Origin of the sequence: Prescottella equi (assembly GCF_020171745.1) — a bacterium.
Taxonomy (GTDB): Bacteria; Actinomycetota; Actinomycetes; order Mycobacteriales; family Mycobacteriaceae; genus Prescottella; species Prescottella equi_A.
The window spans coordinates 1-115343 of sequence record NZ_JAIVAH010000029.1; the positions used below are offsets into that span (position 1 = coordinate 1).

At 68.3% G+C, this 115343-nt stretch carries 102 protein-coding genes and 3 tRNA genes (1 of these 105 running past the window's edge); 63 read left to right on the forward strand and 42 right to left on the reverse strand.

All coding sequences use genetic code 11. The annotated features are described in order from the left end of the window. Window positions 1-55 precede the first annotated feature (55 nt). The 5 genes from LCL87_RS23060 to rpmH all read right to left on the reverse strand — a co-directional run bounded on the left by LCL87_RS23060 (window position 56) and on the right by rpmH (window position 2677). Window positions 56-607: a Jag family protein gene (locus LCL87_RS23060; RefSeq protein WP_225023780.1), complete on the reverse strand. Its 552-nt coding sequence runs from the start codon at window positions 605-607 to the stop codon at window positions 56-58. A 20-nt stretch (window positions 608-627) separates the two neighbouring features. After that, window positions 628-1719, reverse strand: a complete 1092-nt coding sequence (gene yidC, locus LCL87_RS23065) for a membrane protein insertase YidC (protein WP_225023781.1) — start codon at window positions 1717-1719, stop codon at window positions 628-630. 75 nt (window positions 1720-1794) lie between these two features. Further along, window positions 1795-2133: a membrane protein insertion efficiency factor YidD gene (gene yidD / locus LCL87_RS23070; RefSeq protein ID WP_225023782.1), complete on the reverse strand. Its 339-nt coding sequence runs from the start codon at window positions 2131-2133 to the stop codon at window positions 1795-1797. After that, window positions 2130-2507, reverse strand: coding sequence for a ribonuclease P protein component (rnpA, locus tag LCL87_RS23075; RefSeq protein ID WP_225023783.1), 378 nt, complete (start codon window positions 2505-2507; stop codon window positions 2130-2132). Before rnpA ends, yidD begins: the two co-directional genes overlap by 4 nt. A 26-nt stretch (window positions 2508-2533) precedes the next feature. Continuing rightward, complete coding sequence (rpmH, locus tag LCL87_RS23080) at window positions 2534-2677, reverse strand: 50S ribosomal protein L34 (RefSeq protein ID WP_081880771.1); 144 nt, start codon at window positions 2675-2677, stop codon at window positions 2534-2536. Between the two features lie 648 nt (window positions 2678-3325). On the opposite strand from rpmH, the gene dnaA reads away from it, so the two are divergent. The 13 genes from dnaA (at window position 3326) to LCL87_RS23145 (ending at window position 18771) form a co-directional block, all read left to right on the forward strand. Next, on the forward strand, window positions 3326-4906 hold the full coding sequence (gene dnaA, locus LCL87_RS23085) for a chromosomal replication initiator protein DnaA (RefSeq protein ID WP_225023784.1): 1581 nt from the start codon (window positions 3326-3328) through the stop codon (window positions 4904-4906). Window positions 4907-5426: 520 nt separating this feature from the next. Continuing rightward, window positions 5427-6611: a DNA polymerase III subunit beta gene (dnaN, locus tag LCL87_RS23090; RefSeq protein ID WP_225023785.1), complete on the forward strand. Its 1185-nt coding sequence runs from the start codon at window positions 5427-5429 to the stop codon at window positions 6609-6611. Window positions 6612-6684: 73 nt separating this feature from the next. After that, the gene (gnd, locus tag LCL87_RS23095) at window positions 6685-7581 is read left to right on the forward strand and encodes a phosphogluconate dehydrogenase (NAD(+)-dependent, decarboxylating) (RefSeq protein ID WP_225023786.1); all 897 of its coding nucleotides are present in this window, start codon (window positions 6685-6687) and stop codon (window positions 7579-7581) included. Then, on the forward strand, window positions 7581-8807 hold the full coding sequence (gene recF / locus LCL87_RS23100) for a DNA replication/repair protein RecF (RefSeq protein ID WP_225023787.1): 1227 nt from the start codon (window positions 7581-7583) through the stop codon (window positions 8805-8807). The genes gnd and recF overlap by 1 nt, the downstream gene beginning before the upstream one ends. Next, window positions 8804-9361 (forward strand): DUF721 family protein, encoded by a 558-nt coding sequence (locus tag LCL87_RS23105; RefSeq protein WP_225023788.1) that lies wholly within the window; start codon window positions 8804-8806, stop codon window positions 9359-9361. Before recF ends, LCL87_RS23105 begins: the two co-directional genes overlap by 4 nt. Window positions 9362-9475: 114 nt before the next feature. Further along, window positions 9476-10384, forward strand: a complete 909-nt coding sequence (locus LCL87_RS23110) for a metal-dependent hydrolase (RefSeq protein WP_225023789.1) — start codon at window positions 9476-9478, stop codon at window positions 10382-10384. Further along, the gene (locus tag LCL87_RS23115) at window positions 10381-11502 is read left to right on the forward strand and encodes a PDR/VanB family oxidoreductase (RefSeq protein ID WP_225023790.1); all 1122 of its coding nucleotides are present in this window, start codon (window positions 10381-10383) and stop codon (window positions 11500-11502) included. Before LCL87_RS23110 ends, LCL87_RS23115 begins: the two co-directional genes overlap by 4 nt. A 25-nt stretch (window positions 11503-11527) precedes the next feature. Further along, entirely contained in the window at window positions 11528-12448 is a 921-nt protein-coding gene (locus LCL87_RS23120) for an alpha/beta fold hydrolase (RefSeq protein WP_225023791.1), read from the forward strand. Window positions 12449-12679: 231 nt separating this feature from the next. Further along, window positions 12680-14716, forward strand: coding sequence for a DNA topoisomerase (ATP-hydrolyzing) subunit B (gyrB, locus tag LCL87_RS23125; protein WP_225023792.1), 2037 nt, complete (start codon window positions 12680-12682; stop codon window positions 14714-14716). An 80-nt stretch (window positions 14717-14796) separates the two neighbouring features. After that, window positions 14797-17307: a DNA gyrase subunit A gene (gene gyrA / locus LCL87_RS23130; RefSeq protein WP_225023793.1), complete on the forward strand. Its 2511-nt coding sequence runs from the start codon at window positions 14797-14799 to the stop codon at window positions 17305-17307. Continuing rightward, the gene (locus tag LCL87_RS23135) at window positions 17308-18384 is read left to right on the forward strand and encodes a DUF3566 domain-containing protein (protein WP_225023794.1); all 1077 of its coding nucleotides are present in this window, start codon (window positions 17308-17310) and stop codon (window positions 18382-18384) included. It abuts the gene before it with no gap. 75 nt (window positions 18385-18459) lie between these two features. Continuing rightward, window positions 18460-18533, forward strand: a tRNA-Ile gene (locus LCL87_RS23140). Between the two features lie 165 nt (window positions 18534-18698). Continuing rightward, window positions 18699-18771 (forward strand) — tRNA-Ala (locus tag LCL87_RS23145). Between the two features lie 155 nt (window positions 18772-18926). On the opposite strand, the gene LCL87_RS23150 is transcribed toward LCL87_RS23145, so the two are convergent. Beyond that, window positions 18927-19301, reverse strand: a complete 375-nt coding sequence (locus LCL87_RS23150) for a nuclear transport factor 2 family protein (RefSeq protein WP_225023795.1) — start codon at window positions 19299-19301, stop codon at window positions 18927-18929. A gap of 791 nt (window positions 19302-20092) precedes the next feature. Here LCL87_RS23150 and LCL87_RS23155 point away from each other — a divergent pair. From LCL87_RS23155 to LCL87_RS23165, 3 genes are all read left to right on the forward strand, one after another. Beyond that, the gene (locus LCL87_RS23155) at window positions 20093-20536 is read left to right on the forward strand and encodes a hypothetical protein (protein ID WP_225023796.1); all 444 of its coding nucleotides are present in this window, start codon (window positions 20093-20095) and stop codon (window positions 20534-20536) included. A gap of 124 nt (window positions 20537-20660) precedes the next feature. After that, window positions 20661-21857, forward strand: a complete 1197-nt coding sequence (locus LCL87_RS23160; RefSeq protein ID WP_225023797.1) for a TetR/AcrR family transcriptional regulator — start codon at window positions 20661-20663, stop codon at window positions 21855-21857. A 36-nt stretch (window positions 21858-21893) separates the two neighbouring features. Then, complete coding sequence (locus tag LCL87_RS23165; RefSeq protein ID WP_225023798.1) at window positions 21894-23162, forward strand: lipase family protein; 1269 nt, start codon at window positions 21894-21896, stop codon at window positions 23160-23162. 3 nt (window positions 23163-23165) lie between these two features. On the opposite strand, the gene LCL87_RS23170 is transcribed toward LCL87_RS23165, so the two are convergent. Beyond that, the gene (locus LCL87_RS23170; RefSeq protein ID WP_225023799.1) at window positions 23166-23345 is read right to left on the reverse strand and encodes a hypothetical protein; all 180 of its coding nucleotides are present in this window, start codon (window positions 23343-23345) and stop codon (window positions 23166-23168) included. Window positions 23346-23403: 58 nt separating this feature from the next. On the opposite strand from LCL87_RS23170, the gene LCL87_RS23175 reads away from it, so the two are divergent. Next, complete coding sequence (locus LCL87_RS23175; RefSeq protein ID WP_225023800.1) at window positions 23404-23925, forward strand: peptidylprolyl isomerase; 522 nt, start codon at window positions 23404-23406, stop codon at window positions 23923-23925. Window positions 23926-23935: 10 nt separating this feature from the next. Beyond that, window positions 23936-24901: a rhomboid family intramembrane serine protease gene (locus LCL87_RS23180; RefSeq protein WP_225023801.1), complete on the forward strand. Its 966-nt coding sequence runs from the start codon at window positions 23936-23938 to the stop codon at window positions 24899-24901. Window positions 24902-24908: 7 nt separating this feature from the next. Here the strand turns inward: LCL87_RS23180 and LCL87_RS23185 are convergent, their stop codons facing one another. Both LCL87_RS23185 and crgA read right to left on the reverse strand, forming a co-directional pair. After that, entirely contained in the window at window positions 24909-25379 is a 471-nt protein-coding gene (locus tag LCL87_RS23185; protein ID WP_225023802.1) for a PH domain-containing protein, read from the reverse strand. A 107-nt stretch (window positions 25380-25486) separates the two neighbouring features. Beyond that, on the reverse strand, window positions 25487-25750 hold the full coding sequence (gene crgA, locus LCL87_RS23190) for a cell division protein CrgA (RefSeq protein ID WP_225023803.1): 264 nt from the start codon (window positions 25748-25750) through the stop codon (window positions 25487-25489). Window positions 25751-25906: 156 nt separating this feature from the next. Here crgA and LCL87_RS23195 point away from each other — a divergent pair, with 156 nt between their 5' ends. Then, window positions 25907-26671 carry a DUF881 domain-containing protein gene (locus LCL87_RS23195; RefSeq protein WP_225023804.1) on the forward strand — a complete coding sequence of 255 codons (765 nt, stop codon included), beginning with the start codon at window positions 25907-25909 and terminating at the stop codon, window positions 26669-26671. Between the two features lie 31 nt (window positions 26672-26702). Next, window positions 26703-27368, forward strand: coding sequence for an aminodeoxychorismate/anthranilate synthase component II (locus LCL87_RS23200; protein ID WP_225023805.1), 666 nt, complete (start codon window positions 26703-26705; stop codon window positions 27366-27368). 24 nt (window positions 27369-27392) lie between these two features. Here the strand turns inward: LCL87_RS23200 and pknB are convergent, their stop codons facing one another. The 7 genes from pknB to LCL87_RS26025 form a co-directional block, all read right to left on the reverse strand. Next, window positions 27393-29324 carry a Stk1 family PASTA domain-containing Ser/Thr kinase gene (gene pknB / locus LCL87_RS23205; RefSeq protein WP_225023806.1) on the reverse strand — a complete coding sequence of 644 codons (1932 nt, stop codon included), beginning with the start codon at window positions 29322-29324 and terminating at the stop codon, window positions 27393-27395. After that, entirely contained in the window at window positions 29321-30700 is a 1380-nt protein-coding gene (locus tag LCL87_RS23210) for a serine/threonine-protein kinase (RefSeq protein WP_225023807.1), read from the reverse strand. Before LCL87_RS23210 ends, pknB begins: the two co-directional genes overlap by 4 nt. Before the next feature lie 3 nt (window positions 30701-30703). Beyond that, window positions 30704-32191, reverse strand: coding sequence for a peptidoglycan D,D-transpeptidase FtsI family protein (locus LCL87_RS23215; protein WP_225023808.1), 1488 nt, complete (start codon window positions 32189-32191; stop codon window positions 30704-30706). Further along, window positions 32188-33630, reverse strand: a complete 1443-nt coding sequence (locus tag LCL87_RS23220; RefSeq protein ID WP_225023809.1) for an FtsW/RodA/SpoVE family cell cycle protein — start codon at window positions 33628-33630, stop codon at window positions 32188-32190. Before LCL87_RS23220 ends, LCL87_RS23215 begins: the two co-directional genes overlap by 4 nt. Next, complete coding sequence (locus LCL87_RS23225; protein WP_225023810.1) at window positions 33630-35075, reverse strand: PP2C family serine/threonine-protein phosphatase; 1446 nt, start codon at window positions 35073-35075, stop codon at window positions 33630-33632. The genes LCL87_RS23220 and LCL87_RS23225 overlap by 1 nt, the downstream gene beginning before the upstream one ends. Next, window positions 35072-35539 (reverse strand): FHA domain-containing protein FhaB/FipA, encoded by a 468-nt coding sequence (locus LCL87_RS23230; protein ID WP_225023811.1) that lies wholly within the window; start codon window positions 35537-35539, stop codon window positions 35072-35074. Before LCL87_RS23230 ends, LCL87_RS23225 begins: the two co-directional genes overlap by 4 nt. A 163-nt stretch (window positions 35540-35702) precedes the next feature. Further along, window positions 35703-37043 (reverse strand): FHA domain-containing protein, encoded by a 1341-nt coding sequence (locus LCL87_RS26025; RefSeq protein ID WP_225023812.1) that lies wholly within the window; start codon window positions 37041-37043, stop codon window positions 35703-35705. Between the two features lie 198 nt (window positions 37044-37241). Between LCL87_RS26025 and LCL87_RS23240 the strand changes: the two genes are divergently transcribed. The 5 genes from LCL87_RS23240 to LCL87_RS23260 all read left to right on the forward strand — a co-directional run bounded on the left by LCL87_RS23240 (window position 37242) and on the right by LCL87_RS23260 (window position 43001). Further along, window positions 37242-37324, forward strand: a tRNA-Leu gene (locus tag LCL87_RS23240). A 159-nt stretch (window positions 37325-37483) separates the two neighbouring features. Further along, entirely contained in the window at window positions 37484-37789 is a 306-nt protein-coding gene (locus tag LCL87_RS23245) for a hypothetical protein (protein ID WP_225023813.1), read from the forward strand. Between the two features lie 322 nt (window positions 37790-38111). Next, window positions 38112-38660, forward strand: a complete 549-nt coding sequence (locus LCL87_RS23250; protein ID WP_225023814.1) for a hypothetical protein — start codon at window positions 38112-38114, stop codon at window positions 38658-38660. Continuing rightward, complete coding sequence (locus LCL87_RS23255; RefSeq protein ID WP_225023815.1) at window positions 38653-41943, forward strand: DEAD/DEAH box helicase family protein; 3291 nt, start codon at window positions 38653-38655, stop codon at window positions 41941-41943. Before LCL87_RS23250 ends, LCL87_RS23255 begins: the two co-directional genes overlap by 8 nt. Before the next feature lie 2 nt (window positions 41944-41945). Next, window positions 41946-43001, forward strand: a complete 1056-nt coding sequence (locus LCL87_RS23260) for an Eco57I restriction-modification methylase domain-containing protein (RefSeq protein ID WP_225023816.1) — start codon at window positions 41946-41948, stop codon at window positions 42999-43001. Between the two features lie 191 nt (window positions 43002-43192). Here the strand turns inward: LCL87_RS23260 and LCL87_RS23265 are convergent, their stop codons facing one another. Continuing rightward, window positions 43193-44002, reverse strand: coding sequence for a hypothetical protein (locus tag LCL87_RS23265; protein WP_225023817.1), 810 nt, complete (start codon window positions 44000-44002; stop codon window positions 43193-43195). A gap of 121 nt (window positions 44003-44123) precedes the next feature. On the opposite strand from LCL87_RS23265, the gene LCL87_RS23270 reads away from it, so the two are divergent. From LCL87_RS23270 to LCL87_RS23290, 5 genes are all read left to right on the forward strand, one after another. Then, window positions 44124-44279 carry a hypothetical protein gene (locus LCL87_RS23270; protein ID WP_225023818.1) on the forward strand — a complete coding sequence of 52 codons (156 nt, stop codon included), beginning with the start codon at window positions 44124-44126 and terminating at the stop codon, window positions 44277-44279. Between the two features lie 525 nt (window positions 44280-44804). Next, window positions 44805-45143: a hypothetical protein gene (locus LCL87_RS23275; protein WP_225023819.1), complete on the forward strand. Its 339-nt coding sequence runs from the start codon at window positions 44805-44807 to the stop codon at window positions 45141-45143. 399 nt (window positions 45144-45542) lie between these two features. Then, window positions 45543-45746, forward strand: a complete 204-nt coding sequence (locus LCL87_RS23280; protein WP_225023820.1) for a hypothetical protein — start codon at window positions 45543-45545, stop codon at window positions 45744-45746. Between the two features lie 222 nt (window positions 45747-45968). Beyond that, window positions 45969-47066, forward strand: a complete 1098-nt coding sequence (locus LCL87_RS23285; RefSeq protein ID WP_225023821.1) for a hypothetical protein — start codon at window positions 45969-45971, stop codon at window positions 47064-47066. Then, complete coding sequence (locus LCL87_RS23290; RefSeq protein ID WP_225023822.1) at window positions 47063-48838, forward strand: hypothetical protein; 1776 nt, start codon at window positions 47063-47065, stop codon at window positions 48836-48838. Before LCL87_RS23285 ends, LCL87_RS23290 begins: the two co-directional genes overlap by 4 nt. 548 nt (window positions 48839-49386) lie before the next feature. On the opposite strand, the gene LCL87_RS23295 is transcribed toward LCL87_RS23290, so the two are convergent. Beyond that, entirely contained in the window at window positions 49387-50346 is a 960-nt protein-coding gene (locus LCL87_RS23295; RefSeq protein ID WP_225023823.1) for an alpha/beta fold hydrolase, read from the reverse strand. Window positions 50347-50461: 115 nt separating this feature from the next. On the opposite strand from LCL87_RS23295, the gene LCL87_RS23300 reads away from it, so the two are divergent. Beyond that, window positions 50462-51049 carry a TetR/AcrR family transcriptional regulator gene (locus LCL87_RS23300; RefSeq protein WP_225023824.1) on the forward strand — a complete coding sequence of 196 codons (588 nt, stop codon included), beginning with the start codon at window positions 50462-50464 and terminating at the stop codon, window positions 51047-51049. Window positions 51050-51127: 78 nt separating this feature from the next. On the opposite strand, the gene LCL87_RS23305 is transcribed toward LCL87_RS23300, so the two are convergent. After that, entirely contained in the window at window positions 51128-52501 is a 1374-nt protein-coding gene (locus LCL87_RS23305) for an MFS transporter (protein ID WP_225023923.1), read from the reverse strand. Window positions 52502-52568: 67 nt separating this feature from the next. Here LCL87_RS23305 and LCL87_RS23310 point away from each other — a divergent pair, with 67 nt between their 5' ends. Beyond that, entirely contained in the window at window positions 52569-53309 is a 741-nt protein-coding gene (locus LCL87_RS23310) for an AraC family transcriptional regulator (protein WP_225023825.1), read from the forward strand. Window positions 53310-53338: 29 nt separating this feature from the next. On the opposite strand, the gene LCL87_RS23315 is transcribed toward LCL87_RS23310, so the two are convergent. Beyond that, on the reverse strand, window positions 53339-53839 hold the full coding sequence (locus LCL87_RS23315; protein WP_225023826.1) for a hypothetical protein: 501 nt from the start codon (window positions 53837-53839) through the stop codon (window positions 53339-53341). Between the two features lie 19 nt (window positions 53840-53858). Next, complete coding sequence (locus tag LCL87_RS23320) at window positions 53859-54269, reverse strand: Rid family hydrolase (RefSeq protein ID WP_225023827.1); 411 nt, start codon at window positions 54267-54269, stop codon at window positions 53859-53861. Between the two features lie 83 nt (window positions 54270-54352). Between LCL87_RS23320 and LCL87_RS23325 the strand changes: the two genes are divergently transcribed. Continuing rightward, window positions 54353-54736, forward strand: a complete 384-nt coding sequence (locus LCL87_RS23325; RefSeq protein WP_225023828.1) for a winged helix-turn-helix transcriptional regulator — start codon at window positions 54353-54355, stop codon at window positions 54734-54736. A gap of 5 nt (window positions 54737-54741) precedes the next feature. Here the strand turns inward: LCL87_RS23325 and LCL87_RS23330 are convergent, their stop codons facing one another. Next, the gene (locus LCL87_RS23330; RefSeq protein WP_510850848.1) at window positions 54742-55485 is read right to left on the reverse strand and encodes an IclR family transcriptional regulator; all 744 of its coding nucleotides are present in this window, start codon (window positions 55483-55485) and stop codon (window positions 54742-54744) included. Beyond that, window positions 55485-56972, reverse strand: a complete 1488-nt coding sequence (locus tag LCL87_RS23335) for an APC family permease (protein ID WP_225023829.1) — start codon at window positions 56970-56972, stop codon at window positions 55485-55487. The genes LCL87_RS23330 and LCL87_RS23335 overlap by 1 nt, the downstream gene beginning before the upstream one ends. A 238-nt stretch (window positions 56973-57210) precedes the next feature. Between LCL87_RS23335 and LCL87_RS23340 the strand changes: the two genes are divergently transcribed. Genes LCL87_RS23340 through tatA form a run of 3 tightly spaced genes read left to right on the forward strand, consistent with a single transcriptional unit; the run spans window position 57211 to window position 59692 of the window. Next, the gene (locus tag LCL87_RS23340; RefSeq protein WP_225023925.1) at window positions 57211-58788 is read left to right on the forward strand and encodes a flavin monoamine oxidase family protein; all 1578 of its coding nucleotides are present in this window, start codon (window positions 57211-57213) and stop codon (window positions 58786-58788) included. 29 nt (window positions 58789-58817) lie between these two features. Further along, on the forward strand, window positions 58818-59492 hold the full coding sequence (locus LCL87_RS23345; protein WP_225023830.1) for a Rid family hydrolase: 675 nt from the start codon (window positions 58818-58820) through the stop codon (window positions 59490-59492). Then, window positions 59492-59692, forward strand: a complete 201-nt coding sequence (gene tatA, locus LCL87_RS23350) for a Sec-independent protein translocase subunit TatA (RefSeq protein ID WP_225023831.1) — start codon at window positions 59492-59494, stop codon at window positions 59690-59692. Before LCL87_RS23345 ends, tatA begins: the two co-directional genes overlap by 1 nt. A gap of 59 nt (window positions 59693-59751) precedes the next feature. On the opposite strand, the gene LCL87_RS23355 is transcribed toward tatA, so the two are convergent. Next, a complete protein-coding gene (locus tag LCL87_RS23355; protein ID WP_225023832.1) occupies window positions 59752-60207 on the reverse strand; it encodes a MarR family transcriptional regulator in 456 nt (151 codons plus the stop codon). A 187-nt stretch (window positions 60208-60394) separates the two neighbouring features. Here LCL87_RS23355 and LCL87_RS23360 point away from each other — a divergent pair, with 187 nt between their 5' ends. Beyond that, entirely contained in the window at window positions 60395-61834 is a 1440-nt protein-coding gene (locus LCL87_RS23360; RefSeq protein WP_225023833.1) for an MFS transporter, read from the forward strand. Window positions 61835-61998: 164 nt separating this feature from the next. On the opposite strand, the gene LCL87_RS23365 is transcribed toward LCL87_RS23360, so the two are convergent. Next, window positions 61999-63018, reverse strand: a complete 1020-nt coding sequence (locus tag LCL87_RS23365; RefSeq protein ID WP_225023834.1) for an FAD-dependent monooxygenase — start codon at window positions 63016-63018, stop codon at window positions 61999-62001. A 185-nt stretch (window positions 63019-63203) separates the two neighbouring features. On the opposite strand from LCL87_RS23365, the gene LCL87_RS23370 reads away from it, so the two are divergent. The 6 genes from LCL87_RS23370 to LCL87_RS23395 all read left to right on the forward strand — a co-directional run bounded on the left by LCL87_RS23370 (window position 63204) and on the right by LCL87_RS23395 (window position 75610). Then, the gene (locus LCL87_RS23370) at window positions 63204-64169 is read left to right on the forward strand and encodes a beta-propeller fold lactonase family protein (RefSeq protein ID WP_225023835.1); all 966 of its coding nucleotides are present in this window, start codon (window positions 63204-63206) and stop codon (window positions 64167-64169) included. A gap of 386 nt (window positions 64170-64555) precedes the next feature. Continuing rightward, on the forward strand, window positions 64556-69142 hold the full coding sequence (gene gltB / locus LCL87_RS23375) for a glutamate synthase large subunit (RefSeq protein WP_225023836.1): 4587 nt from the start codon (window positions 64556-64558) through the stop codon (window positions 69140-69142). Further along, window positions 69135-70586 (forward strand): glutamate synthase subunit beta, encoded by a 1452-nt coding sequence (locus LCL87_RS23380; RefSeq protein WP_225023837.1) that lies wholly within the window; start codon window positions 69135-69137, stop codon window positions 70584-70586. The genes gltB and LCL87_RS23380 overlap by 8 nt, the downstream gene beginning before the upstream one ends. A 324-nt stretch (window positions 70587-70910) precedes the next feature. Then, window positions 70911-72659 carry an Ig-like domain-containing protein gene (locus LCL87_RS23385; protein WP_225023838.1) on the forward strand — a complete coding sequence of 583 codons (1749 nt, stop codon included), beginning with the start codon at window positions 70911-70913 and terminating at the stop codon, window positions 72657-72659. 22 nt (window positions 72660-72681) lie between these two features. Beyond that, complete coding sequence (locus tag LCL87_RS23390; RefSeq protein ID WP_225023839.1) at window positions 72682-74424, forward strand: Ig-like domain-containing protein; 1743 nt, start codon at window positions 72682-72684, stop codon at window positions 74422-74424. A gap of 259 nt (window positions 74425-74683) precedes the next feature. Next, window positions 74684-75610: a cutinase family protein gene (locus LCL87_RS23395; RefSeq protein WP_225023840.1), complete on the forward strand. Its 927-nt coding sequence runs from the start codon at window positions 74684-74686 to the stop codon at window positions 75608-75610. A 37-nt stretch (window positions 75611-75647) separates the two neighbouring features. On the opposite strand, the gene LCL87_RS23400 is transcribed toward LCL87_RS23395, so the two are convergent. Further along, window positions 75648-76229 (reverse strand): DUF732 domain-containing protein, encoded by a 582-nt coding sequence (locus LCL87_RS23400; RefSeq protein ID WP_225023841.1) that lies wholly within the window; start codon window positions 76227-76229, stop codon window positions 75648-75650. A gap of 338 nt (window positions 76230-76567) precedes the next feature. On the opposite strand from LCL87_RS23400, the gene LCL87_RS23405 reads away from it, so the two are divergent. Then, entirely contained in the window at window positions 76568-77473 is a 906-nt protein-coding gene (locus LCL87_RS23405) for a hypothetical protein (RefSeq protein WP_225023842.1), read from the forward strand. 60 nt (window positions 77474-77533) lie between these two features. Here LCL87_RS23405 and LCL87_RS23410 read toward each other — a convergent pair whose 3' ends face one another. The 3 genes from LCL87_RS23410 to LCL87_RS23420 are packed head-to-tail and all read right to left on the reverse strand — an operon-like array spanning window position 77534 to window position 80633. Further along, on the reverse strand, window positions 77534-78334 hold the full coding sequence (locus LCL87_RS23410) for an SDR family oxidoreductase (protein ID WP_225023843.1): 801 nt from the start codon (window positions 78332-78334) through the stop codon (window positions 77534-77536). After that, window positions 78331-79992 carry an FAD-binding dehydrogenase gene (locus LCL87_RS23415; RefSeq protein WP_225023844.1) on the reverse strand — a complete coding sequence of 554 codons (1662 nt, stop codon included), beginning with the start codon at window positions 79990-79992 and terminating at the stop codon, window positions 78331-78333. Before LCL87_RS23415 ends, LCL87_RS23410 begins: the two co-directional genes overlap by 4 nt. A 17-nt stretch (window positions 79993-80009) precedes the next feature. After that, complete coding sequence (locus LCL87_RS23420) at window positions 80010-80633, reverse strand: TetR family transcriptional regulator (RefSeq protein WP_225023845.1); 624 nt, start codon at window positions 80631-80633, stop codon at window positions 80010-80012. 79 nt (window positions 80634-80712) lie between these two features. Between LCL87_RS23420 and LCL87_RS23425 the strand changes: the two genes are divergently transcribed. From LCL87_RS23425 to LCL87_RS23435, 3 genes are all read left to right on the forward strand, one after another. Then, window positions 80713-81207: a hypothetical protein gene (locus LCL87_RS23425; protein ID WP_225023846.1), complete on the forward strand. Its 495-nt coding sequence runs from the start codon at window positions 80713-80715 to the stop codon at window positions 81205-81207. 56 nt (window positions 81208-81263) lie between these two features. Then, window positions 81264-81557 carry a putative quinol monooxygenase gene (locus tag LCL87_RS23430; RefSeq protein ID WP_225023847.1) on the forward strand — a complete coding sequence of 98 codons (294 nt, stop codon included), beginning with the start codon at window positions 81264-81266 and terminating at the stop codon, window positions 81555-81557. Window positions 81558-81714: 157 nt separating this feature from the next. After that, complete coding sequence (locus LCL87_RS23435) at window positions 81715-83736, forward strand: CocE/NonD family hydrolase (RefSeq protein WP_225023848.1); 2022 nt, start codon at window positions 81715-81717, stop codon at window positions 83734-83736. A gap of 87 nt (window positions 83737-83823) precedes the next feature. Here the strand turns inward: LCL87_RS23435 and LCL87_RS23440 are convergent, their stop codons facing one another. Together LCL87_RS23440 and lysX are read right to left on the reverse strand one after the other, a co-directional pair. Beyond that, a complete protein-coding gene (locus LCL87_RS23440; RefSeq protein WP_225023849.1) occupies window positions 83824-84495 on the reverse strand; it encodes a DUF998 domain-containing protein in 672 nt (223 codons plus the stop codon). A 43-nt stretch (window positions 84496-84538) separates the two neighbouring features. Then, entirely contained in the window at window positions 84539-87889 is a 3351-nt protein-coding gene (lysX, locus tag LCL87_RS23445) for a bifunctional lysylphosphatidylglycerol synthetase/lysine--tRNA ligase LysX (RefSeq protein ID WP_225023850.1), read from the reverse strand. A gap of 85 nt (window positions 87890-87974) precedes the next feature. On the opposite strand from lysX, the gene LCL87_RS23450 reads away from it, so the two are divergent. Then, window positions 87975-88205 carry an RNA-binding S4 domain-containing protein gene (locus LCL87_RS23450; protein WP_225023851.1) on the forward strand — a complete coding sequence of 77 codons (231 nt, stop codon included), beginning with the start codon at window positions 87975-87977 and terminating at the stop codon, window positions 88203-88205. Window positions 88206-88305: 100 nt separating this feature from the next. Then, complete coding sequence (locus tag LCL87_RS23455) at window positions 88306-89868, forward strand: molybdopterin-dependent oxidoreductase (protein ID WP_225023852.1); 1563 nt, start codon at window positions 88306-88308, stop codon at window positions 89866-89868. Window positions 89869-89875: 7 nt separating this feature from the next. Here LCL87_RS23455 and LCL87_RS23460 read toward each other — a convergent pair whose 3' ends face one another. Beyond that, the gene (locus LCL87_RS23460; RefSeq protein ID WP_225023853.1) at window positions 89876-91372 is read right to left on the reverse strand and encodes an adenylate/guanylate cyclase domain-containing protein; all 1497 of its coding nucleotides are present in this window, start codon (window positions 91370-91372) and stop codon (window positions 89876-89878) included. A gap of 21 nt (window positions 91373-91393) precedes the next feature. Beyond that, window positions 91394-92074 carry a GntR family transcriptional regulator gene (locus LCL87_RS23465; protein ID WP_225023854.1) on the reverse strand — a complete coding sequence of 227 codons (681 nt, stop codon included), beginning with the start codon at window positions 92072-92074 and terminating at the stop codon, window positions 91394-91396. A 138-nt stretch (window positions 92075-92212) separates the two neighbouring features. Here LCL87_RS23465 and LCL87_RS23470 point away from each other — a divergent pair, with 138 nt between their 5' ends. Beyond that, on the forward strand, window positions 92213-93586 hold the full coding sequence (locus tag LCL87_RS23470; protein WP_225023855.1) for an FAD-linked oxidase C-terminal domain-containing protein: 1374 nt from the start codon (window positions 92213-92215) through the stop codon (window positions 93584-93586). Between the two features lie 66 nt (window positions 93587-93652). Next, window positions 93653-94954, forward strand: a complete 1302-nt coding sequence (locus tag LCL87_RS23475; RefSeq protein WP_225023856.1) for an alpha/beta fold hydrolase — start codon at window positions 93653-93655, stop codon at window positions 94952-94954. 1 nt (window position 94955) lies between these two features. Here the strand turns inward: LCL87_RS23475 and rraA are convergent, their stop codons facing one another. The 5 genes from rraA to LCL87_RS23500 all read right to left on the reverse strand — a co-directional run bounded on the left by rraA (window position 94956) and on the right by LCL87_RS23500 (window position 98553). Then, the gene (gene rraA, locus LCL87_RS23480; RefSeq protein ID WP_114720402.1) at window positions 94956-95426 is read right to left on the reverse strand and encodes a ribonuclease E activity regulator RraA; all 471 of its coding nucleotides are present in this window, start codon (window positions 95424-95426) and stop codon (window positions 94956-94958) included. Window positions 95427-95488: 62 nt separating this feature from the next. Next, on the reverse strand, window positions 95489-95869 hold the full coding sequence (locus LCL87_RS23485) for a DUF5313 family protein (RefSeq protein ID WP_225023857.1): 381 nt from the start codon (window positions 95867-95869) through the stop codon (window positions 95489-95491). A 25-nt stretch (window positions 95870-95894) separates the two neighbouring features. Further along, window positions 95895-96479, reverse strand: a complete 585-nt coding sequence (locus LCL87_RS23490; RefSeq protein WP_225023858.1) for a TetR/AcrR family transcriptional regulator — start codon at window positions 96477-96479, stop codon at window positions 95895-95897. Window positions 96480-96584: 105 nt separating this feature from the next. Next, window positions 96585-97478 (reverse strand): sugar phosphate isomerase/epimerase family protein, encoded by an 894-nt coding sequence (locus LCL87_RS23495; protein WP_225023859.1) that lies wholly within the window; start codon window positions 97476-97478, stop codon window positions 96585-96587. Window positions 97479-97515: 37 nt separating this feature from the next. Beyond that, entirely contained in the window at window positions 97516-98553 is a 1038-nt protein-coding gene (locus LCL87_RS23500) for a phosphotransferase family protein (protein WP_225023860.1), read from the reverse strand. A gap of 149 nt (window positions 98554-98702) precedes the next feature. Here LCL87_RS23500 and LCL87_RS23505 point away from each other — a divergent pair, with 149 nt between their 5' ends. The 11 genes from LCL87_RS23505 (at window position 98703) to LCL87_RS23555 (ending at window position 109605) form a co-directional block, all read left to right on the forward strand. Beyond that, complete coding sequence (locus LCL87_RS23505) at window positions 98703-99527, forward strand: sugar phosphate isomerase/epimerase family protein (RefSeq protein WP_225023861.1); 825 nt, start codon at window positions 98703-98705, stop codon at window positions 99525-99527. Window positions 99528-99617: 90 nt separating this feature from the next. Beyond that, a complete protein-coding gene (locus LCL87_RS23510; RefSeq protein WP_225023862.1) occupies window positions 99618-100481 on the forward strand; it encodes a CoA-transferase in 864 nt (287 codons plus the stop codon). Continuing rightward, window positions 100478-101236 (forward strand): CoA-transferase, encoded by a 759-nt coding sequence (locus LCL87_RS23515; RefSeq protein ID WP_225023863.1) that lies wholly within the window; start codon window positions 100478-100480, stop codon window positions 101234-101236. Before LCL87_RS23510 ends, LCL87_RS23515 begins: the two co-directional genes overlap by 4 nt. Next, window positions 101233-102321, forward strand: a complete 1089-nt coding sequence (locus LCL87_RS23520) for a nitronate monooxygenase (RefSeq protein ID WP_225023864.1) — start codon at window positions 101233-101235, stop codon at window positions 102319-102321. Before LCL87_RS23515 ends, LCL87_RS23520 begins: the two co-directional genes overlap by 4 nt. Before the next feature lie 38 nt (window positions 102322-102359). After that, window positions 102360-103235 carry an SDR family oxidoreductase gene (locus LCL87_RS23525; protein WP_225023865.1) on the forward strand — a complete coding sequence of 292 codons (876 nt, stop codon included), beginning with the start codon at window positions 102360-102362 and terminating at the stop codon, window positions 103233-103235. Window positions 103236-103274: 39 nt separating this feature from the next. Further along, entirely contained in the window at window positions 103275-103721 is a 447-nt protein-coding gene (locus LCL87_RS23530; RefSeq protein ID WP_005516472.1) for an FAS1-like dehydratase domain-containing protein, read from the forward strand. Then, window positions 103718-104128: a MaoC/PaaZ C-terminal domain-containing protein gene (locus tag LCL87_RS23535; RefSeq protein ID WP_225023866.1), complete on the forward strand. Its 411-nt coding sequence runs from the start codon at window positions 103718-103720 to the stop codon at window positions 104126-104128. Before LCL87_RS23530 ends, LCL87_RS23535 begins: the two co-directional genes overlap by 4 nt. After that, window positions 104125-105105, forward strand: coding sequence for an NADPH:quinone oxidoreductase family protein (locus LCL87_RS23540; RefSeq protein WP_225023867.1), 981 nt, complete (start codon window positions 104125-104127; stop codon window positions 105103-105105). Before LCL87_RS23535 ends, LCL87_RS23540 begins: the two co-directional genes overlap by 4 nt. A 3-nt stretch (window positions 105106-105108) precedes the next feature. Further along, window positions 105109-106308, forward strand: coding sequence for an acyl-CoA dehydrogenase family protein (locus LCL87_RS23545; protein ID WP_225023868.1), 1200 nt, complete (start codon window positions 105109-105111; stop codon window positions 106306-106308). A 95-nt stretch (window positions 106309-106403) separates the two neighbouring features. Beyond that, window positions 106404-107975, forward strand: coding sequence for an ABC transporter substrate-binding protein (locus LCL87_RS23550; protein WP_225023869.1), 1572 nt, complete (start codon window positions 106404-106406; stop codon window positions 107973-107975). A 7-nt stretch (window positions 107976-107982) separates the two neighbouring features. Beyond that, window positions 107983-109605 (forward strand): class I adenylate-forming enzyme family protein, encoded by a 1623-nt coding sequence (locus LCL87_RS23555; protein ID WP_225023870.1) that lies wholly within the window; start codon window positions 107983-107985, stop codon window positions 109603-109605. On the opposite strand, the gene LCL87_RS23560 is transcribed toward LCL87_RS23555, so the two are convergent. Further along, window positions 109586-111433, reverse strand: a complete 1848-nt coding sequence (locus LCL87_RS23560) for an AMP-dependent synthetase/ligase (RefSeq protein WP_225023871.1) — start codon at window positions 111431-111433, stop codon at window positions 109586-109588. The two genes, LCL87_RS23555 and LCL87_RS23560, sit on opposite strands and share 20 nt — an antisense overlap. Window positions 111434-111546: 113 nt before the next feature. On the opposite strand from LCL87_RS23560, the gene LCL87_RS23565 reads away from it, so the two are divergent. Then, the gene (locus LCL87_RS23565) at window positions 111547-112542 is read left to right on the forward strand and encodes a hypothetical protein (protein WP_225023872.1); all 996 of its coding nucleotides are present in this window, start codon (window positions 111547-111549) and stop codon (window positions 112540-112542) included. Window position 112543: 1 nt separating this feature from the next. On the opposite strand, the gene LCL87_RS23570 is transcribed toward LCL87_RS23565, so the two are convergent. The 3 genes in view from LCL87_RS23570 to LCL87_RS23580 are tightly spaced (each overlapping or abutting the next) and all read right to left on the reverse strand, a layout consistent with a single transcriptional unit that may run on beyond the window. Then, the gene (locus LCL87_RS23570; protein WP_225023873.1) at window positions 112544-114175 is read right to left on the reverse strand and encodes an efflux permease Rv1217c-related protein; all 1632 of its coding nucleotides are present in this window, start codon (window positions 114173-114175) and stop codon (window positions 112544-112546) included. After that, complete coding sequence (locus LCL87_RS23575; RefSeq protein ID WP_225023874.1) at window positions 114172-115071, reverse strand: ABC transporter ATP-binding protein; 900 nt, start codon at window positions 115069-115071, stop codon at window positions 114172-114174. The genes LCL87_RS23570 and LCL87_RS23575 overlap by 4 nt, the downstream gene beginning before the upstream one ends. Next, a protein-coding gene (locus LCL87_RS23580; protein WP_225023926.1) for a TetR family transcriptional regulator crosses the window boundary here: on the reverse strand, window positions 115068-115343 show its final stretch. It continues 375 nt past the right edge of the window; only the last 276 of its 651 coding nucleotides appear in the window; the start codon falls outside the window, past its right edge; the stop codon is at window positions 115068-115070. The genes LCL87_RS23575 and LCL87_RS23580 overlap by 4 nt, the downstream gene beginning before the upstream one ends.

A 115343-nucleotide genomic window follows, 5' to 3' on the forward strand; every position in this document is an offset into this window, starting at 1 on the left:
GCCGCGACTCCCGGAGGGGAGTCGCGGCCCTTCACGTTCGGGCGAGCCCGGTACGTCAGTCCTTGAGCACGACGACGCGGCGGTTGGGCTCGGCGCCCTCGCTCTCGCTCGACACACCGTCGACCTTCGCGACGGCGTCGTGGACGATCTTGCGCTCGAACGGCGTCATCGGCGCCAGCGACTCACGCTCGCCGGACTCCAGCACGCGCTCGGCGGCCTCCTTGCCCAGCGCGGAGAGCTCCGCACGACGGCCGGCACGCCAGCCCGCGACGTCGAGCATCAGACGGCTCCGGACGCCTGTGGACTGCTGCACCGCGAGGCGCGTCAGCTCCTGCAGGGCGTCCAGGACCTCGCCCTTGCGGCCGACCAGCTTGGCCAGATCGTCACCGCCGTCGATGCTGACGACGGCGCGGTCACCCTCGACGTCGAGGTCGATGTCGCCGTCGTAGTCGAGGACGTCGAGCAACTGCTCGAGGTAATCGCCGGCGATCTCGCCTTCCTCGATGAGGTCGTCCTCGCCGTCGGTGGCCACATCAGGAGTCTCGAGTACCACGTCCGTGTTCTCCCTGTCCTCACCCTCCCGGGCGATGTCCTGCTCACTGGTCATCGTCGATCTCTTTCTCGAGGTCAGCGCCGCTTGCGCTTGTTGCTCTTGGGACGGTTCGCAGCCGGCCGCGGTTTCGGCTTGGGCCGGTTACCGGCCGCGCCTCCACCCGAGCCCTGACTGCTCTCCGTGTCGTCCGTCGAGCCGGCGTCCTCGGACTCCGCGTCCACGACGGGGGAGGGCTGCTGGGCGGACGCCTTCTTCTTGTCGACCTTCGGACGCGCTCCGGGCTTGGGCGCGTTGTCGGCCCGACGCTCGATCACGGCCTGCTTCTTGGCCTCTTCCTCGGCGTCGATGCGACGGAAGACCAGGTGCTGCTGCGCGTAGGTCCAGATGTTGTTCGAGACCCAGTACAGGAGGATCGCGATCATCAGGAACGGGCCACCGACGAGCACGCCGAGCGGGAACACCCACAGCGCGAGCTTGTTCATGATCGCGGACTGCGGGTTGGCGGCAGCGGCCGCGCTCTGACGGGCCACCGAGGCACGCGAGTTGAAGTGGGTCGCGACGGACGCGATCACCATGAGCGGAATCGCCACGGCCGCGATGTTCAGGACCGTCGGAACGGTGCCGTACAGGCCGAAGGCCTCGAGCTGCGCCTGCGGGGTGGTGATGGCCGCCGAGATCGGGGCACCGAACAGGCGGGCACTCAGGAAGGACTGGACGTCGTCCGGGCTGAAGGCGTAGTTACCGATCGCCGCATTCTGCTCGGGCGTCATGCCCAGCTGTCCCATACCGGTGCCGGTCCGGTTGAAGGAGCGCAGCACGTGGAACAGGCCGATGAACACGGGCGCCTGCAGCAGCACCGGCAGGCAGCCCATGATCGGGTTGAAGCCGTGCTCCTTCTGGAGCTTCTGCATCTCCAGCGCCATCCGCTGGCGGTCCTTGGCGTACTTCTTCTGCAGCGCCTTGATCTGCGGCTGCAGCTCCTGCATCTGCCGCGTCGTGCGCACCTGCTTCACGAACGGCTTGTACAGAATGGCGCGCAGCGTGAAGACGAGGAACATGACGGACAGCGCCCAGGCGATGCCGTTGTCGGCGCCGAAGACTGCGCCGAACACCTTGTGCCAGATCCACAGGATCCAGGACACCGGATAGTAAATGAAGTCGAGCACGGCTCTAAGCACTCCTCTGTTCGTCCACGTTCACCACGCCGTGGAGTTGGGCAAGTTCCGGGCGCGCGGGACGCGTCATTCCTGGCTCACATGGTGGATGTGCCGTCCGCGCCGTTCCGGAACGGGATCCCATCCTCCAGGGTGCCAGGGCGCGCACTTCGCGAGCCGCACGACAGTCAGGGCCGAGCCTTTGATCGCACCGTGGGTCCGCAACGCGTCGACCGCATACTCGCTGCAGGTCGGCATGAACCGACACGTGGGCAGGCGGAGAGGGGACACGTACGTCCGGTACAGCTCGATGAAGAAGATCAGGGCCCGCGCGGGAAAGCTCCGCAGCGTGGTCCACACAGTGCCGAGAAACGACGACGAGCGCGGACCGGGCTCGGTCCGCGCCTCATCGTGTTCGCTGCTCATGCCGGCTTGCCTTCGTCAGCCAGCAGATCCATCCTTCGCAGGATCGAGCGCAGCTGTTTGTCGAGTTCCCGGGAAGTGGCGGTCGCCGATCCCGGCAACGCGCGAATCACCACGTCGGTGTCGACGGGAAGGGTGTCGACCAGGCCGGCGCAGATATGACGAAACCGGCGGGCGACTCGATGCCGAATCACCGCCGGTCCGACAGCCTTGCTGACGACGAGCCCGAAACGGGGCCCGTCGATGCTCACCAGGGTGTCGGTCGCACCACGCTCGTGAGCGTGGACGACCAGATCCCGTCTACCCATACGACGTCCGCCACGCACCGTCGCGGAGAAATCCGCGCGGCGACGCAGGCGGTACGGCTCAGGTAACACCCCGAGCTCCTGAAGTCAGGATCGAATCAGGCGGTGAGCTCGCCGCGGCCCTTACGGCGACGCGCCGAAACGATTGCACGACCCGCACGGGTCCGCATACGAAGACGGAAGCCGTGAACGCGCGCGCGGCGGCGATTGTTCGGCTGGAACGTCCGCTTGCCCTTGGCCACGGTCAACACTCCTCGAAGATCGGTGACGCCGGACGGCGTCGGTCTAACATTTCACTGGAAATCCGGGGGCCACTCACGACATCCGGGGCACCGACCTGCGGTCAGCGCGCATCCTTCACCATCGGGTGACTGTTCGAGGGTACTGACCACCGTCGGCGAGGTCAAACCGGGGCCCGCGTCGGCTTGCGCGGCGGGGTGTCCGTGTGAGATTTGGGCGCCCGAATCTTTCGAATCGCCGTGAACCGACCTATCGGTTGTTACGGTCCGTGCATGGCCTTGTCGACCTGCGCGCACGTCTCGAGATGCGAACCGCGCCGGCTGCACGATCGCGCAGCACTCGAGAAGCAGGACTGTAAGACAACTAACACCCCCGCCCGCGGCCCGAGTCCGAGCCTGCGCAGGTAGGCGCGCCACCCCTCCGGAAACTATTCCACCTGGTGAGAGCCTCGAGGACTCGGCATGGGTGAACACCCCCGGTTGCCGAGCCTGCACTCGAGCGTTGTCCACATCTGTGGATAATTGTGTGGAAACACAGATCGGGTGGCATATTCGTTGCCCAGCAGTGCAGGGGTTCAGCCTCACCCGGGGGAGCTCAACAGACAACCACGGCAACCTGCCGAGCAAACCCGCAGACGGGGAGGACACAGAGTGAACGACGATCCGAACGCCTTGGCGAATGTCTGGCGCGACGTCGTTGCCGAACTGACCTCCGACGCGTCCGAGGGCCCCAAGCTGACGAAGGCGCAGAAGGCGTGGCTCGCCCTGGTCAGGCCCCTGACCTACGCGCAGGGCTTCGCGCTGTTGTCGGTTCCGTCCCCTCTCGCGCAGGAAGCGATCGAACGCGATCTGCGCGAGCCCATCCTGCGGGCCCTCAACCGCCACCTCGGCCAGAAGGTCGAGGGCCTCGGGGTTCGGATCGCCGCCCCGTCCGAGGATCGCGCCGAGGACGCCGGCGACGCCGTCCACGGTGACGACACCGACCGCGGCACCGCCCCCGACTTCGCGGACTCGAGTTACTCCGACGGGGGTTCCGTGCGCCGCCGGCACCTGTCGATGGGCGCGGGCGAGCCCGGGACCGTCGACCTGGCCGAACACGAGGAGGTCGACGACGACCGGGAGGCGCTGGCGAGCGTCCACGAGTCGTGGCCGTCGTACTTCACGAAACCGCCGTCGGGCCCGTCCACGGGTTCGACCGGCGGCAACAGCCTGAACGCGAAGTACACGTTCGACACGTTCGTCATCGGCGCGTCCAACCGTTTCGCCCACGCGGCCGCCGTCGCGATCGCGGAGGCTCCGGCCCGCGCCTACAACCCGCTGTTCATCTGGGGCGCCTCCGGTCTCGGCAAGACGCACCTCCTCCACGCCGCCGGCCACTACGCCCAGCGCCTGTTCCCCGGACTGCGGGTGAAGTACGTCTCCACCGAGGAGTTCACGAACGACTTCATCAACAGTCTTCGTGACGACCGCAAGGTCGCGTTCAAACGCCGCTACCGCGAGACCGACATCCTGCTCGTCGACGACATCCAGTTCATCGAGGGCAAGGAAGGTATCCAGGAAGAGTTCTTCCACACCTTCAACACCCTCCACAACGCGAACAAGCAGATCGTGGTGTCGTCGGACCGCCCGCCCAAGCAGTTGGCGACGCTGGAGGAGCGTCTGCGGACCCGCTTCGAGTGGGGACTGATCACCGACGTCCAGCCGCCGGAGCTCGAGACGCGCATCGCCATCCTGTCGAAGAAGGCACGGATGGACCGACTGGACGTCCCGCACGACGTCCTCGAGTTGATCGCCAGCCGCATCGAACGCAACATCCGTGAACTCGAGGGTGCGCTGATTCGGGTGACCGCGTTCGCGTCCCTGAACCGCCAGGCGCTCGACCTCAAGCTCGCCGAGGTGGTGCTGCGCGACCTGATGCCCGATTCGGCCGCGCTCGAGATCAACGCGGCCACGATCATGGCCGTCACCGCGGAGTACTTCAACACCTCGATCGACGACCTGTGCGGCCCCGGCAAGGCCCGGCCGCTGGCCCAGGCCCGTCAGATCGCGATGTATCTGTGCCGCGAGCTGACCGACCTGTCGCTACCCAAGATCGGGCAGACGTTCGGCCGCGACCACACCACGGTCATGTACGCGGACAAGAAGATCCGCAAGGAGATGACCGAGCGTCGCAAGGTGTACGACCAGGTCCAGGAGCTCACCGCCCGCATCAAGCAGCGGTCCAAGAACTGACTGCCGGTCGCACCGCCACACCCCGCATCCGCACGGTCCACGCCGTGCGGATGTCGTGTTTCCAGGGGTGACTCGAGACACGAATCCCAAAGGATTAACACCTGTGGATAGGTGTGTGTATAAGGTGTAATCGTTGTGGAGAACCGTGGGACAGTTCTGGACATCCTCGAGGTGTCCACAGTTGCCCCCGATTCATCCTCGAGTATGTCCTCGAGAAGTCCCCACGTCTCGAGGAACCCGGACCAGCGGCTTCGGTCGTTCATCCACAGATTCCACAGTGCCTATTACTGTGATTGAAGTCTTCTCGAGAGAAGTTCTTCTAAAACAGGACCTGTGAACATCTCGGCCCAGGCCTCCTGTTCACAGCTCGCCTCGAGGTGTCTCGAGACGCGTCTGTCCGCTTTCCAACATGGCGTCCGAACGCTTACGGTGTCCCCTGTCCGCTGTGTCAGACTGCTAGCGCAGCCGTGTGCACTGCGGCCGCCGACCGTCCGTGCCTACCGAGAGGAACACCCGAGCGATGGAGCTTGGAAGTATGAAGTTTCGCGTTGCTCGGGAGGACTTCGCCGATTCCGTGGCCTGGGTCGCGCGCAGCCTGCCGTCCCGGCCCCCGGTCCCCGTCCTCGGTGGCGTGCTGCTGGGCGCCGACGAACAGGGCCTGACGGTCTCCGGCTTCGACTACGAGGTCTCGGCCCAGGTTCGGGTCTCCGCCGAGGTCACGACCGTCGGACAGGTGCTGGTGTCCGGCAAGCTGCTCGCCGACATCACCCGCGCATTGCCCAACAAGCCGGTCGACGTCACCGTGGACGGCACCCGCGTGCTCATCACGTGCGGTAGCGCCAAGTTCTCCCTGCCCACCATGCCGGTCGAGGACTACCCGCAGCTGCCGACGCTGCCGCAGCAGACCGGTTCGCTGCCGGTGGATCTGTTCTCCGAGGCCGTCAGCCAGGTCGCCGTCGCGGCCGGCAAGGACGACACCCTGCCGATGCTCACCGGCATCCGCGTCGAGATCGAGGGCACCGACGTCGTCCTCGCCGCCACCGACCGGTTCCGTCTGGCCGTCCGTAAGCTCGAGTGGATGCCCACCGCCGGCGACGTCACCGCCGCGGTGCTGATTCCCGCCCGCACGCTGTCGGAGTCCGCGAAGACGCTGGGCGGCAACACCCTGTCCCCGGTCCAGCTCGCACTCGGTTCCGGCGCGTCGGTCGGCACCGAGGGCATGCTCGGCATCGTCGCCGACGGCCGTCGTACCACGACGCGACTGCTCGACGCCGAATTCCCCAAGTTCCGTCAGCTGCTGCCGGCCGAGCACACCGCGATGGCGACGGTGACGGTCGCGCCGCTGATCGACGCGATCAAGCGTGTGGCACTGGTCGCCGAGCGCGGCGCCCAGGTGCGACTCGAGTTCAACAGCGAGGGTCTGGTCCTGTCCGCGGGCGGCGACGACGCAGGTCGCGCCGAGGAGGCCCTCGAGGCCGACTTCCAGGGTGAGCCGCTGGTCATCGCGTTCAACCCCGGCTACCTCATCGACGGCCTCAACTCGCTGCATTCCGAGCGCGTCACGTTCGGCTTCACCACCCCGAGCCGTCCCGCAGTGCTGCGTCCGGCAGGCGAGGAAGAGCTCGAGCGCGGCGAGTCCGGGACCTTCGCAGCGCCCGAGAGCGACTACATCTACCTGCTGATGCCGGTGCGGCTCCCGGGCTGATCCACGCCCGTAGCCGGCGCCTTCGGAAACGGAGCCCAGCTCGAATCACCAACTAGCGGAGGGACATCCCAGGATGCAGCTCGGACTGGTCGGACTCGGCAAGATGGGTTTCAACATGCGCGCCCGGCTGCGCGAGCGCGGTCACGACGTGGTCGGCTTCGATCCGCGGCCCGAGGTCACCGACGTGGCCTCGCTCGCGGATCTGGCGGCGGCACTGTCCGCTCCCCGGGTGGTGTGGGTGATGGTTCCGGCGGGCGAGATCACCCGCAGCACGATCGCCGAACTGGCGTCCGTGCTCGAGTCCGGTGACCTAGTGATCGACGGCGGGAACTCCCGCTACACCGACGACCGCGACCACGCCGAGCTCCTCGCTGCCCACGGCATCGGGTATCTGGATTGCGGTGTCTCCGGAGGCATCTGGGGTCTCGACGAGGGCTACGGGCTGATGGTCGGTGGCACGGACGCCGACGTCGCCCGCGCCCTGCCGATCTTCGACGCGCTGCGACCCGACGGCCCGCGGGCGGGCAGTTTCGTGCACGCCGGACCGGTGGGGGCCGGGCACTACGCCAAGATGGTCCACAACGGTGTCGAGTACGGCCTGATGCAGGCGTACGCGGAGGGGTACGAACTGCTCGAGGCCGAGGAGCTGATCACCGACGTGCACGGCGTGCTGGAGGCCTGGACGCACGGCACCGTGGTGCGCTCGTGGCTGCTCGAGTTGCTGGTGAAGGCGCTCGCCGAGGATCCCGAGTTCGCCGAGATCTCCGGCTACACGGAGGATTCCGGCGAGGGACGCTGGACGGTCCAGGAGGCGCTCGACCACGCCGTTCCGGCCCCGGTGATCTCCGCGGCGCTGTTCGCGCGGTTCGCGTCGCGTCAGGCCGACTCGCCGGCGATGAAGGCCGTCTCGGCCCTGCGCAACCAGTTCGGCGGGCATGCCGTCCGGGCGTCCGGACAGTCGGGAACCTAGTGTTCGTCCGTAAGCTCTCCCTCCGTGACTTCCGCTCATGGGACGCCGTCACCGTCGATCTCGAGCCCGGATGCACCGTCTTCGTCGGGCGTAACGGCCACGGGAAGACCAATCTGCTCGAGGCCCTCGGCTATCTGTCGACGCTGTCGTCGCACCGGGTCTCCACCGATGCGCCGCTGATCCGGGCGGGCGCCGCACAGGCGTACGCGGGCGCCCTGGTCGCCAACCACGGCCGCGAACTCGGCATCGACATCGAGATCAACGACGGAAAGGCCAACCGCGCCAGGATCAACCAGTCGCCGGCGCGGCGGCCGCGGGAGATCGTCGGGATCCTGCAGACCGTATTGTTCGCGCCCGAGGACCTGTCGCTGGTGCGCGGGGATCCTGGCGACCGGCGCCGCTTCCTCGACGAACTGCTCACCGCGCGGCGGCCGCGGATGGCCGGGGTCCGGGCCGACTACGACAAGGTCCTGCGCCAGCGTTCCGCGCTGCTCAAGACGGCGGGCGGTGCGCTCCGGCGCGGTTCGAGGTCGTCCGACGGCGCGAGTGCTCTTGCGACACTGGATGTCTGGGACGGTCACCTCGCCGCGCACGGTGCCCAACTGCTCGCGTCGCGGCTGCGGCTGGTGCACGACCTGGCGCCGCACCTGGTGGAGTCGTACCGATCGCTGGCGCCCGAGTCGCGTCCGGCGTCGGTGCGCTACAAGAGCAGCCTCGGGACCTCGCTCCCGCCTGAATTGCTTGATCCGACAAGGGAACCCGCGCCCGACGACGTCGAGTTGCTGGAGGTGAGCTTCCTGCACGAACTGGCGGAGATGCGGCAGCGGGAGATCGACCGCGGGGTGTGCCTGGTCGGTCCGCACCGCGACGACCTCGAGCTGATCCTCGGCGACCAACCAGCGAAAGGCTTTGCCAGCCATGGTGAATCGTGGTCGTTCGCGCTGTCGATGCGGTTGGGGGCGTTCTTCCTGTTGCGGGACGACGGCAGCGACCCGGTGCTGATGCTCGACGACGTGTTCGCCGAACTGGACCGCAAGCGCCGGACCGCGCTCGCCTCCGTGGCCGCCGAGGCCGAGCAGGTCCTCATCACCGCGGCGGTCGCCGAGGACGTGCCGGTCGAACTGTCCGCGACCCGGTTCGGTGTCGAGGCGCACGACACCGAGCGGGGGCGGCTCTCGCAGCTCACCGCGCTCGGCCGGATCACCACGACGGGAGGAGCCCGATGACTGGCGAACAGTCCGGATCCCAGCCGGAACCCCAGCCCGAACTCAAGGGCATCGACCTCGCCCGGCGGGCGCTCGAGGAGGCCCGCGCCGCGGCGAAGGCGAACGGCAAGTCCGTGGGGCAGGGGCGCAAGTCCCCGCGCGGCGGCGTCCGGGCGCTGCGCTCGCGTCGTCGGTCCTGGTCCGGTGCCGGGCCGGACGATCGCGATCCGCAGCCGTTCGGCGCGCTGGTGAGCGCGGTATCGAAGCAGCGTGGCTGGTCGACGCAGGTGTCGGAGGGCACGGTGCTGGGCCGCTGGGCCGACGTCGTGGGCCCGGACATCGCGACCCACGCCGAGCCGACGGGTCTGCGGGACGGCGTGCTGAGCGTGTCGGCCGAGTCGACGGCGTGGGCGACGCAGTTGCGGATGATGCAGGCGCAGATCCTCGCGAAGATCGCGGCCGCGGTGGGGCACGGGGTCGTGAAGTCGCTGCGCATCACCGGTCCCACCGCGCCGAGTTGGCGAAAGGGCGAACGACACATCTCGGGCCGGGGGCCGCGGGACACGTACGGCTGATCCCTGGATTTACCTATTACCGGGTGTTACATTTACGGCTACTTCGTCGAGTGAACTGGGTCACGACGCCGCCGTGCGCAGCGGGTCCGGCCTACACGAGTAGCTGGAGCAGTCATGTCGGTCACCTCCGCAGCACATCCCACCGGGATCGAGCCGGATCACATCCTGTTGCAGGCCCGGAACGTCGAGTTCGACTGGTCGGACCTGCCGATGCACTGGATGCCGGGCGACCCGTTCACCACGCACGTCCTCAACGTCCTGCACCTGCTGCTGCCCGCCGGTGAGGAGTGGTTCGTCGCCACCTACAAGGAGGCGCTGCCGCTGATCGAGGACGAGAAGCTGCGCGAGGACGTCGTCGGTTTCATCGGCCAGGAGGCGATGCACGCCGGCGCCCACACCGGCGTCCTCGACCACCTCAGGTCCAACGGGCTCGATCCGACGCCGTACACCGACCAGATGCACTGGGCGTTCCAGAAGCTGCTGGGCCCCAAGCCGCTCACCGGTCGGCGCGCGCAGAACCACCTGATCGAGCGGCTCGCGATCATCGCGGCCGTCGAGCACATCACCGCCTTCCTCGGCGATTGGGTACTCAACGCCGACGGCCTCGACCGCGCCGGGATCCATCCGACCATGCTGGACCTGTTGCGCTGGCACGGCGCCGAGGAAGTGGAGCACCGCAGCGTCGCATACGACGTCATGCGCTACTTCGACAAGCGCGAGGCGCGGCGGATCCGCACGCAGGTCATCGTCACGCCGATGATCGTGTGGCTGTGGGTGCGCGGCACCCGCTTCCTGATGCGCAACGACCCCGAACTGCAGAACTGGGCGCCGAGCCGGCGTCGTCCGCACTTCTCCGACTTCCGTGCCGCGGGTCGGCGCGGAACCCTGCCCACCGCAATGGAATTGGGCAAGCGCATGTCGACGTACTTCCGCCGGGACTACCACCCCGGCAAGGAGGGATCGACGGCACAGGCGGTGGCGTACCTGGCGTCGTCGCCGGCGGCCCGGGCGGCCGCGCGGTGAAACTGCCCCGCGTACGCGACCTCCTGACGCGTCAGGAGGAACTGACACGCCCGGCGCCCCCGGCCGATCTGCAGGGCCGCGACCGGCCGGACCGCGCTATGACGCTCGTCGAGGCGGTGGCCGACAAGTACCTGCGCGTGCTGACGTCGTACGACTACGACCCCGTCGTCGCCGGCCACAACCCGGACACCGCGATGACGCTGATCGTCACCGAACGCGTGATCGTCGCGGAGGACGAGAACGTCGCGGCCCTGACGTTCGCGGCCGTCGACGGCGGCGACCTGCCCGCGTGGCAACCCGGGTGTCACCTCGACTTCCATCTGCCGTCCGGACGGCGGCGCCAGTACTCGCTGTGCGGCGACCCCGCCGACCGCCGGCACTACCGGATCGCGGTGCGGTCCATTCCGGACGGCGGCGGCGGATCGATCGAGATGCACGCGCTGACCCCGGGCACCACCGTGACCGTGCGCGGGCCCCGCAACGGCTTCCCCTTCGTACCCGAGGGCAGCGCACTGTTCGTCGCGGGCGGTATCGGCATCACCCCGATCATCGCGATGGTGCGCGCGGCCCGTGACGCCGGAATGGATTGGCGCTTCGTCTATTCCGGGCGATCCCGCGAATCGATGCCGTTCCTCGACGAGATCGCGACCTGGGAACCCGGGCGGGTGTTCGTCCGTCCCGACGACGAGTTCGGGCTGCCCACTTCCGCCGACCTGCTCGGCCGCGCCCCGGCCGGGGGAGCGGTGTACTGCTGCGGTCCGACCCCGATGCTCGACGCCGTCCGCGGCGGCTTCGCCGACACCGGTGCCGTCGCGCTGCACTTCGAGCGGTTCGGTCCGCCGCCGGTGGTCGGCGGCGCGCCGTTCGAGGTGCAGTTGGTGAGCACCGGCGACGTGCTCGAGGTGCCCGCCGACGAGTCCGCGCTCGCGGTGATCCGGGAGCGGCAGCCCGGTGTCGGGTACTCGTGCCGGCAGGGCTTCTGCGGCACCTGCAAGGTCCGGGTGCTGTCCGGCACGCCGGACCACCGCGAGAACCGGCTCACGCCGCAGGAACGGGAGGACCACATGCTGATCTGCGTCTCCCGCGCCGACGGCGGCCGTCTCATCCTCGACCTCTGAAAACAGTTGACCGGGAGGAACTTCCATGAGCGTGCTATCAGAACCGCGCATCGTCGCGCGCGGCGACGTCCGGCTCGCGGTGTACGAGCAGGGCAACCCGGCCGGCGAGACGCTCGTGCTGGTGCACGGCTGGCCCGACACCCACGACCTGTGGCGGCACGTGATCCCACACCTGGCGGACCGGTTCCGGATCGTCAGCTACGACACCCGCGGTGCCGGCGCCAGCACCGCCCCGACCGCGGTCTCGGCGTACGCACTGCCGGAACTGGCGCGCGACCTGTTCGCGGTGATCGACGCCGTCAGCCCCGACGCCCCGGTGCACGTGCTCGCGCACGACTGGGGCGCGGTGGAGACGTGGGAGGCGGTGTGCGAGCCCGGCGCGGGGGAGCGGATCGCGTCGTACACGTCGATCTCGGGACCGAACCTCGACCACCTCGGGGCGTGGATGCGGCGGCGGCTCGCGCAGCGCCGCCCGGCCGGCCCACTCGCCCAGGCCGCGGCGTCGGGCTACACCGTGCTGTTCCAGATCCCGGTCCTCGGCACGCTGCCGTTCCGGCTCGGGCTGTGGCGGATCTGGCCCACGTTCCTGAGGTTCTTCGACCGACTGGACCCGTCGCTCGTACAGCCCGCGCCGACGCTGCGGGCCGACATGATCACCGGGCTCAAGCGCTACCGCGCGAACATCCGGCCGCGGCTGTTCGGCCCGCGGGAGCGGCGCACCGACGTCCCGGTCCAGCTGATCCTCAACCGCCGGGACCTCGCGGTGCGCCCGGTCGGCTACGAGGACACCGAACGGTGGGTTTCCGACCTGCGCCGCAGCGAGCTGCCCGCCGGACACTGGTCGCCGATCTCGCACGGCCCGGACGTCGCACGGCTGACGGCGGCGTTCGTCGACGATCTTCGTGCCGGGACTGCATCGGAGGGTGAGGCGGCCGGTTCCGCGTAGGGTTTCACCCTTCCGTGGCCGAGAAAATTCGTCTGTGAGGCAATCAGGGCTGTGTTAGGTGCCTTGTATGTCGGTGAGGACACGTAAGATGGTCGGGTAACTAGCGGCGAATCTCGACACACCGCTCGCGGTGCCTCGTTGTGCGTGGCTGCGATTGAATTCGGCCACTCTCCTTCGGAGCGCAGTGTAGAGCCGTGTCGGCACAGTACGGAGAAGGAGAGCTACCCACCCGTGGCTGCCCAGAAGTCAGACAAGAGCAACACATACGGCGCTTCCTCCATCACCGTCCTCGAGGGGCTGGAAGCCGTCCGCAAGCGTCCCGGCATGTACATCGGTTCCACCGGTGAACGCGGCCTGCACCACCTGATCTGGGAGGTCGTCGACAACTCGGTCGACGAGGCGATGGCCGGCTACGCGAGCAAGGTCGAGGTGACCCTGCTCGAGGACGGCGGCATCCAGGTCGTCGACGACGGTCGCGGTATTCCGGTCGCGATGCACGCCTCCGGTGCCCCCACCGTCGAGGTCGTCATGACCCAGCTGCATGCCGGCGGCAAGTTCGACTCCGACGCCTACGCGGTGTCCGGCGGTCTGCACGGCGTCGGTATCTCGGTCGTCAACGCGCTGTCGACCAAGGTCGAGGTCGACATCAACGTCGACGGCTACCGCTGGTCGCAGACGTACGACCATGCCAAGCCCGGTCCGCTGGTGCAGGGTGAGCCCACGTCGGAGACCGGCACCACCGTCCGGTTCTGGGCCGACCCGGAGATCTTCGAGACCACCACCTACAACTTCGAGACGGTCGCGCGCCGCCTGCAGGAGATGGCGTTCCTCAACAAGGGCCTGACCATCACCCTCACCGACGAGCGCGTCGCCGAGGACGAGGTCACCGACGACGTCGTCAGCCCCACCGCGGAGGCCCCCAAGACGGCGTCCGAGACCGAGGAGGAGGCCGCGGCGCCCAAGGCGCCGAAGGTCAAGTCCCGGATCTACCACTACCCGGGCGGCCTCGAGGACTACGTGCGGTTCATCAACCGCACCAAGCAGCCGATCCACAACTCGGTCGTCGGCTTCACCGCCAAGGGCACCGGCCACGAGCTCGAGATCGCGATGCAGTGGAACTCCGGCTACTCGGAGTCCGTGCACACCTTCGCCAACACCATCAACACCCACGAGGGCGGCACCCACGAGGAGGGCTTCCGCGCGGCGCTCACCTCGGTGGTGAAGAAGTACGCCAAGGACAAGAAGCTCGTCAAGGACAAGGATCCGGAGCTCACCGGCGACGACATCCGCGAGGGCCTCGCGGCGATCATCTCGGTCAAGGTCGCCGAGCCGCAGTTCGAGGGCCAGACCAAGACCAAGCTCGGCAACACCGAGGTCAAGTCGTTCGTGCAGAAGGCCTGCAACGAGAACATCGCGCACTGGTTCGAGGCCAACCCGGCGGACGCCAAGACCATCGTCACCAAGGCGGTGTCGTCGGCGCAGGCCCGGACCGCGGCCCGCAAGGCCCGCGAGCTGGTCCGCCGCAAGAGCGCCACCGACATCGGCGGCCTGCCCGGCAAGCTCGCCGACTGCCGCTCCAACGATCCGAGCAAGTGCGAGATCTACATCGTGGAGGGCGACTCCGCAGGCGGCTCGGCCAAGTCCGGCCGCGACTCGATGTACCAGGCGATCCTGCCGCTGCGCGGCAAGATCATCAACGTCGAGAAGGCCCGCATCGACCGTGTCCTCAAGAACGCCGAGGTCCAGTCGATCATCACCGCGTTCGGCACCGGCATCCACGACGAGTTCGACATCGCCAAGCTGCGCTACCACAAGATCGTGCTGATGGCCGACGCCGACGTCGACGGCCAGCACATCGCGACGCTGCTGCTCACGCTGCTGTTCCGGTTCATGCGTCCGCTCGTCGAGCAGGGCCACGTGTACCTGGCGCAGCCGCCGCTGTACAAGCTCAAGTGGCAGAAGGGTGCCGCGCCGGAGTTCGCGTACTCCGATCGCGAGCGCGACGGCCTGCTCGAGGCCGGCCTGTCGTCGGGCAAGAAGATCAACAAGGACGACGGCATCCAGCGCTACAAGGGTCTGGGCGAGATGAACGCCAAGGAACTGTGGGAGACCACGATGGACCCGAGCGTCCGCGTGCTCCGTCAGGTCACCCTCGACGACGCCGCCGCCGCGGACGAGCTGTTCAGCGTGCTCATGGGCGAGGACGTCGAAGCGCGCCGCAGCTTCATCACCCGCAACGCCAAGGACGTCCGCTTCCTCGACGTGTAGGCCGGCGGGTCCGTGCGCCTCTCCGGATCGTGCGCACGGACCGCGCAGCGGCCCAACGACTTTGATCAGAAAGTGAGCTCATGACCGACACGACGTTGCCCCCCGAGGAACCGTCGCACGACCGGGTCGAACCGGTCGACATCCAGCAGGAGATGCAGTCCAGCTACATCGATTACGCGATGAGTGTGATCGTGGGCCGCGCGCTCCCCGACGTGCGCGACGGCCTCAAGCCGGTGCACCGCCGCGTGCTGTACGCGATGCACGACAACGGCTACCGCCCGGACCGCGGCTACGTGAAGTCCGCGCGCCCGGTCGCCGAGACGATGGGTAACTACCACCCGCACGGCGACAGCTCGATCTACGACACCCTCGTGCGCATGGCGCAGCCCTGGTCGCTGCGCTACCCGCTGGTCGACGGCCAGGGCAACTTCGGCTCCCGCGGCAACGACGGCGCGGCCGCGATGCGTTACACCGAGTGCCGCCTCACCCCGCTCGCCATGGAGATGGTGCGCGAGATCGACCACGACACAGTCGATTTCGTTCCCAACTACGACGGCAAGACGCAGGAGCCGACGGTTCTGCCGAGCCGTATCCCGAACCTGCTGATCAACGGTTCCGGCGGCATCGCCGTCGGTATGGCCACCAACATCCCGCCGCACAACCTGCGCGAGGTCGCCGAGGCCATCTACTGGGCGCTCGACAACCACGAGGCCGACGAGGAAGCCACGCTCGAGGCCGTCATGGAACGGGTCAAGGGCCCGGACTTCCCGACCGCCGGTCTGATCGTCGGTGGGCAGGGCATCCAGGACGCGTACCGCACCGGTCGCGGCTCGGTCCGCATGCGTGGTGTGGTCGAGATCGAGGAATCCGATCGCGGCGCCACCCAGATCGTCATCACCGAGCTGCCCTACCAGGTCAACCCGGACAACCTGATCACCTCGATCGCCGAGCAGGTGCGGGACGGCAAGATCGCCGGCATCTCCAAGATCGAGGACCAGTCCTCGGACCGCGTCGGCATGCGGATCGTCGTCGTCATCAAGCGTGACGCCGTCGCCAAGGTGGTGCTCAACAACCTCTACAAGCACTCGCAGCTGCAGACCAGCTTCGGCTGCAACATGCTGTCCATCGTCGACGGGGTGCCGCGCACCCTGCGGCTGGACCAGATGATCCGGCTGTACACCACCCACCAGCTCGAGGTCATCGTCCGACGCACGCGCTACCTGCTGCGCAAGGCGGAGGAGCGGGCCCACATCCTGCGCGGCCTGGTCAAGGCCCTCGACGCGCTCGACGAGGTCATCGCGCTCATCCGCGCGTCGCAGACCGTCGACATCGCCCGCACCGGCCTGATCGGCCTCCTCGAGGTCGACGACATCCAGGCCGACGCGATCCTCGCGATGCAGCTGCGTCGCCTGGCCGCCCTGGAGCGTCAGAAGATCATCGACGAGTTGGCGGAGATCGAGCTCGAGATCGCCGACTACCAGGACATCCTCGCCAAGCCGGAGCGTCAGCGCGCGATCGTGCGCGACGAGCTCGCGGAGATCGTCGAGAAGTACGGCGACGACCGTCGCACCCGGATCATCGCGGCCGACGGCGACGTCACCGACGAGGACCTCATCGCCCGCGAGGACGTGGTCGTCACGATCACCGAGACCGGCTACGCCAAGCGCACCCGCACCGACCTGTACCGCTCGCAGAAGCGCGGCGGCAAGGGCGTGCAGGGCGCCGGCCTCAAGCAGGACGACCTGGTCAGGCACTTCTTCGTCAGCTCGACGCACGACTGGATCCTGTTCTTCACCACCAAGGGTCGCGTGTACCGGGCCAAGGCGTACGAGCTGCCCGAGGCCAGCCGCACCGCCCGCGGCCAGCACGTCGCGAACCTGCTGGCGTTCCAGCCGGACGAGCGGATCGCGCAGATCATCCAGATCAAGACGTACGAGGACGCGCCGTACCTGGTGCTCGCGACCCGCAACGGCCTGGTCAAGAAGTCCAAGCTCACCGACTTCGACTCCAACCGCAGCGGTGGCATCGTCGCCGTGAACCTGCGTGACGAGGACGAACTGGTCGGCGCGGTGCTGTGCTCCGCGGACGACGACCTGCTGCTCGTCTCCGCCAAGGGCCAGTCGATCCGCTTCGCCGCGACCGACGAGGCGCTGCGCCCGATGGGCCGCGCGACGTCCGGCGTCCAGGGCATGCGGTTCAACCAGGACGACGAACTGCTGTCGCTCAACGTGGTTCGAGACGAGACGTACCTGCTGGTCGCGACGTCCGGCGGCTACGCCAAGCGCACGCCCATCGAGGACTACGTCGCACAGGGCCGCGGTGGAAAGGGCGTTCTCACCATCCAGTACGACCCGAAACGTGGCACCCTGGTCGGTGCGGTCATCGTCGACGACGACGACGAGCTGTACGCGATCACCTCGGGCGGCGGTGTCATTCGGACCGCGGCCAAGCAGGTGCGTAAGGCCGGCCGCCAGACGAAGGGCGTGCGGTTGATGAACCTCGGCGAGGGCGACACCCTGCTGGCGATCGCGCGCAACGCGGACGAGCCCGAAGAAGGTGCTGCGGGTTCCGATGGAGCGAAGGAGTCCTAGTTGAGCACTCCCCACGAGCCTGGCGACGGCAAGCAGCAGTCTTCGCCGCCTCCGGCCGCCGACAAGCGGCCGGAGGCGGCGGGGACGCCCGCGAAGCCGGGGAAGCCCGAGCAGCCGGCGCCGAAGTCGTCTCCGGGCCCGCAGGGAAACGGGCAGGGCGCCGCCAAGGCGCCCACGGCCGGTAAGCCCGGCAAGGGTGCGCCGGCACCGGAGCCGGGTGCCGGTGCGAAGCCCGCCGCGGGCGCGAAGCCCGCGGAGGCGGCTGCCGCGCCGACACCGGAGCCGGGCGCGGACGGGCAGAAGCCGGGCCCCAAGCCCGTGCAGACGCCGCCGTGGCAGCGGGGACAGCAGCAGAAGCAGGCGGCCGCGGCACCGAACGGATCCGTTCGGCCCGAGGCGCCCGTCACGCAGCCGTCCAAGCCGCAATCGACGCGGCCCGTCATCACCGGGACGGCGGCCCCCAAGCCACCGCAGGGTGACGGCCGGCCCGCCCGCCCCGTCGTCACGGGCACGGCGGCCCCCAAGCCGCCCGCCGCGGACCGTCGGGACGTCGCCAAGGCCAAGGCCGCGGCCCTCGACGGCCCCACCCGCAGCATCGCCCGGACCGATCTGGCCAAGGACATGCCCGACCTGTCCGCGGTCCCGCGGCAGCGGCCCGCCGCCGGTGCCGCGCGCAAGGCGGCGCCGACGGCCCTGACCGCCGCTGTGACGGAGGAGGGCGAGCCGCTGCGGGCCACGGTCCAGCTGCGTCGGATCGACCCCTGGTCGACGCTCAAGGTGTCGCTGGTCATCTCGGTGGCGCTGTTCTTCGTGTGGATGGTGGCCGTCGGGCTGCTGTACCTCGTGCTCGACGGTATGGGCGTGTGGGATCGGTTGAACAACGCGTTCACCGAGTTCACCACCGACTCGAGCGGCGGCGGCCTCGTGACGTCCGGTCAGGTGTTCGGCTACTCGGCACTGGTCGGCGTGATGAATGTGGTGCTCTTCACAGCCCTCGCGACGATCGGTTCGTTCATCTACAACCTGTGTTCCGACCTGGTCGGCGGCGTACAGGTCACGCTCGCCGACCCCGACTGACCAGGTAAAACAGTGCCTCGCCGGGCCCGTTTTGGTGTACGGCGTCACGGTGGGGTACTGTTCTGCCTGGTTCAAGGGCCTATAGCTCAGGCGGTTAGAGCGCTTCGCTGATAACGAAGAGGTCGGAGGTTCAAGTCCTCCTAGGCCCACTCCCACGTGCCGACGAAGGGTCACCGACATGAAGGTCGTCCTGTTCGCAGGAGCCGGATTGCTGGTGGCACTCGGCCTCGCCAAGTTGCTGAACAAGCGGCGCGGCGCGGACGTCTGGCACGAGGTCACAAATCACTGATTCCGGTAACGGAAGCGGTGCAAACGGGGCCTTAGCTCAGTTGGTAGAGCGCTGCCTTTGCAAGGCAGATGTCAGGAGTTCGAATCTCCTAGGCTCCACATTCGAAAGACGCCATCCCGGTCGGGGCGGCGTCTTTCTGTTTGTGCGGGTAGGCTGCGAACCGTCCGAGGGCCCGCCGCGCGCGGATGACGCCCCCCGCGCGATTGCGGGCGCAAGAGGCGGAAGTGCGCGCGGCAGGCGCTCAGGGGCCGGCTCAGCCGGTGATCATGTCTTCCTGGCCCCACACGGCGCGCATGCTGACGATCTTGCCGTCGTCGTCGAACTCCATGATGTCGATCGGAGCGATCTCGATGGTCTGGTCGCCCATCTTGGTGATCAGACGGAAGTGGAAGGCGGCGGTGTTCGCGGCGATGCGCAGCGTCACCAGTTCGGCCTCCTGGTCGAACGGCTCGATGATCGCGTAGAACTCGTGGATCGCCTCGCGTGTCGTGCGGACCGGGGTGCCCACGGGATCCTCGACGGTGGCGCCGTCCGCGTACAGGGCCAGGACGTCGTCGGCGGTGCCGGTGGCGACGGCCTTGATGTAGCTCTCGACGGTGTTGCGGATGCTCTCGGGTGACGCGGCCATGCTGCTCCTCCAAAGTAGAACCTGTTTCAGGCGCGAGGGTATCCCAGCAACGGCGGCGTGCGGAAGGAATCCGGCGAGCCGACGGGTGGTCCGAAATCCTCGAGATTCCGATACCCGCCACGGCTGTCGGGGCTGTCTCAGCGCAGCGTGGCCAACACCGGGGCCTCTTCAAGACGGTCGCGAGTATCAGCTGAGAATGCACCGACGCCCGCCGCATCGGCCGGGCAGACGTACACCTATCCCGTCACGATCGTCCAGGACTCGAACAACGCCAGTGTCGTCCACGACGCGACGCAAACAGTTCGGTCGTACACGTTCGTCGACAACGGCACCGTCAAGGGCGAGGGCAGGCGGCGACCGCGACCACAACGCGCGCGAAGTCGGTAGGACTCCCGGTCACACTTACCGGTGGTGCCGGCACCGCGCAGTTGATCGACGACAGCGGGCGAAAGGTGTTGATCGACAAGGACAGTGCCGAGGTGTGCCGGGTGGATGTCGAAGCGAACGAGGAGCTCGCGTCGAGGGGCGGCGACCTGTGGCTGACCGGTGGTCCTGTCGATCGGAAGGTTGACACCGGGATGTGCGCGATCACCTAGCGGTGGGCCTCACAGCGGGATGAGATCGAGGGTGAGATCGTCGCCTGTCAAGCTCGTCGAATAGACGTAAACCGCTGATGCTCAACAGCTTCTGGGGCGCGTCCGGATCGAGCCGGAATCGGTCGTCAAATTGCACGCAGGTGCATTCCAAGTAAAACGGCTACACGAACGTCCATTTGGCGCTGAAATGGGTTCGTGGGTGTCGACGAACTGATGCGCGAACCGCTCCGGAAGGCCTCCGGCGGCATCGAGCGCCGCGGTATGGCCGACCGGCGCCGACGGTTGTCGTCGTCGCCGCAGGGAACCGTGCTCACGGAACCCGCCGCACCGAGGCCGGCGCGCGCGGAGGCCGTCCTCGCGGAGATCGCCCATGTGCGGCATCCGAACAGGTGTTTCTCGTTCTGCGAACACGCACCCTCGGGCGATCCGGTCCCGGCGAAGTGGCAGGAACGACTCGCCGGGCCGTGGTCGGTGTTCGGGCAGGGATGCCGCTGCAACCGCCGTACGCTGGTGTCGATCTCGGGGACGTTCGGGGGCGTCGAGATCGCGCCGGGGACATGGCGCGGAATGCCGGCGACAGTCCGTCCACCGGCTACAGGACGGGCGATCCGCGCAGGGAAGGACGGTCGACAGCGGTGACGCGATTCGACGACGGTCCGGACAGAAGACAGATTTCTCAACAGGGGGAGTGGTAGTGAGTCGTATTGGTAAACAAGCGATTCCGGTTGGCGGCGAGAAGAAGCGCGAGCGGTCCGGTAAACGCGTGGAGATTCTCGAGGCGGCGTCGGAGCTGTTCGCGGCCAAGGGGTACACGGGCACCTCGATGCGCGACATCGCAAGCGACACCGGCATGCTGGCCGGCAGCCTCTACTACCACTTCGAGTCGAAGGAGGCGCTCGCGGCGACGATGGTGGCCGACCTGCGCGACGACATCGTCGCGGCGACGCAGCAGGACGCGGATCCGTCGGACACGCCGATCGAGGCCCTCCGCCGGTTCGCGCTCGCGGTCGCGGACGCGTCGGCCCGGCACCCGGGCGCGCTGCAGGTGTGCCTCGGAATCCCGGAGACGCAGGACACCGAGTTGGCGGCGCTGCTCGAGGCCGAACCCCGGTGGTCGGACCGGAAGTGGCAGACGCTGGTGAAGACTGCGGAGGACGCGGGCTGCCTGCGTCCCGAGGTGGACACGCGCATCCTTCGCGAGGTGCTGCGCGTCGCGACCACGCACAGCGCCACGCTCGCGCCCACCGGTTTCCCTGCGCGCAAGGTGGTGAACTGCACCATCGACCTGATGTTCGCCGGGCTGTCGACCAAGCCCGCCGACGGTGATCTCTCCGATTCGGCACCCGCGAAGGCGGCCCGCAAGGTCATCGCGTCGTGGGATCGCACCGATCAGGTGAGTCTGTCGGACCGACAGGATCGCATCCTCGACGCCGCGCGGGTCGTGTTCGCCGAGAGGGGTTTCGACGCGACGACGACCCGTGACATCGCGAACGCGGTCGGCCTCACCCAGGGCAGTCTCTACCACCACTTCGAGTCCCGCGAGGCGATCCTCGTCGCCGTGCTGCAGATCTTCTCGACCCGGATGCGGGAGGCGCACGAAGCGATCGGCGAGGCCGGCGGGACCCCGCTCGAGACGGTGGACGCGCTGATCCGGATGCGGAGCGCGGCCGGCAAGAGGTTCGCCGACGAGGTCACCATCCTCAAGTCGTGGGCGATGCTCACCAGCAAGGAGCACTACGACTTCCTGAAGACCGACGGCCGGAAGGTGCTGCGCGTGTGGGACCGCGCGTTCGCCGCCGGCGTGCGCGACGGCAGCATCACCATGCCGGGCTCGAGTCGCCTGGTGTTCCAGTGCCTGGGCGAGATCCTGTGGTCGACGCACACCCTGCCGCGGGTGTCGGTCGAACGGTTGACGCGGTACAACCTCGAGACCGTCCTGTGGGGCGCCTCACCGAAGTAACGGACAAGTCGGGTCACCAGAGCTGGGGAGGTCGGTGTGATCGGAAGGTTTTGTGCCGCAGTGGCGGCGGTGATCGGTGTGGTGGTGGCCGGGAGTCCTGCGGCGGCCGTGGCTTCCGCGGGAACTGACTTCTACCAACCACCGCCGACGCTTGCGGGCCAGGCCGGTGACGTGATCCGTACCGAGCCTCTGCCGTTGGCGTGGCAGGTCGGTGACCTTCCTGCCACGGCGACGCGAATCATGTATCGCAGCAGCGACACTCATGATTCAGCGAATGCCGTCACCGGTGTCTTCTTCGATCCGGCGCTGCCGTGGACGGGTCCGGGTCCGAGGCCGCTGGTGAGCATGGCGGCGGGCACCCAGGGGCAGGGCGACCAGTGCGCACCGTCCCGGACGATCGGGACGGTGCTGCAGTTCACGCCGCCGTCGGACGTGATCGTGTCCTACGAGACGGTGTTCGTCGGTGCCCTGCTCTCCCGCGGCATCGCGGTGGTGCTCACCGACCTCGAGGGCCTCGGCACCCCGGGCGCGCACACGTACGTCAACCGGGCCGCGTCGGCGCACGCCGTGCTCGACGCGGCTCGCGCCGCGAAACGCCTGCCCGGCACCGGGATCACGCCGGACGGTCCGGTGGCGTTCTGGGGCTACTCGCAGGGCGGCGGGGCGTCCGCGGCGGCGGTGGAACTCGCACCCGAGTACGCACCCGAACTCGACGTGCGCGGCGCGTTCGCCGGCGCCCCACCGGCGGACCTGGCCGCGACGCTGGAGAGGATCGACGGCGCGTCGCTGTTCGGGGCCATCGGCTACACCCTCAACGGCATGGCGCAGGCGTATCCGGAGGCCCGGTCGATGATCGACGCCGAACTGACCGACCGGGGCCGGCAGTTGCTCGCGGACGTGCAGGACCAGTGCGTGGGGGAGACCCGCCTGCAGTACGGGATGCAGCGCTCGTCGGCGTTCACCCGGTCCGGGGAATCGCTGTCGACGGTGCTGTCCCGATACCCGGTCGCCCAGGAACTGTTCGCCGAGCAGCGGATCGGTGACCGGACCCCGAAGGCGCCCGTCCTGATCCAGGCCGGCGTGAACGACGACACCGTGCCGTACGGGCAGGTGCGTCAGCTCGCGAAGGACTGGTGCGGCAAGGGCACCGTCGTGCAGTTGAGCGACAACACGGTGCCGCCGATCAGTCCCGGCACCGGGCTGAACCACGCGCTCCCGTACCCGCTCGGCATCGGCGAATCGCTCGGCTGGGTGACGGACCGGTTCACCGGGGTACCGGCACCGAATTCCTGCGGGACGCTGTGAGAGTTACGGGCGCGGATCCGACAGTGACGGCGGCTTCGGGGCGACCGGCGGCATCTCCGGACGGCGGGTGAGCGCGAACACCGCGGCACCGACGGCGGCGACGGCCGCCCCGACACCGATCAGCACACGTCGGCGTCCGCCTGCGGACGTCGGGACGGAAGCACTCTTGGTCGCACGCGTCATGGCTCCACTCTTGCACAGCACGCACACGCCGCTCCGAACGCAATGGCACGATAGGGGGGTGACTTCACAGACTGCTACCGCAACGCTGCACACCAACCGCGGCGACATCAAGATCGCCCTGTTCGGTAACCATGCGCCGAAGACCGTCGAGAACTTCGTCGGCCTGGCGGACGGTTCCAAGGAGTACTCCACCCAGAACGCGCAGGGCGGCGCCTCCGGCCCGTTCTACGACGGCGCGGTCTTCCACCGCGTCATCGACGGCTTCATGATCCAGGGCGGCGACCCGACCGGCACCGGTCGCGGCGGCCCGGGCTACAAGTTCGGCGACGAGTTCCACCCCGAGCTGCAGTTCGATCGCGGCTACCTGCTGGCCATGGCGAACGCCGGCCCGGGTACCAACGGCTCGCAGTTCTTCATCACCGTGGGCCCGACCCCGCACCTGAACCGCCGCCACACCATCTTCGGTGAGGTGCTCGACGAGGAGTCGAAGAAGGTCGTCGACGCCATCGCCACCACCGCCGTCGATCGCGGCGACCGCCCGGTCGACGACGTCGTCATCAACAGCATCACCATCGCGTAAGGACTCTCGAATGACGAACCCCGGCTGGGGTGGTGCGGCGAGCGAGGGCACCCCGCCACCTCAGCCGAGGTGCGTGCGACACCCCGATCGCCCCACTGCTCTCTCCTGCACCCGCTGCGGGCGCCCGGCCTGCCCGGACTGCCTGCGCGCCGCCTCCGTCGGCCACCAGTGCGTCGACTGCATCGCCGCCGACCAGCGAAACACGCCCCAGGCGCGCACCATCGCCGGTGCCGCGGTGCGGTCCCAACTCCCGACGCCCGTCGTCACCTACGCGCTGATCGCGCTCAACGTGCTGATCTTCGCGATCACCGCGCTGCAGGCGCAGTCGCTGATGGACAACGGTGGCGGCGTCGTCAACCGGTTCACCGGTGTCGCGACGTTCGACTCCCCGCTGTTCGGCTGGATGGTCCTCGACTCGTTCGCCGTCGCGCAGGGCGAATGGTTCCGGGTGATCGGCAGCGGCTTCCTGCACTTCGGCCTCATCCACCTGGCCGTGAACATGTTCGCGCTGTGGGTGCTGGGCCGCGACACCGAGATCGTGCTCGGTCGCAGCCGCTACCTCGCGGTGTACCTGATCTCGCTGCTCGGCGGGTCGGCGTCGGCGCTGATGTTCGAGTCGCCGTACGCCTTCACCGCCGGTGCGTCCGGTGCGATCTTCGGCATCATGGGCGCGCAGGCGGTGCTGCTGCTGCGGATGCGCCGCAGCCCCACCCCGGTCCTCGCGGTGATCGGCATCAACGTGATCATCAGCCTGACCGTGCCCGGCATCTCCCTGTGGGGCCACATGGGCGGTCTCGTGGCCGGCGCCGCCGCGACCGCGGTGCTGGTGTACGCCCCGACGGGGCAGCGGACCCCGGCCGACGTCGCGCGCGCCCGTCAGTTGGGCTGGGCGGGCCTGGCAACGGTCGCCGTCCTGGTGGTCGGGCTGATCGCGCTGCGCACCGTGATGCTGCGCGACCAGCTGGGCGTCGCGTAGCGGCCGGTCAGTTCTCCGCCGGCACCAGGCCGTGCACGGCGAGCGCGTCGAACACCACCACCGGATCGACCCCGAGGTCCCAGCGTCCGAAGATCAGCAGGCGCTCGGTGCCGTCGGGGTCGACGGCGTCGATCTCGAGCATCGGCACCCGCCGGCCCAGCCGGGGGTACGGGACGATCCGGATCCGTTCGATGCTGTCGCGTCCGTAGACCCGGCGCCCGGTCAGCCGGGTCGCCGCGAGCGCGGGCGTGGGCCCGTCCTGCACGATCGCCAGCTTGGGTCGCTGCCGGCCACCCAGGAACGCGAGCACGAACATTCCGAACGCGGCCAGGGCCGCGAGGAACCGCCCCGGGGCGTCGAGTCCGAGCAGCAGCGCGGCGACGACCATGACGATGCCGCCCGCGGCCAGCGCGACCACCGCGCCGAGTGGTGTGGACCACTCGAGCGACGGACCATGATCGATTTCATCCTCAGGCATGTGTACAACTACCCCCGTTATCCACAGGAGTTATCCACACTGGGGATGAATGACACGTGTGTAATTGGCGGCTGGGGATAACTCTGCGCTCCCGGTAAATGTGCAGGTCACCGCCACCGCATCGTCATGATCAGGCCGACGACCATGAATCCGAAGCCGATGAGGAAGTTGTATGCCCCCAGATCGTTCATCCACCCGAGGTTCTCGCCGGCCAAGTAGTACACAATCAGCCACGCCAGCCCGACGAGCATGAAACCGAGCATCACCGAGACGTATACGGCGCTCGACGGGCCCGCCTTCACCTTCACCGGGGTGCGGTTCGCGGGGTTGGTCGTGTAATCGGTCTTCTTCCGGACCTTCGACTTCGGCATGACGTCCTTGTTTCGTGTGAATGGATAACGCGAGCACGATGCCCGGAGCCGTCCGGGCGGCCAGGGTAGATTCGCACCTAACCTGCTGTGAGTACACGCTAACTCAAACCGACGCGGCCAGGACCGATTGTCCGCGGTGAGGAGTGGTGATCGAGGGTGTCCGACGTCGGAGACGAGCCGCAGCGCGCCCGGCCGCCGTTCGGCTTCTGGTCGATCGCCGTCCTCGTCGTCTGCCTGGTCGCGGGTCTGCTGATCGCCACCACCCGCGAGGTGTCCCACGGCAACGAGATCCGCGCCGCCGACTCGACCCGATTGTCCGATCTCGTCCGGCAGGCGCAGACCGAGGTGGACCGCGCCGCCCGCACCCGTGACGACCTGGCCGCCCACGTGGAGGAACTGCAGGAGACGGCCGCCGGCACCGATACCCGGGTCGCGGAGGTGCTGGGCGAGACGCGCGCGCTCGCGGACGCCGCCGGACTGACCGAACTCACCGGTCCGGGGGTCGTGGTCACCCTCACCGACGCGCCGCGCGACGCCGACGGCAAGTATCCGGCCGGGGCGTCCCCCGACGACCTCGTCGTGCACCAGCAGGACGTGCAGAGCGTGCTCAACGCGCTGTGGGCCGGCGGCGCCGAGGCGGTCGCGATGCAGGACCAGCGGATCGTGAACACGTCGGCCCCGCGCTGCATCGGGAACACGCTGCTGCTGCACGGCCGCACGTACAGCCCGCCGTACGTGGTGACCGCGATCGGTGACCCGGCGCGGCTCGCGGCGACCCTCGCGAACGAGCCCGGCATCAAGACGTTCAAGCAGTACTCCGTCCGCTACGGGCTCGGCTACACCCAGCAGCAGTCCGACGACCTCACCGTCCCGGCCTACACCGGGCAGCTGCACACCGAGTACGCGCGACCGGTCGCGTAGCCGGAACGTACTGCGCATTACCCTTCATCTCATGCGCATTCTGGTCGTCGACAACTACGACAGCTTCGTGTTCAACCTGGTGCAGTACCTGGGCCAGCTCGGGACGAACGCCGAAGTGTGGCGCAACGACGATCCGCGACTGACCGGTGACGCCGCGATCGCGGCCGCCGCGGCCGACTTCGACGGCATCCTGCTCAGCCCCGGCCCGGGCACCCCGCAGCGGGCCGGCGCGACGATGCCGCTGGTCGGCGCGTGTGCCGACGCGAAGACCCCGCTGCTGGGCGTGTGCCTGGGGCATCAGGCGATCGGTGCGGCGTTCGGCGCCACCGTCGACCGGGCCCCGGAACTGCTGCACGGCAAGACCAGCCTGGTCCACCACAACGACACCGGCGTCCTCGCGGGACTGCCGGATCCCTTCACGGCCACCCGCTACCACTCGCTGACCGTACTCGAGGACACGATTCCGGACGAGCTGGAGGTCACGGCGCACACCGACAGCGGCATCGTGATGGCGATGCGGCACCGTGAACTGCCGATCCACGGTGTGCAGTTCCACCCCGAGTCGGTGCTGACGCAGGGCGGGCACCGGATGCTCGCGAACTGGCTCGGCGTGTGCGGTCAGGCCCCGAGCGAGACACTCGTCGCGACCCTCGAGGACGAGGTCGCCCGGTCGCTGGGAGACGCGCTCACGCGCTGACTCCCCGGCGACCGGGCGCCCGCGTCAGCGCGGGATACCCAGTTCGCCGACGATGACCGTCAACGGGGCGTTCTTCGCGACGTCGCTGCCCGCGGGCTGCTGCTGACCGAGGATCTTGCCGACCAGGCTCGCGTCGAGCGTCGACTGACGCGTCTGGGTCAGCTGGTTCGACGATCCGGTCCACCCCGCCTTGCGCAGGGCCTCGACGGCCTGCGACACCGACATCTCAGTGAGGTCGGGCATCGTGAACTGCTTGCCGTTGGACACCTGCACGGTGATGACGTCGCCCTTCGCGGCGGTGGAGCCACCCGACGGCGACGTCGAGATGACCTGGCCCTCGGGCTTGCTCGAGTCGACGGTCGCGACCTGGACCTTGAAGCCGGCACCCTCGATGTTGGGCTGCGCGACGTCGATCATCTGCCCGATCACGTTCGGAATCCGCACCTGCTCGGGACCGGACCCCAGCGTGATCGACACCGTGGAGTCGAGGTTGATCTTCGCGCCCGACGACGGATCCTGCGCGGTCACCTTGTCGAGCTGGGCCGGATCCGACGGGGCCCGATCGACCTCGGGGGCGAGACGCAGACCGACGGCGTTGAGCGCCTGCGCGGCCTCGTCCTGCGAGAGCCCCGACAGCTTCGGGACCTGCACCTGCTCCGGGCCCGACGACACCTGCAGGGTGACGGTGCTCTTCTCGCTCACCGACGACCCGGCCGACGGCGTGGTCGCGATGACGTTGCCCTCCGCGACCACCGCGTCCGGACGGGTCTGGATGCTCGTGTCGAGGTTCATCCCCCGCAGTTGCGCCTCGGCCGCCTGCGCGGTCAGTCCGGCGACGTTCGGTACCTCGACCTTCGCCGGGTTCGCCACCAACGACCAGATGAACGCGCCGATGATGCCGACCACGACCACCGCCGCCACCGAGAGCATCGTGTTGCGGGCGGTGTTGCGCTTCTTGACCGGTGCCGCCGCGGGGACGGCCACCGGGGCGGCGGTCACCGTCGCCGTCCGGGCGGGTTCGGGCTGGTAGCCCGCACCGGGGCCGGCGCCGCTGTCCACGGCACCGAACATCGTGGTGCGGTCCTCGTCGGACATCACCATCGGTGCGCTCGGACGCTGCCCGCCCAGCACCCGCACCAGGTCGCTGCGCATCTCGGCGGCGCTCTGGTACCGGTTGGCGGGGTTCTTGCTCATCGCCTTGAGGATCACCGAGTCCAGCGCCAGCGGCACCGCCGGATTGACCTGCGACGGCTGCTTCGGATCCTCCCGGACGTGCTGGTACGCCACGGCCACCGGGGAATCGCCCTTGAACGGCGGCTCGCCGGTGAGCACCTCGTACAGCACGCAGCCCAGCGAGTAGACGTCCGAGCGGGCGTCCACCTGCTCGCCACGCGCCTGCTCCGGCGACAGGTACTGTGCCGTGCCGATCACCGCGGCGGTCTGGGTCATCGGGCTCGAGCTGTCCGAGATCGCCCGCGCGATGCCGAAGTCCATCACCTTCACCGCGCCCGCGCGGTTGATCATGATGTTGGCGGGCTTCATGTCGCGGTGCACGATGCCGTTGCGGTGGCTGAAGTCCAGCGCCGCGCAGACGTCGGCGATGACCTCCATCGCCCGTCGCGGCTGCAGCGGCCCCTCGGTGCGGATGATGTCGCGCAGGGTGTCGCCGTCCACGTACTCCATCACGATGTACGGCAGCGGGCCGGCGTCGGTCTCGGCCTCCCCGGTGTCGTACACCGCGACGATCGCCGGATGGTTCAGCGCGGCCGCGTTCTGCGCCTCACGGCGGAACCGCAGGTAGAACGTGGGGTCGCGGGCCAGGTCGGCGCGCAGCACCTTGATCGCGACGTCGCGGCTGAGCCGCAGATCCCGGCCCAGGTGCACCTCGGACATGCCGCCGAAGCCGAGAATCTCACCCAGCTCGTACCGGGATGAGAGATTGCGCGGTGTCGTCATGGCTGCTGTCCTTGCGTGGCCGTGGTGGTCGTGGTCTCGGCCGTCGTCGTGGTCGTGGTCGTGGTCGGCGTGGTGGTCGTGGTCGTCGTCGTCCGCGGCGGCGTGGTGGTCGTCGTGGTCGTCGGCGGCTCGGTGGTGGTCGTCGTCGTGGTCGGCGGCACCGTCGTGGTGGTCGTGGTCGTCGGCGGTGTCGTCCGGGTCGTGGTCGGCGTCGTCGTCCGAGTGGTCGTCACGGGCGTCTTCGACGTCGTCGTCACCGCCGGCGGTGTGGACGGACCGTCCGATCCGCCGCCGAACAGCAACAGCCCCAGCGCGACGATCGCCGCCAGGGTCAGCAGGCCGCCACCGGCCCAGGCGACCGCCTTCTGGCCGCTGGTCCAGCCGTCGTCCTGACCGGCGTCGTCGTCGTTGTCGCCGTTTCCGTTGTCGCCGTCGTAGCCGCGCTGCTGCTGCGTGGACATCATCGCCGTCGCGGCGGGCGCCGCCACCGGCGGAACCAAGCGCGACGCGGCAGTGGGCACCCGGCCCGGCGGCGGCGGCCGGTGTCCCGCCCGCACCGCGGCGACCGCGTCGGCGAACTCGCCGCCGTTCGCGTAGCGGCCGGCCGGATCCTTCGTCAGCGTGATGTCGATCAGCTCGCGGATCGGCGCGGGCAGGTCGGCGGGCATCGGCTCCGGCGCTTCCTGCACGTGCTTCATCGCCACCGTCAGGGTGCCGCCGCCACCGAACGGCCGTCGGCCCGACAGTGCCTCGTAGCCGACGACGCCGAGCGAGTACACGTCGCTGGCGGCGGTCGCCTCCTGGCCCAGCGCCTGCTCCGGGGCGATGTACTGCGCGGTGCCCATCACCATGCCGGTCCGGGTCACCGGCGACGCGTCGACGGCCTTCGCGATGCCGAAGTCGGTGATCTTCACCTGCCCCGTCGGGGTGATGAGGATGTTGCCGGGCTTGACGTCGCGGTGCACGACGCCGGCCGAATGCGCGGCCTGCAGGGCGCGTCCGGTCTGCTCGAGCATGTCCAGGGCATGCGGAATCGACAGCCGGCCGACGCGCGCGAGCACCGCGTTGAGCGGCTCACCGGCCACCAGCTCCATCACCAGGTAGGCGAGGTTGGCGCCGGCCTCGTCGCGGGTCTCGCCGTAGTCGTAGACCCCGGCGATACCCGGGTGGTTCAGTTGCGCGGTCGTGCGGGCCTCGATGCGGAACCGCTCGACGAACTCGGGGTCCGACGAGAACTCGGCCTTGAGCACCTTCACCGCGACGCGCCGGTCCAGGCGACTGTCGGTCGCCTCCCACACCTGACCCATGCCGCCGGTCGCGATCAGTCGCTGCAGGCGGTAGCGGCCGCCGATCACCGATCCGTTCGTCAACGACATGCCTCATCCCCTCTGCAATCCGGCCGCGATGACGGCGCGTCCGATCGGTGCTGCGACGGAGCCGCCGGTCGCGGCGAGCGCCCGGTCACCGCCGTCCTCCACGATGACCGCGATCGCCACCGTCGGGTTCTGCGCGGGCGCGAAGCCGATGTACCAGGCGTGCGGCGGGGTGTTGCGCGGGTCGCTGCCGTGCTCGGCGGTGCCGGTCTTCGACGCGATCTGCACGCCGGGGATCTTGCCCTGGCCGGCCGTGTTGTTCTCCGAGCCGATCATCAGCTGCGTCAGCGTCGCCGCCACCTCGGGCGAGATGGCCCGGCCCACCGACTTGGGCGTCGTGGTCGCCAGGTTCGTCAGGTCCGGCCCCTGCAGCTGCGAGACCAGGTGCGACTCCATCCGCATGCCGCCGTTGGCGATGGTCGCGGCGATCTCCGCGTTCTGCAGCGGCGTCAGCGCGACGTCCCGCTGGCCGATGCTGGACTGGCCGAGTGCCGCGTCGTCGGGGATCGAGCCGATGGTGCTGTCCGCGACCGGGATCGGGATGCCCGGGGTGCCCGGTCCGATGCCGAACGCCTTCGCCTGCTCGGCCAGCGCGTCGGAGCCGGTCTTGATGCCGAGCTCGACGAACGCGGTGTTGCACGAGCGGGCGAACGCCTCCCGCAGCGACGCCGTCGCCCCGCCGCCGCAGGTCGTGCCGTTGTAGTTCTCCAGCGTCGTGCTGGTGCCGGGCAGCGTGATGTTCGGCGCCGCGGTCAGCTGCTCGTCCGGGTTGGCACCGTTCTCCAGCGCCGCTGCCGTGACGACAACCTTGAACGTCGACCCCGGCGGGTACGTCGCGGACACCGCGCGGTTGAGCATCGGCTTGTCCGGGTCGGAGTTGAGTTCGTCCCACGCCGCGGACGTCTCGGCGCCGTCGTGGGACGACAGCGTGTTGGGGTCGTAGCTGGGCGTGCTGGCCATCGCGAGGATGTTGCCGGTGCTCGGTTCGATCGCCACGACCGAACCGGTGTAGCCCTTCGCGGTGAGCTCGTCGTACGCGACCTGCTGCATCACCGGGTCGATCGTGCTGACCACGTTGCCGCCGCGCGGATCACGACCCGACACCAGGTCGAAGAACCGCTTGCTGAACAGGCGGTTGTCGGAGCCGTTGAGGACCGGGTCCTCGGCCTTCTCGAGCCCGGCGCTGCCGTACTGCATCGAGTAGAAGCCGGTGACCGGCGCGTTCGCGAACGGGCTCGACGGCGCCGCCGGGTTCGGCGGGTACACCCGCAGGTACTTGTAGCGGTCGTCGGTCGGGACCGACGACGCGAGGACCTGCCCGCCCGCGGAGATCTGCCCGCGCTGGCGCGAGTACTCGTCGAGCAGCACGCGCGAGTTCCGCGGATCGCCCCGCAGGTCGTCGGCCTTGATCACCTGCACGTAGGTGGCGTTCGCGAGCAGCGCGGCGACCATCACCATGACGGCCAGCGCGACGCGGCGGAGGGGAGTGTTCATTGGCGACCCAGCATTTCCGTCGGGGCGTCCGCGATGGGCGCGGGCCCCTTCTTCTTGGGTGCGGCGGGCGTGCGGGCGGCGTCGGAGATCTTCATCAGCAGCGCCAGCAGCAGGTAGTTGGCGAGCAGCGACGACCCGCCGTACGAGACGAACGGTGTGGTCAGGCCGGTCAGCGGGATCAGCTTGGTGACGCCGCCGACGACCACGAACACCTGGATCGCGATCGTGAACGACAGGCCCGCCGCCAGCAGTTTGCCGAAGCTGTCCCGCACTGCGAGCGCGGTGCGCAGGCCGCGGACCACCAGGATCAGGAACAGCATCAGCACCGCCGCCAGCCCGATCAGGCCCAGTTCCTCACCGATCGCGGCGACGATGAAGTCGGTCTTGGCGAACGGCACCTGCGACGGTCGGCCGCTGCCGAGGCCGGTGCCGGCGATGCCGCCGGTGGCCAGGCCGAACAGCGACTGCGAGATCTGGTAGCCGGTGTTCTGGTAGTCGCCGAGCGGATCGAGCCACGTGTTCACGCGCACCCGGACGTGCCCGAACATCTGGTACGCCAGGAAGAAGCCGACGACGAGCAGCGCCCCACCGATCAGCAGCCAGCCGGCCCGCTCGGTCGCGATGTAGAGCATCACCAGCACGGTGCCGAAGACCAGCAGCGACGTGCCGAGATCCTTCTCGAACACCATGATGCCGACCGAGACGATCCAGGCGACCAGGATCGGGCCGAGGTCGCGCGCGCGGGGCAGGTCCATGCCGAGGAAGTGCCGGCCGGCGGTGGTGAACAGATCGCGCTTGGCGACCAGCACCGCCGCGAAGAAGATGATCAGCAGGATCTTCGCGAACTCGCCCGGCTGGATGCTGAACCCGGGCAGGCGGATCCAGATCTTGGCGCCGTTGACCTCGGAGAACCGGGACGGCAGCAGCGCCGGGATCGCGAGCAGCACCAGGCCGGCGAGACCCACGGTGTAGCTGTAGCGCGCGAGCAGGCGGTAGTCCCGAAGGAAGATCAGCACCGCGACGAAGCCGCCGACGGCGAGGGCCGTCCACAGCACCTGCTGGTTCGCGTCCGGCGACGGGATCGGCAACCCCTGATACACCGCGTTCTCGGCGTCGGCCAGGTCGAGTCGGTGGATGAGCACCAGCCCGAGACCGTTGAGCAGCGCGACGATCGGCAGCAGCAGCGGGTCCGCATACGGCGCGTACCGGCGCACCGCGAGGTGCGCGACGACGAACACCGCGGCGTAGGTGAGCCCGTATTTCGCCAGATCCCAGGTGATGGTCTGTTCCTGACTGGCCTCGACCAGCACGAGCGAGATCGTGGTGATCGCGATCGCGCAGCAGATCAAGATCAGTTCGGTGTTCCGTCGCGTCGACTGCGTCGGCGGCGGAGCGAAGCCGCCGGGCGGACTGGGGAACGGTGAGTCGGACGTGGACATCAGCTACCGGTCCTGCAGTTCTGTCCGGGGACCTGTTCGACGGGCGCGGGTGTCGGCGCCGGTGGGGGAGCCGCGGTGGTCGGCGCCGCGCCCTCGGGAGCGGGCGGTGCCGCTTCCGTGGTGGGTGCGGGCGCTTCGGACGGCGGAGCCGGCGTGGGGGTCGGAGTCGGGGTAGTCGTCGGTTCGGGCGTGCACAGCGGCAGCAGATCGCTCGAGACGAGTCGTCGCATCTGCTCGGTCGCGTCGTCCTTGGTGCCCGACGGCAGACCCGCCTGCACCTGCTCGCGCGCGGACGGTCGCAGGTCGTCGACCGTCAGCACGTGGCAGTCGCTCGGTGCGCTGCCGGGTTCGACGATCCGCAGGGTGCCGTCGTCGTCGACGCAGCCGATCAGCGCGCTCTCCTGCAGCGAGTATCCGAGGAACGAGCCCGGGATGCCCTGCAGCACGGTGACCCGGTCGTCGGAGGTGCCGACGTAGTAGTAGTTGCGGATCATGTTCCGGCCCACGAAGAGTCCGGCGACGACCAGCGCCACCAGGCCGAGCGCGATCAGCGTCCAGCGCAGCTTGTGCGACTTCTTGGGCGGCGCCTCCGGCGTCGGGGTGACCCGCTTGGGCGCCGCGCGCGGCGGACGCATCGCCGCGGCCCGCCCGGCCGCGGTGTTCGGCGGAGGGGTGTCCTCCTCCTCGTCGGACGCCGCGCCGCCGACGATCGGGTGACTCTGCCCGTAGTCGAGGTCGATGACGTCGGCGACGATGACGGTGACGTTGTCCGGACCGCCGCTGCGCAGGGCCAACTCGATGAGCCGGTCGGCCGATTCGTCCTGGGTGCCCTCACGCAGCGTGTTGGCGATGGTCTCGTCGCTCACGACGTCGGACAGGCCGTCCGAGCACAGCAGGTACCGGTCACCGGCGCGGGCCTCGCGCACGGTGAGCGTCGGCTCGATCTCGTTGCCGGTGAGCGCCCGCATGATGAGGGAGCGCTGCGGATGGGTGTGCGCCTGCTCCGCGGTGATGCGGCCCTCGTCGACGAGGGACTGCACGAACGTGTCGTCGCGGGTGATCTGGGTGAGCTGGTCGTCGCGCAGCAGGTAGGCCCGGGAATCGCCGATGTGGACCAGGCCCAGCTTGCTGCCCGCGAAGAGGATCGCGGTGAGCGTGGTGCCCATGCCCTCGAGCTCGGGGTCTTCCTCGACGTGGTCGGCGATGGTCGCGTTGCCCTCGTGGGTGGCGGCCTCGAGCTTGCCGAGCAGGTCGCCGCCGGGTTCGTCGTCGTCGAGGTGCGCGAGCGCGGCGATCATCAGCTGCGACGCGACCTCACCGGCCGCGTGCCCGCCCATGCCGTCGGCGAGCGCCAGCAGCCGCGCACCCGCGTACACGGAGTCCTCGTTGTTCGCGCGGACGAGACCGCGGTCGCTTCGGGCCGCGTAGCGGAGGACAAGGGTCACGGGCGGAGCTCGATCACGGTCTTGCCGACGCGAACCGGCGTGCCGAGCGGCACCCGGACCGCCGTCGTGACCTTCACCCGGTCCAGGTAGGTGCCGTTGGTGGAGCCGAGATCCTCGACGTACCAGTCGGTGCCGCGCTGGGACAGCCGGGCGTGCCGCGTCGACGCGTAGTCGTCGGTCAGCACCAGCGTGGAGTCGTCGGCCCGCCCGATCAGGACCGGTTGTGTCCCGAGGGTGATGCGGGTGCCGGCGAGCGCGCCCTGCGTGACGACGAGGTTCTTCGCCACCTTGGTCCGGCCGAGCGACGGCAGCACCGACGACGTACGCGAGTAGCGAGGCGCGGGCCGGGCGCCGCCCGCGCCCGCATAGATGTCGCTGCGCAGTGTCTTGATCACTGCCCAGACGAAGAGCCAGAGCAGCAGCAGGAAGCCTGCTCGCGTCAGCTGGAGTATCAGTCCCTGCACTGCTCGACACCTCCTTCGGGGGCACGGCCGCGCGGATGCGCAACCGGGGCATTTTCAGCTGGCTGCATCATATGTGGAAGCCGGCGACGGTGATCATGATCTTGCGCCGCACCCCGTGTCCGGGATGCGGCTTTCGTGGGGCGACGCGCGGCGTCTGCCGTGGTCAGAGGATGCGCACCAGGATTTCGGAGTGTCCGGCGCGAATCACGTCACCGTCGGCGAGCTGCCAGTCCTGGATGGGCGAGCCGTTGACGGTGGTGCCGTTGGTGGAGCCCAGATCCGAGAGCATCGCGACCTGGCCGTCCCAGCGGATGTCGAAGTGCCGGCGCGAGACGCCGGTGTCGGGCAGGCGGAACTGAGCGTCCTGGCCGCGTCCGACGATGTTGTTGCCGTCCCGCAGCTGGTAGAAGCGCCCGCTGCCGTCCTCGAGCTGCAGGGTCGCGGTGAACGTGCGGCCCGCCTCGGGCGTGTAGCCGGCCTGATAGCCCTGCTGGCTGTACCCCTGGTCGTAACCCTGCTGGCTGTAGGCCTGGTTGTACCCGGCCTGGTCGTAGTCGCCCTGCTGGTACTCGCCCTGCTGGTAGTCGTAGTCGGCATAGCCCTGCTGCTGGTCGTAGCCCTGCTGGTACTCGCCCTGCTGCTGGTAGCCCTGGTCGTAGCCACCCTGGTCGTAGCCCTGCTGGTAACCGGGGTACTGGCCCGGGTACGGCTGCTGCTGCTGGTCGTAGCCCTGCTGGTAGCCCTGTTGCTGGTCGTAACCCTGCTGGTAGTCGCCCTGCTGCTGGTAGCCCTGGTCGTATTCGCCCTGCTGGGGGTAGCCCGCGTCCTGCGGGTAGCCGCCCTGCGGCGCGCCGTACGCCTGCTGCTGGTCGTAGCGCGGCTGTGCGTAGCCCTGCGGGTAGTCCTGCTGGTAGCCGCCCTGATCCTGGTAGCCACCCTGATCGGCAGTGCCCTGTGCCTGATCCGGGTGGGCGCTGCCGTTGCGCGTGCCGCGGTCGTCGCGCTGCTCGCGACCGGGGTCGTTGCCGGAGTTCTGGGTCATGGGGCCTGCTCCTGGAGTCGGTGAAACGGGTGTCGGGGCGCGCCGGGCCCGCGGATCGGACCCGGATGCACCGGCGTCGCCGCGGTGAGCATCCGGATCGACTGATCCGGCGGTGCGGAACTGCCCGGTGTGCAGTGTCGGTGACGCCTCGAATCGGACGTCGATGTCACCGTAGGTCTGCCAGCCCTGTTCTCGGATGTATCCCTCGAGGTGTCGCGCGAAAGATTTCACGGTCAGCTCGTGATCCGACGCCAACTTCGCGTGATCGGACTCGTTGATCGTGATGACGTAGCTGTTGGGAGCGAGGTAGTGCCCGCCGTCCAGTTCCTGGACGCGGTCGGTGGCCTCCCGCTGCAGTGCGGCTTCCACTTCCTGAGGTACGACGCCTCCGCCGAAGACGCGCGCGAAGGCGTCACCGACGGCCCCCTGAAGCTTGCGCTCGAAACGTTGAACGATCCCCACGGCATGAACCTTGCTGTTGTCTGTTCGCGGTCAGTCTGCGTGTCGCGGGCTGCAATCAACCCGGCCGCTGCCCCTGCATGATATCCGGACACTCTGTCCGGGGTGTCCTGCTCGTCGCTCCAGGGGGCCCTTTTTACGCCCCTACCTGCACGAATCGTCATTTCCGAGAAGTGCGTGCTAGTGTTTTCCACGTCGCTCGGGCGAGTGGCGGAATGGCAGACGCGCTGGCTTCAGGTGCCAGTGTCCTTCGGGACGTGGGGGTTCAAGTCCCCCTTCGCCCACAACGAGCAGTTCCACGAACTGCACAGAACGAGGTCACGAACTGGAAAGAGTTCGTGACCTCGTTCTTTTTGGTTGGTTGGCTATGCGATTTTCCTCTCTGGCCGGTTTGGGGACGAGCGCGTACCACTCCCCATTCTCGATGTCGCCTTACTTCGACGGTGTTCTCGGATGATCCCCAACTCGCGCTGCGCAGCATGCATCGCGGATCGACAGCGCTGTCGCCGGTGTCTCGGTGCCTGCGTGATCTCTGGGGCGAGGTGTTCACCCAAGAACTACGGATCACCAACGAGCGGTTGATTGCTGAGAACTCTTCGTTGGTTGAGCAAGTCACTGAACTGCGCCGGATCAACAACATCCTCGAGACAGACTTGGCCGCCTCACGCCAAGCCTTCGTAGAGGAGATCGCGAACCTGTGTGTGGCCGACATGGGCACGTCAGTGACGGCACTGGCGTCGCAGAGATGACGGAGCTTCGAGGACGTCTGCACCGTCAATCGGTCACACCCCCGCGTGTGTGACCGATTCGTCGGCCTGTACCGCTAGCGTGTGACGCGAAGCCTCGGCTTGCAGAAATTGGAGTAGATGTGTCGCCATCGCTAGATGACTGGTTCACCGACTTGCTGGACGAGTTGGCCGACGAGCCCGCCGCAACGGGTTCCGTCGCTCACTGCCGACGGCACGGGAGGCACCAGTGACGCAGACGATCGCCGAGGAGAAGTCTGTGAAATCCCGGCATCGAGTAAAGACCTACGGCGAGGTATTCACTCCGCGTCACATGGTTGATCGGATGCTCGACTTGGTCCATGAGGAGTTGGAGACCGGTCCCAACTTCGTCGATAAGACCTTCCTCGAGCCCTCAGCTGGAGACGGCAACTTCCTCGTGGCGATCCTGCGTCGCAAGCTCCACGCGATCGAGAAGCGGTACCCGACCGAGGAGTGGCCGCAGGAGTCGCTGTTCGCCGTGGCATCGATCTACGGCGTCGAGCTGCTCGAGGATAACCACCAGGACGCTAAGGCAATCATGCTTGCCGAGTTCCTCGGCTTCCACCAGTCCCACGGCACCTCGGTCGGCCCGGACACCGACTTGCACCAGGCAGCGGAGTTCCTCATCGACACGAACATCGTCCACGGCAACACGTTGAGTGGCCAGACTCTCGAGGGCCAGGACATCCAGTTCTCGTGGTGGAACCGGATCGGTGGAGCGCCCGGGATGGTGCAGCGTGAGCCGTTCACGCTCTCGTCGCTGCGCGGCGACGCCTTCGACTTCACCGTCTACGACAGCTATCAGGTGTGCCGGATCGACAAGGTCTACGAGGAAGTGAGGGCCGGTGCCTAGTCCGAAGATCAGCACGTTCCGCGAGATCACGCCTGTGATCTACTCGTGGAAAACCCCGGACATCCCGAAGTACGACGGCTGGGAGAAGATCGGCTACACCGAGCAGGAGAGCGCCGACGTCCGCATCGCACAGCAGGCGTCGCAACTGTCCGTCGAGAAGCAGAGGGTGTGGTCCCGGCGGGCGCTGTTCACCTCAGAGGCCGGTGGGCGCTTCACCGACAAGGACTTTCACGCCTACCTGCGTCAGCACGGTGTGGAGCGTGAGACCACTCCCAAGCGGACCGAGTGGCACCACTTCGCCGTTGCTCCCCGCAAGTCGATCGACTACTTCAATGACTTCGCCGGCCAGGACTTCCCTGGCCTGCCGAGCAGCGGCGGTGAGGACGACTACACCCTGCGCCCCGAACAGCAGGCGGCCGTCGACCAAGCCGTGGCCGCCTTCAAGTCAGACAACAACGAGGTTCTCTGGAACGCCAAGCCTCGGTTCGGTAAGACGCTGACGACGTACGAACTGATGCGGACCCTGGACGTCTGCCGCGTTCTGATCGTCACCAACCGCCCCGCGATCGCGAACTCGTGGTTCGACGACTTCACGCGCTTCATCGGCCACCAGACGACGTTCCGCTTCGTCTCGGAGTCACCTTCGCTGGCAGACCGGAACCCCATGTCACGCGAGCAGTGGCGCGCCTTCTCGCTGAACCATCAAGATGAGGACCCGCGCATCGTGGAGTTCCTTTCGCTGCAGGATCTGAAGGGCTCGCAGTACTTCGGCGGCTCGTACGACAAGCTCAAGCACATCGCCCAGTTCGACTGGGACCTGCTGGTGATCGACGAGGCTCACGAGGGCATCGACACCACCAAGACCGACGTCGCGTTCGACCAGATCAATCGTACCTGGACGCTGCACCTGTCGGGCACGCCGTTCAAGGCCCTGGCGTCGGGCAAGTTCGACCAGGGCCAGATTTTCAACTGGACTTACGAGGACGAGCAGAACGCACGCGAGGAATGGGCAGACAGTAGCCAGGAGAACCCGTACGCGGCGCTGCCGACGCTCAATCTGCTGACCTACCAGATCTCGCGGATGATCACGGACCGTCTAGCCGAGGGCGTCGCCATCGACGAGGACGCGGCGAATATGGACTACGCGTTCGACCTCAACGAGTTCTTCGCAACCAAGGACAACGGGTTCTTCGAGCACGAGGCCGAGATCGTCAAGTTCCTCGACTGCCTGACGACCAACGAAAAGTACCCCTTCTCCACGCCTGAACTGCGAGACGAGATCCGCCACTCCTTCTGGCTGCTCAACCGCGTTGCCTCGGCCAAGGCCCTGGAGAAGCTCCTCAAGAAGCACGACGTCTTCAAGGACTACTCGGTCATTTTGGCCGCTGGCGACGGGCGCTCCGACGACGACACCGACCCAGTCGCGGCCCGAAAGTCTTTGGACACAGTACGCACCGCCATCGCGGAGGCCGAGGAGTCGGATGGCAAGACCATCACCCTGTCTGTGGGGCAGCTGACCACGGGCGTCACGGTGCCCGAATGGACCGCGGTCATCATGCTGTCCAACCTGTCCTCCCCGGCGCAGTACATGCAGGCGGCCTTCCGCGCGCAGAACCCCTACACCTTCGAACGTGCCGGGCTCGTGTTCCAGAAGAAGAATGCCTATATCTTCGACTTCGCGCCCGAACGCACGCTGACGATCTTCGACGCCTTCGCCAACAACCTGCATCCAAATCCCTCGGGAGACCCGGGGGTACGCGAGGAGAACATCCGCACACTGCTGAACTTCTTCCCGGTCCTGGGTGAGGACTCCGAGGGCTGGATGATCGAGCTCGACGCCTCCCAGGTCCTGGCGTTCCCGCAGGTGTTCAAGGCCCGCGAGGTCGTGCGCCGCGGGTTCCTGTCGAACCTGCTGTTCGCCAACGTCTCCGGCATCTTCCGGTACTCCGAGCAGGTCAAGGAGATACTCGACAAGCTCCCCACCGTGAAGCAGGGCAAGGTCACCACTGGCCAAAGCATCGAGATCCCGGATCCGCTGCCCGTCATCGACCCAGGCGGTACCGCTCAGGTCGACGTGGAGACCGTCATCAACCCCAAGGTTGCTGAACTCGGCAAGCCTGTCTGGCGCGCCGAGGACATCCCGAGCGTCGAGCCCGACACCCCTGCACACACGGCGGCGACGCAGATCGCGAAGGCAGTGACCAAGCAGAGCCGTCAGAAGCGCGAAGAGTTGAAGGATGCCTATCAGCTCACGACGAAGCAGGTCGAGCGTGACCAGAAGCGCACCGAGCAGGCTGTGAAGGATCAGGTCGAGCGCGCATACACCGAGCACAACATTGCGAGCAAACACCTCGAGGACGAACTGCAGAATGCGGCCACCGAGGCCGAAGCCCAGGTCGTCGAAGCGAAGAAGGCCGAGCAGGACAAGGCGTTCCAAGCGGACATCCTGTCCATCGTGTCCGACACGATGGACTCGATCGTGCCCGAGGTGGTCACGCGCGAGGAGACCCGGAAGGAGCAGAAACGCGCGAACCAGACCATGGACGATGCCCGCTCCCACCTGCGAGGATTCGCCCGTACGATCCCCATGTTCCTCATGGCCTACGGCGACCGCGGTATCCGTCTGTCGAACTTCGACGACTACACACCCGACGACGTGTTCGAGGAGATCACAGGGATCACCGAAGCCGAGTTCCGCCTCCTGCGTGACGGTCAGAAGGTCGCCGAGGAGGACGGGACCGTCACGAAGATCCCAGGGCTGTTCGACGAGGCCGTCTTCGACCGGGCCATCCAGGAGTTCCTGGACAAGAAGGAAGCCCTGGCCGATTACTTCGACGACGAGCAGACCGAGAACATCTTCGCCTACATCCCGCAGCAGAAGACGTCTTTGGTGTTCACCCCGCAGCCCGTGGTCAAGCTGATGGTCGACACCCTCGAGGCGGAGAACCCGGGCATCTTCACCGACCCGACCAAGACCTTCGCCGACCTGTTCTCCACCGCCGGACTGTTCCTGATGGAACTCGTCCGACGGCTCGACACCGGCCTGGCCGACGTGTTACCAGACCAGGAGAAGCGGCTGCGGCACATCCTGACCTCACAGATCTTCGAGATGAGCCACAACGAGATCCTGCACCGCATCACCATCGAGGCAGTCTCCGGCGGCGTGCCTGAACGGAAGGCGTGGATAAAGGGTTCCGGGCACTTCAGGGTTGGGAATCTCGCCCGGATGAATCAAGAGGAGCGGCAGGAGATGGTTGACGGCATGCTGACGGAAGGGTCCTGACCATGAGCAAGAAGTTCGACGTTGTCATCGGCAACCCTCCGTACCAGGAGGAGGCCACGGGCGCTGCGACGCATGCCATGCCGATCTACCACTTGTTCATGGATGCGGCCTACGAGGTGGCGCGCAAGGCAGTGCTCATTACCCCGGCCCGATTCCTGTTCAACGCCGGGTACACCCCGAAGAACTGGAACGCAAAGATGCTGGCTGATGAGCATCTGAAGGTGGCGCATTTCGAGTCCGATTCAGATCGACTGTTTCCGAGCCTTACAGACCCCATCAAGGGCGGAATCGCTGTCACGTACCGTGATTCCGAGCGCAACCTCGGTCCGATCGTCTCCTTCACCGGGCACCCCGAACTCAACACGATTCTCCACAAGGTCAGCGGGGTCGGCTTCGAGCCATTGGACACGGTCGGCATTACGAGTTCCCGCTCATTTCGGTACACCGAGAAGATGCACGACGATTACACGCAGGCGTTGGGTCTCATGTCTGCAGGCGAGCAGTTCAAGATCAATACCAGGACCTTCGACCAGCTCTCGTTCCTCTACTCCAAGGAACAGCCGCGAGACGGTCGGGAGTACATCCGCGTTCTGGGACTTGACGGCAAGCAGCGCGCGTTCCGCTGGATTCGTCGCATCTACGTCAGCGGGCCGGACACCCTCGACAAGTTCAAGGTTGCCGTCCCGGCTGCGAATGGGTCGGGGTCGACAACTGACTTCTTTGGCGTCGCCTTGACCAACCCGACGGTGCTTGAGCCAGGCGTCGCGGTCACCCAGACGTTTATGACTATCGGCGCGTTCGAGACCGAAGGCGAGGCGCAGGCGTGCCTGAAGTACGTCAAGTCAAGGTTCGCCCGAACGATGCTTGGCATCTTGAAGATCACGCAGCACAACCCGGCGAAGGTCTGGAAGTACGTCCCGCTGCAGGACTTCACGTCGGACTCTGGCATCAACTGGTCAAAGTCAATTCCGGAGATCGACCAGCAGTTGTACGCCAAGTACGCGCTCGACTCCGAGGAGATCGCCTTCATAGAGGCCAAGGTCAAGCCGATGGAGTGACAGCCGGCGATGAGCTCCTCGAGCCAGCGTGCAGGGCTACGGTCGTTGGGCGATGCACACCCAACTCGAATGACACCAGGTGTCGGCTTCTGTCACCTCAGCCTGACATGAATGTGCGGATCGACTCCGCTGGCGTGGTGTAAACCGTTGAGCGCGAAGCCTTCCAGGTGCCCATCCGGCACCGCGGTTGCCTACTGCCGATGGGGTCCGTACGTGCTCCAGCCATTCATGTGCGGTTGAAGTTCTTCGTGGCTGCAGGAGGTTACCTGCACGATGTGAAGCGGCCCGTTGAGCGGATCTGTGGTTTCGGCGTGTTGGCGGATCCAGTTGGCCCATTCGTGTGCGGCCTCGGAGTCGAAGTCTGTGGATTGAGTGGTGATGGCATCGATCTCGTCGGCATACTTCCGCATGGCTGCGGCAGCGTCGCGCCGCGTCAACTCGTCGCGAAGCTTCTCGGCATTGCGTTGCTGGGTGAGCGCAGCGAACGCCTCCTTCCGGACCTCGTGCCAGCGGACCTCGCGGATCTCCGCGCGGCGCACCTTCTCTTCTCGTACCCAGTGAGCTTTTGCCTCGAAAATCTCGAGGCGCTGAATGAAGGTAGGAAGTTGCTCTTCGAGAGTGGCTTCGTCGGTGTCACGTAGGCTCAGGATCGGCTGTTGCTCCCATGTCTTGGTCAGAATCAGCTCGAGCCTGCCGGAGGCCAGGAATCCCTTGTTCGCGGTCGTGGTCTGGACTCTGGTGTAGTACTCGGTGCCGGCGGTGAAGGCGAAACCAGTCCTGCCGCGTTGGTCGAGTTCACGGACGGTCACGACCACCTCGGACGAGGGCGGTCGGAGCGCGAGATCGGGGCTCACCTTTCTGTGGCCCGTGTAGGCGCTGCGAGGCTGGGAGACCTTCCACTCCATCTCGGTCGCCGCAGACACGACTGCCTGCAGGAACCTGGCTGTGCGTGGGATCTGCTTTTTGGACACGTACGCGCGCTTGTCCTGGAAGGCGATCACAGCCGGATGGGGGGTCACGTAGTTGTCGGGGAATCTTGAAGTCCCTCAGGGGTGTCAGCACCGTGAAATCCGGCTCAAGGTAGGCGGTGACACCGAGGGTTGGGTCCATCCGGGTCGGCTCATGTGTCAGTCGCTGGCCTACGGGCAGCAGTCCTTCTCGGGCCAGGAATCCCCCGATCTGCTCGATGCCACGGTCGTTGATGTCAGCCCCGAGTTCGAGTCGTCCGCCCGCGGCGACGACCGCATCCAATACCTCGATAGCGCGTGCCCGGAGTAGCTGCCGTTCACGTTCTCGCTCGGCTCGGGCCTGTGCCTCCTGTCGTTCACGCTGACGCACGGCCTCGACGCGTGTGGTCTGCTCTTGCAGGATTCGCGTGCCCTGCGGGGTGATCTTCGCGGTCCAGGTCTTGCTCCGTCCCGCCACCTGTATCAGCCCGCGGTTGTGCAGGCCGCGTGCCGAGACACGGTGTGAGGTCCCGTCGTGCACGCCATCGGGGCATCCGGCGGCGACCCATTTCAGCAGGTCATACTGCGCCACGGTCAGATGGTCGGGTGAACGCCCCATCAGGTCTCCCAGTTCTTCGCGATGCTCGGAGGATTTCCTCCGGTCTGGCTGACATCTTGACCTCATCCGATGGAGGCGTAGGCATATTTGGCACCGATGCTGGCTGTTCGCGTGAGTTCCTATCCGCATATGGGAGTCTGGTGGCACCGGGGACGATGTCACGGCGTGCGAAAGGCGGTACGGGCGATGGCCCCAGATTCTCGGCCGGACCTTGCGGCCTACGAGGACGTGGTCCGGATGTCTCGCGCGCAGTTGATTGCACAACTACGTGAGCTGCTCGGCGTGAGATTGGTTGCCTACCTTGCGAAGGTCCGTGATGCCCGGGTCGTTCGCCAGTGGGTCGACGACGCAGACAGTGGCACCGACGACATCGACATCGAGCGGCTGCGCATTGCGTATCGCGCCGCTCGGATGATCTCTGAATTGGACAGCACCGCGGTCGCACAGGTGTGGTTTCAAGGGCGGAACCCTGCCCTCGACGATCGGCCACCGGCGCGGTTGATTCGAGAAGGCGAGTTCCCCGAGGCTGGAGCTGCGGTCCTTGCTGCCGCCTGCGAGTTCGTGGCGGACCGCTGACCTCGGTCCTACGGCCGTCGTTCGAAGCGGATCGACCTGCAGACGCCCGTGAGTCTTCCTGCACGTCGCGACACGCCCGGTGTCGATGTTGAATCTTCGGGCCTCGAATTCAACTGCGCTGGAGCGGTACCCGTCGCGAGTTGTTCCCGCGGGGTGCGGCGTGCTCGACCAGTGGATCGGATTCTGGCCGCCTTTCTGCAGGTAGAAGGCTTGACTGCATTTCACGGGTATTACGTGAACCACGGGATACCCGTGACTTACGTGTGTCCGGTGTAGTGCAGGAAGTACACCCGGCCAGCGAGATTCGCTTCTGCTGTTCGGACGCCGGTGATGTGTTCCGATGGTCAGTGGTGGTACCGGTGAGTTCAGGGATGACCCGGGAGTCGACGGGAGACGACGATGGCCAGTGATGCGATCCCCGAAGCGGAGTTCGGCGGTCGACGCCGGCGTCCCCGGGATCCTTCGGAGCGGGTGAGAGTTGAACTGCGTCTGCCGTTCTCGGTTGCTGCTGAGTTGTTCACTGCGGCGAACGATCGCGGCCAGACCGTCTCCCGAATTGGCGCCGACGCCATCGCAGCGTTCTTGAAGGGAGACGAGGAATGATGTGACATCCCCGTCGGCAGCACGATCGTGCTGCCGACGACTGCTGAAACGTCGAAGAGCCGGGCGGCAACCCGGCTCCTCGGACCAGACCCAGAGTCTGGAAAGAATCCCCACTCGCTAGGAGGAGTTCTTGATGTCTATTTCAGCGTGCCCGCACGCGGCTGTCAATGACCGACACTCCCAACGATTTTCCAGTTCCACTGATTGGGCGGGTGGTTGGTGATGGCGAGATTCCGGGCCTCGAAGGCTGCGCCCGCGACCACGTCCTCAGCCGAGGCCGCACACAGGGCAGCTGAGCGGGTGCCGTTCACGCCGCCGAGGAAGGCTGTCTCGCGTCCCGATCCGGTGGAGATGGTGGTCGATTCGATTGTGCGGGAGATGATCCCCGTCGCCGGTGCTGACGATCGATTCGACCGGCTGCTCGAGCGGGTGCAGATCCGCACTCGTGACGAGGCACTGGGCACTGAGGCAGTGCGGGCCGCGGCTGCGTTGCGTTGCCGTATGCCGGAGGGAACGTGGGGCACCGAGGTGGTGGTGACGCAGACGATCGCACGATTCCTCGCTGCGGAGGCGGCGGTGACGGGCCGTTTCGATCCGCGGGCGGCGTTGCGGCGCGCGAACGTCGATCGCTACCTCGAAGAGCAACGCGGCTACGGATCGCGATCCCTGCACACCCGATTGTGGATGCTCTACGCGGCGGGCCGGATCTTCCATCCCGGCGAGTACCCGCGCGAGCGAGCCATCGCACCGCGTACGAAGCATGTTCCGCCGGCCAGCACGGTCGAGGTCGCGCAACTGCTGGCGTTGGTGCCGACCCTGTCCGCGGTGGTGGGACGGCGTCTGCAAACGGTCGTCGACCTGTGCTGGGGAGTGGGGGCCCGCCGCGCCGACTTCCGGTACTTGCAGGGCACCGCGATCTCCACGCGGCGGTGGCAGGGCAAGACGGTGGCGTTGGTCGAGTTGCGCAACAACGCCGGAGGCACCCGAACCGTGCCGGCGTTCAAGCCGGACCTTGTCGAGCGCCTCGGCCGGCTGTCCGACTACGCGGGCGATGGGCTGGTGCTGGCACCGCACAAGAAGACCACCCAACGCAACGAGGTCAACAGGATCGCCGAGGCCCTTCGCAGGCTTGGGCATCCGGGCGTCAACCCTGTCGCGCTCCGGCACCGGTGGATGCTGGACATGGCCGAACGCCTACCCGCAGCTCTGGTGCTGCAGTTGGCGGATGTTGTTGATCTGAAGGTGATTTCCGATTATCGACGACTCACGACGTATCGGCTCGCGCACGCGCTGACGATGATGGGGGAGGCCTTCCGATGATCACCCCCATCCGCAGTACCGATGCGCTGTTCGACGACGCTGTCGCGGTGATCGAACGGTCAGGGGTCGTCGAGACGATCGAAACGTTGTACGAGCAGGAACGGCTTCCCGGCGGACGACTCCCGTCCGGGATCATCTACACGATCCGCGCCGTCCTCGTTGCGGCACTGGTGCGGATCATCGGCTGCACGCCGCCGACCTACGCCGGCATCCTCACCACCATCGCCCGCTTCGGCCACCAGCAGCTCACTACCGTCGGCATGGGTGACCAAGACCTGACCGCCCTGCGGGCGAACAACACCGCCGAATATCGCCGATTCCACGGCTGGCTCGACCGTCGCCTCGCACCGCTCGATCCGGGTGCGGATCTGCCCGCACGGAGGGTGACCAACGACGATCACAGGAACGCGGTCGCCGGACGTTCCCCGCAACAGCGCCAACGTGCGCAGGAGGCCGCGGTGCGGATTCACCGCATCATGAACCGGCTCGTCGCCGCCTCGATCCACGATCCATCCCCAGCGGCCTATCGGGGAGATCTCGTCGCCGACGAGTCGATCTTCGACCTGGCCGGGCGCAGTGCGGGGCTCGGTATCCGCCCCGAGAAGCATCGCGGCGCCGCCTACTGCGGCCGCTACTACCTACGCGACGCCAGCAGTGGCGAGGTCAAGACCGCGCAGCGGCCACGCGAGATCCGCAAGGCGGCGTTCGGCATAGGACTGACCGCAGTCACCCGCGTCGGACCTCCCGACGCACTGCACACGGTATCGCCGGTGATCGTCGGTATCGACGTCCACGAACCGACATCGGGCAGCGTCACCGGATTGAAGGCAGCGCTCGACGGCATGCGTGAAAACCATCTCGACGGGCGTCGTTCGGCGCGGTCACGGTGGCCGCATCTGACGATCGACATGGGGTACAACCCCAAACAAGGCTTCGCGGAACTGATGCTCGACTACCAGTATTCGGCGGTCGCCCGCTATCCGAAGCGCTGGAACCTGACCTTCGCCAGCGTCGATCCCCGCCCCAGCGACGGTGCTGGGAGCCGAACCTCGCCCGGACCCGTGCAGATCGCCGGCGCGTTCTACTGTCCGGCCACGCTCGAGTACACCCGCAAGTATGGCGTGCCGGCGACGAGAAGACTGCTCGCCGACAAAGACTTCACCCTCCATGACGAGCGTCTCCGCCGAATCCTGCCGTTTCTGATGGGCGTCAACTCGAGGCCCTTTCGCGCCCGAATGACGCCCGGGCGACCAGCCCTCGGTACAGCCGACCCGATGCGTATCAAGCAAGAACTGGTCTGTCCGGCTGCCATGCGCCGCGTCCGCTGCCCCCTGAAACCCGATTCGATGACGGCGACACCCATCGGCACACCGACCGCGGTTCCCACCCGGACGGCCGAGGCGTACCGGTGCTGCGCCAAATCGTCCGTCACGGTCACTCTCACACCGGACCAACTACGGATGGCGCAGTGGAACCTCGTGCCCGGGAGTTGGGAGCACGGCCTCTACTTCGAAGCAGCCCGCGCGTTGACCGAGCAGCGATTCAGCCTCCTCAAGTCGCCGCACATCACCGGAATCGCGAACCTAACCTGGGGCCCGAGACGCGAACCGATGATCAAGATCATCCTCGCGCTGGCCGTCGCGGCCACCAACCTCCGCATCCAGGCCGGATTCGACCCCGACGCAGTCCGCGTCGAATCCACCGACATTCGATGGCGGCAACTGGCCGCCGATCTCGGTCACGAGCCCGTTCGGGTTCCGCCGCGAACCTGACCGCTCCACATCGCGGCCGGGCGGGTCGAACCCATGAGGTTCGACCCGCCCGGCGCGTCTGTGCCCGGGAGAATCCTCTGGAATCCGAGCACCCGAATCCGAGCGCAACCGCTCGACGGCGCCTGCAGGGTGCGAGTCGCTGGCTGCAGTGGGCGACGCCAGGAGGCGTCGATCAGCCCGGCACGGGACGCACAGACCGCCCAGTGGGCCGCCAGGTACACGTGTCTCGCAGGATCAATTCGCTGGAGTTGCGGCAGAAAGGTCCTGGATCGGCGCGGCGGCAACTCATCGTGGCCAGCCAACGCGAACCGCACACAACGAGCAGTTCCACGAACTGCGACGAACGAGGTCACGAACTCGAAAGAGTTCGTGACCTCGTTTTCGTTGGCTGGGTTGGTTGAAATGTCCACCGGAATCGTGGGTGGATTCGGCCCGCAGCTCGTAAATGGTCCTGGATTGGGAACCCCCTCCAGTCCTCCTCGATCAACGCAATCGAGGTCAGCTGAAGCACCCGGCGGCGAGCGGTCCAGTGAGTCCGCGTTACTTGGTTACTTGCTGTCGACGTGACCGATCGGGTTGGTGCTGTCCGCCAGGGCCGCCCGGGCAGCGGCCCAGCCGTCGGCATCGAGCTGGAGCGCGGTGCGGAGGTATGCGGCGCTCATCCGCTGTAGTACGGCCACGCGCTCGGGGTTCTCGTCGGTGGTCTCGGCGACCTCGTATCCGGGGATCCCGCCGAGGGCGTGCTCGGCGTCGTGCAGGGTGAGGAGGTCGGTGGCGCCGGGACTGAGAATGTATGCGTCTGTGAACCAGTCGGGGCCGCGGCTGGACATGTGGGACTGGTCGTGGTCGCCTGCGACGACGAGCGTCGGCGTGGTGAGTTCACGGAACGACGGGTACATGAACGGGAAGTTGGCCTGCGCGAACGGGTGGAGGTCCTCACCCCCGACGCCGGTCGCGGCCATGAGGATGCCGGCCGAGACGCGGCTGTCGGACATGTCCTCCCCGACCTGCCCGTCCTGGTCCAGGATTCGGGCGCCGAGGAGTGCCTGCGCGGTCTGCGCGCCCCAGGAGTGACCGGCGACGGCGATGCGGGTGTGGTCGACCCGTCCGGTCAGGCCGGGGATGGAGGCCTCGATGGCGGCGAGCTGGTCGAGGATGCGTCCCAGGTCCGCGATCCGCTCGATCCAAATGTCCGGGAAGCGGGGGTCGTCGAATCCGATCCCGTAGCGCCGGGAATCCAGGTGGGTGGGCTGGACCACGACGAAGCCCCGGGAGGCCCAGAACGCGGCCAGAGGTGCGTAGCCGTCGTGGTGCCACCCATTGCCGTGCGAGAACAGCACGATCGGCAGGTCTGAGCCGGTGATCGGCGCGGAGACCCGCACCTCGAGCGGCAGCGCGCGGCCCGGGGCGAGCAGTTCGACGGGAGCGACGGAGATGACGGGAGTGCCGAGGCCGACGAGATCGTCGAGGGCGGCCACGAGCGCAGAAGTCTGGACGGAAGAGGTCAAGACGGGGGTCCTTTCGAGGGTTGTGCCCTGCCATAATGGAAAGCGGAACACTGCTCCGAACAATACGGAGCAGTGTTCCGGATAGCAACCCGTGACACGTGGAGGAGTGTGTTCTGTGACCGATGAGAGCGAGCGCCGGACGAAGCGCGCCGACGCGCGCCGGAACGAGCAGGCCCTTCTCGACGCGGCGGCGGCGGTGTTCGTCACATCCGGCGTCGACGCGCCGGTACGGGAGATCGCGGCGAGGGCCGGGGTCGGGATGGGGACGATCTACCGGCACTTCCCGACGCGTCCGGAACTTGTGGTGGCGGTGTACCGCCACCAGGTCGAGGCGTGCGCGGACGCCGGCCCGAGGCTGCTCGACGAAAGCCCGACGCCGGAGGCGGCATTGCGGGCGTGGGTCGCACTGTTCGTGGAGTTCCTGGTCACCAAGCACGGTCTCGCCGGCGCACTGCAGGGCGACAGCGCTGGGTCCGATGCGCTGCACGCTTACTTCGTCGATCGCCTCGTACCGGTCTGCGGGTCGCTCCTCCAGGCGGCGTTCGGGCATACCGGCGCTGGACACGTCCCGCCGGTCGACGCATACAACCTGATGAAGGGCATCGGAAACCTGTGCATCGGGGCAGCCGCGGATCCCGCCTACGACGCCGACCGCCTGGTGCAACTGCTTGTCACCGGCGTACTCAGCGGATCCAATCGGTAGACGAAAAGGACTGAGTCACAACCCCTTTCTGCGAAGTGCGCCCACGCTCGACGGTCGATCCGCGAAACGGCCTCGTTCTTACTTCGTTCCGGTTTGTGCGCCTGAAGACGTCTTTCGGCCGTCGGCTTCACGTCGAATGGGCAGTTGCGGGCTGGTGTCACGCAACGGCAGCAGGATGAAGACGAGAACAGCCGCGAGGGCAACGCAGATCGCGCCGGCCGTGAGGCCTCCCGAGTAGCCCATGACGGCCAGTGCGGCCACCCCGACGGCGCCGCCGATCTGCTGGACGGACGTGAACAGGGCCGAGCCGAGCCCAGCATTCTCCTCCGTGGTCCCGTCGACAGCGGCTACGGCCAGGATGGGCAGTGTCAGCCCATTGCCGATACTCAGCACGAGCATGCCGGGCAGGACGTGAGCGGCGTAGGACTCGCCCGCAGCCAGGCCGGACAGCAGGAGCAGACCGGCGATGTTGACCAGGAAGGCCAGCAGGAGCGCCCGGCGCCTCCCGATCCTGAGCGAGACGCGGGAGGACAGCCACATGCCCGCCAGAATGCCTGCGCCGTAGGGCAGGTAGGCGATGCCTGCGACGAGCGGGCTGTATTCCAAAGCGGTCTGCACCTGGATCATCAGCAAGAACGACATCGCATACATCGCCATCGAGAACAACAGGGTGGCGACATTGGCGACTGTCCGCGTTCGTGAAGTCAGGAACGACGCTGGTACCAGCGGAGCCGCCGCCCGCGACTCTGCCACCACGAACGACACCGTCAAGGCGGCGGACAGCACTAAGACGCCGATGACGAGCGGGTCGCTCCAGTCGGTCGCACCGGCCTGCAGCAGCCCGTACACCAGCGACACTGCGGCACCGGTCACCAGGACCGCACCGGGAACGTCGAGAGGGTGTCGGCCGCGGGCGCGGGACTCGGGAACCAGGCGCGGGAGCAGCGCCAGCGCTATGGCGACGATGGGCAGGTTGATCAGGAAGATCCCGCGCCAGGAGACCAGGTCGGTCAGCGCTCCGGACAGCACCAGACCCGAGGTTCCACCCAGGGCCGCGATGCCGCCCCAGATGCCCAGCGCCTTGGCCCGCTCCTCCCGCCCCGGATACAGCAACGTGATCATCGACATTGCCGCCGGACTGGCCATCGCAGCACCCGCGCCCTGCACGAACCGCCCGATCACAAGTTGCCAAGGCTCCTGCGCGATCGCGCAAGCCAAGCTGGCCACGCCGAACAGCGCCACGCCGATGAGGAAGACACGACGGCGACCCAGCAGATCCGCCAGCCGGCCACACAGCAGCAGCAGCCCACCGAAGGCCAGGAAGTAGGCGTTGACGACCCAGGGCAACCCGGAAGGGCTGAATCCCAGCTCATTTCGGATGCTGGGCAGGGCCACGATCACGACGGTGTCATCGAGCACGAGCATGAACTGGACGAGGCACAGCACGATCATGGGCACGAGACGACGCTATGACCCACGACATTTGGCCACAATCCGCGCCGAGGCCAGACTGTGTCGCATGGAGGACATCGGCGCGATCATCGTGGGCCACTTCCCGCTTACCTCCGGGGAGTGGATCCCCGCGCACAGCCACACCCACCACCAGATCGCCTGGACCCGGCGCGGCGTCCTGAGTGTCGGTGTGGGCGAGTTGTACTGGGTCTTGCCGCCCACCAGGGCGCTGTGGCTGCCCGCGGGCGTCACCCACACAACGGGCGCCACCCGCGATGCGCTGCTGTGCAGCCTGTATCTGGCTCCGGAACACTGCCCGCTGGATTGGGACGAGCCCACGGTGGTCGGCATCGACGGCTTGCTGGCGGAGTTGACGACGTACCTGGCCCGTACCGACATCTCCGACGCGGCGCGGTTGCGCGCCGAGGCGGTGGTGCCCGACCTGCTGAACCCGTTGCCCACCCGGCCCATCGATGTGCCGCAACCCACCGACGAGCGGGTGCGGATCGTGGCGGACACCCTGCTGGCGGACCCGGCCGACCCGCGGGGCCTCGAGGCTCATGCCCGCGTGGTCGGCGTGAGCAGACGGACCTTGACTCGGCTTTTCAGCGGAGACATGGGAATGAGCTTCGACCGTTGGCGCACGCGCGTCCGGATGCGCGCCGCCCTGCCGCTGTTGGCCGAGGGCCAGCCGGTTTCACGCGTGGCGCACAGCGTGGGGTACGCCACGGCGAGCGCGTTCCTGGCGGCCTTCCGACGCACGGTCGGCACGACGCCCCGGCGGTACCTGCTCAACGGGCACGACTGAAGTGGTCGTTTCCGAAGATGTCGGTCTTTTTACGCCCGACCGAACAACAACTCCTCGACGAGACCGGTGCCCGGCGTGGGCGGGTCGCCGATGGTTCTCAGCAGTGCCGCGATATCGGGTGCGACCTCGGCAGTGGTCTCGAACTCGGGTTCGGCACCGTGCACGATCGCGCCGTCGTCCCGGATCGCCAGGTACGAGCACCCGTCGCGGACCGAGAGCAGGATCGGGCAGTGCCGATTCCAGAACCCGTCGACCGCGGCCTCGTCCTCCGGGCTCATCGCCGCCTCCCGGCTCATGGTCTCGAACTCGTTCCAGGCGAACGCATCGTCGGGCGAATCCGCGTAGTCGCCCAGCGCGAGGAACCACGTCGCCTCGTCGGGACTCGACAGGCGCGAGAACGACGCCGCCCACGCCACCTGGTCAGCCGGTACGGATTCCAGCGCCGCGGGCGTCCACACGTGCGGCCGACCGGGCTCGAATGTCCATCCCGCCGAGCGCAAGCGGGCGATCGCCGCGTCGAATGCCTCCATCGACGCCACCCTAGCGATGTCAGTCGCAGACCGCGGTCGCCTCGACTTCGACGAGCACGTCCGGCTCGAACAGATACTCCACGCCGATGAGCGATGCCGGCGGCATCGGCAGGGCCAGCCCGATCTCGGCGGCGACCTGTTCGATGCCCGCCATGAACTCGCCGATCTTGTCGGGCGTCCAGCCGGTGACGTAGAAGGTGAGCCGCACGACGTCGTCGAAAGTTGCACCCGCACCGGTCAATCCGGCCGCCGTGTTGCGCAGGGCCTGGGCCACCTGGCCCGCGAGATCGCCCGGTGCCACGGGAGTTCCGTCGGCGAGCCGCGCGATCTGACCGGCCACGTGGACGTGGCGGGTCCCTGATCCGATTGCGACGTGGTGATAGGGGGTAGGCCGGGTCATGCCGTCCGGGGTACTGAACTGCACAGTCATGGTGGATGTCCTCCAGGATCGAGTAAGCACGGTATCCAATTGATACTTGGTATAGGAGGGGCACTTCAACGAAACTAGGTGGCATGCCCGATACCTACTCGGCCGATTCCGGGGAACTCAGCGTCACCGCGGCCCACCGAGAACTTCTCGATCAGGTCCTCGACAAGTGGTCGCTGGCGGTCCTCGACCAGTTGTGCGAGCGACCCAGCCGGTTCAACCACCTGCGCCGCGCGATTCCCGCCGTGACCCAGAAATCCTTGACAGCGACGCTGCGCCGACTCGAGTGCAACGGCATCGTCGAGCGCGAACTGCTGAGTTCCCGCCCGGTCGCCGTGGAATACCGCATCACGCCACTCGGCAAGACGCTTCGCCACCCGGTGGATGTCCTCGTCGGCTGGGCGGAGACCAACCGCTCGGCGATCGAGAATGCTCGCGCCCGCTTCGATGCCGAGCAGGACCGCGTCTGACCTGTTCAGGAGGGCGTACGCACCCCGCTCGGCACCAGCCGGCTCGCGTATTCGCGCAGCAGGTTCACCAGGTCGGCGTCGTGAACCGACAGGCGCCCGGTCGGCCCGATCGCGGCGAGGCTGCCGACGACGGCGCGTCGGCTGTCGTGGACAGGGACGGCGACGGCCGAGCGGCCCACCCGGATCTCGTCGACCTCGCAGGCGGGTTCGCCGCGCCGGATCACCGACAGTTCCATCTCCAGCGCGTCGTGGTCGGTGATGGTGCGGGCGGTGACCTTCCGCAGCGGACCGGCCGCGAGGTCGGGGCGCGCAGCGAGCAGCACCTTGCCGATCGCCGACGCGTGCGGGGCCGTCACCAGCGTGCGCTCGCCCGCGAGTTCGTGGTCGGGATCGCGGTCCACCAGGCGTACACGCCCGTTGTCGTACGACGCGAGGTACACGCCGTACCGGACCTGGGCGCGCAACTCCTCGAGCACGACGCCGACGTCGACGGGTCGGTCCGCGGCCCCGGCCAATTCGCGGGTGCGACGGCCGAGGGTGAACCCGGAGAGGTCGGCGACGCGGACGAGGTAGCCGTCGGCGACGAGCAGGTTCAGCAGTCGGTAGGCCGTCGCCTGCGGGATGCCGGCCAGCGCGGCGATCTCCTTCGCCGATGCCCCGGATCCCAGTTGTGCGGCCGCCTCGAGCAGCGCGAGTGCGCGTTGCACGGCACGCGGTTCGTTGCCGCCGAGGTCCCTCGCAGGCGCCATCAGCGCGGGTCCCGGCCGACCAGGACGGTCCGGCCGGACGCGTCGGCGGCGAATACGCCCGCCCCGGGCAGGACGTCCGCGGATTCGGCGTTGTCGAACGCGCCCATGCGCAGCAGCGCGTCGGGGCGTCGTCTGCGCAGCCCGGCGCGCCACACCAGGCCCGACAGCAGCACGGCCGCCACCGCGACCGGCACGACGTACGACGCGTCGATCACGTTGACGTACACCAGGTATCCGAGCACCGACGCCCCGGCAATGCTGCCGAGGGTGCTCGCGGCGAGTACCCCCGGGGTCTGCTCGCCGATGCGGTTGAGGAAGCGCACCGACGCGACCGCCACCACCACGTAGGCGACGATCACGGCACCGCGCACGACCAACCTGAGATCACCGAACACCACACCGGTCCCGAGCACCGCGAACGCCCCGGCGCCGAGTACGACCACACCGATGACGAGCGCCAGCGCCGCGTCCGGGGTGCGGAACGACGCGTGCACCCGTCCGCACCAGCGGGGCAGTGCCCCCTCGACCCCGAGCGAATAGACCAGGCGGGACGCGGCATTCGACGACGCCATCGCCGAGGCCAGCCACGAGCAGGCCAGCCCGACGTTCAGTGCGACCACGATGACCGGGCTGACCCCGGTCTCGGTGCCGTGCAGATACGCATTCACGAGGGTGTCGCTGCGTCCCGTCCACGCCGCCCACCCAGCGACGAGGAACAGTGATCCGCAGATCATCGGTGTGAACAGCACCGTGCGGGTGACGGTCACCAGCGGGCGCCGCGCCTCGGGGCCGAAGAACGCGGCACTCTCGAAGCCGGCGAGCGCGAACAGTGCTGCCAGCGCGAGCGTCAGCGTGCCGTGGCCGGACGCCGGCGGGAGAAGAACGGGCGGGGATGCGTTGTCGCCGAACAGCATCAGTCCGACGATGAAGACGAGCGAGCAGATCTCGACCGCGAGGATCGTGACGGCCGCGAACCGCACGCCGCGCACGAGGCAGCACAGGATGCCCACCGCCAGTGCCAGATACACCGGCGGCGCGGGAGGGGAGAACCCGGCGAGACCGCACAGGGCGATCACCGCCTGACCGCCGTGGTAGAGCGTCATCACGGCGCTGCCGACGTACTTCACCAGCATCGCGACCGCGGCGGTGAGCGCGGCCCGGCTCCCGGATCCGCGGAACGCGAAGCTGTGCAGGCCGCCGGCCGCGGCCATGCGTCGGGTGAACTGGGAGACGCAGAACGCGATGAGGGTGACGGCGATCGTTGCGACCAGGATCGTCACGATGCCGCTGAGCATTCGGCCGTGGGTGAGCATCGTGAGTGGCAGGACCACCATGGACACCGCCGGTGCGGTGGTGGCGACGGACTGGGCCAGTACCTCGACGCCGGACAGTTGCCGCCGCCCGAGGGCGCGCATCGACGACAGGGCGGGACGCTCCGGTTCCCCGGTGGTGAACGAGCGCGCGATCGCGTCGGTGAGTGCGGACACGCGCGTGACGCTAGTCAGCGTGTGTAACAACGATATTGCGTGCGTGCTTCCACTGATCGCACACGTCTGAGAAGGCGTGGTGGTGGTACGGCGCGTGTTCTCAGTCGACTCCGCGAAACCGTTTCCCCGGCGACAACTCCGCGACCCGGGGTGTCTCCAGGATGAGATCCGAACTGATCACCCGGATCGCCGGGCTGACATTTGGGAGCGTGAAATGGCATTCACACGTAGGACTTTCATGCAGGCCCTCGGCGTCACGGGTGGCGCGGGCCTGGCATACGGGGCGATGTCCTCGATCGGCATGGCCCCGGCCACCGCCGGTGTCCCCAAGCGCTTCCAGTCGTTGTCGGCCGGTGATCTCGTCGGCTCGGTGCAGGGCGATCACTCGGTGGTGATCCTCGGCGGCGGACCCGCGGGCCTGTGCGCGGCCTACGAGATGCGGAAGGCGGGCTACAAGGTCACCGTGCTCGAGGCCCGGAACCGTCCCGGCGGCCGGATCTGGTCGGTGCGGGCGGGCACCGAGGAGACCGATCTCAACGGCGAGACGCAGAAGTGCACGTTCTCCGAGGGCCACTACTTCAATCTGGGCGGCACCCGCATCCCGCAGGGTCACATCACCCTCGACTACTGCCGCGAACTGGGCGTCGAGCTGCAGGTGTTCGGCAACCAGAACGCCAACACGATGGTCAATTACACCGGCAGCCAGCCGTTGGCCGGCCAGTCCATCACCTACCGCGCCGCGAAGGCCGATACGTTCGGCTACGTCTCCGAGCTGCTCCAGAAGGCGACCAACCAGGGTGCGCTCGACGACGTCCTCACCAAGGACGACAAGGACAAGCTGTCGGAGTTCCTCGCCAGCTTCGGTGATCTGTCCGACGACGGCCGCTACCTCGGTTCGCCGCGCCGCGGCTACGACTCGGAGCCCGGCGCCGGGCTGAACTTCGGCACCCAGAAGCAGCCGTTCGCGATGAAGGACGTCATCCAGAGCGGCATCGGCCGCAACTTCGCTTTCGACTACGAGTACGACCAGGCGATGACGATGCTCACCCCGGTGGGCGGCATGGACCGGATCTACTACCGCTTCGCGGAGGAGATCGGCGACAGCCTGGTCTACGGCGCCGAGGTCACGTCGATGAAGAACACGCCCGACGGGGTGACCGTCGAGTACCGGGTCGGTGGTCAGCGCAAGTCCGTCAGCGCCGAGTACGCGATCTGCACCATCCCGCCGCACCTGATCGAGCGGCTCGACAACAACCTGCCGGCGGACGTCCTCACCGCGCTGCGGGCGGCCAAGCCGTCGTCGTCCGGAAAGCTCGGCATCGAGTACTCGCGCCGCTGGTGGGAGATCGAGGACCGCATCTACGGCGGTGCGTCGAACACGGACCGGGACATCTCGCAGATCATGTTCCCGTACGACCACTACAACGCCGATCGCGGCGTCGTGGTCGCCTACTACAGCTCGGGCCGACGTCAGCTCGGGTTCGAGTCGTTGACGCACCGGCAGCGGCTGGCCAAGGCGCTCGCCGAGGGCTCGGAGATCCACGGCGACAAGTACACCCGCGACATCTCGTCGTCGTTCTCGGGCTCGTGGCGTCGGACCAAGTACTCCGAGTCGGCGTGGGCGTCGTGGGCGGGGGCCGGCGATTCGCACGGCGGCGCCGCGACCCCGGAGTACACCAAGCTGCTCGAGCCGGTCGACCGCATCTACTTCGCCGGCGACCACCTGTCCAACGCCATCGCGTGGCAGCACGGCGCGTTCACGTCCGCTCGGGACGTCGTCACCGGCATCCACCAGCGCGTCGCGCAGGCCGCTTGAGCCCGTTCATCATTCACGAAGGAGCCATCATGATTTCCGTTTCTCGCAAGGCGATCGCCGCGGCCCTCGCGGGCTCGGCACTGATCCTGACCGCCTCCGGCTGCTCGTCCGACACCGCCGAGGCGGAGACCGCACCCGAGTCGACGTTCGTCTCCAAGTCGGTTCTGGAAGCGGGACAAGCGAATCCGATGATCGCGCAGGGCGTGGCGATCGGTGGCGGCGCGGCCGTCTACAAGACCAGCGGGCTGGGGCCGTCGGCGTCCAACAAGACCGCGCCCGAGGGCACCCCGGAGTCGTACATCGACAGCCAGTTCACCGGCGGTGTGCTGCCGGCGGGTGTCACGGTCACCGAGGCGCAGGGCATCAACGTGCTCAAGAAGATCCGGGAGAACCTGGAGGCGCAGGGGCTGACGCTCGAGGACGTCGTGACGATGCGGGTGTTCCTCGACAACGCTCCCGGCACCGATCGCGCCGACTACGCGGGCTGGAATCGCGCTTACCGTCAGTTCTTCGCCAACACCAACCTAGAGACCGGTGACACCGAGTTGGTGCCGCTGGGGACCGCGGCCCCGGCCGCCCCGATCGAGCGGAACGGCGCCCGCCCCACCCGTTTCGCGCTCGAGGTCGGCACCTTGCCGGTTGCGGGCTGGCTGGTCGAGGTCGAGGTGGACGCGGTCTACCCCGACGGCAAGGAGCCGTCCTGATGGGCGCGCTGAGTCCCGGTCACTGGGCGATCGTGGCGGTGGTGCTGCTGGTGCTGTTCGGGTCCAAGAAGCTGCCCGACGCCGCCCGTGGGCTAGGCCGCTCGCTGCGGATCCTCAAGAGCGAGGTGGGCGAACTGCAGGCCGACGAGCAGCCCGCCGAACTCGGGAACCCCGACCCGGCGAAGCGACTGTCCGCCTAGACCGGACGACGACGGCCGCGCAACGCGCACGCGTTGCGCGGCCGTCGTCGTTCGTCGGGTCACGGCCGCGGCCAGGGGCGTCCACCCATCCGCTCGATGTCGGTGTTGAAGCGCTTGAGGTAGGCCGCGAAGGCGGCGACGTCCTCTGCCTCCCAGTCCGCCATCATCGTGTTCAGCGCCGCGATGCTCCCGGACCGTTCCCCGTCGAGGAGGGCTTTGCCCTCCTCGGTGATGCGGAACTTGCGGGCCATGCCGCCGTCGGGATCGGGGATGCGTTCGAGGAGTCCGTCGCCGAGCATCGCGGTGGTCTGCCGGTGCAGGGTGGACGTGTCGAGGCCGAGGGCGTCGCTGAGCTGGCCGTTCGACATGGGGCCCTCGATGTCGATGCGGCTGAGCAGGATGTAGGCGCTGCTGTCGAGGTGTCCGCCGCTGCGGCGGGGGCGCGGGCTGTTGTGGTGCACGTGCCGACCCAGCAGCATGGTCTCGAAGTCGATCAGATGCGTGGGTTTCTCCATACCGGTCCTCTCACAACCGCATCGTTCCTCGGTGCTCGATGCACTCCCATTGTGCCCGGGCGGAATCGGACATATCACCCTACCTGGGATTTTGCGCGATACAACTTGATTGCATGATACAAGTTGGTTGTATGCTGCAACTAGTTTGAGTAACGAAATCCGTTTGAATCCAGAAGTTGGGAGTCCCGTGGACAGCTCCGCGTCCACCGCCCGGTCGGGCGGCATCGTCACAGTGCTGGCGGTCGCCGGCATCGTGGCGGCACTTATGCAGACCCTGGTGGTGCCGCTGATCGGCGACCTGCCCCGCATTCTCGACACCACGGCGTCCAATGCGTCGTGGGTCATCACGATCACTCTGCTCGTCGGCGCGGTCGCGACGCCCGTCACCGGACGCCTCGGCGACCTGCTCGGCAAGCGGCGCATGCTGCTGTTCTGCGCGGTCCCGCTCGCGGCCGGTTCGGTGCTGTGTGCGCTCGCCGACTCGCTGGCCCCGATGGTGATCGGCCGCGGCCTGCAGGGCCTCGGCATGGGCATGGTGCCGCTCGGCATCAGCGCGCTGCGTGAGCTGGTGCCGCCGCAGAAGCTCGGATCGTCGATCGCGCTCATCAGCGCCACCCTGGGCATCGGCGGCGCGCTCGGCCTGCCGATCTCCGCTGCCGTCACCCAGAACACCAGCTGGCGTGTGCTGTTCTGGGGATGCGCGGTGCTCAGCGTCGTCATCGGCATCCTGATCTGGCGTCTCGTCCCGGCCACACCGGCGATGGCCACCGGCGGTTTCGACTACGTCGGCGCGCTCGGTCTCGGCGTCGGCCTCGTGAGCCTGCTGCTGGCGGTGTCGAAGGGTGCCGTCTGGGGCTGGGGAAGCCCCGAGATTCTCGGCTTGTTCGCGGCCGCGGTCATCGTGCTACTGGCCTGGGGCTGGTGGGAGCTGCGCACCACGGATCCGCTCGTGAACCTGCGTCTGGCCGCCGGTAAGCAGGTGCTGCTGACCAACGCCGCCTCCGTAGTCGTCGGCTTCTCGATGTACGCGCAGTCGCTGATCATCCCGCAGCTGCTGCAGCTGCCCGAGTCCACCGGGTACGGCCTCGGCCAGTCGATGCTGGCGATGGGTCTGTGGATGCTGCCCGGCGGTTTCGTCATGATGGCCGTCTCGCCGCTCGGCGCGAAGCTGTCCGCCGCCCGCGGCCCCAAGGTCACGCTGGTGCTCGGTGCGCTGGTCATCGCCCTCGGCTACGGGTCCTCGATGCTGCTGCTCGGCTCCACGTGGGGTCTGCTGGTGGTCGTCTGTATCTCCAACGCGGGCGTGGGTCTGGCCTACGGTGCGATGCCGGCGCTGATCATGGGCGCGGTGCCGCCGTCCGCGACGGGCTCTGCCAACAGCTTCAACACGCTGATGCGTTCGGTCGGCACGTCCGTCGCGGCCGCGGTCGTCGGCGTCGTGCTGGCGCAGATGAGCACCACGATCGGTGGCGGTCACACCATCCCGACCGAGGCCGGATTCCGGACCGGTCTGCTGATCGGTTGCGGTGTGGCGCTCGTCGCCGCCGCCATCGCCGCCGCGATCCCGGGCCGCAAGCCCGCACCGTCGACCATCGAGGTCGGCGAACCCGCCGTCGCGAAGGCCTGACCAGGGCGTTTGGATCGAGGGATCCCATACTCCGACAAGAAGTTCCGATCCCTGTGAGACAAACGTTCAACAGATGCTAATGTTCGTCCTGCACTGGCCGCAGCTGTCTATTCGCTGCGGCCAGTAGCTATTTTCGCACCCGGAATCCGCGCGGATCCGATGTTTCACGCGAAACGTGACCCCAGCCCGACGACGCCGTCCCGCACGCCGAGAAACCGCCGCGCGGTCGCGATCCGGCCGGCCACATGCGACGCCCGGACCAGTCGACGCGTGGGGCGGCGTCGGGCCCGGTCGTAGCGCCGCAAGGCGTCGGGCACGGCATGTTCGGTGAGCAGTCGGCCGAGGGTGACGGCGTCGACCATCGCCTCGCACGCGCCGCGGCCCAGGTTCGGGGCCATCGAGTGCGCGGCGTCGCCGATCAACGCGACGTTCCCGCGCACGTACGACGGCAGCGCCGGCGACTCGTGGAGGTCGTGGTGCAACACGGTGTCGGGGTCGACCTGCTCGAGGATCTTGCGCACGTCCTGGTGCCAGTCGCCGAAACGGGTGCGCAGGAAGTCGACTCCGTCCGGCGCGTCGGCGGGGGAGCGGACCGCCGCGAACCAGTTCACCAGGCCGCCCTCGCGTGGGGTGATGCCGAACAGCGCGCCGGGACCCCACGTCTCGGTGACCGACGCGGTCTCGCCGGGGATCCACCCGCGCCATGCCGTCATTCCGGTGTATACGGGGCGGTAGCGGGAGCCGAACAGCACGTCGCGGGTGGCGCTGCGGGTGCCGTCGGCCGCGACGACGACGTCGAATCCGGCGAGGGTGCCGAGATCGGGTGCGGCCTCGCCGAATCGGACGGTGCCGGCGGGGAGTCCGTCCACGAGGATGCCCAGCAGCGCCGGGCGGGAGATCAGGTAGGCGGTGCGCCGCGCGCTGTCGACGCGGCCGATCACCGACCCGTCCGGTCGCAGGAAGGCCGCGCGCTGCTGTCGCGCGCCGACATCGCGCACCCGGTCGCCGACCCCGGCCGCGTCCAGCGCGGCAATTGCCTGCGGCCACATGCCGAGTGCGGTGCCCGTCGTCGGGGGCGCGGAGGAGCGTTCGAACACCGACACGTCCCACCCGCGGCGGATCAGGACGTTGGCGGCCGTCAGCCCACCGATGCCGCCACCGAGGATCGCTGCCTTGCCAGCCATGTGGGGGACCGTACCCGACCTGTGACGGCCCTTCCGGGCACCGCTGCGGTGAGGCCTCCCACCTCGGGTGTTTACAGGTCCGCGCGCGCGGCGTCCAATGGAGAGGAACGAAGATGCGCCGCCGTTGACGGTGCGTGAGCGCTGTCCGACTCCGGCGATTTGCCCTCTTGGAGAAGGGAAAGCGCATGATCGCGATGTCCAGGTCCGCGGCACTGGTGGCGGTGTCCGTGGCGGGGCTCGTCCTGTCCGCACCGATCGTCCACGCGGACAACGTCACCGGGACCATTCCGGTCGGCGCCGGTCCCACCGAGGTGGCGATCGCCCCCGACGGCTCCCGCGCCTACGTCACCAACTACTTCGACGCCACGGTCGCGGTCATCGACACCGCGACCGACACCGTCACCGCGACGGTGCCGGTCGGCGGCTACCCGACCGACGTCGCGGTCGGCCCCGACGGTGCCCGCGCCTACGTGACCAACTCCGACGACGGCACGGTGTCCGTGATCGACACCACCGCCGGGGCGGTGGTGGCCACCGTCCCGGTCGGCGACGGTCCGGAGGGGGTCGCGGTCACCCCGGACGGTGCCCGGGCCTTCGTGTCGAACTACGACGGCGGCACGGTGTCGGTGATCGACACCCGCACGGACGCCGTCACCGCCACCGTCCCGGTCGGCCGGCTGCCCTCCGAGGTGGCGATCACCCCCGACGGCGCCCGCGTGTACGTCGCCGAGCAGGGCAGCGACGCGGTGGCGGTGATCGACACCGCGACGGCCGCGGTCGTCGGCAGCGTTCCGGTCGGCGACGGGCCGTTCGGGGTGGCGATCACGCCGGACGGCACCCGGGCCTACGTCACCGCGTGGGACAGCGACGCGGTGTCGGTGGTGGGTCTGCCGGTGAAGGCCGTCGTCGCGACCGTTCCGGTCGGGGACAGCCCGTTCGGCACCGCGATCACCCCGGACGGTGCCCGGGCGTACGTCACCAACTACGCGAGCGACACGGTGTCGGTGATCGGTACCGCGGTCAACGCCGTCGTCGCGACCGTCACCGTCGGCGACAGTCCGTCCGCCGTGGCGATCACCCCGGACGGCACCCGGGCGTACGTGACGAACTATGACGGCGACTCGGTGTCGGTGGTCGCGATCGAGCCGTGACACGACGGCGATACATCGCCCAACGATCGTGTCGATGCTGCAATCCGTCCGCCCGTCGGGCGCGAAACATTCGCTCTAGGCTGTGACGTGCACTTCATTTCCCCAGCAACGGGGAGGAAAACCACAGGTCACGGCGTGGAGAGGGGAGCCTTGCTTGCGTTTCTCCCGGGTGCGTGAATTAACCTTTTCTCAACACGGTGGACTCATAGCCGTCTGAAACGCCCCAGAGCAACGTCGCCGGGGCGGACGTCAGTCCCGTGCCGAGGCTCAACGAGGAGCCCTTCTCGGTCGGTGCCGCACAGTGTCGTGCAGGTACATGCTCTGCAGTTGTATGACCATCAGCGCTGCTGGTCATCGGTGCATTTACGCATACGAAGGCAGTAGGTATGAAGCATCTTCCCGGGCCCCAGGGGCTCTACCACCCGGCGAACGAGCACGACGCGTGTGGCGTCGCGTTCGTCGTCGACATGCACGGTCGTCGCAGCCGGGACATCGTCGAGAAGGCGATCACCGCGCTGGTGAACCTCGAGCACCGCGGTGCCGCGGGCTCCGAGCCCAACACCGGTGACGGCGCCGGCATCCTGCTCCAGGTCCCGGACCGCTTCCTGCGTGCCGTGGTCGACTTCGAGCTGCCCGCCGCGGGCGCGTACGCCACGGGTATCGCGTTCCTGCCGCAGGGCGACGCCGCCGCCGACGAGGCAGCCGCGGGCGTCGAGAAGATCGTCGCCGAGGAGGGCCTGACGGTTCTCGGCTGGCGTGCGGTCCCCACCGACGACTCGTCGCTCGGTTCGCTGGCGCAGGCTGCGATGCCGACGTTCCGTCAGGTGTTCATCGGCTCGGCCGGTGACGCCGTCACCGACATGGACCTCGAGCGCCGCGCGTACGTCATCCGCAAGCGCGTCGAGCACGAGCTCGGCGACGGCGGTGCCGGCGAGGACGGCCCGGGTCGCGAGTCCGTGTACTTCCCCAGCCTGTCCGGCCAGACGTTCGTCTACAAGGGCATGCTCACCACCCCGCAGCTCAAGGGTTTCTACCTGGACCTGCAGGACGACCGCGTCGAGAGCTCGCTGGGCCTGGTGCACTCGCGCTTCTCCACCAACACGTTCCCGTCGTGGCCGCTGGCGCACCCGTTCCGCCGCGTCGCGCACAACGGTGAGATCAACACCGTCAGCGGCAACGAGAACTGGATGCGGGCCCGCGAGGCGCTCATCAAGTCCGACGTCTTCGGTGAGGGCGCGCTCGAGAAGATCTTCCCGGTCTGCACCCCGGGCGCCTCGGACACCGCGCGCTTCGACGAGGTGCTCGAGCTGCTGCACCTCGGTGGCCGCAGCCTGCCGCACGCCGTGCTGATGATGATCCCGGAGGCCTGGGAGCGCCACGAGAGCATGGATCCGGCCCGCAAGGCGTTCTACGAGTACCACTCGGCGCTCATGGAGCCGTGGGACGGCCCGGCGTCGGTGTGCTTCACCGACGGCACCGTCGTCGGCGCCGTGCTCGACCGCAACGGCCTGCGTCCGTCGCGTGTGTGGGTCACCGAGGACGGCCTGGTCGTCATGGCGTCCGAGGTCGGCGTCCTCGACATCGCCCCGGAGAAGATCGTGCGCCGCATGCGCCTGCAGCCGGGCCGCATGTTCCTGGTCGACACCGCGCAGGGTCGCATCATCTCGGACGACGAGATCAAGTCGGAGCTCGCCGCGGCGCAGCCGTACCAGCAGTGGATCGACGAGGGCCTCGTCCAGATCGACGACCTGCCGGAGAGCAAGTACACGTACATGACCCACGACCGGGTCGTGCTGCGCCAGCAGATCTTCGGCTTCACCAACGAAGAGGTGAACCTGCTCGTCAAGCCGATGGCACTCACCGGTGGTGAGGCGCTGGGCTCGATGGGCACCGACACCCCGATCGCGGTGCTGTCGGCCCGTCCGCGGATGCTGTTCGACTACTTCCAGCAGCTGTTCGCGCAGGTCACCAACCCGCCGCTCGACGCCATCCGCGAGGAGATCGTCACGAGCCTGGGCGGCACCATCGGTCCCGAGGCCGACCTGCTGAACCCGTCGGCCGCGTCGTGCCGCCAGATCGCGCTGCCGTCGCCGATCCTGCACAACGACGACCTGTCGAAGCTGATCCACCTCAACGACAACGCGAAGTTCCCGCACTTCCGCAGCGTCGTCGTGCGCGGCGTGTACCCGGTCGCGCAGGGTGGCGAGGGTCTGCGCAAGGCCCTGGACACGGTGCGCGACAAGGTTTCCGAGGCCATCGCCGGCGGCGCCCGCATCATCGTGCTGTCGGACCGCGAGTCCAACGAGAAGTACGCGCCGATCCCGTCGCTGCTGCTCACCTCCGCGGTGCACCAGCACCTGGTGCGCGAGAAGACCCGCACCAAGGTCGGTCTGGTCGTCGAGTCCGGTGACGCCCGCGAGGTCCACCACATGGCGGCGCTTCTCGGCTGCGGTGCCGCGGCGGTCAACCCGTACATGGCGTTCGAGACCATCGACGAGCTGCTGCAGAGCAACCAGCTGCAGGGGCTGAGCCTGGACAATGCCGTCTCGAACTACATCAAGGCCGCCGGCAAGGGCGTGCTGAAGGTGATGTCCAAGATGGGCATCTCGACGCTCGCGTCGTACACCGGTGCCCAGCTGTTCCAGGTGATCGGCCTGTCGCAGGAGCTCGTGGACGAGTACTTCACCGGTCTGCACTCCAACCTGGACGGCATCGGCCTGGACGAGATCGCAGCGGATGTCGCTGCGCGCCATGCCAATGCGTACCTGGATCGGCCGGAGCTGCGGGCGCACCGCGAGCTCGAGGTCGGTGGCGAGTACCAGTGGCGTCGTGAGGGCGAGTACCACCTGTTCAACCCGGACACGGTGTTCAAGCTCCAGCACGCCACCAAGACCGGCCAGTACGAGGTCTTCAAGGAGTACACCAAGCTGGTCGACGACCAGTCGGAGCGCCTGGCGTCGCTGCGCGGCCTGTTCAAGTTCAAGACCGGTCTGCGCGAGCCGATCTCGATCGACGAGGTGGAGTCGGCGGAGTCGATCGTCAAGCGCTTCTCGACCGGTGCGATGAGCTACGGCTCGATCTCCGCGGAGGCGCACGAGACCCTCGCGATCGCGATGAACCGTCTCGGTGGCCGCTCGAATTCCGGTGAGGGCGGCGAGCATCCGTCGCGCTTCACGCCGGACGAGAACGGTGACTGGCGCCGGTCGGCGATCAAGCAGGTCGCGTCGGGTCGCTTCGGTGTCACCTCGCACTACCTGAGCAACTGCACCGACATCCAGATCAAGATGGCGCAGGGCGCCAAGCCCGGTGAGGGTGGCCAGCTGCCGCCGCACAAGGTGTACCCGTGGGTCGCCGAGGTGCGTGGCTCCACCCCGGGCGTCGGCCTCATCTCGCCGCCGCCGCACCACGACATCTACTCGATCGAGGATCTGGCGCAGCTGATCCACGACCTGAAGAACGCGAATCCGCAGGCGCGGATCCATGTCAAGCTGGTCTCGGAGATCGGCGTCGGCACCGTCGCCGCGGGTGTGTCGAAGGCGCACGCCGACGTCGTCCTCATCTCGGGTCACGACGGTGGCACCGGTGCGTCGCCGCTGACGTCGCTCAAGCACGCGGGTGCGCCGTGGGAGCTCGGCCTGGCCGAGACCCAGCAGACGCTGCTGCTCAACGGTCTTCGGGACCGCATCGTGGTCCAGGTCGACGGTCAGATGAAGACCGGGCGCGACGTCGTCATCGCGACGCTGCTCGGCGGCGAGGAGTTCGGTTTCGCGACCGCACCGCTCGTCGTCTCGGGCTGCATCATGATGCGCGTGTGCCACCTCGACACCTGCCCGGTGGGTGTGGCGACGCAGAACCCGGTGCTGCGCAAGCGTTTCGCGGGCAAGCCCGAGTTCGTCGAGAACTTCTTCATGTTCATCGCCGAGGAGGTGCGCGAGCTGCTCGCCGAGCTGGGGTTCCGTACCCTGCAGGAGGCGGTCGGCCAGGTCGACGTGCTCGACACCACCGCGGCGCTCGAGCACTGGAAGGCGTCCAAGCTGGACCTGTCCCCGATCCTGCACAAGGTCGAGTCCGCGTTCGCGGACCAGGACCTGTACTGCTCGGGCACGCAGGAGCACGGCCTGGAGAAGGCCCTCGACCAGCAGCTCATCGAGCTGGCACGTCCGGCCCTCGACAAGGGCGAGGCCGTCGCGTTCGAGTCGGAGATCACCAACGTCAACCGCACGGTCGGCACCATGCTCGGCCACGAGGTGACCAAGGCCTTCGGCGCGGAGGGGCTGTCGGACAACATGATCGACATCACCTTCACGGGTGCGGCCGGCAACAGCTTCGGTGCGTTCGTGCCGAAGGGCATGACGCTGCGCCTGCACGGCGACGCCAACGACTTCGTCGGCAAGGGCCTGTCCGGTGGACGCATCGTCGTCCGCCCGCCGCTGCAGACGGCCGAGGGCTTCGTGCCCGAGGAGAACATCATCGGCGGCAACGTGATCCTGTTCGGTGCCACCACGGGTGAGGCTCTCATCCGCGGCATCGTCGGCGAGCGATTCGCAGTCCGCAACTCCGGCGCCACCGCTGTCGTCGAGGGTGTGGGCGATCACGCGTGCGAGTACATGACCGGCGGCAAGGTGGTCATCCTGGGCAAGACCGGACGCAACTTCGGTGCCGGCATGTCCGGTGGTGTGGCGTTCATCTTCAACCCGGACCGTGATTTCGGGACCAACCTCAACACCGAGTTGGTCGATCTCGAGGACCTCAGCGTCGAGGATTTCGAGTGGCTGCACGGCGCCATCGAGCGCCACCGTGACGAGACCGGATCCGAGGTTGCGGCTCGGATCCTCGCCGACTGGTCGCACCAGAAGGCACATTTCGCGAAGGTCATGCCGCGCGACTACAAGAAGGTCCTCGTCGCTATCGAGACCGCGAAGAAGAACGGAACCAACGTGGACGACGCAATCATGGAGGCAGCTCGTGGGTGATCCGAACGGCTTCCTGAAGCACACGTCGCGCGAGCTGCCCATCCGCCGCCCGGTGCCGCTGCGCCTGATGGACTGGAAGGAGGTGTACGAGGATTTCTCCTCGGACACCCTCAAGACCCAGGCCAGCCGGTGCATGGACTGCGGTATCCCGTTCTGCCACAACGGTTGCCCGCTCGGAAATCTGATTCCCGAGTGGAACGACCTGATCCACAAGGATCGGTGGCGCGAGGGCATCGACCGCCTGCACGCGACCAACAACTTCCCGGAGTTCACCGGCCGGCTGTGCCCGGCGCCGTGTGAGGCGGCGTGCGTGCTCGGTATCAACCAGGACGCGGTGACCATCAAGCAGGTCGAGGTCGAGATCATCGACCGCGCCTTCGACGAGGGCTGGGTCCAGCCGGTGCGCGCGTCGCACATCACCGGCAAGAAGGTCGCCGTCGTGGGCTCCGGCCCGGCGGGTCTGGCTGCCGCACAGCAGCTCACGCGGGCCGGCCACTCGGTGACGGTGTTCGAGCGCGAGGACCGCATCGGCGGCCTGCTGCGCTACGGCATCCCCGAGTTCAAGATGGAGAAGCGCCACATCGACCGTCGCCTGGCGCAGATGGAGGCCGAGGGCACGGTGTTCCGCACCGGCGTCAACGTCGGTGTCGACATCACCGCCGAGCAGCTGCGCGAGCAGTTCGACGCGGTCGTCCTCGCCGGCGGTGCCACCGAGGCGCGCGACCTGCCGATCCCGGGCCGCGAGCTCGACGGCATCCATCAGGCGATGGAGTTCCTGCCGATCGCGAACCGGGTGCAGCTGGGCGACCTGGCCGAGCCGACCATCACGGCCGCGGGCAAGAAGGTCGTCATCATCGGCGGCGGCGACACCGGTGCCGACTGCCTCGGCACCAGCCACCGTCAGGGCGCCGAGAGCGTGCACCAGTTCGAGATCATGCCGCGCCCGCCGGAGGCGCGTGCCGACTCCACCCCGTGGCCGACGTACCCGCTGATGTACCGCGTGTCGTCTGCCCACGAAGAGGGTGGCGAGCGGGTCTTCTCGGTCAACACCGAAGAGTTCGTCGGAGTCGACGGCAAGGTGACCGCGCTGAAGGCGCACGAGGTCAAGATGGTGAACGGCCGCTTCGAGAAGGTGGAGGGCTCGGACTTCGAGCTCGAGGCCGACATCGTGTTCCTCGCGATGGGCTTCGTCGGCCCCGAGAAGCCGGGTCTGCTCACCGATCTGGGCGTCGACCTCAACGAGCGCGGCAACGTCGCCCGCTCGTCGGAGTGGGCCACCAACGTCGACGGCGTCTTCGTCGCCGGTGACATGGGCCGCGGTCAGTCGCTGATCGTCTGGGCCATCGCCGAGGGTCGCTCCTGCGCGGCCGCGGTCGACCAGTTCCTCGAAGGATCGACGTCGCTGCCGTCGCCGGTCCGCACCACCAGCGCGCCGCAGCGCTGAGCGGTCCGGCGGGGACCAACGACGTTCCCCGCCGATCGCACCGAGCTCGAAGGCCCCGTTCCACGCATCGCCTCGCGTGGGACGGGGCCTTCGTCCTTTTTCGATTCGAAATCGGGTTGAGCTGCAGGGTTATTTCTGGACGTTCGACCAGAAAACACTTTCGCAACGATCTTGCAACGGCTAAGGTCCGCCTCATGTGATTTCTGACACAACCGCCAAGTCGGGGGGCGGGCGACCCGAGGAGGATCAGTGTTTTCGTCGAAGATTCGTAGAGCGGCCGGCCCGCTCGTGGCCTTGGTCAGTGCAGCAGCGCTGACTTTGGCCATGGTCGGGACGGCAGGTGCGGACCCCACGGGGCCGCCGCCGTCGGCGACGTCGAACGACCAGACCGCCGACAACATGGGATGGAAGACCGAGGTCGTCAGCGTCAACGGCGTTCCCGGCAACGTCGCCAATCCCGGTGACACGGTGACGTACCGTTCCAGCGTCTGGGAGAACTCGCAGGTCGCCCTGAACCTGGGTCGCTACCTCACCACGATCCGGCACAAGGCGCCCGCCGGGTTCGAATACCAGAGTGCGAGCACTTCGTTGGCCGGGACGATCACCAACGAAGGCAACAATGGAGTCAAGGCGGTCTGCACCGGCGGCGGTTGCAGCTCGGTGCCTCTCACCGGCGCAAAGGGCTTCAAGATCATCGGCAGCACCGTGCTGACCTTCACGACCACGTACAAGATTCCGGAGAACTTCGCGTTCGGCGACTACAACAGCGGGTTCGTCTTCGATGTGTACTCGTTCGGTAGCCAGCAGGGCAGCAACACGTCCGGTGCGTTCGTGCGGGTCGAGGCCAAGCGCGACAACACCACGACGACCATCTCGGCGCCGGCCACCACGAGCAAGGGCAGTGAGACGACCCTGACAGCGACGGTCTCGCCGTCGACCGCCACGGGCACGGTGCAGTTCTTCGAGGGCACGAACCCGATCGGGGACCCGGTCGCGGTCAGCGGTGGTACCGCCTCGCTGGAGCACGTGTTCGACGAGATGGGTACCTACGCCGTCTCCGCGAAGTACACGGCGACAGGGCTTTTCAACAGTTCTGAGTCAGGAACGACACAGGTCGAGGTCGGCCCCGTGGCCACCGCCACCTCGGTAACCGTCCCGGCCACGGCCGAGGCGGGCTCGACGGTTCCCCTCCAGGCCACCGTCACTCCGGCGGACGCCACGGGCACCGTGCAGTTCGCGATCAATGGCACCAACGTCGGTAGCCCGGTCCAGGTCAGCGGCGGCACGGCCACGCTGGACCACCGCTTCGACGATCCAGGCAACTTCGCGGTGACTGCGAACTTCGTCGGTGGCTTCGGTATCGCAAACTCGGCCGCGACGGCTCAGCAGATCGCCGTCTCCTACGGCGCGTGGCAGACCACCACCGTGGTGGTCGAACCGGTGACCGCCGAGGCCGGTAGCCCGACCAACCTGATGGCGACGGTCCGCCCGATCCCGACCGGCGGCACCGTCACCTTCTCGGTCGACGGCACCGAGGTCGGCACCGTCGACCTGGGCACCGCCGACGGCGTCGCGGCGCTCGAGCACACCTTCGATACCGCCGGGACCTATCAGGTGGTCGCCGCATTCGCCGGCACCGAGGGCTTCGGCGCCTCCACCTCCGCACCGTTCACGGCCACGGTCGCCCCGACCGCACCCGTCCTCACGGCGGTGACCGCGGACCTGACGGTTCAGGGTCGGTCGGTGGTCGGTCAGACGGTCACGCTCACCGTGGACGTCGATCCGGCTGACGCGCAGGGCACCGTGCAGTTCTACAAGGGCACCGAGGCCATCGGCGCCCCCGTGGCCGTCGTCGACGGCAAGGCGTCAGTCACCACCACGCTCGACTTCGAGGGAACGCAGCTGCTCACCGCCAAGTTCATCGGCGGCGAGGGCTTCCGTGACACGGTGTCGAATCCTGTGGTGCTGAACGTGTCTCCGGCGCCGGTGGCTCCGGAGCCGGGCGCCGGCAGCCTCGGCTCGCTGTTGGAAGGCCCGCTCGCCGGGCTGCTCGCCGGATCGATCGGAGGCTGACGACATGAGTGCAGGAGGATCGATGAGTTCCAAGCTGTACCGCTACATCGCACCGGTCGCAGTAGGCGCGACGGTCGTTGCCGGCGCCGGCGTTCTGGGTGTTGGGGCCGCCTCCGCGGCGACGACCACCACACCGTTCAACAACGCGTGCAAGGCGACGCCGTCGTCGAGTCTGGCCGGCGGGCCGCAGACTCAGGTGCAGGCGGCCTCGGTGACGGTCGACGCACCGGAAACGGTGGCACCCGGTGAGGAGTTCGTGGTGACGATCTCGCCGCCGCCGATCTCGGTGCCCAACGATCTGGGTTCCGGCGCGAGTCTGTCGAACATCTCGCGGCTAAAGATCGACGTGGCGATGCCGGAGAACGCGCAGTTCATCGGCGCCGAGGTGGTGGCCAACACCTCGTCGGGTATCTCCGGTGTCGCGCCCAACGTCCTCGTCGTCAACGAGCAGGGCAATGTGGATCCGAACGGGCAGATCATCCGTCTGTCCGGGAACAACCAGACGATCGGCAACGGCCCCAGTTCGGCGAAGAACTCCGAGGGCGGCATCAAGGCGAATGCGTCGGGCAGCACCACGACATTCCAGTTGCCCCAGGTCAAGGCCACCCTCAAGGCCGGCGCGGCGGGAAGTATCTCGATGAAGCTGCGCACGGCGGGTGCGGCCGGTCAGTTCGGCAATGACGCCAACTTCCTGACGTTCCTGCCGAGGGCCAGCGCGCCGGTCGTCGGCACCGTCTGGGCACCCACCCAGTGTTCGCCGCGTGACAGCGACACCGGCCCGCTGAACGCGGGAGCCGGCCCGTTGGCCACGATCCAGATCCTGCGGCAGGCGGTCGCCACCGTGAGTTACCTGGACGGCCCGAGCGCAGTGACCAACGGCGGCGAGTTCACGCTCAACGCCACGGTCGTGCCCACCCCGGACAGCGGGCAGGTGCAGTTCACCAAGGACGGCGAGGACATCGGCACGCCGGTCGATCTGGTGAACGGCAAGGCCTCGCTGACGCAGTCGATCGACACCGACGGCGACTACGCCTACGAGGCGAAGTTCCTGGGCGCCGAGTTCTTCAATGCGTCGTCCGCCTCGAAGACGGTCACGGTGACCTCGCAGGACATCCAGACCACCACGTCGGTCACCGGACCGGATCATGACGCCTACCGCGACCAGCCGGTGAACCTCACCGCGAAGGTCGAGCCGGGTGTCTCGGGCGGCACGGTGGCCTTCGAGGTCGACGGAACTCCGGTCGGCACCGCCGACGTGATGGATGACGGCGCCGCGGTGCTCCCGCACACCTTCACCACCAACGGCACGCACCGCGTGATCGCCCGCTACTCGGGCGCCGAGGGGATCTCTCCGTCGGTCTCGCTGCAGTACCCGGTCAGTGTCACCGAGGCGCCGGCCGCCGACGTGGCCACCACGATCGCGGTCGATCCGGTCGCGTCGACCGCCAAGGGCTCGCCGGTGACGCTCACCGCGCGTCTGGATCCGGCTGATGCTCGGGGCACAGTGCAGTTCAAGCTCGGCGACGTGCTGCTCGGTGGACCGGTGCGGGTGGATGCGAACGGCGTCGCGACGCTGACGACGTTCTTCCAGAACCCGGGCGACTTCGTCGTCACGGCCCAGTTCACTGCCGACGCCGGTTTCATCGACTCGGCAGCGAACCCGGTGAACGTCACGGTGACCGGCGATCCGGACACGATTCCGAACCCGGATGGCGGCGGAAGCCTCGCCGGACTCTCGGGGCTGTTCGGTAGCTTGGGCGGCTGATTCGAGCCGTAAGGTGGGCCCCCTCGCGGAATGCGAGGGGGCCCATCCGTGTTCGGGCACGAAAACGACGAATCGAAGAAGCCCACCACCGCGCTCGGCTCCGGTAACGTGCGTTTACCGATCGTGCACCGTATCGACATGTAGGACTGTCAAGATCTACCTGTCGCGTCACCCGCAGGCGTTGTCACGGGAGGGGACGTCACGGCATGTGGCCATGGGGAAGTGGCCACCTGGATCAGATGAGTGGGGTGGGGTGTCGATGCGCCTGAGGAAGACGCTGGCTGCTGTCGGAGCAAGTGCGGCAACGGTTCTCGGACTTGTTCTCGGAACGACGGTCTCGATCGGTGCCGGGGCGGCGCAGGCCGCACCCGCGTGTCCGAACCTGCACGTCGTGGCGATTCCGGGGACCTGGGAGACGACGACCGATCCGGGTGAAAGCCGCGGTCCGGGACTGCTGTCGGCGGTGACCAACCGGCTGCCGTCATCGGTCGGTGTCGATTACGTGACTTATGTGGCGACGGCGTTCCCGTGGGAGACCGAGGTGTACGGCGCGTCCAAGCGGCAGGCCGTCGACAACGCCCGCGGGATCATCGCGGACGTCGCCGGACGCTGCGGCAACACGAACTTCGCCCTGATCGGATACAGCCAGGGCGCGGACGCAGCGGGTGATCTCGCGGCCGAGATCGGCACCGGGCTCGGTGTCGTCCCGGCGAATCGGATTGCCGCGGTGGGGTTGTTGTCCGATCCGCGCCGTTCCGAGGGGGACAACATCGTCGGCCCGCAGGTGATCGGCAACGGCGCCGGTGGTCCGCGGATCGGTGGCTTCGGGTTGGTCAACCCGCAGACGCGGACCTTCTGCGCCGCCGGTGATCTGTACTGCTCCACGCCGAAGGACGACTTCGTGACCCGCCTGGCCGGGTTCATGGCCCAGAACTCGTCGCCGCTGGCCCCGCTCAGCGGTAAGTACGCGCAGGAGGCGCTGGTCATCGCGCAGGACCTGATCGCCGCGGGTGGCATGCCGACGCTCGAATCGCAGTCGTCGGACGGTGCCAACCACGACCGGGCCGAGAAGCTCCGCCAGTTCTACGAGTCGCAGGTGCACCAGGACTACTCGACCTACGTCGTGGATCGCAACGGTGCCACCGCGACGTCGTGGCTCGCGAACTGGTTGCGCTCCATGGCCTGACGGTGTGTCGTGACCGCGGCTCACGTCCGAGTCGCGGTCAGCAGTACGTGCGTTCGGCGGTCGACACGTAGATCTCCGCGATCCGGTCCGCGGGCATCGGCAGGAACTGTGCGTATGCCTTTCCGACCGAATCGAATTCGGCCAGAACGCTCGCGCGCGAGTCGCCGCGCGCGAGGGCCTCGCAGGTGCCCTGCGCGTACAGCACCTCGACACCGTCCATCCCGGTCGGCGGGATACCCGCTCCCCGGAGTGCGGCGAGGTAGCGCTGCCCGCGCTCGCCCGACTCGGCGACGACCTGTTCCGGGGATCGGGCGTCGATCTCGCCGGCCGCGGGTGCGGCGGGACGTGGAGCGGGCGGCGGCACGGTGGTCACCGGTGGTGGGGGCGCGACCGTCGTGGTCGGTGCCGGCAGGGGAGTAGACGATTCCGCCGCTGGGGTGGGGACCGCGGCCTCGATCGGCGTCGGCGGTGCCGCCATCGCCGAGGTGGCGCCGCTCGCGGACGTGCTGGAGGCGTCGTGTCCCGTGTGTTCCGGCGTCGAATCCTGCCCGCCGCACGAGGTGAGGAACAGTGCTCCTGCTGCCGCTACGGCGACGGTAACTGCACGTGTGCTCGTCATGGGGAAACAGTCTGGCATGTTGAACTACTGACTGGTAGACCCTCGACGCTCGAATTGGATGAAAGTCGGGAAATTCCCATTCTCCAGGATTGCCTGTGATATAAACCACTCCAGCTGTTACCTTGCGTAACAGTCGAAGGCGCTCCGAGTCTGCGGTGAATGTGCAGGTAGAAGCCATTCATTCGCCGGACTCTCGGTGCTGTGGACGACGGGGTGTATCCGCAGCACAGTTCGACTGACCGAAACTCGCGGCGAGAGGCGTTCGCCGTTGCTCACCCCTCTGTGTGCCCATAACCCGTGGATACGCACATCGAATGCTCGATAACTGAGGAGGACGTGTGAAGAACGATTCGAGAGTCTCGCGGCGTCGCGGGGCAGTGCGCACCGTGGCCGTGGCAGGTGCGGTGGGCGCCTCGATGGCGCTGCTGGCTCCCTTGGCGTCGGCAGCTCCGACGCCCGCCCCTGTCCCGGGTGGTGGCGTGTGCGATCCCGCAATCGCGCAAGGCTGCCTCACGGTGCTCGTCGAGAGCGGTACGTTCGCGAACAACGGCTTCAACTTGCCGATCGGGCTCGGCGACATGATCATCGCGGGCAACGCCCCTGACGACGACTTCATCCCCCGCGACGACGGCCACAACGGTGTCTACGGCAAGCCGTTGACGGTGCCCGGCGGTGTGCTCGGGGTCGATCTCCCGTTCAACAACCTGTTCGGCTTGGCCGCAGTGACCGCGACGGTCGAGGCGGTAGAGGTTCCGGTGTTCAACGGCGACCTCTTCAACTTCGATATGACCCTGAAAACGCGGATGAAGATCGACAATCCGTTCCTGGGCGACAACTGCTACATCGGGACCGATTCGGCCCCGGTCGAACTGAACCTGCACAAGTCCAATCCGGTCGACGACCCGTCGTCCATCGGTGTCAGTGACGGCACGGAGTGGCCCGCCGGCGTCTTGGTTGCGTCCAACATTCAGAACACGGCGTCGGACTTCACTCTTCCGGGGGCGACGGGCTGCGGTCCGTTCGGGATTCTCAACCCGATCGTCAACTGGCGGGCCAAGGTGCCCAACTCCACCGGAACGGAGCTGACGACCAAGGCGACCGGCTTCATTTCGGAGTCCGCCGCCGGTGGCACGGATCCGCTGGACGGTGCGGACGACGGCAACGGTTCGAGCGGATCCAGTGGCTCGAGCGGTTCCAGCGGTTCGAGCGGCTCGGACAGCTCCAGCGCTTCCAGCGGTAGCTGATTCGCCCATGATCCGGGCGTCCTGCCGGCCCGTCGGGGGGTCGGCAGGACGTCCGTTCGTCTATTTCACCCCGTGGAACCGGGCCATCATCTTCTCGGTGAAGGCGCGCGGCGCGAGCCGCCGGACCGTGAACACCAGCGGCGCCTTGTTTCCCGTTGCGTACAGCGGCCTGGGCTTGTCCGCCTCGATGGCCTTCACCACGAGGTCGGCGACCGTCGACGCCTGGATCCCGCGATCCTCGTTGCGCTGCATCGCCTTCGACACCGTCGTGTAGTCGGCGGTGTACGGGGAGCCGTCGCCGATGTACCGGGTGCGGCGGTCGCCGATGCCGGTCGCGATGGTGCCGGGCTCGACGGTGGTGAGCCACACCCCGAACGGGCTCAGTTCCCGTCGGGCCGCCGACGCGAAGCCCTTCAGCGCGCACTTCGCGGCCACGTACGACGACCGGAACGCGAGCGGGAAGCTCGCGAGCATCGAGCCCACCATCACGACCCGGCCGTAGCCGCCCTCGCGCATGCCGGGCAACACCAGCTGCGTCAGCTGGATCGCGCCCAGCACGTTCACCTGGAACAGGCGGTCGATCGCGTCGAGTGGCAACTCCTCGAGCGGACCCATCTGGCTCTCACCGGCGTTGTTGACGAGGACGTCCACGGCGCCGGCTGCCCGGGCGCACGCCTCGATGCTCGCCCGGTCGGTGAGATCCAACGCCAGGTACTCGACGCCGGGCACCCGCGAACTCTGCTGCAGCGCATCCAGATTACGGGTGGTGCCGAGCACTCGATACCCGCGCGTCACCAGCGCCCGGGCCACCTCGAGGCCGATGCCCGACGACGCGCCCGTCACGAGCGCGGTGCGGCTCACCCGAGGCTCCGGCCCAGCGCGCGTCCGGCCGCGCGGCCGGAGAAGATGCAGCCGCCGAGGAACGTGCCCTCGAGCGCGTTGTAGCCGTGGACGCCGCCGCCACCGAACCCGGCGACCTCACCCGCGGCGTACAGGCCGTCGAAGACGCTGCCGTCGGGCCGGATCACCTGCGAGTCCAGGTTGGTCTCGAGGCCCCCGAGGGTCTTGCGGGTGAGCAGGTTCAGTCGGACCGCGATGAGCGGGCCGTGCGCAGGATCGAGCAGGCGGTGCGGCTTGGCGACCCGGATCGCCTTGTCCGCGAGATAGGTTCGCGCGTTGCGGATGGCCATCACCTGCATGTCCTTGGAGTAGGTGTTGTCCATCTCGCGGTCGCGGGCCACGATCTCGTGCTCCACCTGGGCGTAGTCCAGCTTTGCGTCCGGGGTGAGGGCGTTCATGCCGTCGACCAGGTCGCGCAGGTTGTCGCGGACCACGAAGTCCACGCCGTGCTGCTTGAACGCCTCCACCGGACCGGGTGCGCCCTTCTTCACGCGTCCGAGCAGGAGCTTCATGTCCTTGCCGGTAAGGTCGGGGTTCTGCTCCGAACCCGACAGCGCGAACTCCTTCTCGATGATCGACTGGGTGAGGACGAACCAGGTGTGGTCGTGCCCGGTACCGAGGATGTGCTTCAGCGTCGCGAGGGTGTCGAAGCCGGGGAACAGCGGCACCGGCAGGCGCTTGCCGGTGGCGTCGAGCCACAGCGACGACGGGCCGGGGATGATCCGGATGGCGTGGTTGGGCCAGATCGGATCCCAGTTGACGATGCCCTCGGTGTAGTGCCACATGCGATCCCGATTGACGATGTTGCCGCCCGCGTTCTCGGTGATCTCGAGCATGCGGCCGTCGACGTGCGCGGGCACGCCGGTGATCATGTGCTCGGGCGCGCGGCCCAGTCGGTCGACGGGCCAGTTCTTCTTCACGAGGTCGGGATTGCCGCCGATACCGCCGGACGTCACCACCACCGCCTGCGCACGGAGCTCGAATTCGCCTGCGGGCGTGCGGGACGACTTCACACCCCGCGGTTCGGTCGACGGCTCGAGCACCGTGCCGCGGACGCCGACGGCGGCACCGTTCTCGATGATCAGCCCGTCCACCTGGTGCCGGTAGCGGAAGGTGACCTGCCCGCGGCTCGCGGCCTCGAGCACGGGTTCGCGGAACACCCGGACCACCTCGGGGCCGGTGCCCCACGTGATGTGGAAGCGCGGCACCGAGTTTCCGTGACCGGTGGCCAGTCCGCCGCCGCGCTCGGCCCAGCCGACGTTCGGCATCACCCGCAGGCCGAGGTCGTGCAGGTAGGCGCGCTTCTCGCCGGCCGCGAAGTCGACGTAGGCCTCGGCCCACTGCCGGGGCCAGTGGTCCTCGCGGTCGCGGTCGAAGCCGGCGCTGCCCAGCCAGTCCTGCAAGGCCAGTTCACGGGAGTCCTTGATGCCCATGCGTCGCTGCTCGGGGCTGTCCACCAGGAACAGGCCGCCCAGTGACCAGAACGCCTGTCCGCCCAGGTTTTCCACGTTCTCCTGGTCGACGACGAGGACCTTGCGTCCGGCCTTGACCAGTTCGTGTGTCGCGACCAGACCTGCCAGTCCGGCTCCGACAACGATGACGTCGGCTTCCGTTGCCACTGTCTGTCTCCTGTCCGTTAGGTACCGCTGCTGTAACTGCTCACGACGGTGACGAACAGACGCTGACGCGCCTGTCGGACCGCCTCGTTCTCGGGTTCCATCAGCACCTGCACGGCGGTGCCGTCGTGGATCGCGACCAGCGCGCGCCCCAGGGCCCCTCGGTCGGTGACGCGTCGTCCCGCCGCGGCGAGGGCGTCCTCGACGATCGGCAGGATCGTCGCGAGGATCGCGTCCTCCCGGGCCGCCATGACGCGCTTGAGGGCGGGATTGCGCAGCGCGTGCGCGGTGAACTCGGCGGTGATCCGGTACCACGCGTCGTCGACGGGAATCGCGGCCAGGACGCGTTCGACCGCGGATTCGAGGGTGAGCGTCGCCGGGCGGTCGGCGAGGGCGGAGCGGATGCCGTCGAGCATGGTGGCCGAGCGCTGCTCCCACATCGCGAGAAACAACTCGTCGAGTGAGGTGAAGTTCGAGTAGAACGCGCCGCGGGTGTACCCGGCGCGCTCACACACCTGCTCTACGGTGGAGCGGCCGAAGCCCTCGTCGGCGAACACCGCGCCGGCGGCGTCGAGCAGGCGCTGTCGCGTCTCGGCGCGCCGTTTCGTGACCCGCTTCGGTCGTGGCGTCTCGGCCGTCTGCACTGGTCACTCCCCGCTTTCCGCGTCGGATCCCATTCGATACAAAACTGTATCCGATGAATCCCGGCGTAGCGTCGAAATCGTGCAGATCTGGTACGTGAGCTACGGATCGAACATGTCGCGGGCCCGCCTCGACTGCTACCTGCGGGGTGGCTGTCCGGCCGGGGGTGGCCGCACGTACGCCGGCGCGCGGGACCCGAACCCGCCGGTCGGCCGGACCGCGATCCGGTTGCCGGGCACCGTCTACTTCGCGGGCGAGTCGCTGGTGTGGGGCGGCGGACGGGCGTTCTACGATCCGGACCTGCCCGGCGACACCGCCGCGTGCGCGTATCTGGTGACGGCCGAGCAGTTCGACGATATCCACGCGCAGGAACCGCCGTGCTACGACCGCGTCCTCGACCTCGGGTGGCGCGCCGGTGCCCCGATGCGGACCTTCACGGCGGCCGTGGGTCGAGGCGACGTCGTGCGGACCGCGCCGTCGGCGGCGTACCTCGACACGATGGCCACCGGCCTTCGCGAAGTGTTCGGCTGGAATTCCGAACGGGCGCAGGCGTATCTGCGGGGTTTACGGCCCTGACCAGGGTACCGTCGAGAAGCCGCATACTGTGGCGGCGCTCACAGAATAGGGATCCGATGTCGAATCTGCATGTCGTTGCGACAATTCCGGCCAAGGCCGGCTCCGAGAACACCGTTCGCGCCGCCCTCACCGCGCTGGCGGAGGAGAGTCGCAAGGAGGACGGTTGCGTGTCCTACGACCTGTTCGAGTCCACCTCGGCGCCCGGCACGTTCGTCGTCGTCGAGGTCTGGAAGGACCAGCACGCACTCGACACGCACATGAAGTCGGATCACATGCGTGAGGCCGCCGGCGCGTTCGGCGCCCACCTCGCCGCGGCCCCCGGCATCCACCCGCTGCGCCCCGTCGCCTGACCTATCCTCGCCCCTCACCCTCGCGTTTTGCGCACTTGTCGCGCTCCCGGGCCCCGGAATCTCGCGATAAGTGCGCGAAACGCGAGACGGGCCGGAAGTATTGAGGTTTCCCGACGCGGGGGCGTCGTGTCGACGGGAGCGTGGGGGAGGGGCTCGGATGCGGTGGATCTCGAGGACGGTGGCGACGGTCGCGGTCGCGGCGATCGCTGCCGTCGGAGCGGTGGTGCCGGCGAGCGCTACCCCGGACGCGGGAGAGCTCGGCGCGCAGTGGACGGCCACCGCGGACGGCCCGGGGACGTATCCCGGCATGGACATCGCGTGGGACGTCCCGATCCGAATGAGCGACGGGGTGATCCTGAAGGCCAACGTGTATCGGCCCGCCGACGCGGACGGGCGGCCCGTCGACACCCCGCTCCCGACGATCGTGAGCATGACGCCGTACACGAAACTCGTGTCGGCGCTGGCCGAGGCGGCGGTCTCGGTTCCGGGGATCAGCGACGCGGTCCTGGACTTCGCCGGCGACCTCAATTTCTCGGGAACCTCGTTGAGCGGCATCACCGATCTGACGCGGGCCCTGTCCGGCGGCGGTCTGCGCACGTTCACCGTCGACCGTGAGCTGATCCGGAGCGGTTACACGCAGGTGGTCGTCGACGTGCGGGGCACCGGCTTCTCGCAGGGCATCTGGCAGGTGTTCCAGGAGCGCGAGCAGCAGGACACCATCGAAACGATCGAGTGGGCCGCGCAGCAGGCGTGGTCGAACGGTCGGATCGGCATGAGCGGGGTGTCGTATTCCGCGATCAACCAGATCCAGGCGGCGTCGAAGCGTCCCGCTGCGCTGCAGGCGATCGTGCCGATCGAACCAGGCGGCGATCTCGTTCGGGACGTCGTGGCGCCGGGCGGCGGTGCGGGCGTCGGCTTCCTGCCGTTCTGGCTGGCGGCGGTCAACGGGCTCAAGCTGATTCCCGACGTCCAGGCGTTGATGCAGGGCAACCTCGACCAGACGTGGCTGCGCGACCGGCTCGCCGATCCGGCGACCTTCTTCCAGTACCTCGTCCAGGCGATCACCATCCCGGACGTCGACTCGATCCCACCGGAGCTGCGGACGCTGCTCGAGCCGGACAGCACGCTGCGACAGGCGTGGCTGCCGCATGCGGAGAACGTTGTGGCGCCGACCATGCTCTACGGCGGCTGGCACGACATCTTCACCAACTCCGAACCCAGGCTGTACAACGCGATCCCGCTGGCACCCGGGAAGAAGCAGCTCATCATGGGCGACACCTACCACCTCAACCCGGGCAGCGGCTTCGGCGATCCGGGATACCCGCCGCGGCTCGACGTCCTGCAGCGGGCGTGGTTCGACCGGTGGCTCAAGGACATCGACAACGGCATCGAGACGTACGGCCCGGTCACCTCGTACCAGCAGGGCAACGGCTGGACCACCACGGATCAGTTCCCGCGGTCGGGCGTCGAGCACCGGCGGATGTACCTGGCGGCTCAGCCGAGTGGCACCACCGCGACGTCCGTGCACGACGGCTCTCTGCTCGCGTCGGCCCCGGCCGGCACGACGACATTGACGGTGGCGCCGGGGCTTTCGAGTATGTGCTCGCGCGACGCCGCGCAGGAACTGGCGGGTATCCTCGCGGTGATCGACGGTTGCGCCAAGGACAACCGGATCGCGGAGCGTGACGCGCTCACATTCACGAGCGCCCCGGTCTCGGTGCCCACGCAGATCTCGGGGCCGGTGAACGTGCACCTGAACACCGTCCTCGACACCACCGACGGCTACTGGACTGCGACACTCAACGACGTTGCCCCGGACGGCACCTCGACGGTCCTGACGTCGGGTCAGCTCACGTCGTCGCTGCGCGGCATCGACGAGGCCCGCAGCGAGCGCTCCGCGAACGGCGACCTCACGGACCCGTTCTACACGCTCACCCTCGCGGCGCGGCAGCCGATCGTGCCCGGCCTGCCCACCACGCTCGACGTCGGGCTCACTGCGACGGATGCGCTGCTGCAGCCGGGCCATCGCCTGCGGGTGTCGGTGGCGGCGAGCAACTTCCCGAAGGGCATGCTGCTGCGTCCGCTGCTCAACGAGAGCCGGTTGGCGCCGCAGCACCTGGTGCTCGACCCGGCGTCACCGAGCTTCGTCAACGTCCCGGTCGACATCCCCGTCCCCTGATCCCGAGCTCCCGCCCCACCCCCGCGTTTTGCGCACTTATCGCGCTCCGGAGCCCCGGAATCCCGCGATAAGTGCGCAAAACGCGTTTCACGTGGAACCCGGGGAGGCGGTGGACGCAGGCTCCACTCCGTCCACCCCGTGCACGTCCCGCCACGCGCGGTCGCTGAGCAGCGTGGCGGCGACGAGCACCATCCATCCGCTCATCGACAGCAGTTCGACGCGCTGCGCGAAGCCGAGCCAGCTGTGGCTGCCCGACGGATCGTCGACGCCGACGAGCATCCACAGGGTGCCGACGAGGAACAGTACGACGACGGCGAGCCCGGACCACCACATCGCCCGCGGCGCGCGGTAGACGAAGATCGCGATGATGAACGCGACCGCCGACACCACCGCGGCCGTCACCGATACCGTGCTCGTCAGGGCGTGCCACTGGTGGGTCAGCGGCACCTGCTCCGCCTCGCAGGCGGGCTTCGAACACCGCAGCGGCAGCCGGGAATCGGCGATGGTGCCGACCGCGAAGACGCCCAGTGCGAGCCAGCCGACGGTGGTGAGGAAGCGCCGCGGGGTGATCGTCAGGCCCAGCACCGCCGCGACCGTGAGCACGATCCCGGTCAGTAGATCGCCGCTGCGGTAGAGGATTCCGTACCGCTGGTCGGTCGCCGCGAGCTGGCTCGCGAACCCCTCGAACGGGCCCTCGCCCGAGTTCAGGAAGAACGCGAGCACCCACGACGAGTACAGCACCGCACCCGCGATGAGCAAGGCTGCGATCGTGTACCTGCGCAAAGTCAGTGACACGGCGACCTCAGTTGCGCGGCTTGGCGAACGGGAACGCGAGCGACTCCCGGATGCTGCCGCCGGTGATGAGCATGACGATGCGGTCGACGCCCATGCCGAGACCGCCGGTGGGGGGCATCGCGTGCTCGAGGGCCTGCAGGAAGTCCTCGTCGAGTTCCATCGCCTCGGCGTCGCCGCCGGCCGCGAGCAGCGACTGTTCGGTGAGCCGTTGGCGCTGATCGATCGGATCGGTGAGTTCGCTGTAGGCGGTGCCGAGTTCGACGCCCCACGCCACCAGGTCCCACTTCGCGGCCACGCCCGGAATCGTCGGGTGCGGGCGGGTCAACGGCGACATCGACGTCGGGAAGTTGGTGTAGAAGGTGGGGAACTCGGTCTGCCCCTCCACCAGGTGCTCGTACATCTCCTGCGCGACGGCGCCTGCGTCCCAGCTCTTCTGATACTCGATCTCGTTCTCGTCGCACAGTTTCTGCAGCACCTCGAGCGGTGTCTCCGGGGTGACGTCCACGCCCAGCTTCTCGGCGACCGCGCCGTGCATCGTCTTCACCGGCCACTCGCCGGAGATGTCGACGGCGACCAGTTCGCCGTCCGGGCCGGGACGCATGATCGTCTGGCTGCCGTGCGCGGCGACGGCGGCGGCCTGGATCAGCTCGCGGCACAACACCATCATGCGTTCGTAGTCGCTGTGCGCCTCGTACGCCTCGAGGATCGTGAACTCCGGATTGTGCTTGAAGTCGACGCCCTCGTTGCGGAACACCCTTCCGATCTCGAAGACCTTCTCCATGCCGGCCACGCACAGCCGCTTGAGGAACAGTTCCGGTGCGATCCGCAGGTACAGGTCCAGATCGTAGGCGTTGATGTGGGTGACGAACGGGGCCGCGTTGGCGCCGCCGTGGATCCGCTGCAGGATCGGCGTCTCCACCTCGAGGTAGTCGCGTCCGGACAGGGTGTCGCGCAACGACTTCACGATCGCCGTCCGTGCGGCCAGCAGGCGCCGCGACTCGGGGTTGATCGCGAGGTCGACGTAGCGCTGCCGCACCCGGGTCTCGGCGTCGGTCAGGCCCTTCCACTTGTCGGGCAGCGGGTGCAGGCACTTGCCGTTCATCCGCCACTCCGTCGCCAGCAGCGACAGTTCGCCCTTGCGGCTGCGGCCGATGGTGCCGCTCACCTCCATGAGGTCGCCCAGGTCGAAGTCGGTGGAGAACTCGTCGAGCCGGTCGCCGACGGTGGTGCGCTCGATGAGCACCTGGATGTCGCCGGACCAGTCCCGCAGCACCGCGAACGCGACACCGCCGTACGTGCGGATCCGCAACAGCCGTCCCGCGATTCGCACGCGGGTGCCCTCGGGGGACGACGCCGCCGCGGCGACGGTGTGCGTGGGCGGGTACGCGACGGGGTACGGGTCGATGCCCTCGTCGGCCAGCCGGGCGAGCTTGTCCATCCGTACCCGCACCTGTTCGGGCCGACGCGGTCCCACCGCCTCCGGCGTGGTCACGGGTGCGGCGTCCGGGGCGGGGCCCGCGTCCGGGGCACTGCCGTCGGCGTGCAGGACACCGGAGACGGCAAGCGCCTCCGGCACCGCGGCGTGCTTGCCGGTGTGGGTGGGTGCCTTTGCCCGATGGCCGAAGGTGGGCAGTGTCAGGAAGCCCTCGGCGACGGCCGACGCGATGCCCACGCGCGGCAGCTGCCGGTTGTCGTCGAAACACAGGTACCGCGGCGCCCAATCGGGCTGGTACTTCACGTTCGAGCGGTACAGCGCCTCGAGCTGCCACCATCGGGAGAAGAACAGCAGCATCGAGCGCCACACCCGCAGGATCGGGCCGGCGCCGATGCGCGCGCCCTCCTCGAACGTCGAGCGGAACACCGCGAAGTTCAGCGAGACCCGGACAACGCCGAACTCGTCGGAGCGGGTCGCGAGTTCGGTGACCATCAGTTCGACGACGCCGTTGGGGGCGTCCGGGTTCCGGCGCATCAGGTCCAGCGACGCCCCGTTGGGTCCCCACGGCACGAGCGACAGCATGCCCAGCACCTCGCCGTCCTCGCCGAGCGCTTCCACCAGCAGGCAGTCGCCGTCGAGGGGATCGCCGAGCCGACCGAGCGCCATCGAGAAGCCGCGCTCGGTCTCGGTGTCGCGCCACGCGTCGGCGCGCGCGACGACGTCGGCCATCTCGGCGGGCGGGATGTCGCGGTGGCGTCGGATCCGGACGTCGACGTGCTGCCTGCGGACCCGATGCACGGCCTGACGGACCTGCCGCATCTCGCGGCCGTTGAGGTTGAAGTCGCGGGTCTCGAGGATCGCCTCGTCACCGAGCTGCAGCACCGACAGACCGGCCCGCTTGTAGGCGGTGGCGCCGGCCTCGCTCGCCCCCATCACCGCGGGCGCCCACCCGTACTTCGAACACAGGTCGAGCCACGCGTCGATCGCGTGCGGCCACGCCTCCGGGTTGCCGATCGGGTCGCCGCTCGCGAGGCACACGCCGATCTCCACGCGGTACGTGACGGCGGCCTTGCCGCTCGGCGCGAACACGACGGCCTTGTCGCGGCGGGTGGCGAAGTAGCCGAGGGAGTCGTCGGCCCCGAAGCTGTCGAGCAGGCCGCGCAGTGCGGATTCGTCGTCTCCGGTCAACGCGTTCGACGCGCGCTGCGCCCGGAACAGCGTGATCACCGCGGCCAGCAGCGCGAGCGCACCGAACAGGCCGAGCAGGGTGTTGACGAAGGCATGCGGATGGCCGTCGAACTGTTCGTTCTCGACCACGACGAGCGCGGTCACGCGGTTGAGGGCCCAGAAGAAGCGCTGATCCGACGGCAGCGTCCCCGGGAACAGTTCCACCAGCGCCCAGCCCAGCAGCGTGCCGACCACCAGGCCGGACACGAGGACGCCCAACGCCTTCCAGCCCGCGCCCCGGCGGACCCGCGTGTAGAACTCCTTGCGGGCCGCGATGAGAACGCCGACCAGGACCAGGTGGACCACGAAGGCGACGGCGGCGTTGACGTTCTTGTCGATCACCGCCTCGAACGCGTTGACGACCGCGAACAGCACCAGGTAGATCGTCAGCAGCCACCACGCGATCCGTTTGCGACTCGCGAGTGCGGCCGCGACCAGACCGAGCACCAGTGCCCACGCGAGGCTCGTGTCGGGGGCGTCGAAGTAGTAGTTCTCGATGTACAGGCGCGGCGTGTGCACCAGGTACCGCAGTGCGGGCGACAGGCTCCACAGGAACACCAGCACCGAGAAGACACCGAGGACCAGGCCCGCGATGTGCGGAACCTCGGACAGCCGTCCGCGTTTCGGAGTGAAACGGGCGGGGTGGTGGTCCCGCTTCTCCGTGGTCTCCACAGGGCTACCGGTGCTCGTGGCCATCGACGTCCTTCCAGTGACTGTCGTCTCTCCGAGTCCAGTGTGAGGCGTCGAAGGGCCGTTTGGGGTGAAGGAGGAAGATGGAGGCATGTCTGACGCTGCCCACGAGGTCCCGATCCGTGACGAATCGATCCGCCTGGGTCAATTCCTCAAGCTGGCCAATCTCATCGAGTCGGGTGCGGAGGCGAAGGTCGTCGTCGCCGACGGACTCGTCAGCGTCAACGGCGAGGTGGAGATCCGGCGCGGACGGCAGTTGCGGGACGGCGACGTCGTCGAGATCGGTGGCATGGCGGCGCGGGTGAGCGCACCCGTGTCCTAGTAATCCGCGCGAAGTAATCCGCGCGAACCCAGCCGGACCCCATCCAAGGTCCCCTCCGGCGCCGAATACTCGGACGTAGTCGGAAGGAAGCGGGGACGACATGACGGCTCGCGAGGATGCGACCGGGACGCCACGGCGCCGACTGCCGGTGCGGGCACTGTCGGGGGTTCTCGCGGCCGCCGTCGTACTCGGGATCGGCGAGTTGGTGTCGGTGCCGATCGGCCCCGCGTCGTCGCCGTTCTTCGCGGTCGGGTCCACCACCGTCGACCGCAGCCCGGCCTGGGCGCGGGAGTTCGCGATCACGACGTTCGGCACCAACGACAAGCCGGCGCTGTTCCTCGGCATGACCGTGCTGATCGTGGTGCTGTCGGCGGTGGCCGGCATCGTCGAGCAATCGCGGCGGCCCTACGGCAGCGCGATCCTGCTGGCGCTCGGCGTGGTCGGGGTCTACGCGGCCGTGAACCGGCCCGGTGCGACGGCGCTGTACGCGCTGCCGACGGTCGTCGGGGTCGCCGCCGGCATCGTCACGCTACGGGTGCTCACCGGTCGCCTGCGGTCGCCCGCGGCCACCGGCCAGGAGGCGTCGGGGATGCCGCGGCGGCAATTCCTGGTGCTGGCGGTCACGGCCGCCGCGGTTGCGGCCGCGGCAGGGGCCGCCGGACGCTACCTCGCCGACACGATCGCCGGCGCGGTCCGCAACCGCAACGGTCTCGCACTGCCCACGGTGCCTTCCGCCGGCCGCGCCCCGGCCGTCGCGGCCGGCACCGACATCGCTGTTCCCGGGGCGACACCGTTCGTCACCGGGACCGGCGACTTCTACCGGATCGACACCGCGCTGCAGGTGCCGATGCTCACGACCGACGACTGGACCCTGCGGATCCACGGCATGGTGGACCGCGAGATCACGTTGAGCTGGGACGACCTGATCGCGCGGACGCCGATCGAACGGACGATCACGCTGACGTGCGTATCCAACGAGGTCGGCGGCAACCTCGCCGGCAATGCCACCTGGATCGGATACCGGATCAAGGAACTGCTCGACGAGGTGGGCGTGGCGCCCGACGCCGACATGTTGCTGTCCACCAGTTCCGACGGCTTCACCGTCGGCACTCCCGTCGAGATCCTGCGCGACGGCCGCGACGCGATCCTCGCGGTCGCGATGAACGGCGAACCGCTGCCGTTCGAGCACGGCTACCCGGTCCGGCAGGTGGTGCCCGGGCTGTACGGGTTCGTCTCCGCCACGAAATGGGTGGTCGACTGGGAACTCACCCGGTTCGACCGTGCGGAGGCGTACTGGACGCGGCGCGGCTGGGCGGCGCAGGCGCCGATCAAGACCGCGTCCCGGATCGACGTGCCCGCCGCGTTCGGGAAGATCGCGGCCGGTGCCACGATCGTCGCCGGCACCGCGTGGGCGCAGCATCGCGGCATCGCGAAGGTCGAGATCCGCGTCGATGGCGGCGAGTGGCGGGCCGCGACGTTGGCGCCCGAGTACTCGATCGACACGTGGCGGCAGTGGACGTGGCAGTGGGACGCGCCCACCGGCGTGCACAGCCTGCAGGTGCGCGCCACCGATCTCGACGGCAACACCCAGACCGAGGAGCGGGCGGCGCCGATTCCGGACGGCGCCAGCGGATGGCACTCGCGCACAGTGACGGTGTCGTGACGCGGGGTCAGCGCGCCCGACGGTGCTGGTGCGCGACGGCGAGCCGCCCCGCGGCCCGCAGTACCTGGGGCGCGCGCCGGGCGGTGCGCAGGATCAGGTGATCGATCGCCTTCAGGCTCAGCGGGTTTCGGTCGAGTGTGCGGGGGTCGTCGACGGTGTCGGCGAGCGCGTACAACCGCCAGTGCCCGGGGACGCCCTTGAGGTCGTGCTCGCCGCGGTCGACGAAGGAGAGCCCGGAGCCGACGACGAGATCGCGCACCGTCCGCGACACCATCACCTCGCCGCACCCGGCGGCCGCCCCGATGCGTGCGCCGACGTGCACCGTCATCCCGGTCATCTCGATCCCGGTGCCCTCGATCTCGCCGGTGTGCACGCCCGCCCGCACGCCGACACCCAGTTCGGCCGCCTGGCGGCACACCGTGCGGGCAACGCGGACCGCGGCGGCCGGGCCTTCGAACACGCTCAACGTGCCGTCACCGGCGACGTTCACCAGGCGCCCGCCAGCCCCCTCGACCTCGTTGCGCACCTGGCGTTCGTGCGTGTCGCGCAGGCCGCGGTACCGGCCGTCGCCGATCCGCGCGAGCGTCTCGGTGGATCCGACGAGGTCGGTGAACAGCACCGTGGCGAGATAGCGGTCGGCGTCGAACGGGCGTCGGGTGCCGGTCGCCACCTCGTGGATGTGGTCGAGGACGGGGATCCAGGCCTCGCCCATCGACGTGCCGGGCGGCAGCGGGGGCAGCACGTGCAGGGTGCCGTGCGGGATGGCCGCTGCGACCTGGCGCGACGTCTCCAGCGGGACCGCGCTACGCGCGGAATGCAGTATCCGAGTGGGGCACTGAATGGACGCGAGCGTGTCGAAATAGTCGATCCGGAACAACCATTCGAGATGTGCGCGGGCGGTGGCCGGGGTCGCCGAGCAGCGCTCGAGCAGCGCCATGAGCCGCCGGTTGAACGACGAGTCCTGGGTCGGATCCCACATCGCGATGACCTTGCCGGACCCCCAGTCGTCGTAGACGGCCCGCCACCCGTCGACGAAGCGGTCCCGTGCCGCCACGGTCCAGCCCCGCGGCAGGTCCACGCCCTCGCGGAGCGCGCCCTCGACGAACGGCTGCTGGAACACCAGACCGGTGACGCGATCCGGGTCGCGCGCCGCGATGAGGGCCAGGGCACCGCAGGTGCTGCCGATGCCGACCAGGGTGGCGCGGCGCATCCCGGCCGCGTCCATGATCGCGAGGACGTCGTCGGCCTGCTGCTCGAGGGTGGGGACGTGATCGACCGGGTCGGACAGGCCGAAGCCGCGGCGCTGGAAGTAGACCAATCGGCAGAACCGCGCGGCCTGCTCGAAGACGTAGTGGATGTGGGGATCGGTCCACATGAGATCGGGATGCAGGCCGATCTCGAGGAACAGGACCACGTCCGTGCCGTTGGTGCCGCCCTCGCCCACCACCTGATACGCCAGCGCGTGCCCGTCACGCTCGACGTACCTCGTTCCCGGCGGGTACATAACCCCAGCGTAGCCGGGTTGCTACTCCGGTTCGGGCAGGGCGGCCTCCGGACCGGACTCGCCGCCGAGGACCGCGGCCAGACGCTCCCGCGCGCGGCCCAAGTGGTCCGTCAGCACCGCGACCGCGCCGTCGCCGTCGCCGGCGGCGAGGGCGTCGAGGATCTGCTGGTGCTCGGCGACGATACTGGACGTGGTCAGCAGGTGTTTGCCCTGCACCTGGACCATGCACAGGCGCACCTCGGCGACCAGCGTCCGGAAGATCCGGCTCGTGCGGGGGCTGCCGACCGTGTCGACGAGTGAGGTGTGGAACCGCATGTCGGGTTCGACGACGGACAGCGGAGCGCCGTCGGTGAGCGCGGCGATCTCGGTGTTCGCAGCCACCGCGTCCGGGGGAACCAGGCGGTTGCGGGCGAGTTCCCGCAGCACCTGCGATTCGAGGCCGGCCCGGGTGCGGTAGATGTCGCGCACGTCGTCCGGGCTCAGGTGCAGCACCCGCGCGGTCTTGTGTGCGCTGCGCTGCAGCAGACCCTCGCCGACGAGCTTCTCGATCGCGGCCTTCGCGGTGGGGCGGGCGACCTCGTAGGTGCGAGCGATCTCGGCCTCGGTCAGGGCGGTGGCGTGCGTCAGGTCGCCGGCGAACACGCGTCGCCGCAGTTCGGCGGCCAGTGCGTCGACGATCGACAACGCCTCGACTCTGCCCACCGGATCCTCCGCTCGCTCGATTCCGGTCGATCCTCCCACGGGCCGTCGGCCGTGCACACCTGTCCGTCTACAGATCTTGACTCGCATGAATACTTGTCTGACAATCAAGGAGTCTTGCTCTCGGATGGACGGTTCTCCATGACCCTCGAAGTCACCTCTTCCGCTGCGGTCGACCTGACCGCCCGACTCGGCTCCGCGGTCGTCACCGACCCCGACCGGATGCTCGCGTACCGCCGCGACCAGTCTCTGCTCACACCCGACGGCGAACCGTCGGCCCTCGTCCGGGCGCGCAGCACCGACGACGTCGTCGCGACGCTGCAGATCGCGCACCGCCACGGCACCCCCGTGGTCACCCGTGGCGCCGGCACCGGCCTGGCCGGCGGCGCGAACGCGATCGACGGGTGCATCGTGCTGAGCCTCGAGCGGATGAACGAGATCCTGCGCATCGACGCGGCCGCCCGCACCGCGACCGTGCAGCCGGGCGTCATCAACGGCGACCTCGCCGCGGCCGTCGCCGAGCGTGGCCTCTGGTACGTCCCGGATCCGGGAAGCCGCGCCATCTCGTCGATCGGCGGCAACCTCGCCACCAACGCCGGCGGCACGTGCTGCGCCAAGTACGGCGTCACCGCCGACCACGTCGCGCGCATCAAGGCGGTCCTCCCGGACGGCCGGGTCATCCACACCGGCGCCGAGACCCGCAAGAACGTCGCCGGCCTCAACCTCACGCAGGTGCTCGTCGGCTCCGAGGGCACGCTCGCGGTGATCGTGGAGGCGACGGTGCGATTGCGGGCGCAGCCGTCGGCGGCATCGACGGTGGTTGCGAGTTTCCCGACCACCGCCCAGGCGATCGACGCCGTGCTGGCGATCCGGCAGGTGGCCGATCCGTGCCTGCTCGAGCTGATGGACCGCACCACCATCGCCGCCGTCAACGATCTGACCAGGATGGGCCTCGACGACTCGGCGGGCGCCTTGCTGCTGGTGCAGTGCGACGGGGGCGACGCGAGCGCGGAGGCCGCCCGTTGTGCGGCGGCGTGCACGGCGGCCGGTGCCACCGAGGTCTACGACACCGCCGATCCGGTCGAGGGCGAGGAGTTCATGCAGGCCCGCCGTGTCGCGCTCACCGCCCTCGAGCACCGGGGCAGCACCCTGCTCGACGACCTCGCCGTCCCGGTCCCGCACCTTCCACGCATGCTGACCGCGATCGAGGAGACGGCGGCCCGGCACGACGTGCTCATCGGCACGTTCGGGCATGCCGCCGACGGAAACCTGCACCCCACCATCGTGTTCGACGCGTCCGACGCCGCCATGACGGCCCGCGCGCGGTCGGCCTTCGACGACCTCGTCGCCGCGTGTCTCGAACTGGGTGGATCGATCACCGGCGAGCACGGTGTGGGCGTGCTCAAGGCGCCGTACCTGGAGTCGATGGTCGGCGCGACCGAGCGCGAACTCATGGCGGGCATCAAATCGGTCTTCGACCCCACCGGCATCCTCAATCCGGGGCGCGGCTTCTGACGGGTCTCGCCGGATCCTGTGCGGATCCGTGCGCGCACGGGATACTCGGTGCTGGGAGGTGCTGCCGTGGGCGAGCTGAGCGTGCAGGGCGACCGATTGGTGCTGCGATTGTCTCGTTTCGAGAGGATCGCCGGACTCCGCGGTGATGTCGCGATCCCCGTCGAGCAGATTCGGGACGTCGACGTCGTCGCCGACGCGTTCGCGAACACCCGCGGCATGCGGGCACCCGGTCTCGGAGTTCCCCGACGTCGGCGCATCGGGACGTGGCGCGGCCGGGGATCGCGCGCGTTCGTGGTCGCGCGCGCCGGGGTTCCCGCGGTTCGGGTGCGCACCGTCGGCCGGGCCGCCGGCGCGGAGTTCGACGAACTGATCGTGACCACCCCGGATGCCGCGCAGGTTGCCGGCCGGATCCGCGACGTCCTCGCCGCCGGCCGCCCGGGGGTGTCCGAGCGTGAGGTGACGTTCCGATCGGGAGACGAGACGGCCCTGGCGGGCACCCTCACCGTTCCGGCGGGTGCGGAGGCCGGCCCGGTGGCGGTGATCCTCACCGGGTCCGGGGAGATGAACCGCGACGGCGATCACGCGAAACTGCCGATCGGCGTGAGTCGTGCTCTCGCGGAGGCATTGGCGCGCAATGGGATCGCATCTCTGCGCTACGACAAGCGGGGGGTGCCCAAGTCGGGCGGCGACTACCTGTCGACCGGGATGTCCGACAACCTCGCCGACGCGGCGGCTGCCATCGAATGGCTCAGGACGACAGGAGGATTCGTGCGGGACGCGGTGGCGGTGGTCGGGCACAGCGAGGGTGCCTGCCTGGCCGCGGCACTGGGCGCCGATCGGGAGATCGATCCCGCCGCCGTGGTGCTGATCGCGTGTCCGGCCGTGACCGGCCGCGAGGTGCTGCTGTGGCAGTCCGCCAAGGCCGTCGACGGTCTGCCCACGCCGGTCCGTGCGGTTCTGCGACTCCTGCGAATCGACGTGAAGGTGAAGCAACGCAAGGCAATCGACAAGCTGTATCGGACGACGGAGGACACCGCCCGGATGGGGCTCCGCCGGGTCAACGCCCGTTGGTTCCGGGAGTTCCTCGACTTCGACCCGAAACCGTTGCTGCAGAAGAATCGTTCACCGGTCCTCGCGATCACCGGGGCGAAGGACCTGCAGGTGGACCCGGACGACCTGGAGGCGATCTCCGACCTCGTGCCGGGGGAGGTCGACACCGTCCGGGTACCCGATCTGACGCATCTCGTCCGGCGCGACGCCGACCCGGCGTCGCTGCGCGCCTATCGGCGGCTGGTCCGTGAACCGGTGGATGCGAAGGTGCTGTCGCTGGTGGCCGACTGGACCGCCGGCCACCTGCGACGCATCTGACTCAGCGGACGACGACGCCGTCGTCGTCGCTGTAGACCGTCTCGCCCGGGTTGAAGGTGACGCCGCCGAAGGAGACGGGCACGTTCTTCTCGCCGGAGCCGGTCTGGGTGCTCTTGCGCGGGTTGGTGCCGAGCGCCTTGATGCCGATGTCGAGCGTGCGCAGGATCGCCGAGTCCCGGACCGCGCCGTTGACGATGACGCCGGCCCAGCCGTTGGAGACGCCGCGTCCGGCGATGATGTCGCCGACGAGGGCGGTGTGCACGCTCGCGTCGCCGTCCACGACGAGTACGCCGCCGTTGCCCGGCTCGCTGAGCGTCTGCTTGACCAGCAGGTTGTCCTGGAAGCACTTGATGGTGGTGATCGGGCCGGAGAACGCGGCCCGGGCACCGAACTGGATGAACTGGGTGTCGCAGCTGCGAATGTCGGGACCGATCTCGTCGGCCAGATCGGCGGTCGCTACCTGCTCACTCATGGTTTCTTCCCTTCGTCGGTTCGCCCGTTCACCATAGTTGACTCACCGGTAACTTGTGCCGGTCAGGCGCGTCCGTGCCGACGTTCGTAGTCGTCGCGCACCCGGTCGGCGCGGCGTTGCGCCTTCTCGGCCACCAGGTCCGGATCGAGTCCGTGACTGTGCAGCCGATGCCGCCGGTATACCTGCATCAACGCGATCGCGAAGTACACGAGGGGAATGAACAGCAGCGCCATCATCGCGAGCGGAATCCAGATCGGGCCGGGGATGAGCAGGAACAGCGCGAGGATCGGCAGCACCGGAACTGTGAACCGGATCAGGTACCGCACCGATGCGCCCGGGCCCACCAGGTCCCGGCGGACCCAGTCCTGCAGCGAGTCCGGCAGCGTGCGTCCGAACTGGTAGCCCACGTACTGCCCGAACGTGGGGCGCGAAGGTGCCGACATGCCTCCAGGGTAGTGGGGGCGCGGATCAGGACCGGGCCTCGATGCCTTCCAGGAAGACGGACACCACCGAGTCGGCCAGCTGGTCCATGCCGAACTCGGCGGTGGGCGAGAACCAGCGCAACGACAACCAGACGGCGTCGCGGATGAGGCCGTACAGCACCTCGGCCGGCAGATCCGAGCGGAACTCGCCCGACGCGATGCCGGATTCGATCACCGCCATCCAGGCGTCCTTCGTGGTTCGCGCGGCGTCGCGAATCTTACGGTGCGACTTGAGTTTGCGCAGATAGGTGCCGTTGTTCTGGTAGATCTCCGACGCGTGGGGATGCGCCTGACTGACCCGGAACGACGCCTTGACGAGGTCGTCGAGGCGCCCCCGTGGATCGCTCGACGATTCGAGGATCGCCTTGTACTCGTCGACGAGGGCGTCGAGATACTGGGTGACGATCAGTTCGGCTATCGCGTCCTTGGACGGGAAGTAGTGGTACAGACTGCCGGAGAGGATGCCCACGCCGTCGGCGATGTCGCGCACCTTGGTGCCGGCGATGCCCTTGGTGGCGAACAGGGTGGCGGCCTGCTCCATGATCAAGGTGTGGCGCTCGGACCACTCCATGTCTACCTCCGAAATCGAAACAGCCCGGCGACCCGGGCAGTCGTGTTGTCCATGTCGACTCTATCGGCAGCAAACATTTGCTACCCGTGCGCGGGTCTGCCTCGGTCAGGCACCGGGGTTGCCGAACTGGCCGTTGACGACCTTGGTGGGCGCGATGTCCAGGTCGGCCAGGAAGGCGCGCGTCGCGGCGGCGAGGCGCGCCACGCGGGCGTCCGGGTTGCCGCGCTCGGCGGTGAACACCTCGACACTCAGCACCAGGTCCGGCGAGGTCGCGCGCAGGCGGCGCACCATCTCCCCGACGGCCGCGGTGCCCTCCCCGGGCACCAGCCGACCCGTCATCGGTACGTAGGTCTCGGTGGCGGGCGGCGGACGCCAGCCGCTGATCTGCACCTCGATCACCCGCGCGGCCGCGGCCGCGGTCACCTCGTCGGGTGTGCCGCCCGAGCGGATGTGGTGCCACGTGTCGAACAGAATCCCCACCGACGGCGAGTCCACGCTCTCGACCACCCGCAGTGCCGTGTCCAGGTCCGGGAGACCGGTGCCCGGGATGAACTCCAGGCCGATGCGGACGTTGCTCTTCCTTGCCGGCGCACCCAGTTCGTCTGCTGCCGTTGCCATGTCGTCGACAGCCACGTCGGTTCGGCCGAGGAAGTGCGCTACGTTGAGGGTGCGGGCTCCCAGTTCGACGGCTGCCTCCAGGCACTCCTCCGCGCTCCGTGAGTAACTCTCTCGCAGCGGTGCCGGTACCCGGGCGGGGTCCGGTGCGCCCGGCAGGTAGCCCATCAGCGCGTCGACGACGCCGATGCGAACGCCGGTGGCCTCCAGCTTCCGTCGCCAGTCGGGGTCGGCCCGTGCGCGGAAGAACTGGCCGGGTTGTACCGCGATCTCGGGGAATCCGTGGCGTGCTGCGGCTTCCGCAAGCCCGATCAGGTCGAGCTCGGGAACACACCCCCAGGAGAGGGCCGTTCCGGTCAGCGTGCCGCACCGTTCGTATGTCATGAATGCTCCGTGGTTTCAGGACGGATCGGAGGTCTGATCAGAGGCGGCTCGCGTACCGCCAGGCCTGGGCCGCGAGCCGCTGGGCCTGGGCGCCGAAGGATTCCGGTGTGCGGTCGCTCGCGCCCATCGCACCGCGCAGCGTGCGGGTGTAGACACCCTCGACGATGCACGCGATCTTCCACCAGTTGTAGGCGATGTAGAAGTCGATGTCGGGCACCGTGTCCGGCCGTACCGCGGCGAGGTACTGCTCCACCAGGTCGTCGCGCGTGGGAAACCCCGGCACGCGGGTGGGCGGGTTCTCGAGCGCGCACACCTCGTCGTCGGGCTGCGCCCAGTACGCGAGCAGCTGGCCGAGGTCGGCGAGCGGGTCGCCGACGGTGGTGAGTTCCCAGTCGAGGATCCCGCCGATCGTGCCGTCGGGTGCGAACAAGCAGTTGTCGAGCCGGAAGTCGCCGTGGACGATCCGCGCGGAGCCCTGCCGCGGCAGGCGTTCGAGCAGTCGGTCGTGGGTGCGGCCGATGTCGTCGAGGACACGGACGCGATCCTGGGCCCAGTTCGTGGACCAGCGCCGCAGCTGCCGGGCGAGGTAGTCGTCCCGGTCGGCGAGGCCACCCCAACCGACATCGCGCGGATCGACGGCGTGCAGGGCGGCCAGAGCGCGCACCAGTTCGGCGGCGACGGCCGGGCGGCGCTCGACGGGCACCGTGGCCGTCACGGTATCGGGATCGCGGAGCACGACGCCGTCGATGTGGTTCATGACGAAGAACGGTGCGCCTGTGACGGCGTCGTCGTCACAGGCGCCGACGACCACCGGTGTCGGCACCGGGCTGCTGCGCAGGCGATCGAGCACCTCGGCTTCGCGGAGCACGTCGTGGGCGCGCGAGTGCGCCATTCCCAGCGGCGGCCGTCGCAGGACCCACCGGGCGTCGTCTGCGCCCTGTACCAGGTAGGTCAGGTTGGACCGGCCGCCGGCGATGCGCTCGAAACGGAGCGGTCCCGTCGCGTCGTCGACGTGGTCGGTGAACCACCGGGAGAGCGCGTCGTCGCGGATCCCGGTGTCGGTGGTGCTGGTCATCGGCTGCCTTTCCGGTAGGGGCAGGGCCGGCGCTCGGCGTGTGCGAATCGCCGGTACGAGATGGAGACTATACGGCGCATCAAACATTTGCTACATTCCGTTTGCACCACGATCTCGGCATCGTCACCTGCACTGCGACAGGAGGATTCGTGCAACACTCTCACTCGAACACGGCTGTGGACCGCCGGTCCGCCCTCAGCGTCTGCCTGGCGGCCACGGCCGAGCGTCCGCTCGGGGAATCGCTGGCGATGCTGCACCGCATCGGCGCGGACCGCTTCGGGCTGTTGGCGGCGACGATGTCGAGTCAGGGCTGGGACGAGTCGGTCGAGCTGATCCGGTCGTCCGGGCTACGGCCCGAGTTCATCGCCGGCGGTTGTCGCGCGATGCACGACGGCGACGGATGGGGGCGCGTGCTGTCCTCGCTCGCGCGGGCGATCGACGCCGCGGGAAAGATCGGTGCCCCCACCGTGTGTTTCACCTCGGGCGGTTCCGGCCGCCTCACCTGGGAGGAGGCCGCGGACGCGGCGGTGGACCGGTTCGGTCCACTGGTCGGATACGCGCAGGAACGGGGCGTTGGTCTCGCGCTGGAGAACACGATGTCGATCCGGTCGGCGATGAGCTTCACCCACAGTGTCTCGGATATCGCCGAACTGGGACGGCGGCTGGGCGTCGGGCTCATGGTGGACCTGTGTTCGGCCTGGCAGGAGCGGGGTCTGATGCAAACGATCGGTGACAACCTGGACGCCATTCGGATCTTCCAGATCGGGGATCGCCACGTGGACGCGACGTCGGTGCCGAGCCGTCGGGTGCCGGGGGAAGGCAGCATTCCCCTCGATCGGATGGTGTCCGAGGTGGGCGCGCTCGGCTACGCCGGGCTGGTCGATCTCGAACTGCTCGGTCCGGCGATCGACGCGGAGGGAGCCGAGGGCGCAATGGCTCGAGGACTGGAGTGGATGCGGAAGTACGTGCCGTGATCCTGCGGCGATATGTAGCAAATGTTTGATACGCGCGGACCCGAAGGGACGAAGTCGCGCGGTCGGGACGCAGACGAAGGATGGATCGAATTGTCGGACAAGAGGATGACGGAGAAAGAGGTGGTCAGCCGGCTGCGGTCCGGTATGACCATCGGTATCGGCGGGTGGGGATCGCGGCGCAAGCCCATGTCGCTCGTGCGCGAGATCCTGCGCTCGGACATCGACGATCTCACCGTCGTCTCGTACGGCGGACCGGACGTGGGTCTGCTGTGCGCGGCGGGCAAGGTGCGCAAGGTGATCTTCGGGTTCGTGTCGTTGGACTCGATCCCGCTGGACCCGCACTTCCGCGCCGCGCGACAGGGCGGACGCATCGAGGTCGCCGAGTACGACGAGGGCATGCTGCAGTGGGGCCTGTACGCCGCCGGAATCAGGCTGCCGTACCTGCCGACGCGGGCGGGGCTCGGATCGGACGTCATGCGTGTCAACCCCGAATTGCGCACGGTCACAGACCCCTACGGCGACGAGACCCTCGTCGCGATGCCGGCGATCCCGCTCGACGCGGCGCTGGTGCACATGAACCGAGCCGACGTGCACGGCAACGCGCAATACCTGGGCCCGGACCTGTACTTCGACGACCTGTTCTGCATGGCGGCCGAGCAGGTGTACGTCTCGTGCGAACGCATCGTGCCGACCGCCGAACTCACCGCCGACGCGCATCCGTCGACGATCCGGATCCCCCGCCTGCTGGTGTCCGGCGTGGTGGCCGCGCCCGGCGGCGCGCACTTCACGTCGTGTGTGCCGGACTACGACCGCGACGAGGCGTTCCAGCGGGAGTACGTCACGGCGGCCAAGGACCCGGAGAAGTGGCAGGCGTTCGTGGACCGCTACCTGGCGGTCCCGGAGGCGGAGTACCAGCGCGCGGTGCGCGGCGAGCGTGAGGAGGCTTCGGCATGAGTGCAGCGACGCGGGCGGAAGTGTGTGCGGTGGCGTGCGCCGAGGCGTACCGCGGTAACGGCGAGGTGATCGCCAGTGCGTTCGGGACCATCCCGGCGATCGGCGTCCGGTTGGCACGGCACACGTTCGAACCCGACCTGGTGGTGTCGGACGGCGAGGCCGCCGCGGTGCGCGGGACGTGGGCGGTCGGAGGCCCCGCCGACGGCGAGGTCGAGGCGTGGCTGCCCTTCAACCAGATCTTCGATCTGGTGTGGAACGGCAAGCGCCACATCATGATGATCCCGACCCAGCTCGACACGTACGGCAACTGCAACATCTCCGCGATCGGGGACCACGAGCGGCCGAGCGTGCAGCTGCTCGGTGTCCGCGGTGCGCCGGGCAACACCGTCTACCACCCGACCAGCTACTGGGTGCCCAAGCACAGCACCCGGGTGTTCGTGCCCAAGGTCGACATGGTGTCCGGCGTCGGCAACGACAACGCGCGCAAGGCGGGTCCGGCGGCCACCCGGTACCACGAATTGCGCCGTGTCGTCACGGATCTGGCGGTCCTCGACTTCACGCCGGACACCGGGCGGCTGCGCCTGGTCTCCGTGCATCCGGGGGTCACCGTCGACGACGTCGTCGCGGCCACCGGGTTCGAGCTGGTGATCCCGGACTCGGTGTCGCAGACCCGCACCCCGAGCGCGGAGGAACTGAACCTGATCCGCACCGTCATCGACCCCCGCAACCTGCGCGACAAGGAGGTTCCCGCGTGACCACCGTCGAATCGAACCGCAACGCGCTGCACACCCGGGTGTGCGACCTGTTCGGCGTGAAGTACCCGATCGTGCAGACCGGCATGGGCTACGTCTCCGACGCCAAGCTCACCGCGGCCACGGCCGCGGCGGGTGGCCTCGGGATCATCGCCGGCGGCATGCTGAGCTACGACGAACTCGAGCAGGCGATCCACTACGTCAAGGACCGGACCGACGCCCCGTTCGGCGTCAACCTGCGCGCCAATCAGGAGGACATCGACAAGCGACTCGATCTGCTGATCCGATCCGGGGTCAAGGTGGCGTCGTTCGCGCTGGCCCCCAAGCGGGACCTGATCGCGAAGCTCAAGGACGCCGGCCTCGTGGTGGTGCCGTCGATCGGTGCGCGCCGGCACGCGGAGAAGGTCGCCGAATGGGGCGTCGACGCCGTCGTCGTGCAGGGCGGCGAGGGCGGCGGCCACACCGGCGCCGTCCCGACCAGCCTGCTGCTGCCGCAGGTGGTCGACGCGGTGGACATCCCGGTGATCGCCGCGGGCGGCTACTTCGACGGCCGCGGCCTGGTCTCGGCCCTCGCATACGGTGCCGACGGCATCGCGATGGGCACCCGGTTCATGCTGACCAGCGATTCCCCGGTGGCCCAGGCGGTCAAGGACGTCTACCTGTCGAAGTCGGTGAACGACACCGTCGTGACGCTCGAGATCGACGGGGTTCCGCAGCGGGTACTGCGGGCCGGCACGATCGACCAGCTCGAGTCCACCCGCGGACCACAGCGCGTGCTGCGCGCGGTGCGCAATGCGGTTGCGTTCCAGCGGTTGTCGGGCACCCCGTGGAAGGACATGATCCGCGAGGGCCTCGAGATGAAGAAGAGTCACGAACTCGGCTGGCGGCAGGTCGTCATGGCCGCGAACGCGCCGATGCTGTACCGCTCCGCGCTGGTCGACGGAAACGCCGACATCGGCGTGATGGCCACCGGTCAGGTGGTGGGGCTGATCGACGACGTCCCGAGCTGTGCCGAGCTGATCGACCGGATCGTGCACGAGGCGGAGTCCGTTCTGGACCGACTCGGCGGGGCCAACGAGCGCGTTTAGCCCACAACCGAACTCACACTTCTACGAGGAGACATCAGATGAACCAGCTGAAGGATCGAGTGATCGTGGTGACCGGCGCCGGTCGCGGTATCGGGCGTGAGCACGCGCTGCTGGCCGCTGCCGAGGGCGCCCGGGTGGTCGTCAACGACACCGGCGCCGGACCCGACGGCAAGGGTTCGGATCCGGCGCTCGCGCAGCAGGTCGCGGACGAGATCACCGCGGCGGGCGGCGCCGCGGTCGCGAACACCGCGGACATCACCACGATCGAGGGCGCACAGAGCCTGCTCGACACCGCGCTCGGCAGTTTCGGCGAGGTGCACGGGCTGGTGAACAACGCCGGCATCCTGCGAGATCGCATGTTCGTCAACATGAGTGAGGACGAGTGGGACGACGTCATCACCGGACAGCTGCGTGCGACGTTCGCCCCGTGCCGCGTCTTCGGCGCACACTGGCGCGACCGCTCGAAGGCGGGTGACGCGGTCGCGGCGTCGATCGTGAACGTCTCGAGCACGTCCGGGCTGCTCGGCGCCGTCGGGCAGAGTAATTACGGCGCGGCCAAGGCCGGAATCGCGTCGCTCACGGTGATTCTGGCGCAGGAACTGGACCGTTACGGGGTGCGCGCCAACGCGATCACCCCCGTGGCCCGCACCCGGATGACCGAGAACGTACCCGGCATCAAGGACATGGTCGCGAAGCCCGCCGACCCGAACGAGTTCGACGTCTACCACCCCGGGAACGTCTCGCCCGTCGTCGCCTACCTCCTCACCGAGCAGTGCCCGGCCAACGGATCGGTGTTCTACGCCAAGGGCGGCGAGATCCGGCAGTTCCTCGGCTGGCAGTACGGGAAGGTCCTCGACAAGGGCGCCCGTTGGACCGTCGACGAGCTGGTGCAGGAGATGAGCGGGCTCGTCTGAGCCCGCGCCCCTCGACCGAACCACATTCCTGGAGAGAACATGGCAAACGCAGACGCTGTCGGAGTCGAGGGCGTGCCGTTCGACCTCGACGTCGAGCGGGGCAAGGTCCGCGAATTCGCGAAGGCGACGCACTCGACCAACCCCGACTATCTCGAGCGCGAGGACGCGGTGTCCCCACCGACCTTCCTCACCACCACCCTGCACTGGCAGCCACCCGAGGGAAACCCCTGGAAGGCTGTGGAACTCGACGGCAAGCGTGGCTTGCACGCCGAGCAGCAGTACGAGTTCTTCGGCCCGCCGCCGAAGGCCGGCACGCGTCTGCGCTGCACCTCCCGGATCACCGACGTCTACACCAAGCAGGGCCGGCGCGGTGGGGAGATGACGTTCGCGGTGATGGTCACCGACTTCGTCGACCCCACAGGCACACTTGTGGCCCGCGCGACCATGACCGGTGTCGAGACCGCCCGACCCGCGACGGAGGCATGATGACCGCGACCCTGACCGTTCCCGAGCCCTGGACCGTCGGACCGGTGACCCGCACCGACTTCGTCCGCTACCAGGGCGCGTCCGGGGACATGAACCCCATCCACCACGACCAGACCTACGCGGAGGCGGCCGGCTACAAGAGCCCGTTCTCGGTCGGGATGTTCCAGGCCGGGCTGCTGGCCACCTACGCCACCGACTGGCTCGGCGCCGAGAACGTCCGCTCGTTCCGGGTGCGGTTCCTCGAGCAGGTGTGGCCCGACGATGTGCTCACCTGCACCGCGCAGGTGTTGCGCGAGTACGAGGAGGACGGAGTGTCCAAGGTCGACCTCGAGCTCGATTGTGCCCGTCAGACCGGCGGACTCGCGGTCAAGGCGTGGGCGACGTTCGTGACGGGGGGCGCGGCGTGAAGGTGCAACTGTGCGAGGTGCTCGGCGAGCCGGAGGTGTTGCAGTACAGGGACATCGCCGACCCCGAACCCGGTCACGGCGAGGTCCTCGTCGAGGTGCACGCGGCCGGCGTCAACTTCCCCGACGGCCTCGTCGTCTCAGGGAACTACCAGACCAAGCCGGAACTGCCGTTCGTGCCGGGCTCCGAGGTCGCCGGCGTCGTCCGGGCCGTCGGAGCGAACGTCGACGGTGTCGCTGTCGGCGACCGGGTGCTGGCGTTCTGCGGGATGGGCGGCTACGCGGAACTGGTGACGGTGCCCGCGACGATGGTGTTCCCGATCCCGGACTCGATGTCGTACGTCGACGCCGCGGGCTTCGTGGTGACCTACGGGACGTCGTACCACGGCCTGGTCGACCGGGCCGACCTCGCGGCCGGGGAGACGCTGCTGGTGCTGGGCGCGTCCGGTGGTGTCGGTCTGACCGCCGTCGAGATCGGAAAGGCGTTGGGCGCCCGCGTGATCGCGGCGGCCTCCACCGCCGACAAGCTGGCGCTGTGCCGCGAGCACGGTGCCGACGAGCTGATCGACTACTCCGCCGACGACCTGAAGGCGCGACTGGCCGAGGTGGCACCGGGCGGCGTCGACGTCGTGTACGACCCGGTCGGTGGCGACCATGCGCAGACCGCGATCCGCGCATTGGCTTGGGGCGGACGGTATCTCACCGTCGGATACGCCTCCGGTGACATCCCCAGGGTAGGGATGAACCGACTGCTGGTCAGTGGCGGCGCTCTGCACGGCGTGCTGTGGGGGGCGTGGGCCAAGCGCAACCCGGAGCGCAACGCCGCGAACATGCGTCGGCTGTTCGACTGGTACGACCGCGGCGCGCTGCGTCCGCACGTCAGCGAGACGTACCCGCTGGCGGAGGCATCCGCGGCGTTGGACGTGGTGATGGGGCGACGCGCGCGCGGCAAGGTCATTCTCACGAGCTGGAGGAACTGACGGATGGATCTGTCGCCGAGCCCGGAAGCCCGGGACATCATCGAGCGCCTCGAGGCGTTCATGGACGACTACGTGTACCCGGCCGAGCCGGTCTACGCCGAGCAACTCGAGGCGTCCGGACCACGCAGCCACGAGCTGCCGCCCGTCGTCGAGGACCTCAAGGTCGAGGCCCGCCGACAGGGCATGTGGAACCTCTTCCTGCCCGCGCTGTCCGGACTGACGCACCTGGACTACGCGCACATCGCGGAGGTGACCGGCCGGTCGCCGTACATCGCGCCGGAGGCCCTCAACTGCTCCGCGCCGTCGACCGGCAACATGGAGATCCTGCACATGTTCGGCACTCCCGAGCAGAAGGAGCGGTGGCTCGAACCGCTGCTCGACGGCCGCATCCGGTCGGGCTTCTCGATGACCGAACCGGACGTCGCGTCGTCGGACGCCCGCAACATCTCGACGTCGATCGTGCGCGACGGCGACGAGTACGTGATCAACGGTCGCAAGTGGTGGACCACCGGCGCCGCGGATCCGCGCTGCGAGATCCTCGTCGTGATGGGCAAGACCGACCCGGACGCCGCACCACATCGCCAGCAGTCGATGATCCTCGTCCCGGTCGCGACGCCCGGCGTCGAGATCGTCCGCTCGCTGCCGATCTTCGGGTACCACGACCAGCAGGGGCACGCCGAGATCCAGTTCACCGACGTGCGGGTGCCGGTCACCAACATGCTCGCCGGCGAGGGCGAGGGTTTCGCGATCGCCCAGGCCCGCCTCGGTCCCGGCCGCATCCATCACGCGATGCGCTGCATCGGTATGGCCGAGCGCGGACTGGAACTGATGGTGCGGCGCACGATGGCACGCAATGCCTTCGGTGGTCCGATCTCCGACCAGGGCGTGGTCCGGACCTGGATCGCCGAGTCGCGCATGGAGATCGAGCAGGCGCGCCTGCTGGTGCTCAAGACCGCCTGGATGATCGACCGGGTGGGCGCCAAGGGCGCGCAGATCGAGATCGCCGCGGTGAAGGTGATCGGACCGCGAGTCGCCAGATCCGTGCTGAACCGGGCGATCCAGTGTCACGGCGGCGGCGGCGTGACCGACGACTTCCCGATCGCGCGCATGTGGGCCAGCGCGCGCATCCTCGGCATCGCCGACGGTCCGGACGAGGTGCACATCCGGAGCGTCGCGCGGCAGGAGCTGCGGAAGTACAGGTGAGCACGGGCAGTCCGACAGAAGTACCGACGAAGGTGTGAGTGCAGAAAAGTGTGACCGTCCGTATGGGTTGATCGAGGCTTCTCAGGAGGATGTCGATGACAGGCAGATGGATTCGTGGCTTGCAGAGTTGCGCCGTGTTCGCGGCGGCAACAGTGGTGCTCGCGGGGTGTGGCGGCGGTGCGTCGTCGTCACCGGCCGCGAGCGCTTCCGCCGAACTCGACCCCACCGCGGTTCTACGGGTGACGTCGAGCAATCCCACCCGAAACCTGGACCCGTATCTCCAGACGAGTTACGGCGGATGGGGTTACCTCACAATGATCTTCGATCGGCTCACCGTGGTGGACGGTGACGGAAACCTGCAGCCGGGACTCGCGGAGTCGTGGGAGTTCGCGCCCGACGGTTCGTATCTCGAGATGAAGCTCCGCGACGACGTCACCTTCCACGACGGTGCCAAGTTCGACGCCGAGGCCGTGGCCGCGAACATTCGGCGCGGCCAGACCATGGAAGGCAGCACGGTCGCGGGTACGTTCAAGAACATCGAGGGTGTCGACGTCGTCGGCGAGTACACCGTGCGGCTGCGCCTGCGTCCAGGGACCGGGGTGGAGCTGCCGGGCGTGTTCACGGGGAACGCGGGAATGATGATCAGCCCCCAAGCGATCGAATCCGGTGCGGATCTGCGCAACAACCCGGGTAAGGCGGGTTCCGGTGCGTATCTCGTGACCGCGTACGTCCCCGAGGAGTCGGTCTCCATGGTGCGGGCCGAGGATCCCAACTGGGATCCGGAGGCCGGGAAGCTGGCCGGAATCGAGTTCACGTGGATTCCCGATGCGAGCACCCGCCTCAACGGTCTGAAGACAGGGGCGACCGATCTCAGTTGGGTGAGTTCGGCGAACGAGATCGTCGAAGCGCAGTCGCTGGCGAAGAGCGGAGCACTTGCCGTCTCCGAGGACAAGTTTCGCAGCATCATCGGTCTGTTCATGCGGGCTCAGGGCGACCTGGCCGATCCGCAAGTGCGGCAGGCGGTGGCCACGGCGATCGACCCCGAGGCCGTCAGCGCTCTGTTCTCGGGAACCTGTACCCCCTACCGTCAGCTGTATCCCGCGGGAAGCTGGCCGGCCGACGCGTCGTACGAGTACCCGTACGAGTTCGATCTGGACAAGGCGAAGAGCCTCGTGCAGGCGGCGGGTGGTGCGAAGGTCACGCTGACGTTCGCCGCGGGAACCAACACCGAGAAGCCCGCCAACGTCATCCAGTCGGCGCTGTCGAAGGCAGGAATCGATGCCGAGCTGAACCCGCTGCCGAACACGCAGAACGAGCCCCGCTACGTCGCAGGAGATTTCGAGTCGATGGTCTCGGGGAGCATGAACCCGCGCGTCGATCCCGCCGAAACCGTCAACGCCTACGTGCTCGGCGCCTACGACATCGGCAACGGAAACCCGCAGATCGAGGCTCTCGCGACCAAGGCCGCCGCTCCGACGCTGTCGGAGGAGGAACGGGCGGACCTGTATCACCAGATCTGGAATCTGACGCTGCAGGAAGCGCTGTACGTCCCGATCTGCAACCCGTCGATCGCCACCGTCTCGACCGGGAAGGTCACTGGCGTGGAGGACATGCCGTGGGCCAATCTCGGGATCTTCGACCTTCGTCACGTGGGCATGACGAGGTAGCGGTGACATGACTGAACAGCACATCCGCCCAGGAGGTTTCGTCGAGGCTCCCGAGCACTACGCCGACATGCCGCTCAGCGACGTCGTCCGGTCCTGGGCCCGACAGATCCCCGACGGCCGGGCGTTCGTGACGCCGGCCCGGACCACGACGTGGCGCGAGTACGACCGGTTGGCCGACGCTGTGGCGCGCGAGCTTCGCGCGACGGCCGGTGGTCTCCGCTCCCGGGCGGCGCTGTTACTGCCCGACACGGCCGGCGTCCACGCTGCGCTGTGCGGCAGCTACCGCGCCGGCCGGGTGGCGGCGGCGATCGGTGTGCGGTCCGGGGTGCGGGAGATCGCACACATCATGCGGCGCACCGGCGCATCGGTTCTCGTCACCGCACCGGAGATCCGTGGGCGGTCGTGGACCGGGCTGGTCGAGGAGCTGCGTGAGCAGGGGGTGTTCCCGGCGGATGTCGTGGTGGTCGACGAGGGCAGCGGTGCCGTCGACCGGCATCGTCTCGGCGGAGTCGAGCACGGTGACACGGCCGCGCCGGGCGCCCCGTTCACCACGTCCGAGGTGACGATCCTCAATTCGACGTCGGGGACGACGGGTCTGCCGAAGGTGGTGGCCCACGACGAGCGCAAGTGGGTCGCCTTCGCGCGGGAGGCGATGCGGGGCGGCCGGATCGGGCCGGGGGACGTCGTCTGTTCCGTTGTCCCGGCGCCGTTCGGTTTCGGGTTGTGGTCGGCGCACTTCCTGCCGACCCTGCTCGGCGTTCCGGTGGTGGTGACGGCGAAGTTCGACGTCGACGAGATGGCGATGATGATCGAACGCGAGCGGGTGCCCGTACTGTGCTGTGTCAGTACACAGTTCAGGATGCTACTGCGCTCGGATGCGGTCCGGCACCGGGATCTCTCGAGCCTGCGTGTCCTGTACACCGGCGGCGAACCGGTGCCCTACCGGGACGCCCGGGCGTTCGAGGAGCGCACCGGCGCCAAGGTGTTGCAGTTCTACGGCTCCAACGAGGCCGGGGTGGTGAGCCGTACGACCCTCGACGACGACGTCGAGACGCGGCTGCGTACGTGCGGTCACGTGCTCGAGTCGGCGAACGTTCGGGTACTCGACGACTCCGGCGCCGACTGTCGGGACCGGCCGCGCCGCGGTCGGCCCGCTGTCCGCGGGCCGCTGGTGTCCGCCGGGTACTGGGCGGATCCGGCGGCGAACACCGAGTTGTACACGGGCGACGGCTGGATGCTGCTCGGTGACGTCGTCGAGGTCGACGACGCGGGCCGTGTTCGAGTCGTCGGTCGCACAGCCGATTTCGTCATCCGCGGCGGCAAGAACATCTCGATCGTCGAGATCGAGGAACTCGTCGGTGATCACCCGTCGGTGTCGGACGTGGCCGTCGTCGGGGTTCCCGACGACATCTTCGGCGAACGCGTCTGCGCGGTCGTCGTGCCCGTCGCCGGAGATCACCTGGACACCGAGACGCTCGCGCAGTGGCTACGCTCGCGGGGCGTCACCACCGAGTACCTGCCGGAGTACGTCGTTGCCGTGGATCGGCTCGATGTCGGTCCGGGCGGCAAGACCGATCGCCGGGCCGCGAAGGCGGTCGCGGTGGAGTTGCTCAGCCGTACAGTTCGGTGATCCGATCCGAGAAGTTGTCGACCACCTTCTTGCGCTTGAGCTTCATGCTGGGGGTGATCTCGCCGTTCTCGACGGTGAGTTCGCGTTCGAGGATCGTGAAGCGTTTGATCTGCTCCCACCGGTTGAGTCCGGCGTTGAGCTGATCCACGTACGCGCTCATCATCGCGACCGTCGGTCCCGCCGAGGCGATCTCGCGCAGCGGCCTGTCGCCCATCCCGTTGTCGACAGCCCATTCGGCGACGGCCTCGCCGTCGAGACTGATCAGCGCGACGCAGTACGACTTCCCCTCGCCGTGCACGATGATCTCGCCGACATACGGGCAGATCCCCTTGAACGTCGCCGCGATCGCCGACGGCGCCACGTACTTCCCGTTGGACGTCTTGAACATGTCCTTCTTGCGGTCGGTGATCCGCAGGAACCCGTTGGCGTCGACCGTCCCGATGTCGCCGGTGTGGAACCAGCCGTCCGGTTCCAGGGCGTCCGCGGTGGCCTCCGGATTCTCGTGGTAGCCGCTCATCACGCCGGGACCCTTGATCAGGATCTCGCCGTCCTCGGCGATCTTCACCTCGGTACCGGGGATGGGCCAGCCGACGGTGCCGAACCGGTACGCGGACGGCCGGTTCACGAGCGACGCCGCGCTGGTCTCGGACAGCCCGTAGCCCTCGAGGACCACGATGCCGACCGCGTCGAACCATTGCGCCACATCGCGATCCAGCGCCGCCGATCCCGAGATGAAGAACTTCAGCCGTCCGCCGAACCGGTCCCGGATCTTCTGGAACACCAGTCGGTCGGCCACGGCATACTGAGCTTTCTGACTGCGGGACAGTGCCTTTCCGGACTGCCGTGCCTTGGATGCCGTCAGGCCCACGCCGATCGCCCAGTCGAAGATCTTCTCCTTGACGCCACCCTCGGCCCGCACCGTGCCCTCGATCCGGGCGTGCGCCTTCTCGAAGATCCGTGGCGCCGCGCCCATGAAGGTCGGTCTGACCACCGCGAGGTTGTCGACGATCCTGTCGACCCGGCCGTCGACCGCGGTCGCGAACCCGATCTGCAGCGGCAGCGTGAGCAGCACCTTGCCGAACACGTGCGACAGCGGCAGCCACAGGTACTGGAGATCGTCGGGGTCGAGGATGCCGGTGGCGTCGATGGCCGCGGCCTCGTACGTCCACGCCGAGTGCGGCAGCCGCACGCCCTTCGGCCGCCCGGTGGTGCCCGACGTGTAGATCAGGGTGGCGAGGCTGTCGGGGGAGATGCCGGCGATCCGCTCGTCGACGGCGTCGGGTCGCTCGGACAGCAGGCGCTCACCGAGCGTGGCGAGTTCGTCGAACCCGATCACCCATTCGTCGTCCGGCACGGTGCCGTCGATGAGGACCACCCGGTCGACGTCGGGCATCTCCTCGCGGTGTTCGCGCAGCTTGGCGAGCTGCGCCTCGTCCTCGGCGACGACGATGCGGCTGCCCGAGTTCGCGACGATGAACGCGACGTCGGAGGCGGTGGTCGTCGGGTAGACCGTGGTGGTGGCCGCGCCCGCACACATCACCGCCAGGTCCGCGAGCACCCACTCGTAGCGGGTCGCGGAGGCGAGCGCCACCCGTTGTTCGGACTGCACCCCCAGCGCGATCAGGCCGGCCGCGAGGCGTCTGACGCGCTCGCCCACCTCCGACCACGTCACGCTCACCCAGTCCTCGCCACCCGGCCCCGGGTGGCGGAACGCCTCGGACCGGGGTGACGCCGTCACCCGATCGACGAACATCCGGGCGACCGTCGGCGCCCGCTTCTCGATCTTGGACCAGTCCACGACCTCGTCTGACGCGCGCGAAGCTGTCATGGTCCCGAGTTTAGGAACCCCACAGCAGCCCCTGACCGGGAATTCACGGCACGGTTAGGTCTCGAATGCGTACCGTGGAATCCCGTTCGCGGATCGGGTGGGGAGGGGCGGACATGCCGGGCGATGTGTCGTGGGTGGAGGTGCTCGTCCGCATGGTCGACGGACCGGACCTGCCGGTGCACGGGGTGGTCCGGAGCAGATTCGCCGACGACGACGCGCGACGCGGCACCGTGGGGTGGATGTCGGGCATGCGGCCGGTCGTTCTCACCGGCGGCGGAGCCGGGGACGACGGCGCCCGCGTGTGGCGGGACGGTCCCCGCCTGCGGGTGGAACGCATGGACGGCGCGCCGCTGATGATCTCCGACGGGCACACCAGTTGGCGATTCTCGGACGAATATCCCGAGCCGCTCGAGTACGTCGACGCCGACGTGCGCTATCTCGGCGATGGCACCGAATTGCTCGAACGGCGGCCTGCCACCGACTGGGCCGGTGACGACTTCACGAGACCGAACGGACCGATCGGCACGACGGTGTTCCTGGGCCGCGACGCGTGGACGGTCGAGTTGGCGCCGCCGTCGCGCAAGCCCTTTCCGATCCAGATCGTCGTCGACCGGGAGACGGGCCTGTGGCTGCAGAGCCGGAATGACGGCGCCGGCGTCGTCCACGAGTGGGTCGAGTTCGAGGCCGGCGGGACGTTCGCGGACAGCCTGTTCACGTATTCGGGACCCGTTCGCTCCGCGGAGGAGCGACAGCGGCAGATGCGCGCCGATCACGAGGCGGCCGCGAGCAGGAGGCGGGACTGGTTCCGCGCCAACGTATCCGGTGAGCCGCTGGTCGTCGACGTTCGCGCCGACCTGAGCGTGCGCTACGTGCACACGCTCGACGAGAACACGGGCGCCTTCGAAGCGCGGCTGGGCGACGACCGCGCGATCTCCGGGTTCCTCACGCGCCGTCCTCGGTCCGACGAGCCGTGGCCGCTGCGCATCGCCGAACCGGTGCACCGCTGGTCGACCAACGACTTCGACTGGGCCCTCGCCGTGCAGGGGGTCGAGCTCGCCGACGGTGAGCTCGCCCGGCTGCAGGCACTGCTGGGCGACGCCGACACGTGAGTCAGCGCAGATCGCGGCGCCGCAGTGCCGCCAGTCCGGTGATCAGCAGTCCCGCCGCGATCAGCAGCAGCCACAGGATCGGTGTCAGTTGGAACTCGCCGCCGGGCAGTCGGGGCAGGTGCAGGAACGGCACGAGGTCGAGCAGCGGCTGCGGCAGGTCGGCCACCATGCCGAACACGTAGAGCGCCATCATCGCCGCGAAGACGCCCCACGCCGCGGGGGCGACGCGCGGCACGAGTCCGAACATCGCGACGGTGATCCCGGTCAGCACCCACACCCCGGGCAGTTGCACCAGTGCGGCGGCGAGGATTCGTGGCACCTGCCCGCCGACGTCGCCGATCGACGCCCCGTAGGCGAGTCCCGCCGCGAGTCCGGCCACGGTGAGCGCCACGGCCGGCCCGGCGAGCGCGAACACGATGTGGCTCAGTGCCCAACGGGTGCGGGAGATCGACGCGGCGAGCACCGACTCGGCACGGCCCGCCTCCTCCTCGTCGTGCAGTTGCAGTGTCGCGGAGACGGAGTAGGCACCGGCGACGAGCCCGAAGATGGTGAACCCCAACGCGATGAACGAGTCCTCGATCGCCTGCGTGCCGCCGAGCCGGGCCAGTGCCGCGAGCACCGCCTCGCTGTTCCCGAGTTGGTCGCTGACGCCGTGCGCGGCACCGCCGATCACGAGCGCGAACACCGCCAGCCCCACCGTCCACGCGACGAGCGGTCCGCGCTGTCCGTGCCACGCAAGTCCGACCGGTCCGGACAGCGACGGCGGTGACGTCGCCGGGCCGGGGCGCTCGGCGATGAGGCCCGCGCCGAGGTCGCGGCGGGCGAGCAGTCGGTACGCGACGACGACCAGCGCGACGGTGGTGACGGCGGGCAGCAGCAGCACCCACCAGCGTTCGTCGGCGTAGGGGCGGACCTGCTGGGACCAGCCGATCGGCGACAGCCACGACAGCGCTCCCGAACCGGCGTCACCGACGGCGCGCAGCAGGAAGGCGACCGCGAGCACCCCGAACGAGATGCCGCGCGCGAGGCGGGCCGATGTACTGACCTGCGCCGCGACGGCGGCGACACCGGCGAAGACGGCGCCGGCACCGAGCACGGCCGCACCGAACGCGACCGCCCCGGTCACGCCGATGTCGATCGAGATCAGCCCGACCGTGGCGACGACGGCGCTGACGACGGCCCCCAGCCCGGCCACAGCGAGCGCCGCCGTCAGTCCCGCGTACCGTCCCACCGCCGTCGAATCGAGCAGCTCGGTGCGGCCGGTCTCCTCCTCGGTCCTCGTGTGCCGCACGACCGTGAGGATCACGGCGACGGCGAGGAAGGTGAACAGATAGCCGGCGCGCCACGTGGTCAGCGCCCCCACGCTGGAACCGAAGATCGGTCCCACCAAGGCGATTTCGGATTTCAGGGTCGCCGTCGAGGACGCGAAGGCGTCGAGCTGGCTCTGGGTGGTGTACAGCCCCATGATCGCCTTGCCGTAGACGATCGGAAGCAGACCGATGACGATCGACCACAGCGGCAGGATGACCCGGTCGCGCCGCAGGGCCAGGCGGGCGAGGGCGGTGGTTCCGGTGAACGGGGACTGCGCCGGTACGGCCGCGCCGGCGACGGTCGGCGCCGCGGTGGTGGTCATACCCGGACCTCCTCCGTGAGTTCGTAGTGTCGCAGGAACAGCTCCTCGAGTGTCGGCGGCGTGCTGACCAGGCTCCGGACGCCGGTGTCGCCGAGCGTGCGGATGAGCGCGCCGAGGCTGTCGGCGTCCACCTGGCAGTGCAGTGTCCGGCCGTCGATCCGGATGTCCTCGACACCCGGGATCCGGCCGAGATCGCCGAGGTCGCCGGTGAGTTCGGCCGTGATGGACGTCCGGCTCAGGTGACGCATCGACGCGATCGACCCGCTCTCGACCGACTTCCCGGCTCGGATGATGGTGACCTTCTCGCACAGGGCGTCCACCTCGGACAGGATGTGACTCGACAGCAGTACCGTCACCCCGCGGTCGCGGGCCTCGGCAATGCAGTCGCGGAACACCTTCTCCATCAACGGATCCAGTCCGGACGTGGGTTCGTCGAGCAGGAGTAGCCGCGCGTGCGACGAGAACGCGGAGATCACCGCAACCTTCTGCCGATTGCCCTTCGAGTACGACCGCGCCTTCTTCCGCGGATCGAGGTCGAAGCGCTCGATCAGGTCGGCACGGCGAGTGGTGTCGAGCCCGCCGCGCATCCGCGCCAGCAGGTCGATGATCTCGCCGCCCGTGAGCGACGGCCACAGCGTGACATCGCCTGGCACGTAGGCGACCTCGCGGTGCAGCGCCACGGCGTCACGCCACACGTCGCGTCCGAACAGGGTTGCGCTGCCACCGTTCGCCCGCAGCATGCCGAGCAGCACCCGGATGGTCGTGGACTTGCCGGCACCGTTGGGGCCGAGGAACCCGTGGACCTCGCCCTCGCCGACCGTCAGGTCCAGGCCGTCGAGCGCGCGGGTGGTGCCGAACGTCTTCTCCAACCGGTCGACTTCGATGATGGTGGTCATGCCCGCTCCTCCGAGGGTGCGTGATGGGTGTAGGCGTCGAGCAGGGTCGAATCGGTGAACAGCCCGTCGGTGTAGAGCTCGAGGGCGGGGAGCATGATCTCGTCGGTCATCTCCCGGATCGCGCGGGCCACGTCCACCGAACCGTCGGGCGCGGTGTGCATCTGCAGGTACAGCAGCGTCGACCCGAGGCTGTTCATCGCGAGGTACCGGGCGCGCGCGGTGGGCGAGCGGGTCGCCCGTACCCGGCCCTCGGCGACCGCCGCCTCGAGATA

What these genes read in the sequence shown, in the direction of transcription:
- LCL87_RS23060 (WP_225023780.1), bottom strand. Translation starts at nt 607, where the DNA reads ATGACCAGTGAGCAGGACATCGCCCGGGAGGGTGAGGACAGGGAGAAC.
- yidD (WP_225023782.1), bottom strand. Translation starts at nt 2,133, where the DNA reads ATGAGCAGCGAACACGATGAGGCGCGGACCGAGCCCGGTCCGCGCTCG.
- dnaN (WP_225023785.1), top strand. Translation starts at nt 5,427, where the DNA reads ATGGAGCTTGGAAGTATGAAGTTTCGCGTTGCTCGGGAGGACTTCGCC.
- gnd (WP_225023786.1), top strand. Translation starts at nt 6,685, where the DNA reads ATGCAGCTCGGACTGGTCGGACTCGGCAAGATGGGTTTCAACATGCGC.
- LCL87_RS23105 (WP_225023788.1), top strand. Translation starts at nt 8,804, where the DNA reads ATGACTGGCGAACAGTCCGGATCCCAGCCGGAACCCCAGCCCGAACTC.
- LCL87_RS23110 (WP_225023789.1), top strand. Translation starts at nt 9,476, where the DNA reads ATGTCGGTCACCTCCGCAGCACATCCCACCGGGATCGAGCCGGATCAC.
- LCL87_RS23120 (WP_225023791.1), top strand. Translation starts at nt 11,528, where the DNA reads ATGAGCGTGCTATCAGAACCGCGCATCGTCGCGCGCGGCGACGTCCGG.
- gyrA (WP_225023793.1), top strand. Translation starts at nt 14,797, where the DNA reads ATGACCGACACGACGTTGCCCCCCGAGGAACCGTCGCACGACCGGGTC.
- LCL87_RS23150 (WP_225023795.1), bottom strand. Translation starts at nt 19,301, where the DNA reads ATGGCCGCGTCACCCGAGAGCATCCGCAACACCGTCGAGAGCTACATC.
- LCL87_RS23170 (WP_225023799.1), bottom strand. Translation starts at nt 23,345, where the DNA reads ATGACGCGTGCGACCAAGAGTGCTTCCGTCCCGACGTCCGCAGGCGGA.
- LCL87_RS23180 (WP_225023801.1), top strand. Translation starts at nt 23,936, where the DNA reads ATGACGAACCCCGGCTGGGGTGGTGCGGCGAGCGAGGGCACCCCGCCA.
- LCL87_RS23185 (WP_225023802.1), bottom strand. Translation starts at nt 25,379, where the DNA reads ATGCCTGAGGATGAAATCGATCATGGTCCGTCGCTCGAGTGGTCCACA.
- crgA (WP_225023803.1), bottom strand. Translation starts at nt 25,750, where the DNA reads ATGCCGAAGTCGAAGGTCCGGAAGAAGACCGATTACACGACCAACCCC.
- LCL87_RS23200 (WP_225023805.1), top strand. Translation starts at nt 26,703, where the DNA reads ATGCGCATTCTGGTCGTCGACAACTACGACAGCTTCGTGTTCAACCTG.
- pknB (WP_225023806.1), bottom strand. Translation starts at nt 29,324, where the DNA reads ATGACGACACCGCGCAATCTCTCATCCCGGTACGAGCTGGGTGAGATT.
- LCL87_RS23210 (WP_225023807.1), bottom strand. Translation starts at nt 30,700, where the DNA reads ATGTCGTTGACGAACGGATCGGTGATCGGCGGCCGCTACCGCCTGCAG.
- LCL87_RS23215 (WP_225023808.1), bottom strand. Translation starts at nt 32,191, where the DNA reads ATGAACACTCCCCTCCGCCGCGTCGCGCTGGCCGTCATGGTGATGGTC.
- LCL87_RS23220 (WP_225023809.1), bottom strand. Translation starts at nt 33,630, where the DNA reads ATGTCCACGTCCGACTCACCGTTCCCCAGTCCGCCCGGCGGCTTCGCT.
- LCL87_RS23250 (WP_225023814.1), top strand. Translation starts at nt 38,112, where the DNA reads ATGCTCGACTTGGTCCATGAGGAGTTGGAGACCGGTCCCAACTTCGTC.
- LCL87_RS23260 (WP_225023816.1), top strand. Translation starts at nt 41,946, where the DNA reads ATGAGCAAGAAGTTCGACGTTGTCATCGGCAACCCTCCGTACCAGGAG.
- LCL87_RS23270 (WP_225023818.1), top strand. Translation starts at nt 44,124, where the DNA reads ATGTGTCAGTCGCTGGCCTACGGGCAGCAGTCCTTCTCGGGCCAGGAA.
- LCL87_RS23275 (WP_225023819.1), top strand. Translation starts at nt 44,805, where the DNA reads ATGTCTCGCGCGCAGTTGATTGCACAACTACGTGAGCTGCTCGGCGTG.
- LCL87_RS23280 (WP_225023820.1), top strand. Translation starts at nt 45,543, where the DNA reads ATGGCCAGTGATGCGATCCCCGAAGCGGAGTTCGGCGGTCGACGCCGG.
- LCL87_RS23285 (WP_225023821.1), top strand. Translation starts at nt 45,969, where the DNA reads ATGGCGAGATTCCGGGCCTCGAAGGCTGCGCCCGCGACCACGTCCTCA.
- LCL87_RS23290 (WP_225023822.1), top strand. Translation starts at nt 47,063, where the DNA reads ATGATCACCCCCATCCGCAGTACCGATGCGCTGTTCGACGACGCTGTC.
- LCL87_RS23305 (WP_225023923.1), bottom strand. Translation starts at nt 52,501, where the DNA reads ATGATCGTGCTGTGCCTCGTCCAGTTCATGCTCGTGCTCGATGACACC.
- LCL87_RS23310 (WP_225023825.1), top strand. Translation starts at nt 52,569, where the DNA reads ATGGAGGACATCGGCGCGATCATCGTGGGCCACTTCCCGCTTACCTCC.
- LCL87_RS23315 (WP_225023826.1), bottom strand. Translation starts at nt 53,839, where the DNA reads ATGGAGGCATTCGACGCGGCGATCGCCCGCTTGCGCTCGGCGGGATGG.
- LCL87_RS23320 (WP_225023827.1), bottom strand. Translation starts at nt 54,269, where the DNA reads ATGACTGTGCAGTTCAGTACCCCGGACGGCATGACCCGGCCTACCCCC.
- LCL87_RS23325 (WP_225023828.1), top strand. Translation starts at nt 54,353, where the DNA reads ATGCCCGATACCTACTCGGCCGATTCCGGGGAACTCAGCGTCACCGCG.
- LCL87_RS23330 (WP_510850848.1), bottom strand. Translation starts at nt 55,485, where the DNA reads ATGGCGCCTGCGAGGGACCTCGGCGGCAACGAACCGCGTGCCGTGCAA.
- LCL87_RS23340 (WP_225023925.1), top strand. Translation starts at nt 57,211, where the DNA reads ATGCAGGCCCTCGGCGTCACGGGTGGCGCGGGCCTGGCATACGGGGCG.
- LCL87_RS23345 (WP_225023830.1), top strand. Translation starts at nt 58,818, where the DNA reads ATGATTTCCGTTTCTCGCAAGGCGATCGCCGCGGCCCTCGCGGGCTCG.
- tatA (WP_225023831.1), top strand. Translation starts at nt 59,492, where the DNA reads ATGGGCGCGCTGAGTCCCGGTCACTGGGCGATCGTGGCGGTGGTGCTG.
- LCL87_RS23355 (WP_225023832.1), bottom strand. Translation starts at nt 60,207, where the DNA reads ATGGAGAAACCCACGCATCTGATCGACTTCGAGACCATGCTGCTGGGT.
- LCL87_RS23365 (WP_225023834.1), bottom strand. Translation starts at nt 63,018, where the DNA reads ATGGCTGGCAAGGCAGCGATCCTCGGTGGCGGCATCGGTGGGCTGACG.
- LCL87_RS23370 (WP_225023835.1), top strand. Translation starts at nt 63,204, where the DNA reads ATGATCGCGATGTCCAGGTCCGCGGCACTGGTGGCGGTGTCCGTGGCG.
- gltB (WP_225023836.1), top strand. Translation starts at nt 64,556, where the DNA reads ATGAAGCATCTTCCCGGGCCCCAGGGGCTCTACCACCCGGCGAACGAG.
- LCL87_RS23385 (WP_225023838.1), top strand. Translation starts at nt 70,911, where the DNA reads ATGGTCGGGACGGCAGGTGCGGACCCCACGGGGCCGCCGCCGTCGGCG.
- LCL87_RS23390 (WP_225023839.1), top strand. Translation starts at nt 72,682, where the DNA reads ATGAGTTCCAAGCTGTACCGCTACATCGCACCGGTCGCAGTAGGCGCG.
- LCL87_RS23395 (WP_225023840.1), top strand. Translation starts at nt 74,684, where the DNA reads ATGCGCCTGAGGAAGACGCTGGCTGCTGTCGGAGCAAGTGCGGCAACG.
- LCL87_RS23400 (WP_225023841.1), bottom strand. Translation starts at nt 76,229, where the DNA reads ATGACGAGCACACGTGCAGTTACCGTCGCCGTAGCGGCAGCAGGAGCA.
- LCL87_RS23430 (WP_225023847.1), top strand. Translation starts at nt 81,264, where the DNA reads ATGTCGAATCTGCATGTCGTTGCGACAATTCCGGCCAAGGCCGGCTCC.
- LCL87_RS23435 (WP_225023848.1), top strand. Translation starts at nt 81,715, where the DNA reads ATGCGGTGGATCTCGAGGACGGTGGCGACGGTCGCGGTCGCGGCGATC.
- lysX (WP_225023850.1), bottom strand. Translation starts at nt 87,889, where the DNA reads ATGGCCACGAGCACCGGTAGCCCTGTGGAGACCACGGAGAAGCGGGAC.
- LCL87_RS23450 (WP_225023851.1), top strand. Translation starts at nt 87,975, where the DNA reads ATGTCTGACGCTGCCCACGAGGTCCCGATCCGTGACGAATCGATCCGC.
- LCL87_RS23455 (WP_225023852.1), top strand. Translation starts at nt 88,306, where the DNA reads ATGACGGCTCGCGAGGATGCGACCGGGACGCCACGGCGCCGACTGCCG.
- LCL87_RS23460 (WP_225023853.1), bottom strand. Translation starts at nt 91,372, where the DNA reads ATGTACCCGCCGGGAACGAGGTACGTCGAGCGTGACGGGCACGCGCTG.
- LCL87_RS23470 (WP_225023855.1), top strand. Translation starts at nt 92,213, where the DNA reads ATGACCCTCGAAGTCACCTCTTCCGCTGCGGTCGACCTGACCGCCCGA.
- rraA (WP_114720402.1), bottom strand. Translation starts at nt 95,426, where the DNA reads ATGAGTGAGCAGGTAGCGACCGCCGATCTGGCCGACGAGATCGGTCCC.
- LCL87_RS23485 (WP_225023857.1), bottom strand. Translation starts at nt 95,869, where the DNA reads ATGTCGGCACCTTCGCGCCCCACGTTCGGGCAGTACGTGGGCTACCAG.
- LCL87_RS23490 (WP_225023858.1), bottom strand. Translation starts at nt 96,479, where the DNA reads ATGGAGTGGTCCGAGCGCCACACCTTGATCATGGAGCAGGCCGCCACC.
- LCL87_RS23495 (WP_225023859.1), bottom strand. Translation starts at nt 97,478, where the DNA reads ATGACATACGAACGGTGCGGCACGCTGACCGGAACGGCCCTCTCCTGG.
- LCL87_RS23500 (WP_225023860.1), bottom strand. Translation starts at nt 98,553, where the DNA reads ATGACCAGCACCACCGACACCGGGATCCGCGACGACGCGCTCTCCCGG.
- LCL87_RS23515 (WP_225023863.1), top strand. Translation starts at nt 100,478, where the DNA reads ATGAGTGCAGCGACGCGGGCGGAAGTGTGTGCGGTGGCGTGCGCCGAG.
- LCL87_RS23525 (WP_225023865.1), top strand. Translation starts at nt 102,360, where the DNA reads ATGAACCAGCTGAAGGATCGAGTGATCGTGGTGACCGGCGCCGGTCGC.
- LCL87_RS23530 (WP_005516472.1), top strand. Translation starts at nt 103,275, where the DNA reads ATGGCAAACGCAGACGCTGTCGGAGTCGAGGGCGTGCCGTTCGACCTC.
- LCL87_RS23535 (WP_225023866.1), top strand. Translation starts at nt 103,718, where the DNA reads ATGATGACCGCGACCCTGACCGTTCCCGAGCCCTGGACCGTCGGACCG.
- LCL87_RS23545 (WP_225023868.1), top strand. Translation starts at nt 105,109, where the DNA reads ATGGATCTGTCGCCGAGCCCGGAAGCCCGGGACATCATCGAGCGCCTC.
- LCL87_RS23550 (WP_225023869.1), top strand. Translation starts at nt 106,404, where the DNA reads ATGACAGGCAGATGGATTCGTGGCTTGCAGAGTTGCGCCGTGTTCGCG.
- LCL87_RS23555 (WP_225023870.1), top strand. Translation starts at nt 107,983, where the DNA reads ATGACTGAACAGCACATCCGCCCAGGAGGTTTCGTCGAGGCTCCCGAG.
- LCL87_RS23560 (WP_225023871.1), bottom strand. Translation starts at nt 111,433, where the DNA reads ATGACAGCTTCGCGCGCGTCAGACGAGGTCGTGGACTGGTCCAAGATC.
- LCL87_RS23565 (WP_225023872.1), top strand. Translation starts at nt 111,547, where the DNA reads ATGCCGGGCGATGTGTCGTGGGTGGAGGTGCTCGTCCGCATGGTCGAC.
- LCL87_RS23570 (WP_225023873.1), bottom strand. Translation starts at nt 114,175, where the DNA reads ATGACCACCACCGCGGCGCCGACCGTCGCCGGCGCGGCCGTACCGGCG.
- LCL87_RS23575 (WP_225023874.1), bottom strand. Translation starts at nt 115,071, where the DNA reads ATGACCACCATCATCGAAGTCGACCGGTTGGAGAAGACGTTCGGCACC.